Genomic DNA, 114,503 nt, shown 5'->3' with positions numbered 1-114,503 from the left:
ACTGGCTGCGTTTCTCTTCGGGGATCGTGGCCTTTTTCATTTAGGCTGCCCCACGCTGCGATGCAAGCGAGTCGCACCATGCAATTACCTCGGCTTCAATCCATGCAACCGATTTTGGGCCAAGGCTTACTTGGGCGGGGAATGTACCAGCGGCAATGCGGCGGTATATTTCGGACGTTGAAAGACTGGTGTAGTCCTTCACTTTGGGCAGCTTGATAAAGCGGCGGGGGAGTTGGGCGGGGTTAGTGTGTGCGGCCATGTGGATGCTCCAGTGCGTTGCAGGTCGTTATCAGGAATCAACGACTGCAATACTGTTAGCTAGGTTATCCACTGGATAGGCCGGGTATTAGTGAAAATAGGCCGGGTATTCATCTTGGCTCTGTGTGGATAAGTCCAGCAAAGCCCCGTGCTTATTGGCTTTGAAATAGGTCGGGTATTTATTTTGACCGGACGGCACCCGCTCCGCGCTTGCGCCAGCTAATTGTTGCGCAAAGTCTGGTGGTTTCTTCTTTGTTGAGTTGGTAGCCTCTGTCGCGTAACCAAGCGGTGGCGAGTGCGTGGACGCCGCGCCCACCTGCCTCGGATGGGTTGTGGGTGCCGTCTTGAGTCAGTTCACGCCAGCATTGGAAGTCCCGCCGCATCTCAGGTGGTGATAGCGGGTTATCTATGCGCAGACACTCGGCAAAGACCATTGCGTCCTCTAGCTGCGCTTCTAGCTCGCAAATGGTGTCTGAGTCCGTCTGCGCTGCCCGTTTAAGATCGTTATTTTCCTGCTCTAACCGTTGCTCGTTTTCACCGCGCCGGGTTAGTTCCGCGTCTTTGGCTGCGAGCATGCCGCGCAGTTCAGCCGCCTCAAGCTCCGCCTGCTTTCGGCTGGTGCGCTCTGCGTCCAATTGTTCGGCGGCACTGCGTTCCCCTTCTTTGCGCAGTTGAGCTTGGCGCATTTTCAGGTAGCCGGGTCCACTCCCGGATGGTGGCACACTGAGTGTGGTGCTGGTGCTGGTGCTGGTGCTGGTCGCGCCCCCTACAATCATGCTTAGGCTGTCGCAGTCATTGGCGACCAGCACTAGTCCAGCTACGAACGCGGCACGCTGGGTTGCCTCTTTGGTTGCTTGGTTGATCCAGTTCCGCGATATCAATACAGCGCCAGCCGGTGCGGCTCCTATGCTGGTAATGATCGTCTTGGGACATGCGCCTTGGCTGGTGCTTTCAAAGTAGTCAGCGAGTGCGGCGGCGGTAATGCCACCGGGGCCAGTGGCAGGATCGAACAGAACCGGGGCGACTATGCGCCGGTCTAGATTTTGATTGGGCGGCAGTGTGCGCAAGAAATCGGCCAGCTCAGATGCTAGAAAGCGCGGGTTGATAGTTTCTTGCTCTGCCCATTCTGCGGCTAGATTTGCCAGCCGAACGGTTCCCGGTGGTTGGTTGGTGCCGCTGCCCATGCGGTGCGCCTGTTTAAATACCCAGTGTTACTCGAATCTTATCAGCAATGTCCAGCCAAGCTCAGCACATCCGCCGAATAACCCTACACACTTGACTAAGAAAACGGTTCTCGGCCAGCCAAAACCGTTAAGCCATACGCTTGATGCTCACCACATTAGCGCCAGCACATAGGGCGTCGATTGAATCAGCCCACGCTTGCATCATCTCGCGGCGCTGCTCTAAATAGGTCGCATGGTTATAGGTGCCTCGTATTTCGTCGCTGTCACCGTGGGCAAGCTGGCGCTCAATCCAGTCTTTGTTGTACCCGCGCCCGTTTAACTCTGTGCTCAGCAAGTGCCGAAAACCGTGGCCTGTTTGGCGGCCTTCATAACCCATCAGGCGCAGCGCCTTGTTGATAGTGTTATCGCTCATTGGCCGGTCGGGTTTTTGCTGGCCGGGGAATAGCAGCGGATAGCTCCCGCTGATTTCTTCTAAGGTGCGCAGAATAGCCACGGCTTGGCGCGGCAAAGGCACCACATGTTGGCGGCGGGCTTTCATGCGCTCTTTAGGGATCGTCCAAGTGGCAGCGTCTAGGTCGAACTCAGACCATGGCGCGGTGCGCAGTTCACCGGGGCGCACGGCGGTAAGCGTTAGCAGGCGAATCGCGCAACGGGTCAGCGCGCTAATGTTGGTGGTGTCTATCTTGCCCAGTAGTTCAGGCAGCTCGGCAAAGGTAACGTGTGGGTGGTGGCGAGCGGCCTTTGCTGGTGCTGCGACTATGCCCAGATCAGTAGCGGGATTAACGTCCACCACACCACCGGCGAGCCCGTACCTGAATATCTGGTGTAACCATTGGCGAATCTTACCGGCGGCGTTCAGCGTGCCGCGTGCCTCCACTTTGCGCACCAGTTCGACTAACTCAGGGCGTGTAATGGCTTTGACTGGGCGAGCGCCGATGATTGCTATCAAGTCATTTTCTAAGTACAGCTTGGCTTTGCGTGCCGTGCTGTCTGCCCAGCGTGGCGAGTTGTATTCAAGCCACTCACGCGCCAGTACTTCAAAGGTTAAGCCCGTTACTTTCTGGGCTAGCTTGTTGGCTTTCTTTTGTTCGCCGGGGTCTATGCCATTAATTAGTTGTTGGCGTGCTTCATCGCGCTTTTGTCTGGCGTTGAGCAAGGTGACGGCAGGGTAAGCGCCAAGCGCTAACATTTTGGCCTTGTCGTTGAAGCGGTAGCGATAGCGCCACAACTTTGAGCCGGTCGTCGTCACTTCTAGGCACAGCCCGTTGCTATCGGGTAGCCGATACAACTTGTCTTTGGGCTTAGCTGCCTTGAGGGCGCTATCAGTGAGTGCCATAGCTATTCCTGTGCAAGCCCTACTAGCCGGGGCTTTGGCTTGAAAATGTGAGTAGATTTCTAGACCGAACCGTATCTACTCACAAATCTACTCACAAAGCTTCGGGCTTACAAGGGAGGTATCAGGAACTACAGACAACAAAAAACCCGCACTAGGCGGGCTTCTTGTGGGCTTTCGGGTGGTTTTGGCACCACCTGAAATTAATTAGTGGTGCCCAGAGACGGAATCGAACCGCCGACACGGGGATTTTCAATCCCCTGCTCTACCGACTGAGCTATCTGGGCAACGGGGCGTATTAGACGGATTTGGCGGATGCATGTCAAGCGTGTTTGTGAAAAATATTTAAAGAAAACGGGCTCTTACGATAAATCGGGGCAAAAGTGATCAAAAAATAATCGCTTTTGCCCTTTGCCGGGTTTTACTCGCTTGGCGGCACGTAACCTTCGGCTTGCGCGTACTCTTCGCCGGAAAGGAATTTATCCATCTCGGCCTGGAGGAATTTGCGGTCTTCGGCGTTCATCATGTTCAGACGACGCTCGTTGATCAGCAAAGTCTGGTGTTTTTGCCACTCATCCCAGGCTTGCTTGGAGACGTTGTTATACAGGTCTTCACCTTTTGGGCCCGGATACGGTGGGCGATCAAGGCCTGGCAGCTCTTGTTTGTGTTTGCGGCACATTACGGTGCGGGTCATGACAATTCTCCTGCGTTCAGTGCATCGGCTGCGCGCTTCAACAGTTTTTTGACTGGAGCGGCGAGTCCGAGGCGCGGTGGTGTGGCGAGGTTATACCAGAGCCAGTCGGCCTCGGCCACGTTGCTGGGGGCGGCGGTGACGTCGACCAGCCACGGCTCGATCGTTAACTGGAAGTGGCTGAAAGTATGAATCAACTCGGCCAGCGGTTTGCGTTCGCCGAGTTCAAGGGCGTGTTGGTTGGCAAAGGGTTCGAGTGCTTGCAGGTCGTTAAGCTCTGGCAGGCTCCAAAGCCCGCCCCAAAGCCCGCTTGCCGGTCTGCGGTAAAGCAGAATGGCGTGTTCGCGGTTGGCCAGTATCGGCATCAGAGCGCGCTTTTGCGGCAGCTCCTTGCGCGGCTTGGGGATTGGGTAACGAATCTCCAGACCCAGCAGATGCGCCTGACAGCCATTCTTTAGCGGGCACAGCAAGCAGCTTGGTTTGCTGCGTGTACACAGCGTTGCCCCAAGATCCATCATTGCCTGCGTGTAGTTGTTCACGCGGCGCTCGGGCGTAAAGCGCTCGGCGACATCCCAGAGTTGTTTGGCCACTTTGGGGTCGCCCGGATAGCCTTCCTGCGCCACATAGCGGGCCAGCACGCGTTTGACGTTGCCATCGAGGATCGGTGCGCGGATCTCCATGCTCAAGCTGGCAATCGCGCCGGCAGTCGAGCGACCAATGCCGGGCAGCTCGGTAAGCGCCTCGACGCTGCGTGGAAATTCCCCGCCGTGCTGACTGACGATGATCTGCGCGGTTTTCTGCAAATTGCGCGCACGGGTGTAATACCCGAGGCCGGTCCACAGGTGCAGCACTTCATCTTCAGGTGCGGCCGCCAGCGCCTGCACGGTCGGCAGGGCGCTCATGAACCGGTCGAAGTAGCCGAGCACGGTGCTTACTTGGGTTTGTTGCAGCATGATCTCGGAAACCCAGACCCGATAAGGCGTGATTGCCTGCTGCCAGGGCAGATCTTTGCGGCCGTGGCTGTCGTACCAATCGAGTACGGCTTGGGAGAATTGCGTGGGACTCATCGTTTGAACAGACCCTTGAGCGCGTCCTTGAGGTCTGGACTGACTTTGTCGCCAAGCTTCTCTTCGAGTTTTTCGGTCAGTTTCTCGCCTGCCAATTGCGCGGCTATCTTGCCCATGCCGGCCTTGTCCAGGCGGCAAGCCTTGGCGCCCAGCTCTAGCGGGCCGCGGCAACGCAGTGGCCATTCGATGCCGACGTAACGTTCATTTACCTGGCACGCCGGGTCTGGCATCTCGCGCTGGTCGCCCTTGAGGGTGATGCCGGCGCGGTAGTCGAGACCCATAACCCGCAGGTCGAGATCACCGTGGCCGCTAACGCTGAGGCCGGGAATGCTCACGGCCAGATCAGGGTTGCTGGCCACGCCGTTGGTGAAGGTCAGGCTGCCCTGGAGTTTCTCGAACGGCGTGCTCTTGTTCGGGAAGTCGCGGGTAATCGGCTTGCGGTTCAGTGTGGCAATACCGATGCACAGCTGTTGCTCAACGTTGGCATCAACCAGCATGCCGTCGTTGAGGGTGAATTTCGAGGTCCCGTTGAGCCCAGCCACCCACTCGCGCTGGCTGTTGCCGGTGGTCGTCAAATCGGCTTGCAGGTCGAGAAGCCCTTTCACCGGAGCGGCATGTTCAGGCGTTTTCAGAAAGGGTTCTATCTGAATGCGCTTGATCTGCTTGTGCAGAGTCAGTTGCGGAATGGCCTTGCGTACATCGACTCTGGCATTGGCGCTGAAGCTGCCGCTACCGAGGTTGCCGCTGGCATTCTCAAGGGTCAGCAGGCCGTTAATGCTTTTCGCCTTGACTGCCAAGTTGCTGATCGCTTGTTGCTTGACGGTCAGGCTGTCCATGTTCAGATCCACCTGCATATCGAGCTTGCGCAGACGCTCAATCGGCAACACCGGAGTATTGCTCCAGGCTTGCTGAGTGGGTGCGTTGGGCAGATCGCTGGTGCCGTTCTTGCCCGCTTTGGCGATGCTTTCCTTGACCTCTGCGTTACGCGCAGCGGTGCTGCTTTTGGTTTTCTCGTCCGGCGCCAGCAGGTAGCGGTCGAGATCGAGCTGGTCGCCCTTGAGCTGCGCGCGCAGCGCTTGCTTGGTAACGCTGGCAATGGCGAGGTTGCCGGTGAACTTGCTGTCGTCGAGTTGTACTTTGAGGTCGTCGAGTTGGACGCTGTCCGGGCTGCCACTGAGGCGGGTGACCAGTTCGAACTTGCGCAGGGTTTTATCGTCGTTCATCGGCGGCAGCTGGTGGCCGATACCGTTCAGGAACTCGCGCAGATTGATCTCGGCAATCGACAGCCCGCCGGTCAGTTTGGGCGCTTTCTGGTCAAGCTCGGTGACCTTGATTTCACCGAGTGCGCGCAGCTGGTTGGCCGAGAGCTTGAGGTTGCTCCACTCGGCAACTTGCTTGGTCAGGTCGACCAGAATCTGGCCTTGCATGGAGTAGGTGAGGGTTTGCCCGTTGAGCGGCTCGCCAGACGCTTCACCTGAAATTCTGGCGTTTTCCAATTGGTAGCGTTTGCTGTTTCGGTCGATACGCAGGTCACCTTGCAGCTCGGTGCGCGCACGAATCAACGGCTTGTTGGTGCCAAAGAATGCACTCAGCTTGATAGGCACAGCCTGCCCTTCGCTGATGGCGCCAGTGGTGAGCTGAATGCTTTCGGCGCTGAATTGCTGGCCCTTCTGTGCATCGCTGTATTCCACGCGGGCGCCGTTAACAATCAGGCTGTCGATATCCAGCTTCATGGGCTCGGAGCGTTTGGCGGGCGTCTCTGCGGTTTTTTCAGGTTCTGCTGGCGCTGCAGGTTGGCCATCGGCAGCGGCGGTTTTTTGCGGATGACCGATGTCTTCCCAGTTGCCGTGGCCTTTTTCGTCACGCTGAAGATTCAGGTTGAGACCGTCGATGCGGATGTCGCTCATCTGGATCTGCTTGCTCAGCAGCGGCAATACCCGCACGGAAAGGCCAAGCAGGCGCAAATCGGCGAACGGTTGGTCGGGTGTCGAGGCGCTGGCGACAGTCGCATCGGTCAGCTCAAGGCCAAGCCACGGGAACAGACTCCAGCCGATATCGCCGTTCAGCGTCAGCTCGATATTGGCTTTTTCGCGTGCCAGATCGCGGATTTCGTCTTTGTAGTCGTTGGGATCGAACAGGTGCGTCAGGATAAAACCCGCCGCCACGATGATCAGCAACAGTCCGAGGAAAAACAGGCCCAGGATTTTGCCGAGCGATTTCATGGACGATTCCTTGTATGCATTGGCTTTTATTTAGAGCGAAGAAGTATAGCGCCCATGTGATGACTATTTAGCATAAAGCGCCACGCGATCGGCAATTGCCAGGCTGGCAGTCAGCCCCGGCGATTCGATCCCGTACAGGTTTATCAGGCCTTCCAGCCCATGTATGGCTGATGTTTGGATGATGAAGTCGGCCGGCGGTTCCCCTGCACCACTCAGTTTAGGGCGGATGCCGCTGTACGCCGGGCTGAGCCGGGCGCTGTCGAGCGCGGGGAAGTAGCGGCTAATGGCCGCGGCAAAGGCGTCGCGCAGCTGTGCATCGACGTTGTAGTCAATGCGCTCGATGTATTCAGTGTCAGGGCCGAAACGTAACTGGCCGCCCATGTCCAGAGTGGCGTGCACGCCGAGCCCGGCGTTGTTGGCCTCCGGCATCGGGTAGATCAGATGATTGAATGGCGAGCGGCCGCTGTAACTGAAATAGCGGCCCTGACACAGATGCAGCTTGGGAATGGTCGCGCCTGGCAATTCGCTGGTTTGCTGCGCCAGTTGCTGAGCAAAAAGCCCGCAGGCATTGATGACCTGCTGGGCTTTGATCTGGAATGGCTCGCCGGCACTTATTCCGCTGGCGATCCAGCCATCCGGGGCGCGCTGCAGTTGGCTTACGCGGGTGTTGAGCACCAGTTGCGCGCCATGGCGTTCGGCAGCACCGAGCAGCGAATGGATAAATTCGTGGCTGTCGATAATGCCGGTGTGCGGTGAGTAGAGCGCCGCCACTGCGCTGACCGCCGGTTCGAGCTGCTGCAATTGCGCGCGACTGATTTCTTGCAGCGGCTCGACACCCGATGCAATGGCATTGCTGGCCAGTGCGTCGAGGCGGCTGATTTCATTGGCAGTTACCGCGACCAGTAATTTGCCGATTTTGCGGTGCGCAACCTGATGCTGCGCGCACCAACTGTAAAGACGCTCACGGCCTTCAAGGCAGAGTTGCGCCTTGAGCGAGCCGGGCGCGTAGTAAATGCCAGCGTGCATCACCTCGCTATTACGGCTGGAGGTGTGGCTGCCAATCAGGCTTTCGGCCTCCACAATCAACAGGCTCTGCTGCGGGTTGACCAGGCGTGCAGCGCAGGCCAGACCCACTGCGCCGCCGCCAATTACGAGGGTGTCGATGCTGTCCATCCGGTCACTCAATTGCAGTTATTCGGCAGAATTGTTCTTCTGATCGGCGCTTGCTTCAAGGTTTACCCCGATTGGGCCTATAATGCCTGCCCATTTTGCACAATGATTTCGTGGAGCAGGTGATGGCCGAACGTACGGCATGCGTCGAGCGCAACACCCTTGAGACCCAAATCAAGGTTTCAATCAACCTGGACGGCACCGGTAAGGCCCGTTTTGACATTGGCGTACCGTTTCTTGAGCACATGCTCGATCAAATCGCACGCCACGGTCTGATTGACCTGGATATCGAGTGTAAGGGCGATCTGCATATCGATGATCACCACACCGTCGAAGACGTCGGTATTACCCTCGGTCAGGCCTTCAGCAAGGCTGTCGGCGACAAGAAGGGCATGGTCCGTTATGGCCACTCTTACGTCCCGCTGGATGAGGCGCTGTCGCGCGTAGTTATCGACTTCTCCGGGCGTCCCGGCCTGCAAATGCACGTGCCGTTTACCCGCGCTGTAGTCGGCGGTTTTGACGTGGACTTGTTCCAGGAGTTCTTCCAGGGCTTCGTCAACCATGCGCTGGTAAGCCTGCACATCGATAACCTGCGTGGCACCAACACCCACCACCAGATCGAAACCGTGTACAAGGCATTTGGCCGCGCATTGCGCATGGCCACTGAGCTGGACCCGCGTATGGCGGGCCAGATGCCTTCGACCAAGGGCGTGCTCTGATGCAAACAGTCGCGGTAATCGATTACGGCATGGGCAACCTGCATTCGGTGTCCAAAGCGCTGGAGCACGTTGGTGCTGGCCGGGTGCTGGTCACCAGTGACGAGAAAGTGATTCGCGAAGCCGACCGCGTGGTTTTCCCGGGTGTTGGCGCTATCCGCGACTGCATGGCTGAAATTCGCCGGCTGGGCTTCGACACGCTGGTCCGTGAAGTGAGCCAGGACCGTCCGTTTCTGGGCATCTGCGTGGGTATGCAGGCGCTTATGGAGAGCAGCGAAGAGAACGCCGGCGTTGACTGCATTGGCATGTTTCCAGGGCAAGTTCGCTTCTTCGGCAAGGATCAGGTCGAAGACGGCGAAGCGCTGAAAGTGCCGCACATGGGCTGGAACGAGGTCGCGCAAACGATCAAACACCCGCTGTGGCACAACATTCCGGACATGGCGCGCTTCTACTTCGTGCACAGCTATTACATCGAAGCCGGCAACCCCAAGCAGGTCGTCGGTCGTGGTCATTACGGCAAGGATTTTGCCGCCGCGCTGGCTGAAGGTTCGCGCTTTGCCGTGCAATTCCATCCGGAGAAGAGCCATACCCATGGCCTGCAATTGCTGCAGAACTTCGCCGCCTGGGATGGCCGCTGGTAATGGCCCGGAGCAAGATCACTGCGCAACTCAAACTTGAGCCGGCTCAGGAACAAGCCGCTGTAGAGGCGCTCAAGCGTTTTCTCGAACAGCGTTTCGAGCTTGAGCTGGGCTCGTTTGAAGTGCATGAAGTGCTCGAGATGTTCAGCCGGGAAATTGCCCCGCTTTATTACGACAAGGCGATCGCCGATGTGCAGGCCGTTCTCAGTGACCGGTTTGTCAGCATCGAAAGCGACTTGTGGGCGCTCGAGAAGAGCTGACCTTTAAATTTTATAAGACTTGAACAGGTTCAACCGATGCTGATTATTCCCGCTATCGATCTGAAAGACGGCGCCTGCGTGCGCCTGCGTCAAGGCCGTATGGAAGATTCCACAGTGTTCTCCGATGATCCGGTGAGCATGGCTGCCAAGTGGGTGGAGGGCGGTTGCCGCCGTCTGCATCTGGTTGACCTGAACGGCGCATTTGAAGGCCAGCCGGTCAACGGTGAAGTGGTTACGGCAATTGCCAAGCGCTATCCGCATTTGCCGATCCAGATCGGCGGCGGCATTCGCTCGCTGGAAACCATCGAGCATTACGTCAAAGCGGGCGTCAGCTACGTGATCATCGGCACCAAGGCGGTTAAACAGCCTGAGTTTGTTGCCGAAGCGTGTAAGGCATTTCCGGGCAAAGTAATTGTGGGTCTGGATGCCAAAGATGGTTTTGTCGCCACCGATGGTTGGGCAGAAGTCAGCAGCGTGCAGGTCATCGACCTGGCCAAGCGCTTTGAGGCGGATGGCGTCTCAGCAATCGTATACACCGACATCGCCAAAGACGGCATGATGCAGGGCTGCAACGTACCGTTCACAGCGGCGCTGGCAGCGGCGACCAGCATTCCGGTAATCGCTTCTGGCGGAATCCATAATCTGGGCGACATCAAAACCCTGCTCGACGCCAAGGCGCCGGGAATCATCGGCGCAATCACCGGCCGTGCAATCTACGAAGGCACGCTGGATGTGGCCGAAGCTCAGGCTTTCTGCGACAGCTACAAAGGCTGATTGAACGTGCGCAAGGCGGGCTGACCCAAGCGTTGCCCGCACTACACAGGACGGCGATATGACCCTGGCTAAACGTATTATTCCTTGCCTCGACGTCGACAACGGTCGCGTGGTCAAGGGTGTCAAATTCGAGAATATTCGCGACGCCGGTGATCCGGTAGAAATCGCCCGTCGTTATGACGAGCAGGGCGCTGACGAAATTACCTTTCTCGACATCACCGCCAGCGTTGATGGCCGTGACACCACGCTGCATACCGTTGAGCGTATGGCCAGCCAGGTGTTTATCCCGCTGACAGTTGGCGGCGGCGTGCGCACCGTGCAAGACATCCGCAACCTGCTCAATGCCGGTGCAGACAAGGTGTCGATCAACACCGCTGCGGTATTCAATCCGGAGTTTGTCGGCGAAGCGGCGCAGCGCTTCGGCTCGCAGTGCATCGTCGTGGCCATCGACGCCAAGTGCGTTTCGGCGTCAGGCGAAGTACCGCGCTGGGAAATCTTCACCCACGGCGGGCGCAAACCAACTGGTTTGGACGCAGTGCTCTGGGCAAAGAAAATGGAAGACCTTGGCGCCGGTGAAATCCTCCTGACCAGCATGGATCAGGATGGCATGAAGAACGGTTTCGACCTCGGCGTTACCCGCGCAATCAGCGAAACTGTGGGTATTCCGGTGATTGCCTCGGGCGGCGTTGGCAACCTCGATCATCTCGCTGATGGCATCTTGCAAGGCAAGGCTTCGGCCGTGCTGGCAGCAAGCATTTTCCACTTCGGCGAATACACCGTACCGGAAGCCAAGGCCTACCTTGCCAGCCGCGGCATTGTCGTGCGCTGATCCGCTACATGTAACGCGAAAAGGCGCTCATTTGAGCGCCTTTTTTGTGCGTATTAAGCACAAAAATTGCCCATTTATTGCAGTCATGCGCCGAGATAGAGCGGTCGCGCAAAAGTTCCCGACAGGGTGTGATCTGCGTCTCACTTGATCAAGTTTTGCCTTTGCGCGCAGTCAAACACAGCTAAGCTGGCCCCTCGTTTTATTGACTAAACCTAGGTTGCGAGCTGTCTTATGTGGAAGCGTTTCTGCTGGATGAGCGCCTGTGCGCTCGTGATGATTTCAACAATGGCGCGTGCTGAAATCGACCCTGAATACCGCATGGTATTGCTCACCGAAAATTTCCCGCCATACAACATGGCCATCAACGGTAAAAACTTCGCCCAAGAAGACAATATCGATGGCATCGCCGTGGACATCGTCCGCGAAGTGTTCAAGCGTGCAGGCATCAAATACAACCTGACACTGCGCTTCCCGTGGGACCGGATCTACAACCTGGCCATGACCAAGCCCGACTATGGCGTGTTTGTCACGGCGCGCCTGCCCGAGCGTGAAGACCAGTTTAAATGGGTCGGGCCGATCGGGCCGGATGACTGGGTATTGCTCGGCAGGAGCGACAACACCATCACCCTGAAAAACCTCGACGAGGCAAAAAATTACAAGGTGGGCGCCTACAAAGGTGACGCTATTGCTCAGCATCTGACCGAAAAGGGTCTGCAGCCGATTACCGTGCTGCGTGATCAGGCCAACGCGCAAAAGCTAATGTCTGGCGAGATCGACTTGTGGGCGACGGGCGATCCGGCTGGCCGCTATCTGGCCAAGCAAGCCGGTATCACTGGCTTGAAGACCGTTTTGCGCTTCGACACTGCGCAGCTGTATCTGGCGCTCAACAATGAAGTGCCGGATGAAGTGGTGCAGAAGTTGCAGTCCGAACTGGATGCGCTGCGCAAAGAGGGATTTGTTGACGATATTCTCAACAACTACCTGTAAGCCTGCATTTACCTAAGCTCGGTTTTGTGCTCGGCTCGATGCCGGGCGCAGCCGTTAACAATAATCACAACAGAGCGAATCATCGAATGCTGAAAACCCTGAAAATCGGTTTGCTGTTCGGCTTGGCCATGGCGGCGTGCGCTGCACGCGCAGAACTGCCGGAAGACTACAAGGTGGTGTTGCTGACGGAAAACTTTCCGCCATTCAACATGGCTGTCGATGACAAGAACTTCGCTCGTGATGATGGCATTGACGGCATCAGCGCCGACATCGTGCGGGAAATGTTCAAGCGTGCCGGTATCAAATATTCGCTGACTCTGCGCTTCCCGTGGGATCGCCTGTACCGGCTGACACTGGAAAAGCCCAACTACGCACTGTTCTCAACGACCTTCACCCCAGAGCGCGAGCCGCTGTTCAAATGGGTCGGCCCGCTGGCTAAAACCGGCTGGGTACTGCTCTCGGCGCCGGGCAACACCATCAGCGTTGCAACCCTGAAAGATGCCGCGCAATACACCATCGGCGCCTATAAAAACGATGCCGTGAGCCAGCATCTTGAGTCGCAGGGCATGTCGCCCATCAACGCGCTGCGCGATCAGCAGAACATCGCCAAGCTGATGGATGGCAAGATCGACCTGTGGGCAACCACCGATCCAGTCGGCCGTTACCTGGCCAAGCAGGAAGGCGTTACCGGCCTCAACACCGTGCTGCGCTTCAACGAAGCCGAACTGTACCTCGCCCTCAACAAAGACACCCCGGACGAAGTAGTCGAACGCCTGCAAAAAGCCCTCGATGAACTGCGCAAAGAAGGCTTCGTCGACGACATGACCAACAGCTACCTGTAGCCGTACCCCGACGTTTTTTGGGCGCGCCGAACCGCGCCCATATCCAACATCCGTATAGGTTTCCCGCCGTACCCAAGACCGGAGGATGGATAGCGGCGCAAAGCAACGCAATCCGTCATTACGTAATCCGTCACGGCGCACACCGGATCCATGGCCCAACCGTGCCCATATCCGAGATCGGCATGACGGAAGCCCCTACGGGGATTCCATCCTCCACATATGCCCGCCCGCCGTACCCAAGACCGGAGGATGGATGGCGGAGCGAAGCAACGCGTTCCGTCATGTCGTAATCCATCACGACGCACACCGGACCAATTGCACAACCGCGCACATATCCGAAATCGCCATGACGGAAGCCCCTGCGGGGATTCCATCCTCCACATATGCCCGCCCGCCATACACAAGACCGGAGGATGGATAGCGGCGCAAAGCAACGCAATCCGTCATTGCGCGATCCGTATTGACACACAACCTCAATTATTCCGGACCACCCCAGTCGATGGGATATATCCCGTTGCGCACATCCCGGTGAAAGGTGGAATACGGCCAGTCTTTCACCCGGCAGACCCAACCATGAGTGAGCGGATTTCCGTGTACGTAATCCACGTGCTCACGGAAGTCCTTCTCGTCACGAATCAAACGTTCCCAGAATCTACGTTGCCAAATGCCGCGTTCACCGCGAAGAATGCGCACGTTCGAGCGTGATTCCCCGCGCGGTAATGATTGGCTAAAAGTGGACTTGATCAGGCGCCAGCGAAGCGAATAATTGCTATCGCCAGCCGGTAGCGTTAATACGCAATGGATATGCTCCGGAAGAACGACCCACGCATCGATTTGGAACGGGTGCAGGGTCTTAACCCGCCGCACCGCGTCGCGTAGCAAGCCGATATGTTGGATTAACAGGTCGTTGTCTTCGCGATGCAACAGGTTCACGGTGAAGAACCAAGTCGCCCCAGGCACATAAATACGTCGATAGTTCGGCATCCTTGCCCCTCCCTTGCATCGGCCAAAGCATAGTCGGGATAAAAGAGCCCGTTAGCACAGCCACCGAAATGCCAATGAACCGGAAAATGGATAGGCCGGCGGATGCATACGATTGAAGGATGAACACGTCGGAGGATGGATAGCGGAGCGCAGCAACGCAATCCGTCGTTGCGTAATCCGTCAATGGCGCGCATCGGATCAATGGCTCAACCGCATACATATCCAGGATTGTCATGACGGAAGCCCCTACGGGGATTCCATCCTCCACATATGCCGCCGCACAAATCCGGAGGATGGATAGCGGCGCGAAGCAACGCAATCCGTCATCGGCACTTAGTTGCTGCGGGTTACGTTCAGGCCTTTGAGCAGGTTCAGGGCTTGGCTCAGTTGGTAGTCGTCGTCCTGCAGCTTGCGCTTGCTGGCGGCCTGGCTGCCGGTTGGCTTGTCTTTGCCGCCGTTGCCGTTACCGAGGTGGCCTTGCAGATCGGCTTCTTTGTAGATGGAGTCTGCTTGTAGCTTGGTGACTTTGGCGCGGGTGACTTCGATGTCTGGCACGATGCCCTGCGCCTGAATCGAGCGGCCATTAGGCGTGTAGTACAACGCCGTGGTGAGTTTCAGGGCGCGGTCGTTGGTCAGCGGCAATACGGTTTGGACCGAGCCTTTACCGAAGCTGTCGGTGCCCATCAGCACGCCGCGTTTGTGGTCTTGCAGGGCGCCGGCGACGATCTCGGAAGCCGAGGCGCTGCCGCCGTTGATAAGTACCACCAATGGCACGCCTTCGCTGGCGTCGGCCGGATCTGCGGAGAAGCGCAGTTCCGAATTGGGGATGCGGCCCTTGGTGTAGACGATGAGGCCTTTCTTGAGGAAGTGGTCAGTCACTTCAACCGCTGCCTGCAGAACGCCGCCTGGGTTGTTGCGCAAGTCGAGAACGATACCGCTGAGCTTCTTGGCGTTTTCCTTGCGCAGTTTGGCCAGTGCCTTGCCGACTTCTTCGCCGGTTTTAACCTGGAACTGGGTGATGCGCAGGTAGCCGTAGCCGTCGTCCAGCAATTCGCTCTTAACGCTTTTGACCTTGATCGCTGCGCGAGTCAGGGTCACGTCGAATGGTTTGCCGCCGTCGCGTACCAGGGTCAGCTTGATCTTGCTGCCTGCTTTGCCGCGCATCTTGTCGACGGCTTCCATCATAGACAGGCCTTTGGTCGGCTGGTCGTCGATCTTGATGATCAGGTCGCCCGGCTGGATGCCTGCCGCCGAGGCCGGGGTGTCGTCGATGGGCGATATCACTTTGACGAAGCCGTCTTCCATGCCGACTTCAATCCCCAGGCCGCCAAACTCACCGCTGGTGCTTTCCTGCAGTTCAGCGAAGTCATCTGGCTCAAGGTAGGCCGAGTGCGGGTCGAGGTTGCTGAGCATGCCTTTGATGGCGTTTTCCAGCAGGGTCTTGTCGCTCACCGGTTCGACGTAGGCGGTTTTGATCCGGTCCATCACCTCGGCAAAAGTGCGCAGCTCATCGAGCGGCAGCGGCGCCTTGCTGCTGGCTACAGTCTCAGTGGGCTCTGCAGCGTGCAACAACGAGGCTCCGCCCAGCAGTGTTGCTGCCAGGGCGAGCGATGTGGCGCGGAACAATTGCGGCATAGCGTACAAACTCCTACACGATGAGGTGGCGCATATCTTGTGGCGCAAAACGGGCGGTGTAACGCATTAGCGTAACGACCGTTTACAAAATGTTTAAGTTCAGTAAGTAAATCACGTTTTAACTCTGCACTGGCATCTGCCTTTAATTAAGTGGTTGCCGGTGCACATGAAAGTTGTTGTTCAACCCTGCGAGCGGCACCATTGCGTCGGGTTGCTGGGGCGGCCTTGCTGGCGAATGGCGAAGTACAGGGCCGGGGTGCTCTGCCCGCCGCTGGTGCCGACAGTCGCGATGGCCTCACCGGCTTTGACGATGTCGCCGGCATCTTTCAACAGGCTCTGATTGTGGCCGTAGAGCGTCAGATAGCCGTTGCCGTGGTCCAGAATCACCAACAGGCCGGCGCCGCGTAACCAGTCGGCAAACACCACGCGGCCACCGTGTACGGCGTGAACCTGGCTGCCGGCTTGCGCGCCGATGAGTACGCCGTCCCACTTGGTGCGGGTGTCTTCGCCGCGTGCGGTGCCAAAGCTTGCGACGATTCGCCCGTTAACCGGCCATGGCAATTTGCCCTTGGCCTTGGCGAACGGGCCGCCGTATACCGCGCCCGAAGTAACAATCGGGCCGCTGGCTGGGCGGCTTGGGGTAGCGCTTTGCTGCTCGCGTTGTTGTTCACGTGTTTCGGCGAGTGCCCGTTGGCGCGCCAGCTCGGCTTCGCGGGCCTGGCGGGCGAGGGTGGCTTCGATGGTTTTGATTACGTTGGTGAGTTGTTGCTGGTCTTTCTGGCGGGATTTTAGCTTGCGGTCACGATCTGAATATTGCTTGTCGAGCTTGGCCAGTGCCAGTTTTCGCTCTTCCCGCACCTTGGCCAGTTTGGCCGTACGGTCGTCCAGTGCGTTTTTCTGCTCCAGCAGTTTGTTTTGCTGGGCGATGATGTCTTGTTCAACGTTACGCAGTTGCTCGAGCGTCTCGTTGAAGGCGCTGAGCTGTTCCATGCGCGCCTCGCTGACGTAGTCGTAATACGTCATGGTGCGCGAGAATTTTTCCGGGTTTTGCTGGTTGAGCAGCAGCTTGAGGTATTCCTGCCGGCCGCTCTGGTAAGCCGCGCGGGCTTGAATGCCGATCAGTCGTTGCTGTTCATGGCGCGCTTCTTCGAGTTTTTTTTTCTCTGCATCCAGCCGTTTGGCTTCTTCTTCACCGCTTTCCAGTTCTTTTTGCAGGTCGTTGACCTGTTTCTCCAACTGGCCCATCTCGGTTTCAGTCTGCTTAAGCGACTTCTGCACGCCGGACTTTTCTTTCTGCAGGTTATCCAGCAGTTTTTTCAGTTCGGCAACATCCTTCTGCGCCGCTTTGAGCTGTTGTTCGGCGGCTGCTTTGTCATCGGCAAATACCGGAGACACCAGGCAGGTCATAAGCACGAAGATGAGAGCGCGATACATGGGGCGGGCGGCACCTGGATAAAGGGTCGGACTGTGGATAACTCAGCGCGGGTGTGGGCAACTCAAACCTGGCCAAACCAGCCGGGAGCATACGCCAATGGCCTGCTCCAGCTGTAATCGGGGTGGCTTGATAATGCACGACCAGCCACACAACGCACGCGACCTAGTATGCCTAAAAAATCGGCGACCCGCTGCATGCTTGTCTGCCAGCCGTGCGGGCTGGCAGGTTTGCGCTGTGATGCAGGCCTTATTTCAGGCTGACGATGCTGGTGCCGGTCATTTCGGCAGGCACTTCGAGGCCCATCAACGTCAACATGGTCGGAGCCACATCGGCTAGAACGCCGCCTTCACGCAGGTCAACGTTACGTTTGCCGACATAAATGAAAGGCACCGGCTCGCAGGTATGAGCGGTATGTGCCTGGCCGGTGCAGACGTCTTCCATCTGTTCGACGTTGCCGTGGTCGGCAGTAATCAGTGCTTCGCCGCCGACTTTGTCGAGGGCTGTCACGATGCGACCCACACAGCTGTCGAGGCATTCAACGGCGGCGACGGCGGCCGAGAACACGCCAGTGTGGCCAACCATGTCGCCGTTGGCGTAGTTGACGACAATCACGTCGTAGCGCTGATTTTCAATCGCATCGACAATTTTGTCGGTGACTTCGGGTGCGCTCATCTGCGGCTGCAAGTCGTAGGTTGCGACGTTTGGCGACGGGATCAGAATGCGTTCCTCGCCTGCAAACGGCTCCTCGCGGCCACCGGAGAAGAAGAAGGTTACGTGCGCGTACTTCTCGGTCTCGGCAATGCGCAGCTGGGTCTTGCCCTGCTTGGCCAGGTATTCGCCGAGCACGTTGCTCAAGGCATCCGGTTTGAATGCGCTTGGGGTTTTGATGCTGGCGGAGTATTGGGTCAGCATCACGAAGTCAGCCAGCTTAGGCACGTAGCCACGCTCGAACTCGCTGAAGTCCGGCTCGACAAAAGTGCGGGTCAATTCGCGGGCGCGGTCGGCGCGGAAGTTCATGAACACCACCGCGTCGCCATCTTCAACGCGTACAGCGTCGCCGATGGTGGTGGCTTTGACGAATTCGTCGTTCTCTTCGCGGGCGTAGGCGGCGGCGAGGCCGGCTTGTGCGGACTCGGCGTTGAACAGACCCTGGCCGGCGGCGATCAGTTGGTAGGCTTGCGCTACGCGATCCCAGCGATTGTCGCGGTCCATCGCAAAGTAGCGGCCGATCAGGCTGGCGAAACGGCCTTTGCCAATGCGGGCGAAGGTGTTTTCAATGAACTCGATTGGCGCTTCAGCGCTTTTCGGCGGCGTATCGCGACCATCAAGGAAGGCGTGCAGGTAGATTTTTTCTGCGCCACGCTGAGCGGCCAGTTCGATCATTGCCGCAATGTGGTCCTGATGGCTGTGTACACCGCCATCCGAGAGCAGGCCGAGGATGTGCACGGCTTTACCGGCGCCAACGGCCTTGTCGACCGCGCTGGTAATCGCGGGGTTGTTGAAAAAGTCGCCGTCTTGAATGGCTTTGGTCACGCGGGTGAAATCCTGATACACCACGCGGCCGGCACCGAGGTTCATGTGGCCGACTTCCGAGTTGCCCATCTGGCCATCTGGCAGGCCAACATCCATGCCGCTGCCCGAGATCAAACCGTGTGGCTGAGTGGCCAGCAGGTGATCGTAAACCGGGGTGTTTGCGGCGTAGATAGCGTTGAATTCCGGGTTGTCACTATGGCCGAAGCCATCAAGGATAATCAGGACCAAAGGGGTTGGCGTGGCGCTCATAAAGCTGGCTCACTCTGCGTTTTGTGCGAAAGATCAGCCATTTTAAGCCCTGCGAGCGCCTACGTCACCGCCACAGACGTTTTGCGCGACATAGGGCCGCTGGGGACGGGGTGTTTGCTCCGATGCAAGTGTGTTGATTGTTTGTATAGAAGGCAGCGGTCAGCGCGCTTTCGTCGGTACGTGTGCTGATTGTGGTGCTCAAACATGCGCAGGCTGGCGGTCTGCCGAGGTGCCAGTCGATCAGGTCGTGCGGCTTAAATCGCCAGGCAAAGGCCTACAGCCGGTAACATGTAGGGCTGCCTCATCGTGACTGATAGTGGTAAAGTCACGCGCAATTTCGTGTGTTGCCAGTCTGGAAGATTGGCTTTTGTGGGCTTGAACCGGTTGTGGTTAGAGCTGCACGCACGGTTCTCAGAGGGAGAGCACGCCAGGAATGGTCTGCTCCTTCCGACTTATCGCCCTGGAATATTCTGATGCTTGCCCATCTTATCGAATTCGTTACAAACCACTTTATTCTGAGTGGCATTTTCGTCGTACTGCTGGTGTTGCTGCTGTTCACTGAAATGCGCAAAGGCGGCAAAAGCCTGAGCAGCCGCGAGTTGACTGCATTGCTCAACAGCGAGCAGGGTGTGGTTGTGGATATCCGTAATCAGAAAGACTTCTCGGCAGGTCATATTGTTGGTTCTGTACACATCCCGTACGAAAAGTTGACGTCGCGCATCGCCGAGCTTGAGAAATTCAAAGACAAGACCGTTATCGTGGTCGATGCAATGGGTCAGCATGCTGGCACCTCTGCACGTGAGCTGATGAAGGCTGGCTTCACTGCCGCCAAGCTTGCCGGCGGCATTGCTAGCTGGCGTGGTGATAACCTTCCCGTGGTGAAGTGATATGTCTGAAGTCGTAATATATTCGAGTGACTACTGCCCGTTCTGCATGCGCGCCAAGCAATTGCTGAGCAGTAAAGGCGTAGACTTCAAAGAAATACAGGTTGATGGCAAACCGGGCGTTCGCGCTGAAATGACCAAGAAAGCTGGCCGTACGTCGGTGCCGCAGATCTGGATCGGCAGCACTCACGTTGGCGGCAGCGACGAGCTATATGCGCTGGAGCGCGCGGGCAAACTCGACGCGTTGCTCAAAGGCTGACATCGGGTGTGATTACCGCCGGCAGGCCCGCGGGCTGCTGATGCAGGTAATCACCCTTCAATTAACTGGCATTAACTACAAGAAGGCTTTGGCATGACTGAGCAAGCTAACAACGGCGCCGCACAGGGCGAACAAACTCCGCAGTTTTCCCTGCAGCGTATTTATGTGCGTGACCTGTCCTTTGAAGCGCCGAAGAGCCCTGAGATTTTCCGTCAGGAATGGACTCCAAGCGTTGAGATGGACCTGAACACTCGTCAGAAGTCGCTTGATGGCGATTTCCACGAAGTGGTGCTGACCCTGTCCGTAACCGTCAAGAACGGTGAAGAAGTTGCCTTCATTGCTGAAATCCAGCAGGCCGGTATCTTCCTGATCAAGGGCCTCGATGCAGCATCGATGAGCCACACCCTCGGCGCTTTTTGCCCGAACATCCTGTTCCCGTATGCACGCGAAACCCTGGACAGCCTGGTTGTTCGTGGCTCGTTCCCAGCCCTGATGCTGGCACCGGTGAACTTCGATGCCCTGTATGCCCAAGAGCTGCAGCGTATTCAGCAAGCAGCTCCGGACGCCACTGTTCAGTAACACCGAATAGTGTTGCTCTGCAGCAACCGCTGAAACAAAACCCCGAAGGCCCAGGCCTCGGGGTTTTTTGTTTTATGGGATTTGGATACTCGCCGCGAGAGAAAGCCTATTGTTCACCCCATATGCCGCCATGACGGATTAACCTACGGTTTATCCATCCTCCGTTCGAATTATGCATCTACCGCAAATCCCCGGCCAAACCCCATCGGAGGATGGATAGCCCTGTGGGCAATCCGTCATGGCCATGTATGCCTCGCGAAAATATTCGCGCCGCCGCGCAATCTCACGACGCAAAAAACGCCCGATCTGGTGCAACCGATACTTAGTCATGACGGATTAACCTGCGGTTTATCCATCCCTCATTTAGTTAATGCATCTGCCGCAAATCCCCGGCCGAACCCCGTCGGAGGATGGATAGCCCTGCGGGCAATCCGTCATAGCGATGTATGCCTTGCGAACCATTCGCGTCGCCGCGCAAGCTCACGACGCAATCAAACGCCCGATCTTGCGCAACCGATAATCAGCCATGACGGATTAACCTGCGGTTTATCCATCCTCCGTTGGGTTAATGCGGCCGCCGCAAATCCCCGGCCGAACCCCGTCGGAGGATGGATAGCCCCGTCGGGGCAATCCGTCATAGCGATGCATGTCCCGCGAAAATATTCGCGCCGGTACCCAATCCCACGATGCAATCAAACGCCCGATCTGGTGCAACCGATAATCAGTCATGACGGATTAACCTGCGGTTTATCCATCCTCCGTTTGAATTATGCGTCCGCCGCAAATCTTCTGCCGAACCCCATCGGAGGATGGATAGCCCTGTGGGCAATCCGTCATGGCGATTTACGACCCGCAAAACATTTTCAGCCAAGCACCTTGGCCTGTGTGTCCGGCGCGCTTTAACTCGCCAGCCACTGTGGGATTCTGCGTTCGAGGTAATAGCCCGGTTTTTTCACGCTGCCGTCGATGAAGCCAACGTGGCCGCCGTGTGCGTGCAGTTCAAACTCGGTGCTGGCCGAGAGTTCATGCGCATCCGGCAGGCTTTGGCGGAATACGAAGGGATCGTCTGCGGCCTGAATCAGCAGCGTGCGGCATTCGATTGCGCCGAGGTAATAACGGCTCGATGAGCGTTTGTAATAATCCTGCGCATCGCTAAAACCATGCAGCGGCGCGGTGATGCGGCCGTCAAAGTCCCAGAAGGTGCGCATATTCTCAAGCGAGCCCAGACTATCGAGCTTGGCCAGGTGTTCGGTTTGGCCGTGATGGGCAAACAGGCGCTGTTTATTCTTTACATAGGCGACCATCTCGCGCATGAAGTGCGCTTGATACACCTTGGAAAAACCTATGCCGATACGGTCCGCGCACTGGTCCAGCCGGTAGGGCACCGATACCGCCACCGCGCCTTGCAGGTGGCTTTGCGCGCCACTTTCGCCCAGGTATTTGAGCAACACATTGCCGCCCAGCGAATAACCCACCGCATACAATGGCGCCATTGGCCGCTGGGCGCGCAGGTGATTGATGGTTTCGCGCAAATCTTCACTGGCACCCGAATGGTATGCTCGGGGCAAAAGGTTGGGCTCGCCCGAACAGCCGCGCCAATTCAAGGCCACACTGGCCCAGCCCTGTTGCGCCAGACTCTGCTGCAAGCCGAGCACATAAAGTGAGCTGGAGGAGCCGGTAAGACCGTGCAGCACCAGAACCAGCGGCGCCTCGACATCGTGTTGGCCGTACCAGTCGAGGTCGAGAAAGTCGCTGTCAGCCAGCCACAGACGTTCCCGGCGACGCTCAAGCTTCGGCGGGGTGCGACACATCGAATTCCACAGCGTTTGGCTATGTGCGCCAGGTAACCACCAGGCTGGTTTAAATGCTGTGTTCATGCTGTTTCCGATCTGTAGTTCGTCGGGCGCCGATTCCCCGAGCCGACGCAAGCAGGCGCTTCAGGCGCAATACCCGTCACGCCAGCACTGCAAAAGCCTGCCTTGGTTTAAGCCGTGCGCTGCCACAGGGCGTAGTAAACCTGCCCGGATTTCTTCTCCCGGTGCAGGCGCCAGTTGCCTGGCAAGCCCAGTGTGGATGGCGCGGTTTCGCTTTCACTATAAATCCACGCATCACTGCTCAGCCAGCCGTGTGTTTCCAGCAGATTGCACGCTGGGGCCAGCAGATTCTGGTGGAACGGCGGATCGAGAAACACCAGATCGAACTGGGTCGCAGGCTGGGTTTGCAGATAGGTCAGCGCATCAGCCTGAGCCAATTGGCCGTGCTCGCAGCGCAGTGTTTGCAAATGCCCGCGCAGGGAGGCGATCGAGTCCGGGTTCATGTCCAGTGCCAGCGCGCGGGAGGCGCCACGTGACAGCGCCTCGAGAAACAATGCGCCGCTGCCGGTGAACACATCGAGCACTTTGGCGCCTTCAACGTAAGGCGCCAGCCAGTTGAACAGGGTTTCCCTTACGCGATCGGGCGTTGGCCGCAAACCCTGTGCGTCCGGAAAGCTGAAGCGGCGCGAACGCCACTCTCCCGCGATGATTCGCAGTTGGCCGAGGCCCGAGTGGCTGGGATTGATACCTGCAGATTTACGCATCAGTGCTCCGGTACGCCAGCGGGTTGCTCGACAGGTTTGTCGGTCGGTGGCGGTAGTTCTTTTTGCTCAACTGTAGGGCCGGCGGTAACGATTACCAGCGCTTCAGGGTCGAGGTGTTTGGCCATGGCTGTTTTCACCTGCTCAACCGTTAATGCCTGCACTTGCTGCATAAAGGTTTCGAGGTAATCCAATGGCAGATTATAGAAGCCGATAGAACCCAGTTGGCCGACAATTGCTTCATTGCTGGCGGTCGAAAGCGGGAAGCTGCCTGCCAGCTCACGTTTGGCTTTGTTCAGCTCATCTTCGGTCGGGCCGTTCTTCAGGTAATCAGCGAGCAGGTCTTTGACCAGTTGCAGAGTGCCGGCGCTGAGTTCGGCGCGGGTTTGCAGGTTGATCATGAACGGGCCGCGCGCCTGCATGGCGCTAAAGCCTGAGTAGACGCCGTAAGTCAGGCCGCGCTTTTCGCGGACTTCTTCCATCAGGCGTGTGCCGAAACCGCCGCCACCGAATATCTGGTTGCCCAGATACAGCGCTGCATAGTCCGGGTCACGCCGGTCGATGCCCATTTGCGCGATCATCAGGTGCGTCTGTTTGGATGGGAACTCGATGTGCTCGGTCTTGGCTTTCGGCTCTTGTGGCTGGGCAATAACCGCGAGCGCCGGGCCTTTCGGCAAGTCGGCAGAAACCTGGGCGGCCAGCGCTTCGGCTTCAGTACGTGACAAATCACCCACCAGCGCGATCACCGTGTTGCCAGCGGCGTAGGCCTTGGCGTGGAACGCTTGCAGTTGTTCGCGGGTGATCGCCGGAATCGATTTCTCGTTGCCGTCACTCGGGTGGGCGTAAGGATGGTCGCCGTAGAGATTGGCGAACAATGCCTGGCTTGCCAATGTGCCCGGGTTCTTCTTTTTATACTCGAAGCCTGCCAGCACCTGATTCTTGATCCGGTCGAGCGAGTCTTGCGGGAATGTGGGCTTGCCGAGCACTTCACCAAACAGTTTCAGCGCCGGTTCGCGCTTGTCGGCAGCACTCAGGCTGCGCAAGCTGGCGACGGCCATATCGCGGTAGGAACCGTTGCCGAAGTCAGCGCCGAGGTCTTCAAAGCCGGCCGCGATTGCACTGACATCCTTGCCCGGCACGCCTTCGTTGAGCATGGCGTTGGTCAGCATGGCCAGGCCCGGCTTATCGCCGTCCTGGCTGCTGCCGGCGGCGAATGTCAGGCGCAGATCGAACATCGGCAATTCATGGGCTTCAACGAACAGCACCTTGGCGCCTTCCTTGGTTTTCCATGACTGGATGTTCAGGTCGCGACGCACGGGCGCTTTGCCGTCGAGGCCAGCGAGTGATTCGAGTTTGCTGCCATCAACTTTGGCGGTGTCTGCCAGCGCGTTGTGGCTGATAACCAGCGAGGTGCTCAGCGCCAGGCCGAGCAGGCCGCGAGTGAGGCAGTGGCCAAGACTATTGCGCTTATTCATTGCCCTTCTCCTCAGGTAATACATAGGCGACGCTGAGGCGGTCGCGGGTAAAGAAGGTTTTCGCGGCTGCCTGAATGTCAGCCGGCGTTACGGCTTCAAGCGCCTTGAGTTCCTGGTCCATCAACTTCCACGACAGGCCCACGGTTTCAAGTTGGCCGATGGCCATGGCCTGACCGGTAATCGAGTCGCGCTCATAAACCAGTCCGGCAATGACCTGGGCGCGTACGCGGGCCATTTCTTCGGCGCTTGGCGGGTTCTTCTTAAGGTCTTCCAGTTCGGCCCACAAGCCAGCTTCGGCCTGCTCGATGGTCTTGCCGGTTTGCTCGTTCGGCGTGGCGGAAAGCACAAACAGGCTGTCGCCCCGGCTGAACGGCTCGTACCAGGCCGATGCGCCGGAGACCAGTTCCTGACCGCGCTCAAGGCGTGAAGGCAGACGCGCGCTGTAGCCGCCGTCGAGCAGCGCCGAGATCAGACGTAAGGCGTGCACCTGACGCGGGTCTTTTGCCGTCGCAAGGCCGGGCACGTTGAAGCCCATTAGCAAGTTCGGCAACTGAGTATTAACGTGCAGGGTGATTTTGCGTTCACCCGGCGTGGCCAGCTCCAGCGGCGCTTTGGACGAAGGCACGGCGCGACGCGGGACGGGACCGAAGTATTTCTCGCTGAGCTTTTTAACCTGATCTGGCGTCACATCACCGACGACAACCAGCGTCGCGTTGTTCGGCGCATACCAGGCCTGGTACCAGTCACGCAGTTCTTCAACCTGCATGCGTTGCAAGTCGGCCATCCAACCAATGGTCGGCGTGTGATAGCCGCTGGCAGGGTAAGCCATAGCCTTGAAACGCTCGAATGCCTTGCTGGTGGGTTTGTCATCGGTGCGCAGGCGGCGTTCTTCCTTGATCACTTCGATCTCGCGCTTGAACTCGTCAGCCGGGACTTTCAGGGTCGCCATGCGGTCTGCTTCAAGCTCGAAGGCGACGGGCAGGCGATCGCTGGCGAGCACCTGGTAGTAAGCGGTGTAGTCATCGCTGGTGAAGGCGTTTTCTTCGGCGCCGAGTTCGCGCAGCACGTGTGACGCTTCGCCCGGGCCGAGTTTTTCGCTGCCTTTGAACATCATGTGTTCAAGGGCGTGCGACAAGCCGGTGCGACCCGGTGTCTCGTAGCTGGAACCCACCTTGTACCAAAGTTGGGAAACCACCACGGGGGCGCGGTGATCTTCGCGGACAATGACCTTGAGGCCGTTGTCGAGGGTGAATTCGTGAGTCGGTTGCGGGGCGGCGGCCAGCGCACTCAACGGCACAACAAGCGCGCTGAGGAACAGACCTGCAGCCTGATGGCAAAATGATTTCATAAGAGCTGTATTCACATTCAGAGAGCGTTCAGGTCTGGCGTGTAAACAATGCCAGTCCGCGGAGTTTCGCCTCGTGAGGCGCTGGCCAGAAGGGCTGCGCTGCAGACCCTGTGGATTGTCGCGTTTCGTCGTGAATTGGGAGCTAACAAACAGGTCTCCTCGGTTTTTGCCTTGAGCCCAGCAGGGTCAGGCGTAATCATCTATCTGGCACGTGGGTCACAACCCAGGCCGGCAATCGGCTTACAGACCTATTGGTTACAGCGAACTGTCGGTTGGGCACGCTTGGGCTTAGCCTCGACGGTCGCGGAGGTGCTAGGATACTCATCCGTTTGACTGACGACCATGCCTGTAAACGTGACTAAACACCATGTTGTGCCGAGAACGTGCGAGTTCAACGTATAAATGGTGCTTTAGTGTGGTTTGCCAGCCTGTCGCATCTTTGAGATAGCCGTCCTCCATGTTTGGTTCCAACGACGACAAGAAGACCCCCGCACAGCCTGCGGACAAAAACACCGATCAGCCCACTGAGAAAAAGGGCCTGTTCGGCTGGTTGCGCAAAAAGCCGCAAGAGCCTGCTGCGCCTGCATCGCCGCCCGCTGAGCCCGCCGCCCCGGCGCCAGTTGAGCCTGCCGTTACAGAGTCGGCTCAACCCGTGCAGCCGCTGCCACCTGTTGAGGCCCCCGTTGCGCCTGCGCCGGTAGTCCAGCCGCAGCCTGTCGAGCCCGAGCAGCCAGCCGCTGCCGCGCCAGAACCGGTTGCGCCAGTAGCGCCCGAGCCAGAGCCTGCACCCGTGGTTGCTGCGCCTGAGCCTGTTGCTGCTCCAGTGGTTGCAGCTGCGGTTGAGGCCGCGCCTGCGGTCGAGCAGAACAAGCCGGACGATAATCAGGGCGGCTGGTTTAGCCGCCTGAAGAAAGGCTTGTCGAAGACCGGTTCGAGTCTTGGCGAAGGCATGGCCAGCTTGTTCCTGGGCCAGAAGACTATCGACGATGACATGATCGATGACATCGAAACCAGCCTGCTGGTGGCCGATGTCGGGGTCGAGGCAACCAACGTCATCATCGATAACCTCAGCCAGAAGGTTGAGCGCAAGCAACTGACCAACAGCAATGCGCTGTATCAGTCGCTGCAGGAAGAATTGACCGCCATGCTCAAGCCGGTCGAGCAGCCGCTGGTGATCGACACCAGCAAACAGCCGTATGTGATTCTGGTGGTTGGCGTTAACGGCGCCGGCAAGACCACCACCATTGGCAAGCTGGCGAAGAAACTCCAGCAGGAAGGCAAGAAAGTCATGCTCGCGGCTGGCGATACCTTCCGCGCCGCTGCCGTCGAGCAATTGCAGGTGTGGGGCGAGCGCAATCAGATCGCGGTCATTGCCCAGCACACCGGCGCCGATTCGGCCTCGGTTATTTTCGATGCGGTGCAGGCCGCCAAATCACGCGGCATGGATGTGCTGATCGCTGATACGGCAGGTCGCTTGCACACCAAAGATAACCTGATGGAAGAACTGAAGAAGGTTCGCCGGGTCATAGGTAAGCTTGATGACACCGCGCCGCACGAAGTGCTGCTGGTATTGGATGCCGGCACCGGGCAAAACGCGATTAATCAGGCTAAACAGTTCAATCAGACAGTGGCGCTTACCGGTCTGGCGCTGACCAAACTAGATGGCACAGCCAAGGGCGGGGTTATTTTCGCCCTGGCCAAACAGTTCGGTTTGCCAATCCGTTATATCGGCGTGGGCGAGGGCATTGATGACTTGCGCACGTTTGAAGCAGAAACATTTGTACAGGCCCTGTTTGCTCAGCGTTAATTCACGCTGAGCAGTAGTAAGCGAAGCACTTGTAGAAAATAACCAAGGATACTCTCTCGATGATTCGTTTCGAGCAGGTCGGTAAGCGTTATCCGAATGGTCACGTTGGGCTCCACGAACTGAGTTTTCGTGTGCGCCGTGGTGAGTTCCTCTTCGTGACCGGCCACTCGGGTGCCGGCAAAAGTACCCTGTTGCGCTTGTTGTTGGCGATGGAACGGCCGACTAGCGGCAAGTTGCTGCTCGCTGGGCAGGATCTGGCGCAGATCACCAACGCGCAGATTCCGTATCTGCGTCGGCAGATCGGCGTGGTGTTCCAGAATCACCAGCTGCTGTTCGATCGCAGCGTCTTCGACAATGTCGCCCTGCCGTTGCAGATTCTCGGTTTGTCCAAAACCGAAATCGGCAGCCGCGTAGGTTCGGCGTTGGAGCGGGTGGCGCTGTCCGACAAAGCCGAATTGTTCCCCGGCGACTTGTCTACCGGTCAACAGCAGCGCGTGGGTATTGCCCGCGCCATTGTTCACCGCCCGGCCTTGCTGCTGGCGGATGAGCCAACCGGTAACCTTGACCCGCGTCTGGCCGCCGAGATCATGGGCGTGTTTGAAGACATCAATAAGCTTGGCACCAGTGTGCTGATCGCCAGTCACGACCTGGCGCTGATCGCGCGGATGCGCCACCGCATGCTTACCCTGCAACGTGGCCGCCTGATTGGTGACGGGGAGGCCGTGTAATGAGCGCAACCCGTATTCCACCACCGCAGCCCGCTCAGCGTGTTGGCGCTGCGCCGAAGAAAGTAGATCCAAAAATCCCTGATGAAGGGCCGGATTTCCGCACTCAGTTCCATGCCTGGGTCGAGAGCCATCGGGCGAGCATTGTCGACAGCCTGCGCCGTCTTGGCCGGCAGCCGATTGGCAGCTTTTTCACTTGTTTGGTAATGGCTGTGGCGCTGAGCCTGCCGATGGGCTTGTCGTTGCTGCTCAATAACGTCGAGCGTTTGGGCGGTTCATGGCAGCGCGCGGCGCAGATCTCGCTGTTCATGCAGTTGGACGTTAAAGATGCGGCAGGGCAGGCGCTGAGTAAGCAGATCGAAGGCATGCCCAATGTCGCAAGCGCCGAGTGGATCAGTCGCGAGCAGGCGCTGGCCGAGTTCCAGCAGCAGTCCGGGCTGGGCCAGGCGCTAAAGGAATTGCCGGATAACCCATTGCCAGGTGTGGTGCTGGTGACGCCGCAAGAGGTCGACAAACCCACGCTGGAAGCATTGCGCCAGCGTTTGTCGGAATTGCCCAAGGTCGAGCAGGCGCAGGTTGACCTGCTCTGGGTTGAGCGGTTGTCGGCGATTCTCAAGCTCGGCGAGCGATTTGTATTCGGCCTGACCTTATTGTTGGTTATGGCGTTGCTGCTGGTAATCGGCAACACCATTCGTCTGCACATCGAGAACCGGCGCACCGAAATCGAGGTCATAAAGCTGGTTGGCGGCACGGACAGTTACGTGCGTCGGCCCTTCCTTTATATGGGCGCGCTCTATGGTTTTGGTGCCGGGCTGTTGGCATGGCTGGTGCTGGCTTACGGCCTGAACTGGCTGAACGGGGCCGTGGTTAATCTCGCCGGCCTGTATGGCAGCAACTTTGCCCTTGATGGCGTACCGGTTGGTGATGGCTTCTCGCTGGTAATTGGTGCGGTTCTGCTGGGTTATATCGGCGCATGGCTGGCGGTGGCGCGACACTTGAGAGAACTGGCTCCACGCTGAGCAGGTCGCGCCGTAATACTTTAGTAACTAATTGATTTGATTGATGTTGACTATTGGTCGGGGAACTTGTAGAAGCGTTCCATGTCTGATTTGGCAGTGTTAGACTGCACACGATTCGTCAGTCGGAGGAATTAAATGTCCACTTCATTGCAACCTGTACATGCTTTGGTTCCAGGCGCAAACCTGGAGGCATACGTGCATGCGGTCAACGGCATTCCACTGCTGTCGCCGGAGCAGGAACGCGAGCTGGCCGAAAGCCTTTTTTACAAGCAGGACCTCGAAGCTGCACGGCAGATGGTGCTCGCGCATCTGCGTTTCGTCGTGCACATCGCCCGTAGCTATTCTGGCTATGGCCTGGCTCAGGCAGACCTGATCCAGGAAGGTAATGTTGGCCTGATGAAGGCCGTGAAGCGTTTCAACCCGGAAATGGGTGTGCGTCTGGTGTCGTTTGCAGTGCATTGGATTCGTGCCGAAATCCACGAGTTCATCCTGCGTAACTGGCGCATCGTCAAAGTGGCGACCACCAAAGCTCAGCGTAAGCTGTTCTTCAACCTGCGCAGCCAGAAGAAGCGTCTTGCCTGGCTGAACAACGATGAAGTGCACGCTGTTGCCGAGAGTCTCGGGGTTGAGCCGCGCGAAGTGCGCGAGATGGAAAGCCGCCTGACCGGCCACGACATGGCCTTTGATCCGGCCAACGACGCGGACGACGAAAGCGCATTCCAGTCGCCAGCCCAGTATCTGGAAGACAACCGTTATGACCCGGCGCAACAGCTGGAAAATGCGGATTGGTCCGACAGCTCAAGCGCTAATCTGCACGAAGCGCTGCAAGGCCTCGACGAGCGCAGCCGTGACATCCTCTATCAGCGCTGGTTGGCTGAAGAGAAGGCCACCCTGCATGACCTGGCCGCTAAGTACAACGTGTCTGCCGAGCGTATTCGTCAGCTCGAAAAGAACGCGATGAACAAGCTCAAAGGCTCAATCGCAGCCTGAGTCAGCAAATCGCTAAAGCCGCACTCAGGTGCGGCTTTTTTCTGCCTAGAGAAAATCATGAATTTTCGTTCGCTCAGCTCCAAGCACATTGTCTTCCTGATTATTGTGGCCGTTCTGTTCTTTGCCTGGGGCGCTTGGCTGACCAAGCCCGCTGCACCTGCATCTGCGCTCAAGTGGTTGTCGGGTTGGCAGCAACAGGTGCTCGACCCACTGGCGCAAGATCAACTGCATTTGTCCGAGTTGGCGCATCAGGTCAGCGGCGATTTGTGGCTACAGCCACGCAAGGACGGCGCACGGTTGCTGTTTCGTGGCAGCTTCGAGGAGTCTGGCCAGCCGTGGGCCGTTGAAGGCGATGTGCAGATGGACGCCGCGGAAATGAGCAGCTTGATGGCGGCAGCGGGGTTGACTCCGCAGGATGATGAGCAGCCGCTGAGCGCGCAGATGCTGGCGCCGCTGGGCAAGCATCGGATAAGCGCCATCACCGTGCTGGCGCCCAAGGATATTGCGCCTGAGCGGCTGGTGAGCAGCATCGGCCAGCCGCGTTTGCGTTTGGAACTCCCGGCAGGTGTCGCCTGGGTGTATCCGCAGCAAGGCCTGACCGCACATATTCTCGATGATGCCGTGCAGCTGATCCGCATCGTCCCGAGCAAGTTGTTGCAGCAAGGTTAAGCCCGATCAGTTGAATCCGAGTTTTTTAATCCACTGGCTGGGCGCTGACTCAAGCTGGACCAGATAGTTGCTGCCGCCGAGCTGGCGCATCTGGCGGCGTATCCAGTTGGCCCGGCGGCTGACATAGGCGCTCGGACGGCTGGCGCTGCGGGTGAGCGGGCTCGGCAGAATGGCCGCCAGCAAACTCGCCTGCTGCGCAGACACATACGGCGCACCGACCCCGAAGTAATGCTGCGCGGCGGCTTCGGCGCCAAACACGCCGGTGTCCCATTCCGCGCTGTTGAGATACACCTCTAGAATTCGCTGCTTGGGCCAGAGCAGTTCGAGCAAGCCGGTAAACCACACCTCGACGCCCTTACGCAGCCAACTGCGACCCGACCACAGGAACAGGTTCTTGGCCACTTGCTGGGTGAGGGTGCTTGCCCCTCGAACCGTGCCGCCTTCCTGATTGTGCGCAATAGCCGCCCTGATCGCCGGAATATCAAAACCCCAGTGCTCGGCAAATTTCTGATCTTCGCCGGCAATCACTGCGATTTTGAGATCGTCGGATATTTGCGCCCACGGGCGCCACGTGCGCTGCAGATCGATCGGCTTGCCATCAATCCAGGACTCAATCTTGCGCTCGACCATCAACGCCGTGCCTGGCGGCGGTACCCAGCGGAAAATCAGCACGAGCAGGAATGAGCCGGCCATGAACCAGAAGATGACTTTTAACAGGAGGCGGCGGATGGTTCGGAACATGCGAGCTTGGCCGTGGAGAGTTTGCGCGCCATTATAGCGGCGACTTTGAACTTGTCTGGAGTGATCGCGTATGCGCATTTGGTTATTGTTGTCGGCTATTTCCGGTTTTACCGGTGTTGCACTGGGTGCATTTGCCGCGCACGGCCTCAAGAGCAAGCTTACCGCCGACTATCTGGCGGTGTTCCAGACCGGCACTCACTATCAGATGATCCATGCGCTGGCGCTGTTTGGCGTGGCCCTGTTGGCGCTGCACATGCCCAGCCGTCTGGTGACAATGGCCGGGGTGTTTTTCACCCTTGGCATTATCCTGTTCTCCGGCAGCTTGTATGCCCTGACCCTCAGCGGCATTGGCAAGCTGGGCATTATTACGCCATTCGGCGGCCTGGCATTTCTGGCGGGTTGGCTGTGTTTGGGCTTGGCTGCCTGGAAATTAACTTGACCGATGCGTCAGCTTTAATGACAAATGGCGCGTTGCAGTCTTGGTCATCCGGTTGGATCGGGCTAGAATGCCGACCCCCTCTCAAAATGTGACTGAGCCGTCATGCATATTCAGTTGAACGGTGAGCCTTTCGAGTTCCCAGATGGCCAGACGGTTGCTGATCTGATCAGCCACCTTGAGCTGACCGGCCAACGTGTGGCCGTTGAGCTTAATCTGGATATTGTCCCGCGCAGCCAGCACGCCAGCACGCGCTTGAGCGAAGGCGACCGCATAGAAGTGGTTCATGCCATCGGCGGCGGTTGAGACGCTGCATCCCCTATTTGACCATGCGCTGAACGTGCCCGCCGTTTGCCGCAGTGCCTATTTCGCATGAGGAGCTTTCGATGAATTCTGCTATTAAAGACAAGCCGTTCACTTTGGCCGGCCGTACTTTTCAGTCGCGTTTGCTGGTAGGCACGGGCAAATACAAAGACCACAGCGAAACCCGCGCGGCGATTGAAGCGTCAGGCGCCGAGATCGTAACCGTGGCCGTGCGCCGGACCAACATTGGTCAGCGCAAGGGCGAGCCCAACCTGCTCGATGTAATTTCGCCGGATCGCTTCACTATCCTGCCCAACACCGCCGGTTGCTACACCGCTGAAGAAGCCGTGCGCACCTGTCGCCTTGCGCGTGAACTGCTCGACGGCCATAACCTGGTCAAGCTTGAAGTCCTGGCCGACGACAAGACCCTGTTCCCGAATGTCATCGAAACCATCAAGGCCGCCGAGATTCTGGTCAAGGATGGCTTTGATGTGATGGTGTACACCAGCGATGACCCGATCATTGCGCGTCAGCTGGCGGCTATGGGCTGTATTGCGGTGATGCCGCTCGCCGGTCTGATTGGTACAGGTCTGGGCATCTGCAACCCGTATAATCTGCGCATCATTCTGGAAGAGGCCACCGTTCCGGTTCTGGTTGATGCCGGTGTAGGTACCGCATCCGACGCAACCATCGCCATGGAATTGGGCTGCGAGGCCGTGCTGATGAACAGCGCCATCGCTCACGCCCAGAACCCGGTCATGATGGCTGAAGCCATGAAGTACGCCATTGAAGCGGGCCGTCTGGCTTACCTCGCCGGGCGTATGCCGAAAAAACTGTATGCCAGCGCCTCGTCGCCGCTGGATGGCCTGATCGGCTAATACTTATCCCTGACGCTTCTGCGCCGGCATCCTGTTGCTGGCGCAGGGCGACTTAGAACCAACGATTGAAGAGCACGTAATGACCGACTCGCACGATCCTCAGGCGCCAGCCGAGGCAACTCCCAAAATGCGCACTATCAAAAGTTTCGTGATGCGCGCCGGGCGCATGACCGAAGGCCAGCAGCGCGGTTTGGATCAAGGCTGGAGCAAGTTCGGCCTTGAACTGGAGCAGGGAGCCCCTGATTTCGATGCAGTGTTTGGTCGGAGCGCTCCGCGTACCTTTGAGATCGGCTTTGGCATGGGGCATTCCCTGCTGGAGATGGCGGCCGCCGCGCCGGATCAGGACTTCATCGGGGTTGAGGTGCATAGCCCGGGTGTTGGCGGGTTGCTCAATGGCTTGCTGACGCAGAACCTGACCAACGTGCGTGTGTATCGCTGCGATGCGCTGGAAGTGCTGCGTAATTGCATCGCCGATAACAGCCTTGACCGGCTGATGCTGTTCTTCCCGGACCCATGGCACAAGGCGCGTCACCACAAGCGCCGGATCGTTCAGGCAGCGTTTGCCGAGTTGGTTCGCCAGAAGCTCAAAGTGGGCGGCGTACTGCACATGGCCACCGACTGGGAGCCCTATGCCGAGTACATGCTGGAAGTGATGAATGCAGCGCCTGGCTATCACAACCTGGCGGCTGACGGCCACTATGTACCGCGCCCGGAAGAGCGCCCGACGACCAAGTTCGAGCGTCGCGGTGAGCGCCTTGGTCATGGCGTGTGGGACCTGAAATTCCAACGCAGCGCATAAGCCCCGCACTCTGGCCGGTCTTGGCGTTTTAGCGCGATTGTCGATTTGCCCCAGCCTCTTCAGATCAATTGCACTGCTGTCTTGCGGCAGCGGTGCAGTTGCTTATCTGCATAAATCCCCGGTGATTTGCCTTGGTTTATAAAGCCTGGTGATGGTGCTTTATGCACTGGTGCAAAAAACTCGACAGATTGAAAGCAAATGCTTGTTTGAATGGGTAAACTCCGCGCGGGATTAATCCCTCAGCTGTTGCGTGTGCGCCCGGGTGCTTTCTGTGGCTGCGCCGCGCGTGTCGAAACCGGCGCGGTTGAGGGGCAGGAGCAATCTTTGCGGGAAATGCCCGATGCCAGGACGGCGACTCACCACGACTGACCAATAAAGCCCGGCTCGTACCGGATATAAAAATACAGCGGCGCGGTCTTCTGCGCTGGGGGAGATTATTGTGTTACGTACACTTTCAGCACTGCTGTTAGCAGGCCTGGCGGTTCATGCGCAGGCTAAGGTTGATAGCGCGCAGGCCGATCGTCTGGGCCGTGATTTAACACCGCTGGGCGGCGAAATGGCAGGCAATGCTGCCGGCACTATCCCGCGCTGGGAAGGTGGCTTGGCGACACCGCCCGCCAACTATCAGCCGGGCATGCATCACCCGGACCCGTACGCGGGTGAGCAGCCGCTGTATAACGTCTCGGCGCAGAATCTTGCGCAGTACAAGGCGCAGTTGCCAATCGGCCTGCAGGTCATGCTGGAAAAGAATCCCGACTATTTCCTGCGCGTATTCCCGACCCATCGCAGCGCTGCCGCGCCGCAACGCATTTATGATGCAACTCAGCAAAATGCGCTCGGCGCCCGCCTGATCTCCGGCGGTAATGGCGTCGAGGGTGCGGCCTCAGGCATTCCGTTCCCGATTCCGCAGAATGGCCAGGAGGCTATCTGGAATCACATCATGCGTTATCGCGGTGATCAGATTCGCTTCGTCACCAACCAGGCCGCGGTGCTGGAGAATGGCAGCTATAACTTGCTCAAGCTCGAGCGCGATATCTACTTCGTCTATGGCCGCGATGGCATGACCACAGGCGACCTGAACAACACCCTGTTCTATTACAAGTACAAGATTCTCGCGCCTTCACGCGTCGCCGGTTCTGCGCTGGTGGTGCAGGAAACAATCGATCAGGTTCTGGCCATTCGCAAGGCCTGGCGTTTCAGTCGCGGCGACCGCCGTGTGCGTCGCCTGCCAATGCTGGCATACGATTCGCTGCAGCCAGACACCAATGGTCTGGCCACGGCCGACGTGGTTGACTCCTACAATGGCGCGCCGGATCGCTACGAATGGACGCTCAAGGGCAAGCAGGAAATGCTTGTGCCTTACAACAGCTATGCCGTTCACCAGCAAGCCATTCCCTACGAGAACATCGTTAAGAGCAAGCACCTCAACCCCGAGCTGCTGCGCTATGAGTTGCACCGCGTTTGGGTGGTCGAGGCAGACCTGCGTAAAGGTTTCCGCCATCCGTTCGGCAAGCGTCGCTTCTATCTCGACGAGGACAGCTGGCAGATTCTGGCCGTTGACCTGTATGACATGGACGGCAAGCTGATTGGCCTGCAAGAAAGCCATCCGATCAGCTATTACGAGGTGCCGATGTTTGGCAGCACGCTAGAGACCATTTACGACTTCAAGGGCAACCGCTACTTTGTCGATGGCCTGGACAACAACGAGCCGATGTACGACTTCAATGCTGACTTGAAGCGGACCGACTTCACCGTACAGGCCCTGCGCAGCGGCGGCATCTAATCCGCAGTTACCGCTGCTAAATGAAAAAGCCCTGAATGCACGCATTCAGGGCTTTTTGGTTTTATCGTCTTTGATTCTTGATCGAACAGCTGAGCGGCGTATCTGATGCCGCAATTCCCAAACGGAACACGCTGGTTTGTTGCTTAGCTGCGGTCTGCGATTACACCGATCAAGAAGAACACCAACAGCAGTACCGGCGCCAACGTGTAGTTGTTGAACTGGCCAAGCCCCGCCGACAGATAAGGCGTGAGGTAAACGATGGCCATGCCGTATACCAGCGCACAGACCAAAACGAAGATCAGGGTGCGGAAGATGAAGTTGAGGCCGCCGATGGTGCGCTGCACCCACGCATTGAGGCTGGGGCCGAACAGCACGAACAGGGTCGCCATGATTGCCAGCGAAATGTCGTACAAGTGGCCACGGCTCCAGCGCGAAAGTGTGGCGATCAGATCAAGTAGCAAATCCATGGAAGATCCTTAGAGCCAAGTGGCTCGTGAGCGGCCCATTAAGGCAAAAATTGTTGCAGCAAATCGTTGAGAAACAACTGGCCTTCGCGGGTGGCGACCAATCGATTCGGCTCTGCTTTTAGTAGACCGCGTTTTTCCGCTTCTTGCCGTGCACTGGCGAGCAAACTCAGGGGTAAGCCGGTGCGGCGAGTGAACATTTCGCTGGCAGCGCCTTCGGTCAGGCGCAACACGTTCATCAGAAACTCGAACGGTAACTCGTCTGGCTCAAGCACGCGGTGGCCGGCAGTGAACTGCTTGCCCGGGTTTAGATAGTCTTTTGGCAGGCGGGTTTTCCAACTGCGCGAAATAATCCCGTCCGGGCTGCTGGTCTTGGCGTGGGCACCAGCGCCAATCCCGATAAAGTCGCCAAAGGTCCAGTAATTGAGGTTGTGGCGGGCCGCTTTGCCGGGCTGGGCATAGGCCGAAACCTCATACTGCGCGTAGCCATGTTCGGCGAGCAGGGTTTGCCCGGCTTCCTGAATGTCCCACAGGGTGTCGTCTTCCGGCAGAGTGGGCGGCTGGTTCCAGAATACGGTGTTCGGCTCCAGCGTCAGTTGGTACCAGGACAAATGCGTAGGCTTTTGCGCGATGGCTGTACGCAAGTCGCTCAGGGCGTCATCGATCGACTGATCCGGCAGGCCGTGCATGAGGTCGAGGTTGAAGTTGTCGAAGCCAGCAGCGCGCGCCATATCGGCGGCGCGAATGGCCTCATTACCGTCATGGATACGGCCCAGTGCCGCCAGTTTGGCTGACTGAAAGCTTTGCACGCCAATCGACAGGCGATTGATCCCGAGTTGCCGGTAAGCCGAAAACTTGGCCTGCTCGAACGTGCCGGGGTTGGCTTCAAGGGTGATTTCGATGTCCGGCGCAAAGGGGATGCGCCGCTCGACACCTTCAAGCAAGCGGCCCAGGGCTTTGGCCGAAAACAGGCTGGGCGTGCCGCCGCCGAAAAATATCGAGCTGAGCGGGCGGCCATGCACATGCGCCAAATCCGCATCGAGGTCGGCGAGCAGGGCGTCGACGTATTCCTCTTCCGGCAGCGTTGGCGCCGCCGCGTGCGAGTTGAAGTCGCAGTACGGGCACTTCTTTACACACCACGGAATGTGGATGTACATCGCCAGAGGCGGCAGCTCGAAGCCGGCAGTCGTGTGGCGCACCCGATCAGTGATGATCGTGTTGCTTGCGCTCATAGCCCCAGCCGCTGTTTGAACAAGGCCATAGCGCGGGCGCGGTGGCTCAACTGGTTCTTGTCGGCAGGGCTGAGTTCTGCGCTTGAGCAGTTACGCTCGGCCACCCAGAACAACGGGTCGTAGCCAAAACCGTTGGCGCCTTGCGGCTGGTGCAGAATACTTCCGTGCCACAGGCCTTCGCAGATAATTGGCAGCGGATCATCGGCATGGCGTACCAGCGCCAGGCAGCAGACGAACTGGGCGCCGCGCTCAGCGTCGGGCACCTCACGCATCACCTCAAGCAATTTGGCGTTGTTCGCCGCATCACCCTGGCCGTCGGCATAGCGCGCCGAATAAATACCGGGCGCGCCGCCGAGAAAGTCCACCGCCAGCCCCGAGTCGTCGGCCAGTGCCGGCAAGCCCGAGACGCGGGAGGCGTTGCGCGCCTTGAGAATGGCGTTTTCGATGAACGACAAGCCGGTTTCTTCAGGCTCGACGCTGCTGAATTCACCGACCGAACGCACCTGCACGGATTCGCCGAGCATGGCCTGGAGTTCTTTGAGCTTGCCGGCGTTGTGGCTGGCAAGCACGAGTTGAGTGAGTTTGATCATTCGCCTGGATACAGTTCCTGGTTGAATTCGAAGCTGTTGGTAGCGCCACCGCTGACACTGACGTTGATGGTGAAGCGCAGCATTTCCTGGCTTTCCAGCGGGAACTGGGCGAGGTAATAGATCGCCTCACCTTCGTTAACGGCCTTGAAGCTCAGCGGATAATCTTTACCCAGCAGATTCTTCATGGTGCCGCTGACGTTGGCCGTGGTGGCTTTGCCGGCCTTGAGCACGGCGATGTTCATCACGCCAAGTTTCTTGCTGCGGGTCAGGCCATTGGCCGCCGCAATGTCGGGCTGCAAATAACCCGAGGTGAAGGCGCTGTAGTGAACATCGAGATCACCGAAGGTTTTCTTTTGTTCGGCAAACGCGGGCAGGCTCAGGCACAGAGCAATGAGTAGAACAGCGAGGCGGCGCATGGGGCTCTCCTTGAAACGGTGTGGATCAGCGGTTTTGTCCGGCATTCATGGCGGTATGGCCACTGACCCGATAGATACCAATCTCACCAAACAGATTAGGCCACATCCGGCTGGCCCAGCCATTGATGTGGTCGCGATCAACCGCCAGACGGTCGAGTACGGTGGCTTGCTGGCCACGGCACAGGCGCTCGAAATCTTCGAAGGTGCAGAAGTGAATGTTCGGGGTGTTGTACCAGGTGTACGGCAGGAAATCGGACACCGGCATGCGGCCTTTGCTGGCCAGATACCAGCGGCAGCGCCAATGACCGAAGTTGGGGAAGGTGATGATGCAGGTCTTACCGACGCGCAGCATCTCGCTGAGAATCCGGTCCGGGTAATGCACCGCTTGCAGCGCCTGAGTCATGACCACCACATCGAAGCTGTGATCGGCAAAGTTGCCCAGCCCCTTGTCGAGGTCTTGCTCGATGACGTTGACGCCCTTGCTTACGCACTCGGCAATGTTGTCCGCGTCGATTTCCAGACCGTAGCCGAATACTTGCTTGTTGGCCGTGAGCCACGCCAGCAGTTCGCCGTTGCCGCAGCCAAGGTCGAGCACGCGACTGCCCGCAGGAATCCAGTCCTGGATGATGTCCAGATCAGCTCTCATTTCGACCTCATACGGCAATTCGATTCATGTAGCTGCTAAATGCCTGCAAATAACGTGGAATTGGCATCAGGAAGGCATCGTGGCCTTGCGGCGCGTCAACTTCCAGATAGCACACGTTTTTGCGTGAGGCGGTTAGCGCATCAACAATTTCGCGCGAGCGCGCTGGCGAGAAGCGCCAGTCGGTGGTGAACGAGAACACCGCGAAATCGGCTTTGGCCACTGCCAGCGTCTTGGCCAGATCGCCGTCGTGAGCCGCGGCAGGATCGAAGTAGTCGAGCGCCTTGGTCATCAGCAGATAGGTGTTCGCGTCGAAACGCCCGGAGAACTCTTCGCCCTGATAGCGCAGGTAACTCTCGACCTGAAACTCGACGCTGTGGAAGTCGTAGTTGAGCTTCTCGCTCTTCAGACCGCGACCAAATTTCTCGCCCATGGCGTCGTCAGACAAATAGGTGATGTGGCCGACCATGCGTGCCAGCATCAGGCCACGCTTGGGAATCACGCCGTGTTCTAGAAAGTGTCCGCCGTGAAAATCCGGGTCGGTCAAAATGGCCTGACGTGCGACTTCGTTGAATGCGATGTTCTGCGCCGAAAGCTTGGGCGCCGAAGCAATGGCCAAACAGTGACGCACGCGCTCGGGGTAGGTGATTGTCCACTGGATGGCCTGCATGCCGCCCAAGCTGCCGCCAACCACGGCTGCCCACTGCTCGATACCCAGCTCATCCGCCAGCCGCGCCTGGCTGTGGACCCAGCATTCCACGGTGAAGACCGGGAAGTCGGCGCCATAAGGCTTGCCCGTTGCCGGGTTGATGCTGCTGGGGCCGGTCGAACCATTGCAGCCGCCGAGATTGTTCAGGCTGACTACGAAGAACTTATTGGTGTCGATGGCTTTGCCGGGGCCGATACAGCTGTCCCACCAACCGGGTTTACGGTCGTCGGGGCTGTGATAACCCGCGGCGTGATGGTGGCCAGACAAGGCGTGACAGATGAGCACCGCATTGCTGCGCTGAGCATTCAGCTCACCGTAGGTTTCATAAGTAATCTGGTACTCGGCCAGGTCACGCCCACAGGCGAGAGCCAAAGGTTCGGCAAAATGCATCACCTGGGGAGTCACCAAGCCAACAGAGTCTTGGGGGAAGGCAGTCGACATCGAGCCCGCTCGCGAAAAGTGAAGTGAAAAAGCAAGGGACGCAGTCTAAAGAGCGCCGCCCCGTGCGGCAAGCACGGGGCGGCAGGTGTTGCGCGGAGAAACTGTTACGACTTAATCGCGGGCGCCTTCGGTACGCAGCGAAGCCAGCAGATTTACCACTTTCTTTTGCCGCTGCACCGGCGCCGGACGGCGGAAAACCTTGAGCATGCCATTGGCCTGGCTGAGCTGAACCAGCAGCTCGCCGTGATAACGGCTGAGTTGCTCGCTGCGCTGACGATTCAATTGGGTTTCCTGCGCCAGCGACTTGAGTTTGAGCATGTGCGTTTCGAGCAATTGCTTGTGCTCAAGGGTGTGCTGCATCAGCGGCATCAAGGCATCGTTGGCCCATTGTTCGGCGTCCTGGCGCAAACGCTGGTGCAGCCCGATGACTTCTTGGGCCAGGGTGGCAAAGAAGCGGCGCGCCAGCACACCTTGCTCGGTGAGCAGGGTTTTCAGCTGCAGGCGGAATTGGTCGGCCTGTTCGCGCAGTTGCTTGAGATCACGCAGATGGCGGTTGATATTGAACTGCGGCGCATCCACACAATGCAGCGGATTCTCTTCGTTATGCCGACGGTAGATAGCTGCAACCATGGTGTTGGCCATTTCCGCTTCATCGGCCAGGTGCTGCAAGTCTTCATCAATGCTGGCGAAGAAGTTGGTAATCGCCTGGTTGATACCAATGGTGGTCCAACTGCCGGTGAGGTTCTTGCGCACCACTTCGAGGTGGCCTTCTAACCGCTCCGGGCGAATAGCCTCACGCAGCAGGTCGCCCTGACGCTTGAGCAGGCGCTGGTTGGTTTTCAGGCCAAGCAGGCGCTTGTGATGCAGGTTGTGCTCTTCTTTGGTCTTGGCTGTCAGCTCGAACAGTGTCTGGCCGTTGTCCTGATGACTGTTGCTGAGCAGCTCTTTCTGCGCGGTGACCTGTTGCAGCCGCTGGTTGAGCATGTTCTGGCTGCCTTTGAGCAGATCCAGCACCTGCATCACCACGTGGTCTTCAATCAGCCGCTCTTTTTGTAGCACGATGCGCTCGCAGAGCAGGTCTTCTAGTCCGCTGATCTGGCTGCGGGCGAGTAACTCGGGATCGTGGCGCACTTTGGCCAGTAGCGCCTGTTTCGCTGAAATTGGCAGTACATCGGCGGTTTTCAGGCCCAGTTGGCTGGCGGTTGTTTGCTGGATGCGATGAATGCTTTCCTGCACAAATGCCTCGCCAGCGAGATCGTCCCAGAGCACGTCAATCTTGTTCAGAACGGCGAGCAGGCTGGTGTGGTCCGGGTCATCCAGTTGCAGAATATGCTGCTTCCAGATTTCCATGTCACTGGCGGTAACGCCGGTGTCGGCAGACAGCAGGAAGATGATTGCCTGAGCGTTGGGCAACATCGAGAGGGTCAGTTCGGGTTCGCTGCCCAGCGCATTCAAGCCCGGTGTATCAAGGATACGCAGGCCTTGGCGCAGCAGTGGGTGGTCGATATTGACCAGCGCATGGCGCCATGCCGGAACCATCACCTGGCCGGGTTTGCCGGTGCTTTCAAGCATTTCCGGGTAGAAGCCGAGCTGGATTGCCTGCTCGACCTGCATGGGCTTGGTGCGGGCAACCTGCGCGAAAGCCTCGACCATGTTGTCTGGGTCGCTTGGATCCAGTGCGATGTTCAGCCATTGCTCAGGCGCGCGTTTGAATTGGGAAATGCTGGCATCGGCGCTGCGCGTTTCTATCGGCAGCAAGCGGATATAACTGTGCTCGGAGCGCGGGTCGAAAAACAGCTCGGTGGGGCACATGGTTGTGCGCCCGACCTGCGAGGGCAGCATGCGCTGGCCATAGTCGGAGAAGAACAGGCTGTTGATCAGCTCGGTCTTGCCGCGCGAGAACTCGCCCACAAACGCCAGCGTTATGTGGTCGGTGCGCAGTAAATGCATCGCGCGTTCAAGCTTTTTATCGAGGGCTTCCGAGCCCAGCCGGTTGGAGATCAGCCAGCTGCGGTAGCGGGTAATTTCGCGCATCAACTCGCGTTTCCAGGTGACGTAGGCGTCGACCTGTTGGCTGAGACGTTCCATGCTCATTCATCGTTCCTCACATACAAACACGCGCCGGCATGCTCATGAACATGGGATAGCCGTGTTTCTGGCCCGCTATTACCACCCAGATACTACTGGGGTGGAGCCCTTTCAACCGTTGCCGGTAATGAGACTCAATGCTTGTTGATAATCGTATACTGGCATTATGCCGCAGATGCGCCCGGCGTCAATAAACTCAAGCAAGCTACCTCACTAAAGGTTTGTCACTTATCGGAACGACTAAGTTCTATACCGTTCGGCAGTTTTTGCGGGTTCACGATTCGTACGCGCTTTTGTCGGCTCTGTTGGCCACTTTCCAAGCAAACTTGGCGTTTACTCACAGCAAATGCACCTGCCAGAAAAGCTAGCAGATGGGCGTTGGCTTTGCCTTCTATTGGCGGGGCGGTGAGGCGAATTTTTAATCTGTCGCCGTGCAGCCCGGCAAACTCGTCGGAGCTTGCGTTGGGCTGCAGGTGACAATTGAGGATCAGATCGTCACCGTCCCAGCGATAGAAACTCATCAGATGGCCATGCTGAGGCCTTGCAGCATGCCGGTCATAACCGCGAGATTGCGGATCACCAGCATGTCGATCAGGTTAAGCACCAGAAACGCCAGAATCGGCGAAAGATCGAGGCCGCCAAGATTCGGCAGGATCTTGCGAAACGGCATCAGCAGAGGCTCGCAGATCTGATTGACCAGAATTACTGCCGGGTTGCTGCTGCCTTGGGCAACCCACGACAGGATCACGCTGATAATCAGGGCAAAGAAGAACACCTTTACGAACAGTGCGGTCACGCCAATGATCGACCAGACCAGCAATTGCAACGGGTTGCCAACGCCGTAACCCATCAGCATCAGGGTCAGTGCCATCAGCGCCAGTTGCACCAGAATCGCCAGTACCAGCGACGCCAGGTCGAGGCCGGCAAAACTTGGGATAATCCGGCGCAGTGGTTTCAGCAGAGGCTGGGTTGCGCGCACGATGAACTGGCTGATGGGGTTGTAGAAGTCAGCCCGAACCAGTTGCAGAATGAAACGCAGCAACACGATCAACAAGTAAAAGCTGCCGATGGTTTGCAGTACATAGACGGCAGCGGTGTTCAATCCGATCATCATGATCTCCTTATTTGCCCAGTTGCTCGGCCAGTTCAGCGGAGCGCTGGGCGGCGGCGTTTAATGCAGCATCGACCAGGGCTTCAAAGCCGCCAGCCTGGAAGGTTTTGATGGCAGCCTCTGTGGTGCCAGCCGGTGATGTTACCCGGCGGCGCAACTCAGCGGCATCCACGTCGCTGGCAATGGCCATTTGCGCGGCGCCCAGTGCGGTTTGCTGGGTCAGCTTTTCTGCCGTTTCACGCGGCAGGCCGAGTTTTTCGCCGGCAGCGGTCATGGCTTCGATCAGCAGGAAGAAATACGCCGGTCCGCTGCCTGAAACGGCGGTGACTGCGTCAATCAGGTGTTCCTCATCCAGCCACAGGGCCAGGCCAACGGCGCTGAGCAATTGCTCGGCTTGCTGGCGTTGCTCGGCGCTGACCTGCGGGTTGGCGTACAGGCCGCTAACGCCCTGGCGCAGCAAGGCCGGGGTGTTGGGCATGCAGCGCACAATGGCGCGCTCGCCCAGCCAGTTGGCAAGGCTTGCACTGCTGATACCGGCCGCGATCGAGACAATCAACTGACCGTCCTTTATATGCGGCGCGAGATCCAGACACACTTCTTTCATGGCCTGCGGTTTGATCGACAGCACAATCACGTCGACCCCGTTGATGGCCTCGGCATTGCTGGCAAACACATCGATGCCGTATTGCGCGCTGATTTTTTCGCGTTGCTCGGCGCCGCGATCACTGGCGCGGATCGACTCGGCGCCAACGCCTTGAGCACGCATCCCGCCGATCAGGCTGGCTGCCATGTTGCCGGCACCAATAAAGGCAATGCGAGGAGTGGTCATAACGGGGTCCTTAGCTATTTAGAATGAAGCACATTACTAGATGAGGCGGCTGTGAGCATTTTTCAATGCAGCAACTGCTCAGTAAGGTCGGCGAACTCTGCGTGTGCGGCCACCTTTATGAATAGTCGCGGGCGCCAAACAGCGCCGTGCCGATGCGCACCCACGTAGCGCCCTGAGCAATGGCCGCTTCGAGGTCGTGGCTCATGCCAATCGACAAGGTGTCGAGGCCCAATTGCTGTTGCAGGTTTTGGACGATAGCGAATGCTGCGCGCTGCTCGCTTTGATCATCGGTGGGCTCGGGAATGGCCATTAACCCGCGCAGCTTCAGGTTGGGCAACTGTTGCACCGCAGCGGCCAGTGCCGGCAATTGTTCTGCCGTGCAGCCGGATTTACTCGCTTCACCGCTGACATTCACTTGCAGGCAGATATTCAGCGGCGGCAATGAGGCTGGGCGCTGCTCCGAGAGGCGCTGGGCGATCTTCAGGCGGTCTACCGAATGCACCCAACTGAAGTGCTCGGCAATCGCGCGGGTCTTGTTCGACTGGATAGGGCCGATGAAATGCCAAGTTAGGGGCAGATCGGCTAGTTCCTGCTGTTTTTCGAGCGCCTCTTGCAAGTAGTTCTCGCCAACGTGCCCGACACCCGCTAAATAAGCTTCACGGATGGCAGCGGCAGGTTTGGTTTTGCTCACTGCGAGCAGGCCAATGGAGGTGGATTCGCGGCCTGCAGCTTGCGCTGCCTCACGAATGCGAGCTCCGACCTTTGCAATATTCTCTGCTATCGTGGACATTATTCTCGCTCTATCGCCCGTGCGTTCTACGTTCACGGCATTCTACCGTCATTAGGGAGTCCTATGGATATCACTGAGCTGCTCGCCTTCAGTGCCAAGCAAGGTGCGTCGGACCTGCACCTCTCTGCTGGTTTGCCGCCGATGATTCGGGTTGATGGCGATGTTCGCCGCATCAATCTGCCGGCGCTGGATCACAAGCAAGTGCATGCGCTGATCTACGACATCATGAACGACAAGCAGCGCAAGGACTTCGAAGAGTTTCTGGAAACGGACTTCTCCTTTGAAGTACCCGGCGTTGCCCGTTTCCGGGTTAACGCATTCAACCAGAATCGCGGTTCGGGCGCAGTATTCCGGACGATTCCGTCGCGGGTTCTGACCATGGAAGACCTCGGCATGGGTGAGGTGTTCCGCAAGATCACCGATGTGCCGCGCGGTCTGGTACTGGTTACGGGGCCAACCGGTTCGGGTAAATCGACCACGCTGGCGGCGATGCTCGACTACCTCAACACCACCAAGTACCAACATATTCTGACCATCGAAGACCCGATCGAATTCGTTCACGAGTCGAAGAAGTGTCTGGTCAACCAGCGTGAAGTTCACCGTGACACGCTTGGCTTCTCTGAAGCATTGCGCTCGGCGCTGCGTGAAGACCCGGATATCATTCTGGTCGGCGAATTGCGCGATCTGGAAACCATTCGCTTGGCCCTGACCGCTGCTGAAACCGGCCACCTGGTGTTCGGTACGCTGCACACCACCTCTGCTGCCAAGACCATCGACCGTGTGGTTGACGTGTTCCCGGCGGAAGAGAAGTCGATGGTTCGCTCGATGCTCTCCGAATCATTGCAGGCGGTTATTTCGCAAACCCTGCTGAAGAAAATCGGCGGTGGCCGTGTTGCCGCCCACGAAATCATGATCGGCACGCCGGCGATTCGTAACCTGATCCGTGAAGACAAGGTTGCGCAGATGTATTCCGCCATCCAGACCGGTGGCTCGCTGGGCATGCAAACTCTGGATTCATGCCTGAAAACCCTGGTCAGCAAAGGCCTAATCGGCCGAGACATGGCCAAAGAGAAGGCTAAAAACCCAGAGAACTTCTAGCTTGGCAACCGCCGCCGCAAGGCGCGCGTTGCACCGCTGGAATGTCGGCAGCCCAGCCGCCGGCCGAAACAACACGCAGCAACGAGGCGGTCGCAAGGCTGCCTCGCTGGATAAATGGTAATGAACGTGCCAGCGGCAGTCGGCTGCAGGTGCAATTTGGTGTAAGGCGAGAGACCCATGGACTTTGAAAAACTATTACGTCTGATGGTCGAAAAGGGCGGCTCCGATCTTTTCATTACAGCCGGTATTCCGCCATCGATGAAGGTCAATGGCAAAATCTTGCCGATCACCAAAACGCCGATGTCACCCGAGCAAACCCGTGAAACAGTGCACGCGGTCATGAATGACCAGCAGCGCCGTGACTTTGCCGAGAACCATGAGTGCAACTTTGCAATCAGCGCTCGCGGAATCGGGCGTTTCCGGGTGAGTGCCTTCTACCAGCGCAACCTGGCTGGCATGGTGCTGCGCCGTATCGAAACCAACATCCCTACGCTCGAAGAGTTGAAGCTGCCGGAAGTGCTGAAAAAACTGGCCCTGACCAAGCGTGGTCTGGTGTTGTTTGTGGGCGCTACCGGTACCGGTAAATCGACCTCGCTGGCGGCGATGATTGGCTATCGCAACAAGAACAGCAGCGGCCACATCATTTCCATCGAAGACCCGATCGAATTCATTCACCAGCACCAGAATTGCATCGTCACTCAGCGCGAAGTCGGCATCGACACTGAATCGTTCGAAGTGGCGCTGAAAAACACCCTGCGCCAGGCGCCGGATGTGATCTTGATTGGTGAGGTGCGCTCGCGCGAGACCATGGATCACGCCGTCGCATTCGCCGAAACCGGCCACCTGTGTCTGGCCACACTGCACGCCAACAACGCCAACCAGGCGCTGGACCGGATTATCAACTTCTTCCCGGCAGACCGGCAAAGCCAGGTCTGGATGGACCTGTCGCTTAACCTCAAGGCAATTGTCGCTCAGCAACTGATCCCGACACCCGACGGCAAAGGCCGCCGCGCGGTGATTGAAGTGCTGATCAATACGCCGCTGGCAGCCGACCTGATCCGCAAGGGCGAAGTGCATCAGCTCAAGGAGTTGATGAAGCGCTCTTCGGAGCAGGGCATGCAGACATTCGATCAGGCTCTGTACAAGCTCTACAGCGACGGTGAAATCACTTACGAAAACGCCTTGGCCTATGCCGACTCGGCGAACGACTTGCGCCTGATGATCAAGCTGGCTTCCGAAGGCGATGGCGATCATTTGTCGAGTCTCACCGAAGGCTTGTCGCTCGAAGTCAGTACCGATGATCCGGGCCGTCGCTTTCGCTGATTGGCGTTACTAGCTGGTCTTTAAACCGCTCGCCCTGTGCGCTTGGGGCGAGCATCTAGCAGGGGCCAGATTTGGGTTTGCGGCGGTTCTCGCGTAGATTGTTGTTCAGGATAATCATGCCAGCAGGAGGCATTCATGCAGCAACAAGACACGCACAGCAAGACAATCGGCTACCTGTTGTGGATCTTCGGTTTTCTCGGCGCTCACCGTTTCTACTACGGCAAGCCGGTTACCGGAACCATCTGGTTTCTGACATTTGGCCTGTTGTTTGTTGGCTGGATCATTGACCTGTTCCTGATCCCGTCGATGGACAAGGAAGCCGACTTGCGATTTACCGCAGGGGAAACCGATTACACCGTCTCGTGGATTCTGCTGACCTTCCTCGGGGTCTTCGGTGTGCACCGCATGTACATGGGCAAATGGATCACCGGGATCATCTATCTGTGCACAGGTGGCTTGTTTCTCATCGGGGTGTTGTATGACTTCTGGACGTTGAATACCCAGATCACCCTGAAAAACTCCGAGCGCAGCTGATTCCCGCGTTCCATTGAGCCAACCAAACCCCGCTGAATCAGCGGGGTTTTTTGTTTAAGTGCGCAACTACGGCTGCTGAGTCAAACGCATCAGACCGACTTCGGGTTCTGCGCTTATCCAGTGCTGGCTCACGGTCCAGCCTGCTTCGGCGGCCATTTCGCTGAAGGACTCAAGGGTGAATTTATGTGAGCACTCGGTATGCAGGCGCTCATTTTTAGAGAAGATGTAGCGTTGACCGGCTATTTCCACGCACTGATCGATAAGGCTTTGCAGGTGCATTTCCATGCGCTGGTGTTCGGGGTTCCACAGCGCAACGTGGGCAAAATTTTCCAGGCAGAAATTAGCGCACAGTTCACGGTTAATGCGGGTCAGCAGGTTTTTATTGAAAGCCGCCGTCACGCCGCCAGCGTCGTCATAGGCTGCCTCAAGTATGTGGCGGTCTTTGACCATATCCACGCCGACAATGAATTGCCCGTTTGCACCCAGCAGGCGTTTTGCCGACTTGAGAAATTCAATCGCCTGACTGCGAGTGAAGTTGCCGATGGTTGAGCCGGGGAAAAAGCCGACTTTGGCCATTGCGGCTATTTGTTCCGGCAGTTCAACCGGCTCGGTGAAATCCCCGGTTTGGGCGATTACCGGCAGTTCCGGGTAGCGCTTATTAAGCCGTTGGGACGCATGTTCAAGTGCATCCGGGCAAATGTCGATGGGAACATAAGCGCCCAGTTGCGGCGTTGCATCCAGCACCAGACAGGTCTTTTCGCTGGCGCCGCTGCCAAACTCAATCAACGCGCTGCCGCTGGCAATGGTGGCTGAAATTTGCTCAGCAATCTCGCTCAGCAATCGCGTCTCGGCGCGGGTGGGGTAGTACTCCGGTGTTTTACAAATCGCCTCGAACAGCGCGGAGCCCTTGGCGTCGTAAAAATATTTAGGTGAAAGCGCTTTGGGTTTTGCGCTGAGCCCCTGTTGTACGTCGCGCAAGAACTCGTTATCAGATTTTGTGTGTTGCTGGTGCGGTTGAATATCCCGGGCCAATCGCAGCCCAGACAACATCCAGCGCTTATCGGCATGGAAGAAGTTGCGATAGCTCAAGCGCGTATGGCCGGGGCTGCTGAACGCGCTGCCGCCCCGTAAAACCATCTGGTTGATCATGAACTTGCCGTTGTATTCGCCCACAGCGCCAGGGGCCGGATTAAAGCCGGGATAGGCGCTGTAATGGCTTTGCGTCCACTGCCAGGCGACGTCATCCACTTGTTGCAACATGCCCGCCTGGGCGGCAACTTCCCATTCTGCTTCTGTCGGGAGGCGGGCGTTGACCCAGCAGGCGAATGCGGTCGCTTCGTGGTAGCTGATATGCGTCACGGCGTCGTCCGGATTAATGGGCTGCATGCCTCTTAAAGTCATCTGGCTCCAGCCGTGCTCATCGTGATGCCAGTACAGCGGGGCTTTCCAGCCTTGGCTTTGTACGCAATCCCAGCCTTCTGAGAGCCACAAATCCACTTGCTGGTAGCCGCCGTCCGCGATAAATGCCAGCCATTCACCGTTTGTCACCAGCCGGTCACTGATCTCGAAGGGCTGTAAGTACGTGGTGTGGCGCGGGCTTTCATTGTCGAAGGCAAAGGCGTCATCGGTGTGGCCAATATCCAGCAGGCCGCCAATGTGTTGCTTGAAACGCCCGGGGCCGGCGCGGGTGGGCTGTGGCCACTGCGGGTTATAGGCGGGTTTGAGGGGCGAGGAGTTGAACAGGTGGAGTATGTCCATGAGCAGCAGTTCCTGATGCTGCTCCTCGTGTGCCAGCCCGAGTTCAACTAACTGGCGCGTGGCGTCATCGAGTGAGGTTTGCAGCAGGACGCTCATTTGCCTGTCGACATGCTTGCGGTAGGCAATCACTTCGCTGATGGCGGGGCGGGTCAGCAAGCCGCGATGGGGTCTGGGATGGCGGGGGCCGACGGCTTCGTAATAGGAGTTGAACAGGTAGCAGAAGGTGTCATCGAAAATCTTGTAGCCTTTGAGCTGCGGGCTGAGCAGAAAGGTTTCGAAGAACCAGCTGGTATGGGCGATGTGCCATTTACTCGGGCTGGCATCAGGCATGGATTGCACAACCATGTCTTCCGGCTCCAGCGGGGCGATCAGGGTTTCGGTTCGGCGCCTGACCTGCAGGTAATAGTCGAGTAGCGCATTGGGGGCTGGCTTTGGGGTCAGTACTCTTAATGTGCTGCTCATCAACTATCTGCTCCGTGCTGCGGCTAGAGGGAAGAACTGTTGAGGCGGGCCGAGCGGCGGTGTTACCGCGTTTAGGCCTATCTTTTATGTTGTTGTCTGCCTGATGCTCAATGATTAAGCGTAATTCACGACAGTTTTATGTCTGACGCAGATTTGTTCAGAGAGTTCGATGTTGCGACGGCTGGCATCAAACTTAGCGTGTAGGCGGGTTTGGCAAATAAGACGATTTGCCGGGGAGATAAAAGCAGAAACCCACTCGGGAGTGGGTTTCTGGTGTGCGCAGAGGTTGGAAGCGTAAGGCTTACGCCTGATAGCTGATGTGCCCGTCTACCAGCGTGTAGCGCACGGCGCTCGGCAGGCAGTGGCCCATGAACGGGCTGTTGGCGCCTTTGGAGAACCACGTATCACCGGCCAGTGTTGAGGCGTTCGGGTCGAACAGCAGCACATCGGCGGGTTCACCGGCGGCCAGCCTGCCTGCTGGCAGGCCAAGCGCCTGCGCCGGACCGCTGCTGAGGCGGGCGATCAGCTCTGGCAGTTCCAACACGCCGTCCTGCACCAGGCTCATGGCCAGTGGCAGCATCAGCTGCACGCTGCTGATGCCCGGTTCGGTGGCGGCAAACGGTGCGCGTTTGGCGTCGGCTTCGTGCGGCTGGTGATGGCTGGCGATGGCTTGAATGGTGCCGTCCTTGACCGCCTGACGCAGGCCGTCGCGGTCTGCACGGGTGCGCAGTGGCGGCATAACGTGATACAGGCTGGAGAAGCCGAGCAGCGAATCGTCAGTCAGAATCAGCTGGTACAACGCCACGTCGGCCGTCACTTTGAGGCCGCGCGCTTGTGCTTCGGCAATCAACTGGGCGCCACGGGCGCTGGTCAGTTGGCTGAAATGCGCGCGTACGCCGGTTTGTTCGACCAGCAACAAGTTGCGGGCGAGGGCTACGGTTTCAGCGGACTCCGGGATACCGACCAAGCCGAGGAAGCTGGCGGTCGGGCCTTCGTGGGCGAGGCCGCCTTCTGCCAGATCGTGATCCTGCGAGTGGAAAATCACCGTCAGGTCGAAGGTGGCGGCATATTCCATGGCGCGGCGCAGGGTGCGGTTGTTGCGGAAGCAATCCAGGCCGTTGCTGAATGCCACGCAACCGGCATCACGCAGGGCAACCAGCTCGGCCAGTTGCTCGCCTTCGAGGCCTTTGCTCAGCGCGCCGACCGGGAAGACCTTGGTGTGGCCCGCTTCACGTGCGCGTTCAAGAATCATCTCGGCGACTGCTGGCGTGTCCAGAATCGGCTTGGTGAAGGGTGGGCAGCACAGGCTGGTAACGCCGCCCGCAGCCGCCGCCAGGGTTTCGCTGGCAATGCTGCCTTTGCGGCTGTAGCCGGGTTCGCGCAGCGCTGCGTTCAGGTCAACCAGGCCCGGTGTTGCGATCAGGCCATCAGCTTCGATGGTTTGTTCGGCGTCGAAACCTGCGGGGGCATCACCGATGGCTGCGATCTTGCCGCCTTCGATGTAGATATCGCTGATTTGGTCCAGACCGCTGTTGGGGTCAATTACGCGGGCGCCGAGGATACGGGTACGCATCAGTTCTGCTCCTCGCTTTCTTGATCAATTAATCGCTGGGTTTTCTGGCCGCTCATGGCCATTGAGAGCACGGCCATGCGGATGGCGATGCCGTAAGTGACCTGATTGAGAATCACTGACTGCGGGCCGTCGGCCACCGCTGATTCAATTTCAACGCCACGGTTGATCGGCCCCGGGTGCATGACCAGCGCATCGGGTTTGGCCAGCTTGAGGCGCTGCTCGGTAAGGCCGAACAGGCGATAGAATTCGCCTTCGCTGGGCAGCAGGCCGCCCTGCATGCGTTCGCGTTGCAGGCGCAGCATGATCACTACGTCGACATCCTTGAGCCCGGTGGCCATGTCGCTGTAGGTCGTCACGCCGTATTGCTCGATGCCGACCGGCAGCAAGGTTTTCGGCGCAATCACGCGAATATCCGGGCAACCCAGGGTTTTCAGCGCGAGCATGTTCGAACGCGCAACACGCGAGTGCAGGATGTCGCCGACGATGGCAACCGAGAGATTCTCGAAGCTGCCCTTGTGTCGGCGAATCGTCAGCATGTCGAGCATTGCTTGCGTCGGGTGTGCGTGTCGGCCGTCGCCGCCGTTGATGATGGCGACGTTGGGGCACACGTGCTCGGCAATGAAGTGCGCCGCGCCGGAGTCGCTGTGGCGCACCACGAACATGTCGGCCGCCATCGCCTCAAGATTGCGCAGGGTGTCGAACAGCGACTCGCCCTTGCTGGTTGATGAGGTCGATACGTTGAGACTGATGACGTCGGCAGACAAGCGCTGCGCCGCCAGCTCAAAAGTGGTGCGGGTTCGTGTCGAGTTCTCGAAGAATACGTTGCACACGGTCTTGCCGCGCAGCAGCGGAACCTTCTTTACAGCGCGGTCGCCCACTTCGAGGAACGAGTCGGCGGTATCGAGAATTTCTGTCAGCAGTTCGCGGGGCAAGCCGTCGATGGACAAAAAGTGCTGCAACTGACCGTTGTCATTCAGTTGCAGGGAGCGCTTGGCGTCTAGGGGCGTCATCGCGGGGATCTCAGTTGGCGAGCGATTGCAGCTCGAGGTTAAGCGGTGTTGGGCCGGTCAATTTTACTCGTTGCTGCGCGGGCAGAGACAAGGTGGCGCCGACAATGTCAGGCCGGATTGGCAGGTCATGCGCGGTCAGGTCGAGCAGGCAAACCAAGGTAATACTAGCTGGACGACCGTAATCGAACAGTTCATTCATCGCCGCGCGAATGGTCCGGCCGCTCATCAGTACGTCGTCTATCAGCACCAGATGTTGACCTTCGACGTCGAACGGAAGTTCGGACGGTTTGACTTGCGGGTGCAGGCCGTTCTGGGTGAAGTCGTCGCGGTAGAACGACACATCGAGAATGCCCATCGGCTCAGTGCTGCCGAGGGTTTCCATGAGTGCCTGAGCAACCCAGACGCCGCCCGTGCGGATGCCGATAAAGCGCGGGGTGCTGATTTGTCGCGCATTGAGGTGGCGAATCAGCGCCGTGGCCATTTCCGGCAGCAGTTGTGCAGGTGACGGTAAATTCATATGAAGCTCCTTGATGGCCGAGCGAGCTCAGCCGCAAATATGCGCTTGCATCCAACCTTCGAGTACCAGCGCAGCAGCCAGTGCGTCGACAGGTCGTTCGCGGTAGCCGCTGTTCTGACCTTGCTGCAGGCGTTCGCCCTTGGCGGCGTAAGTAGTCAGACGTTCATCGTGCGTGTGTACCGGCAGATTGAAGCGGCCATTGAGGCGGCGGCCAAACTTTTCGGCGCGCTCGCTCATGTCACTGGGTGAGCCGTCCATGTTCAGCGGCAGGCCCACCACGATTGCATCGGGCTGCCATTCGCGGATCAGCGCTTCGACCTTTTGCCAGTCCGGCACGCCATTTTGCGCTTTTAGCACGCAGAGTTCGCGCGCCTGCCCGGTGATTGGCTGGCCAACCGCAACACCAATCTGTTTGGTGCCGTAATCAAAGCCCAGCAGCAGGCGCAGTGGTTTAGGCTCGGCCATCAGGCGTGTCCAGCTTGCGAGGTGAGCAGGCTCAGGTTGACCCCGAGGTGCGCCGCCGCTGCATCAAGGCGCTGATCGTAAGGCATGTCGAACAGGATGCCGGCATCAGCCGGGCACGTCAGCCAGGCGTTGTCGGCCAGTTCGGCCTCAAGCTGGCCTGCTTCCCAGCCGGCATAGCCCAGGGTGATCAGGTATTTGTCGGGGCCGGTGCCGGCAGCAATCGCAAACAGCACGTCTTGCGAGGTGGTCAGACCCAGCTCGCCGAGGTCTAGAGTGGCCTGAAAATTCAGGCCTACAGGGTGCAGAACGAAGCCGCGATCAGTCTGTACCGGGCCGCCAGTGAAAATTGGCAGGCTTTGGCAGAGTGCCGGCGGCTCTTTTTCCGGGTTCAATTGCTCAAGCACGTCGGCCAGATTCAGGCCGCTGGGACGGTTAATCACCAGGCCCATTGCGCCTTGGTCGTTATGATCGACCAGATACGTGACGGTCTGCGCGAAATTGGGATCGCCCATGTGCGGCATGGCGATCAGGAAGTGGTGCTTGAGATTGCTTGGGCTGGCGTCTTTCATGGGCGTTAGCTTAATACTTGAGCGTGAAGGCTGGAAGCACAACAAACCTCAGAGACGCTACTGCGCGAGGGATTGCGGCGTTGCGCCGCGGCTTAAGCGGCTCAGTTCGCGGTTTAACGCTGAGCGCACGTTCGGTCGAGCGGTGCGAGTTCTCGCCTGCTCGACCGTTGCGCATCAGGGTTCTTGTGACGGTTAGCGGTTCGCGGCTAGTTGCTCTGCAGCCGGTCGCCTTTCTCGAAGCGCCAGGTGCGGATAATTTCCAGCCGGTCAATATCGATCAGGTCGCCGCTGAACGGTGCAAAGGGCGCGGCCAGACGGACGATGCGCATGGCGGCCTTGTCGAGCGTTGGTTGGCCGGATGACTCCAGTACCAGCACCTCGTAGAGCGAGCCGTCACGGTTGATCGAGACCAGCAAGCGCAGGCTGCCGTAAATGCGTTTGCGCCGCGCATCGTCTGGGTAGTTCAGGTTGCCAATGCGCTCGACCTTCTTGCGCCACTGATCCTTGTACCAGGCGCCTTTGTCGCGCATGGTCGAGGCGGCGTTGAGGCGCAGAATCTTCGGGCGCTTGGCGTAGGCCTGAACTTCGTTGGCCAGGTCCGCTTCGAGGCTGGCAATTTCCGAAGACAATTGTTCGCGGTCAAAGCTTGGAGCCGGTTCGTGGCTGGGCGCCGGTTTGGGCTTTTCACGTTTGACAGGGGTTTTCTGCGGCTGCGGCTTCACCGTGGCGACCGCTGCTTTTGGCGCCTCTTTCGGTGCCGGTGGCGGTTTGGCCACGGTTTTCGGCTGCACCTTATTAACCTTGGTGTCCTGGAAAGGCGCCTTTTCGGTGGTTTTCGGCGCGGCCTTGTGTTCCAGCGTGCCGCTGCCTTGCTGATTGTCCTGGGCGAGGAAGTCCGCCTCTTTGGGCTTGGTTTCGCTCTTGAAGGTTGAAAGGGTGATTTCGAGCGTTTTGCTCAGGGTTTCAGGCTCGACCACCGTGAAACCGACCCCGAGGATCACCGCGATATGCAGCACCGCTGCCAGAAAAAGGGTAAAGCCCAGCCGGTCTGCCGGGCTTGCGCCGGCAGGTGGGAGGCTGGGAGTCGGGTCGGTTGCTTTCATTGGCATGTGGCTTGGCTCAGAGTGCCGCGCAGTCTGCCGACTTCGCACCTCGGCCTGCAAGCCTCATGTGCAAAGGTGTTAGCTGGGTCAAGCTTGTGATGACTACTGTGTGGCATTCAGCTTCTTTGCAATCACGTCCATCAGTTGGTCGGCAATGCCTGTGTTATAGGCGGCATCAATTTCACGAATGCAGGTCGGGCTGGTCACGTTGATCTCTGTCAGGTAATCGCCGATCACGTCCAGGCCCACAAACAACAAGCCTTTCTCGCGCAGTGTCGGGCCAATGGCCAGAGCAATTTCGCGGTCGCGTTCGCTCAGCGGTCTGGCCTCGCCACGACCACCGGCCGCCAGGTTGCCACGGGTCTCGCCCTGTGCGGGAATGCGCGCCAGGCAATAAGGTACGGGCTCGCCGTCGATCATCAGAATGCGTTTGTCGCCATCGAGAATCTGCGGGATGTAACCCTGCGCCATGATTTGCTGGGTGCCGTGGGCTGTGAGCGTCTCAAGAATGACTGAAAGGTTCGGATCACCCTCGCGGTGACGAAAAATCATCGATCCGCCCATGCCATCGAGGGGTTTGAGAATGATGTCACGCTGTTCTTTGGCAAACTCGCGCAGAATGTCGGCACGGCGGCTGACAATTGTTGGCGGTGTGAACTGGGGAAACTGCGTTGCAAAGATTTTTTCATTGCAGTCGCGTAGGCTCTGAGGACGGTTGACCACGAGGACGCCATCGGCTTCGGCTTGTTCCAGAAGATAGGTGGTGTACAGGAACTCGTTGTCGAAGGGTGGATCCTTGCGCATCAGGATGACATTGAGGTCAGCCAGAGGCAGGTCCTGCTCCTCGCCCAGTTCGAACCAATGTTCAGGGTCGTTGAATACCTGGAGTGAGCGAAGTCGGGCACGCGCCTGGCCTTTGGCCTGATAAAGGTCCTTTTGCTCCATGTAGAACAGGGACCAGCCACGCGACTCAGCGGCGAGCAGCATGGCCAGTGAGCTGTCCTTCTTGAAGGAGATCTGGGCTATAGGGTCCATGACGATGCCAAGACGAACGGTCATTTAACGGTACTCCGTGTGAGCGGTATGCGCGGGCAGAAAAAGTTGAACAAGTCGCGCCAGAGTGGCGCTGACGAGGCTGACGGTCAAGGAAAAACAGGTTGCACTGTGACGTGTGGATTGCATGAGGAAGAGTGTGCTACAAAGGCCTGACGATCGGGTTGCAGCCCGTCGGTGGCAAGCCTCAGGCACGCTGATGTAACGCAAAAATAATGACTCACCGAGGCGCTAGTAAGCAATCATGGAACAGAATTCCGAGGGTTTAAGGGTGATGGTAATTGACGACTCGAAGACGATTCGTCGAACCGCTGAGACCCTGCTGAAGAAAGTAGGTTGTGAAGTAATCACGGCTGTTGACGGGTTTGATGCCCTGGCCAAGATCGCAGATACACATCCGAGCATTATTTTTGTCGACATCATGATGCCGCGACTGGATGGTTATCAGACCTGCGCCTTGATCAAGAACAACAGTGCTTTCAAGTCCACTCCGGTGATCATGCTGTCGTCCAAAGACGGCCTTTTCGACAAGGCCAAAGGGCGCATCGTCGGCTCTGATCAATACCTGACCAAACCCTTCAGCAAAGAAGAGTTGCTTGGGGCGATCAAAGCACACGTACCGGCATTTGTTCCGGTGGATCAAGCTTCCTGACGTCCAGCCGCAAGGCTGTAGATGTCACTTTATGTATTAGGAATACCATGGCTCGAATTCTGATTGTTGATGACTCGCCGACCGAGATGTACAAACTGACTGCCATGCTCGAAAAGCATGGTCATCAGGTACTCAAGGCAGAAAATGGCGCGGATGGCGTAGCACTCGCTCGTCAGGAAAAACCCGATGCGGTGTTGATGGATATCGTCATGCCGGGCCTGAATGGCTTCCAGGCGACCCGTCAATTGACCAAGGATGCGGAAACCAGTCACATCCCTGTGATAATTGTGACTACAAAAGACCAGGAAACCGATAAGGTCTGGGGTAAGCGTCAAGGGGCCAAGGATTATCTGACCAAGCCCATTGAAGAAGACACCCTGATTAAAACGCTTGCTGCGGTATTGGCCGGTTAATTCCGTGCTGGGCTGACTATAAACAAAATAAGGCCGCGGTTTGCATGTCGGACACACCCTTCCAGCTTCTCTACCAACTTGATCAGCGTTGTCGGGCGCTGGCGGCGGGCCTGCCTTTGCAGCAAGCCCTCGTCCAGACCTGGAGTGGCATTGGCTTTCGTATGGGGGAGCGCTACTTCGTGGCGCCCATGGGCGAGGTCAGTGAAGTGCTGCACGAACCAAGACACACCCTGCTGCCTGGCGTGAAAAGCTGGGTTAAAGGTGTGGCAAACGTGCGTGGGCGCTTGTTGCCGGTTATGGATCTTTGCGCCTACTTCGGCAATGAACTGACCGCGCACCGCAAGCAGCGGCGAGTGCTGGTGGTTGAACATCAGCAAGTGTTCGCCGGCCTCACGGTCGACGAAGTGTTCGGTATGCAGCATTTTCCGGTGGATGCGTTTCGTGAAGAAATGCCGCCGCTGGAAGCGACAATTCAGCCGTTTATCCACGGCGTCTTTCAGCGCGAGCAGCCCTGGCTGGTGTTCAGCCCATATGCGCTGGCGCAAAGTCAGGGTTTTCTTGACGTAGCCTATTAAAAAGATTTTCGGTTGGGTCGGCTTTGCCGGCCTTTTGGCGTTACATGGGAACCGTAGTGCGGTAGGTCCAGGCGGGGGCCAGATAATGAAAAAACAAAACACAGGCAATTTATTGGCGGGTACACGCAGCAGTACATTGATTGCAGGGCTGTTTATCGTCCTGATCGTCTCAATCGTGCTGTTGTTTGCCAACTTCGCATACCTCAACACTCAGGCCAACTACGACACTGAGTACATCAGTGACTCGGGTGAGCTACGGGTTCTTTCGCAACGTATCGCCAAGAACGCCACCGAGGCGGCGGCGGGTACACCGGCTGCGTTCGGTTTGCTGCGCGATGCACGCAACGACTTCTCCAAGCGCTGGAGCAACCTGACTGACGGCAACCCCGAGACCGGCCTGCCTCCAGCACCGGAAGCGGTCGCCGGGCAAATGGCGGCTGTGCAGCAGGATTGGGACACGCTGAAGAAAAACACCGACGCCATTCTGGCCAGCGAACAGACAGTACTGTCGCTGCACCAGGTAGCGGCGACGTTGGCCCAAACCATTCCGCAGTTGCAGGTTGAGTACGAAGAAGTCGTCGACATTCTTCTGCAAAGCGGCGCACCGGCGGCTCAGGTTTCGGTCGCTCAGCGTCAGTCGCTGTTGGCAGAACGTATTCTCGGTTCGGTTAACAAGGTACTGGCCGGTGATGCCGACTCGGTACAAGCCGCCGACATGTTCGGTCGCGACGCCAGCCTGTTCGGTCGCGTATTGAAAGCCATGACCGACGGCAACCAAGCCATGGAAATCACCCGGGTTAGCGACCGCGAAGCACTGGATCGCCTTGGTGAGATTTCTGAGCTGTTCGAATTCGTTTCCGGTTCGGTGGATGAGATTCTCGAAACCTCGCCAGAACTGTTCCAGGTTCGTGAGTCGGCCAACACCATCTTCAGCGGTTCGCAAACCCTGCTCGATAAGGCATCCGACCTGTCGCAAGGCTTCAACAACCTGCAGAGCGCCCGTTCGTTCAATACTCTGATCGGTTATGTGCTGGGTGCTCTGGCACTGGGCTCGATCATCCTGATCGGTATCGTCATGGTTCGCTCGACCAACCAGCGACTGGCTGAAACCGCCGAGAAAAACGAACGTAACCAGGCGGCGATTTTGCGTCTTCTCGACGAAATTGCTGACCTCGCAGACGGTGACTTGACGGTAGCGGCAACGGTAACCGAAGACTTTACCGGTGCGATTGCCGACTCCATCAACTACTCGATCGACCAGCTGCGTGATCTGGTAGCGACCATCAACCTGACCGCCGTTCAGGTAGCCGGTGCTGCTCAGGAAACCCAGTCGACAGCCATGCATCTGGCTGAAGCATCCGAACACCAGGCGCAGGAAATTGCCGGTGCATCGGCGGCGATCAACGAGATGGCGGTGTCGATTGACCAGGTATCGGCTAACGCCTCCGAATCTTCTGCGGTAGCGGAACGTTCGGTAGCCATCGCCAACAAGGGTAACGAGGTGGTGCACAACACCATCACCGGCATGGATAACATCCGTGAGCAGATCCAGGACACCTCGAAGCGTATTAAGCGCCTCGGTGAATCGTCCCAGGAGATTGGTGACATCGTTAGCCTGATTAACGACATTGCCGACCAGACCAACATTCTCGCCCTTAACGCTGCAATTCAGGCCTCCATGGCCGGTGATGCAGGCCGAGGCTTCGCCGTAGTAGCGGACGAAGTACAGCGACTGGCGGAACGTTCATCGGCTGCAACCAAGCAGATCGAGGCACTGGTTAAGACCATTCAGACCGACACCAACGAGGCTGTTATCTCGATGGAGCAAACCACGTCTGAAGTGGTACGTGGAGCACACCTGGCGCAAGACGCTGGTGTGGCACTGGAAGAGATTGAGAAAGTATCCAAGACCCTCGCGGCCTTGATTCAGAACATCTCCAACGCTGCCCGCCAGCAGGCTTCTTCGGCGGGTCATATCTCCAACACCATGAACGTGATTCAAGAGATCACCTCGCAGACCTCGTCCGGTACCACGGCTACTGCTAAGAGCATTGGTAATCTGGCGAAGATGGCCAGTGAGATGCGTAACTCGGTTTCTGGCTTCACCCTGCCAGAAGGTGAAGAGGTATAAGCCTCGACCGAACCGGGTATCGGTGCAGCCCTATGAGCGAGAGCCACGTCATGCAGTCACGTGTCTGGTCCTTACAACCCTTGGCGGTTATGACCGCCAAGGAGTTTCAAGACTGGCAGGCTTTGCTGGAAGAGCGGGTTGGCATTGTTCTTAACGAGCAGCGCCGATCCTTCCTGCAGACCAATCTCGCGACGCGCATGCGTGAAGTGGGTGTGGCTGATTATGCGACCTATTATCAGCAGGTTACGGATGGACCGCGCGGCGCAGTCGAGTGGTCGCATTTGCTCGATCGGCTGACTGTTCAGGAAACCCGTTTCTTTCGTCACCCGGCGTCTTTTGCGACGCTCGAAAGCTATTTGCAGCAGCGTCAATCGGCAGGTCTGAACAAACCACTGAACTTGTGGAGTGTCGGTTGCTCGAGTGGTGAAGAAGCCTATTCGATGGCGATGGTGGCCAGCCAAGTGTTGAGTGGCACGGAGCAGGCCGGACAGTTTGCTGTGACGGCTACTGATATCAGCATGAGTGCGCTGGCCAAGGCGCGTGAGGCGGTTTATTCGGCGCGCAGGCTTGAGCAGGTAAGCACTGAGTTGCGCGAGCAGTTTTTCACGACCGAGGCAGAGGGTCGTTACAAAGTTATCCCGGCACTGGCGGCAAGGGTGTGCAGCGCCCGGCTCAATGTGCTGGACCAGGCGAAAGCGCCAATGTCTGGAATGGACGTCATTTTTTGCCAGAACTTATTGATCTATTTTCGTCGCTGGCGCCGTCGCGAGATTCTTAATCGACTCGTGGAGTGCCTGGCACCCGGTGGTTTGTTAGTGATTGGTGTAGGCGAAATGCTTGATTGGCAGCACGCAGATTTGCAGGCGCTGGCCGATGAGCGAGTTTTGGCATTTACCCGTAGAGCCTAATTTATGAGTGATCGGCACGACTATGTTGCCCTGGAATGGGTAAAAGGCGAAATCGCAGAAACCCTCAAGCAGGCCCGTCAGGCCCTTGAAGGTTATGTCGAGAATCCGCAGGACCCCACGCGGATGCGCTTCTGCCTGACCTATATCCATCAGGTGCAGGGCACCTTGCAGATGGTCGAATTCTACGGTGCAGCGTTGCTCGCCGAAGAAATGGAGCAGCTCGCCCAGGCATTGATGGACGGTCGTGCGAGCAATCAGGGCGAAGCCCTTGAAGTGCTGATGCAGGCTATTTTGCAGTTGCCGGTTTACCTCGACCGCATCCAGACGGCTCGCCGCGATCTGCCAGCCGTGGTGTTGCCATTACTCAACGATTTGCGCTCGGCACGCGGCGAAAAGCTGCTGTCGGAAACCAGCCTGTTTGCCCCCGACCTGTCGACTCACGCGCAGCCGCTTTCTGCGCAGGCGCTGGCGGCAATTGACGCCGGCGAATTCACTCAATTGCTGCGCAAGTTGCGGCAGATGTTGCAGTTGGCACTGGTTGGGGTTTTCCGCGATCAGGACATGCCAACCAATCTGGGTTACATGGCGCGGGTTTTTGCCCGCCTCGAAGTACTCTGCAAGGATTCCCCGCTGGGTGATCTCTGGCCCATCGCCTCGGCAGTGGTCGAAGGTCTGGCCAGCGGCGACATCAGCAATGGCTCGTCGGCGCGCATGTTGTTGCGTGAAGTCGACAAAGAACTCAAGCGTCTCTTCGAAGAGGGGCCGGCCGGGATGAATCAGGCGGCGCCTGATGAACTGACCAAGAATTTGCTGTTCTATGTGGCCAAGATCCAGCCCAACGCGGCACTTGGCGCCGCCCCGCGGGCGGATACACCGAAGATCAATGCGGTTAAATCGCGCTATGGTCTTAGCGACGCATTCCCGGATACCGCCACGGTGGATCAGGAACGAGCGATTCTGGCAGGCCCAGATCGTGACGCCATGCGTTCGGTGGTGGGCGCGTTGTGTGAAGAGCTGGTGCGGGTCAAAGACAGCCTCGATCTGTTCGTGCGCAGCGACCGTGCACAGGTCGGCGAGCTTGTCAGCCTCAAGCCTGCGCTCAAGCAGGTAGCCGACACCTTGGCCGTGCTTGGCTTTGGCCAGCCGCGCAAAGTCATCATTGATCAGATTGAAGTGATCGAAGCGCTTGCGCAGGGCAGCCGCGCGCCCAGCGATCCGGTGTTGATGGATGTGGCGGGTGCGCTGCTGTACGTCGAGGCTACGCTCTCGGGCATGGTCGGGCCCAGCAACGAAACACTCAACGAGACCAGCCAGCTACCGGTTAACGATATCGGCCAGATTCATCAGGTCGTCATCAAGGAAGCACGCAACGCGCTGGAACAAGCCAAAGACGCGATCATCGAATTTATCGCCTCGCAGTGGAACCATGAATATCTGGCGCGCGTGCCCGAGCTGTTGAATCAGGCGCGTGGTGCGCTTTCGATGATCCCGCTGGACCGTGCTGCGCAGTTGTTGAGCGCCTGCAATCAATACATCGAAGAGCAACTGCTGGCGCGCAAGAGCGTGCCCAACTGGCAGGATCTCGACACCCTGGCCGACGCCATCACCAGCGTCGAATACTACCTTGAGCGCCTCAATGATGATCACTCGACCCAGGGTGAGCTGATTCTGGATGTCGCCGAGGAAAGCCTGCAATCGCTGGGCTACTCGCTCGGCACGCCATTGCTGGCGGCGCAGGCGCATGCGGCGGAGATCAAACCGGATGCCGCGTGGCTCAACCCGCTTGATGAAATTGAGGTGCTCAACGAGGCGGATGATCAGCCGCTGGAGAGTGATGAGAGCGAGTTGCTGCTCGATGAACCTGTCGCGCCAACGGAAGAGCTTATCGAGCTGAGCGGGTTTGAAACACTTGAAGAGCTGGACCTGAGCGACATCGAGCCGCCTGCTTCGGAAGAGGAAGGTTTCTCCCTGCCGGTGCTGGAACTCGATGAACAGCCGCTGCCGCTCGATGAGTCTCAGCCGCTGAGCATTGATCAATTCGATAACCCGCTGCAGTGGGATGAAGCCGAGTTGGCGTCTATGCAACTGCCGGATGTGCAGCTGCCACGCGCACCGCAACCAGCAGACGAAGCGCCGGATAGCGAGAAAACCGTCACCATGGCGGATGTCCTGGCTACTCCGACGCAGGCCATTAATCCGCCGGCGTCCGATATTCCGCTGAGCCTGTTGGCGCCGCCCGCCGATGAAGAGCCTGTTGATGAAGAGTTGCTGGAAGTCTTCATCGAAGAAGCTGGCGAGGTGCTGGAAACCATCGCCGAGTACCTGCCCAAATGGCAAGCCGACAGCAATGACAGCGAGGCACTGGCTGAATTGCGCCGGGCTTTCCATACGCTCAAAGGCAGCGGCCGCATGGTTCGCGCGTTGGTCATTGGCGAGCTGGCGTGGTCGATTGAAAACATGCTCAATCGCGTGCTCGACCGCAGCATTGAACCGAACAAAGATGTACAGCAGGCCGTGGTCAGCGTTGTTGAGGTGATGCCCGAACTGGTCGGCGAGTTTGCCGACAGGCGCCAACGTCAGCGCGACGATGTGGATGCGCTGGCCGCCAACGCACACGCACTGGCGAAAGGCTTGCCTGCGCTGATTCAAGATATAGAACTGACTCCGCCGGCGGAAACCGTTGCCGATCAGCCTGCAGTCGTTGACGCTGAGGAAGAGCCGCAAGACGCGCCTGAGTTTGATCTGCAGGAAATTGAGCTGGATGCCTCCAGCGCGCCAATGCCTGAGCAAGCTGAGCCGGACGAGCAGGCCGCGTCCCGCGCGGAAGCTCTCGATCCGCAACTGCTCGAAATATTCCGCAACGAGGCGCAAGCGCATCTCGACACCCTGGAGCAGTTCCTCGCCGATTGCGCGCGTGAAGTGCCGCAGCCGGTGACAGATGATTTGCAGCGCGCCATGCACACGCTCAAGGGCAGCTCCTACATGGCAGGCATTCTGCCAGTTGCGGAGATTGCCGCGCCGCTTGAGAAAATGCTCAAAGAGTTCAAGGTCAATCTGATCGAACTGGACATGGCCGATGCCGAGTTGCTGACCCGCGCGGGCGAACTGTTCCGGCTCGGTCTGGCGCAACTCGACAGCGATCCGCTGGCCGAATTGCCGGGTGCCGCTGAGTTCATCGAACGTGCTCAGCAACTGCATCAGGAACGCCTGAATGCGGCGCAGCTCAACCAGCCGACTTCGGCGGAAGGTGAGGCGCGCGATCCGCAGTTGATCAATATCTTCCTCGCGGAAGGTATGGACATCCTCATGGATGCCGAGAAGCTGTTGCAGCGCTGGCGCGAACACCCGGCCGAGCGTCAGGAGCTGACAGCTCTGCTGGATGAATTGACCACGCTGGGCCGTGGCGCCGAAATGGCAGAACTGCCGCAGATTGATGAGCTCTGTGAAGCCCTACTGGATCTGTACGGCGCGGTGGAAGAGAGCAGCCTTGCTGTGAGCGAGCGCTTCTTCTGCGAGGCCGAACAGGCCCATGAAGCGCTGATGAATATGATGGATCAAGTCGCGGCTGGCTTGCAGGTCAGCAGTGAACCGCAACGTGTTGCAGCGCTGCGTGAATTGCTCAATGAAGGCCTGAGCCCGGATGCCATCGGCCTGGTTTCGCCAGCGGGCGAGCAGGGCGCACAGGTGATAGAGCTGGACACCGCGACCCGCGACCTCGCCGACTTGCAAGAGCAAGAGCAAGAGCAAGAGCAAGAGCAAGAGCCAGCTAGCGTGGCGCAAGCGCCGGTTGAAGCGGTTGCAGACGCCAGCATGCTCGATGACGAGATGGTCGAGATCTTCCTCGAAGAGGCGCAAGACCTGCTGGAAAGTGCCGGCCAGTCACTGCAAACGTGCCTCACCGAAGGCCCGGACAAAGATGTGCTTGGCTCATTGCAGCGCGATTTGCACACCCTTAAAGGCGGCGCGCGGATGGCGCAGATCGCCCCTATCGGCGATCTCGCCCACGAGCTTGAGTTCATCTACGAAGGCATGCTCGACGGCCGCTTCAGCTACTCGAAAGCCCTGGATGAACTGCTCACGCAGTGCCATGACCGCTTGCAGCAGTTGGTTGATCAACTGCAAACCCGCGCGCCAATGTCTCAGCCAGACGCGCTGATCGAGGCCTTGCAGAATTACCGTTCAGGCACTACGCCAGAAGCGCCCGAATCGCCTGTGCAAGATGATCAAGACCCATTAACTCCTGATGTGCAGGTTTCGGACGTGGAAGTGATGGGCGCCACTGCGTCGGGCGTCGATATACCAGACGTCACCGCGCCGATCGCCGAAACACCGGATGAACCAGTCCCGGCGCCTGAACCGCAATACTCAGCATCAGCTAACACCGTGACGCTCGACCCAGATCAGGACAGCGAACTGGTCGAAATCTTCCTCGAGGAAGGCTTCGACATCATGGACAGCGCCGGTGCCTCGCTGCAGGACTGGATGAGCCAGCCAGATAACAGCCTGGCGCTGGAGTCGCTGCAACGTGATCTGCACACCCTTAAAGGGGGCGCGCGAATGGCAGAGATCAGCCCGGTTGGCGATCTCGCCCACGAACTTGAATTCCTTTATGAAGGTCTCGCCGGTGGTCAGCTACGCGGCAGTGAAGGGCTGGTAGGTCTGCTGCAGAGCTGCCATGACTCACTCTCGGACATGCTCGAAGCCGTGCGTGAACAGCGCCCGGTGCCGGATGGCTTGCAGCTGATTGCCGCTATCAAGCATTACCGCAGCAATCCGGATGAGCTGGTCAGCGTGCCGTCTGCGATAAAGCTCACACCGCAGGCACCGCAGGCACCGCAGCCAGTTCCGGCGGGCGAGAGCGACGATATTCTCGATATCTTCCTCGAAGAGGCGGACGACCTGCTCGAAAACATGAGCGAGGCGATTGCCCGTTGGGACGGTGGCCGCGATATCAGCGCCTCGATCGACGATGTCATGCGTATTCTGCACACCCTCAAAGGGGGCGCGCGGCTTGCCGGTCAGGCCGCATTAGGCAACCTGGCCCATGATCTCGAACAGCATTTGAGTGATGCACAGCAGCAAGGCGAACCGTGGCCCGAGAGTCTGTTGATTGATGCTCAGTCCGGCTTCGATGGCTTGCAGGCCGAGGTCGAGCAGTTGCGCAGTCAGCTCGATCAAGCGGATCAGGTCAACAATCCGCCAAGCGAGCCTGTTGCGCCTTCGAGTCCGGCGCAGGACGCAGTAGATCTGCCAATAGTGGCTGTGAGCAAGCTCAAGACCGAGCCGGCACCTGCATCCGTCTTGCCATTTGTGCGTCGCAGCCAGCAGGCCGCGCTTGAAGAAACTTCGCGGCGAGCGCCACAGGAGTTCGTCAAAGTTCCGGCCGATCTGTTGGAGCAGTTGGTCAACCTGGCCGGTGAAACCTCGATTTTCCGTGGCCGGGTAGAGCAGCAAGTCAGCGATTTCAGTTTCACCCTGAGCGAGATGGACGCAACCATCGACCGGGTGCGCGATCAATTGCGGCGTCTGGATACCGAAACCCAGGCGCAAATCATCAGCCGTTATCAGGTAGATGCAGAGCGTTCCGGTTACGAAGATTTCGACCCGCTGGAAATGGACCGCTATTCGCAGTTGCAGCAGCTTTCACGGGCACTGTTCGAGTCGGCATCCGACTTGCTCGACCTCAAGGAAACGCTGGCGCAACGTACCCGTGACGCCGAAACGCTGCTGTTGCAGCAGGCGCGGGTTAACACCGAATTGCAGGAAGGCCTGATGCGTACGCGCATGGTGCCGTTCGACCGTCTGGTGCCACGTTTGCGGCGCATTGTGCGGCAGGTGTCTGGCGAGCTGGGCAAACAGGTCGAGTTCATTGTGGGTAACGCCGACGGTGAAATGGACCGTACCGTGCTTGAGCGCATCGTTGCGCCGTTGGAGCACATGCTGCGCAACGCCGTTGACCACGGTGTCGAGACGGTTGAGAAACGTCGGGCGGCTGGCAAGAGCAAGCAGGGCACAATTCGTTTGAATCTGGCCCGCGAGGGTGGCGATATTGTCATTAGCTTGTCTGATGACGGCGCCGGTATCCAGTTGCCAGCGGTCAAGCGCAAGGCTGTCGAGCGCGGCCTGATGGACGAGGATGCTGACCTCAGCGATTACGAAATACTGCAGTTCATCCTCGAGCCGGGTTTCACCACAGCCGAGCGCGTCACGCAGATTTCCGGTCGTGGCGTGGGCATGGATGTGGTGCATTCCGAGGTGAAACAACTGGGCGGCTCGATGAGCATCGAGTCCACCCTCGGTGTGGGCTCCACCTTCCTGATTCGCCTGCCATTCACCGTGTCGGTTAACCGCGCGCTGATGGTGCTGTCCGGCGAAGACCTGTACGCCGTGCCGCTGAACACCATTGAGGGCATCGTGCGGGTTTCACCTTACGAGCTGGAAGCCTACTACGCCCCGGATGCGCCGCGTTTCGAGTACGCCGGGCAGGCGTATCAGTTGCGCTACATCGGTGACCTGCTGAATAACGGTCAGCAACCGAAGCTGGTCGGTCAGAGCCTGCCGCTGCCAGTGATTCTGGTGCGCTCCAACGAGCACGCGGTCGCGATTCAGGTCGACTCGCTGGCGGGTTCACGGGAAATCGTGGTGAAGAGCCTCGGGGCTCAATTCGCCGGAGTTCACGGAATTTCCGGTGCCACCATTCTCGGTGATGGCCGCGTGGTGGTGATTCTCGATCTGCTGGCGACTATCCGTGCGTTGCACGCGCATCAGCTGAGCAACTCGCCGCGTCGCGTCAGCCAGGTGTTGAGCGCCGAAGAGATAGAGAGCGAGCGGCCGACATTGGTCATGGTGGTCGACGATTCAATTACCGTGCGCAAAGTTACCAGCCGTCTGCTAGAACGCAATGGCATGAACGTGTTTACCGCCAAAGACGGCGTCGATGCGATTTCGCTGCTGCAAGAGCGCAAGCCGGATATCCTGCTGCTGGATATCGAAATGCCGCGCATGGATGGCTTTGAGGTCGCCACGCTGGTGCGTCACGATCCGCGCCTGCAGGATTTGCCGATTATCATGATTACCTCGCGTACGGGTGACAAACACCGTGAGCGAGCGCTTGGCCTTGGGGTGAACGAATACCTCGGCAAGCCCTATCAGGAGTCTGTGTTGCTGGAGCATATCCAGCGCCTGGCAGGTGACCGGTCGCAGACCGGCCGGGGTGCCATTGATAACGTTACGGATATGCTGACATGACCGGACAACCTTCCGCACGGATAGCGGTAATCGCCGACACCTCGCTGCAACGCCATGTGCTGCAACAAGCACTCACCGGCTTCGGCTATCAGGTCGTGCTCAACAGTGATCCGGCCAAGCTGGACGATGCGGCGCTGGCCGCGTGCGAGGCGGATTTGTGGCTGGTTGATCTGGCGCAAACCGAAGACTCACCGCTGGTTGACGATTTGCTGGAACGCACCGAAGCGCCGGTGTTGTTCGGTGAAGGTCATGCGCCGGAGCGTCACAGCGATAACTACCCGCGCTGGGAGCGTCTGCTGTTCGGCAAGTTGCAAAAACTGGTCGGCAACCCTTCGCAAGGTGTTGGCGATGATTTGCAGGCCTTGCTTGAAGACAGCCCGCGTCCGGCCCGGCTGGAGTTACCCAAAGCCTTGGCGAGCACGCCGCTGCAAGTCGGTGAGCCTGCGCAGCAAGTCTGGCTGCTGGCCGCATCGCTGGGTGGCCCGGAAGCGGTTAAAGCCTTTCTTGATGCATTGCCCGGCGGTTTGCCTGTGGCATTTCTTTACGCACAACACATTGATCCCAGTTTTGAGTCGGTGCTGCCGCAAGCGGTTGGCCGGCACAGCCAGTGGCGGGTCACCAATGCCCGGCACGGCGATTCACTGCGCTGCGGCGAAGTGGTTGTGGTGCCAATCAAGCATGAGCTGAGTTTCGCGGCCGACGGCAGCATGGATATCACGTCACGCAGTTGGCCTGAACCGTACAGCCCGTCGATCGACCAGATGATGCTCAATCTGGCCGGACAATATGCGGCGTTGAGCGGCGCCATCGTATTCAGTGGCATGGGCAGCGATGGCAGTGCCGCGGCCGCGTACATGCAGCGTCAGGGCGGTTTGATCTGGACGCAGCGCGGCGACAGTTGTGTGTGCCCGAGCATGCCGGACAGCCTGCGCGAAGCCGGTTACAGCAAACTCAGCGCCTCGCCGCGTGAGTTGGCCAGCGCGCTGGTGGACCATCTGGCCGAGCAATGCAGTTAATCTGGGCCTGAGCCTAATAGGAAGTATTCATGAGTGAAGTCGCCCCACAAAACGCGGTTGAAAGCCTGACCGGCCTGGTGTTGCCCTTGGCTGACCGGCAGTTGCTGGTGCCCAACGTCGCGTTGGCGGAACTGATTCCCTATCGCGCCCCGCAAACCACGGAAAACCAGCCGGACTGGTTGCTTGGGCGGTTGGCCTGGCGAGATCTGCAATTGCCGATGCTGTCGTTCGAGGCCGCGTCCAACGGGCAGGCGGAACTGGGCTCGGGTGCGCGGGTGGCGGTGCTCAACGCGTTGGGCGGGCGCGATAATGTCAAATTCATTGCGCTGGTGCTGCAAGGGATTCCGCGCTCGATGAAGATCGGTGCCGATGTGCCGCGTGCCGATGTCGAGTTGGCACCGCTGGAGCTGGATGCTGTGCAAGTCGGTACTGAGGTGCTGCGCATTCCCGATCTGGTAATGCTTGAGCAGAAACTGGCAGACGCCGGGCTTATTTGAGTCGCGTCTGCAGATCTATTCGCGTTGAGTGGCGACTCTCAGAAGTCGCCCCACAATTGTTGCGCCACACTCAGCGCAACAACCGCAGCGGTTTCAGTGCGCAACACCCGCGGGCCCAAACGGGCTGCGTGGTAGCCGCTAGCCTTGGCTTGCTCGACCTCTGCATCCGACAAGCCACCTTCCGGTCCAATCAGAAATGCCAGGCGGCTGGGCGCTGTATGTTCTGTGAGCGCCTGGGCAACTGGATGCAGCACCAGTTTCAAGTCGGCGTCGGTGCTTTGCAGCCACTCATCCAGCGTCACCGGGGCATTGAGTGTTGGTACCACTGAGCGCCCGCATTGCTCGCAAGCACTAATCGCCACCTGACGCCAATGGGCCATGCGCTTGTCGGCGCGATCATCTTTCAGGCGCACCTCGCAGCGTTCGCTGACAATCGGCGTGATCTGGCTAACGCCAAGTTCAGTGGCTTTCTGGATCGCCCAGTCCATCCGCTCGCCGCGCGACAGGCCTTGGCCCAGATGAATATTCAGCGTCGACTCAGGCATGCCCGGCAAGCATTCACGCAGTTCCACCGCCACAGTCTTTTTGCCCACCTCAGTGAGTTCACCCAGATATTCGTTGCCGCTGCCATCAAACAACTGCACCGCATCGCCGACATTGTGACGCAACACCCGCGAAATATAGTGCGCCTGAGCCTCAGGCAATTGATGGTGGCCGACAGACAACGGGGCATCGATAAAGAAACGGGATAGGCGCATGGACTTGGCTGCAAACTGGACGCAAGGGCCGCCAGTTTAACGTGTTTGCATTTGCCACCGAAACGTAAACCGCAAACCCATGCCGGAAATCAAAAACGGAAATCAAAGGCGGAGGATGGATAGCCCCGCAGGAGGCAATCCGTCACGGCGATGCAAGCATCGCCGCCTCTTCAAACCAAAGCCAAAGCCACATCACAAACAAACGAACAAATCCCCGCAACCCATCGTCAACCATGACGGATCAACCTGCGGTTCATCCATCCTCCAAAGGCCAAGCCGGAAATCAAAGGCGGAGGATGGATAGCCCCGAAGGAGGCAATCCGTCATGGCGATGCAAGCATCGCCGCTTCATCAAACCAAAGCCAAATCCACATCACAGGCACACACACAAATGCCCGAAACCCATCGTCAGCCCTGACGGATCAACCTGCGGTTCATCCATCCTCCAAAGACCAAGACGAGAATCCAAGGACGGAGGATGGATAGCCCCGAAGGAGGCAATCCGTCATGGCGATGCACGCATCGCCGCCTCTTCAATCCAAGGCCAAGTCCACATCACAGGCAAACACAGAAATTCCCGAAACCCATTGTCAGCCCTGACGGATCAACCTGCGGTTCATCCATCCTCCAAAGACCAGGCCGGGAATCGAAGGCCGGAGGATGGATAGCCCCGAAGGAGGCAATCCGTCATGGCGATCTATGTGATCAACTCAACCCGGATCGCGAAACCCCGGGTAATCGGTATTGCCGGTCGGCACGCTGACTGAGGTGCGTGTGGCAATGTCGATGCCTTCGCTGGCGACTTCGGCGAGAAAGTCGATCTGCTCCGGGGTAATCACATACGGCGGCAGGAAATACACCACGCTGCCCAGCGGACGCAGCAAGGCGCCGCGTTCCAGTGCGTGTTGGTAGACCTTCATGCCGCGACGCTCCTGCCACGGATAGGCCGCTTTGCTGGCTTTGTCCTGCACCATTTCGATGGCCACAGCCATGCCGGTCTGGCGCACTTCGGCAACATTGGGGTGGTCAGCAAGGTGCGCGGTGGCATCGCCCATGCGCTTGGCCAGCGCCTTGTTGCGCTCAATAACGTTGTCTTCCTCGAAAATATCCAGTGTTGCCAGAGACGCAGCGCAGGCCAGCGGGTTGCCGGTGTAACTGTGCGAATGGAGGAAGGCACGCAGCGTCGAGTAGTCGTCGTAGAACGCCTGATAAACCGTATCGGTGGTCAGGCACGCTGCCAATGGCAGATAACCGCCCGTCAGTGCCTTGGACAAGCACAGGAAGTCTGGACGGATACCGGCTTGCTCGCAGGCGAACATGGTGCCGGTGCGGCCAAAGCCGACTGCAATTTCATCGTGGATCAGGTGTACGCCATAACGGTCGCAGGCCTCGCGTAGCAGCTTGAGGTATACCGGGTGATACATGCGCATACCGCCCGCGCCCTGAATCAGCGGCTCGACAATAACCGCTGCCACCTCATGATGATGTTCGCTGAGAGTTTGCTCCATGCACTGGAACATGTTGCGCGAGTGTTCTTCCCAGCTCATGCCTTCGGGGCGCAGATAGCAGTCCGGGCTGGGCACTTTGATGGTGTCGAGCAGCAATGCTTTATAGGTGTCGGTAAACAGGGCAACGTCACCGACCGACATCGCCGCAACGGTTTCGCCGTGGTAGCTGTTGCTCAGGGTGACGAAGCGTTTCTTCTGCGGCTGGCCGACGTTCTGCCAGTAATGAAAGCTCATCTTCAGTGCAATCTCGATGCACGAAGAGCCATTGTCGGCGTAGAACACCCGATCCAGTCCGGCCGGCGTCATGGCCACCAGTCGCTCGGACAATTCGATCACCGGCTGATGGCTGCAGCCCGCGAGAATCACATGCTCCAGCTGGTCGACCTGATCCTTGATACGCTGATTGATGCGCGGATTGGCGTGACCAAACACGTTCACCCACCAGGAGCTGACTGCATCCAGATAGCGTTTGCCGTCGAAGTCTTCCAGCCAGACCCCTTCGCCGCGCTTGATCGGAATCACCGGCAGGCGTTCGTGATCTTTCATTTGCGTGCAGGGGTGCCAGAGCACAGCGAGGTCGCGCTGCATCCAGTGGTCATTTAAGCTCATTGTTGTGTTCTCCAAATCATCTGCCCCAAGCCTATCAGATGCGTGCGGGCGAGAGGGCATCACGCGCGGCCCTTTAAACACCGGCAAAAAGTGAATTTCTCAGACTTTGTGCTGAACTGAAAATGAAGCTGTGCATCCAATCTGCTCAAGCTGACTGATTGGTTTCACGGATCGTATTTCTCGATATTTCAAAGCAGTATTTTCTGCTTTTAATCGATTGGTTTGTTGCTAATCTTGCGCACAATTATCATTTACATAAATGCGGAGCCTATCAATGCAATGGCGTAACTCTCCAACGCGCTACGGTTTTGTCAGTGTCTCGTTGCACTGGCTGGTGGCGCTGGTGGTGTTCGGCTTGTTTGCGCTGGGTTACTGGATGGTTGGGCTGGACTACTACAGCAGCTGGTACACCAAGGCACCAGATATCCATAAAAGTGTTGGCCTGATTCTCTTCGCAGTCATGGTGCTGCGCGTTATCTGGCGCTGGGTCAGCCCACCGCCTGGCCATTTGGCCAGCCATGGTCCACTGACCCAGAAAGCCACGCGCTTCGGTCATGCCTTTCTGTACCTCGGCTTGTTTGTGTTGATGATCAGCGGATATCTGATCTCCACCGCAGAAGGCCGTGGAATTCCGGTGTTCGGCTGGTTCGAAGTACCGGCAACCCTGACCAGCATCCCCAATCAGGAGGATGTTGCAGGGCTGGTGCATGAGTATTTGGCCTGGGCGCTGGTGATATTCGCTGGCATTCACGGTTTGGCAGCATTGAAGCATCACTTTATTGATCGTGACACGACGCTCACTCGCATGCTGGGGCGTTGATTGGTAACACCATTGGCGCGCTTTGAGCTTTGCGCGCTTATTGAATACAAACACAAGGAGCACACTCATGCTGAAGAAAACACTCGCTGCACTGGCTATTGGCACTGCGTTGTTGGGTGCCGGTCAGGCGATGGCAGCGGATTACGCGCTCGATATCAAAGGTCAGCACGCATTCGTCAACTTCAAGATCGGCCACCTTGGCTACAGCTACATCTATGGCTCGTTCAAAGAGTTCGATGGCAGCTTCAGCTATGACAGCAAGAATCCGGAAGCCAGCAAGATCAACGTCACCCTGAAAACCGAAAGCGTTGATACCAACAATGCCGAGCGTGACAAGCACATCCGCAGCGGTGACTTCCTCAACGTCAGCAAGAACCCGACCGCTACTTTCGAGTCGACTTCCGTCAAGTCAACTGGCGAAGGCATGGCCGATGTGACCGGTAACCTGACTCTCAATGGCGTAACCAAGCCAGTGGTAGTTGCTGCCAAGTTTGTGGGCGAAGGCGATGATCCGTGGGGCGGCTACCGTGCCGGTTTCGAAGGCACTACCACGATCAAGATGAAAGACTTCAACATCGAAAAAGACCTCGGACCTGCTTCGCAAGAAGTTGAGCTGATGATCTCTTTCGAGGGCGTGCGCAAGTAAACTGCGCCGCAGAGCTTGAGCTAAACGCCCGGTGCATTGCATCGGGCGTTTTTGCATCTGCGGAGGATGGTTAATCCGCAGGGTAAACCGTCATTTCAGTAGTCGGGTTGTCGCGGGCGTGGCGTTTGACTGCGAGGTGCCCATTACCGTGTAGCTGTTTGGTTGAACGTAAATCGCCATGACGGATTGCGGCGGTGCGCCGCTATCCATCCTCCGGTTGCGGTGCGCAAACTATGCGCAAACAAAAACGCCGACTCGAAAGTCGGCGTTTTGCTGTTGCAGAAAAGCTAGCCGTTGTCGCGGTTACGCGTCAGCAGTGCAGGCTTTTCGCCACGTGGACGGCTGCTAGGCAGTTGGTCCAGTTGCTCTGGCGTTGGCAGGCGATCGCTGCGCGAGCCCTTGTGGATAATCACCGGGACTTTCTCTTGCGGGCGACGGGACTGACCCGGCTCCTGCAACGGACGATCTGCTGCGCGATCCAGCGAGCGCGTGGTGTCACGGTCACGTGGCGGACGCGAACGGCCTGAACCACCGCCGTTACGACCTGACGACTGACCACCAGACGAACGCTTGCCTTGTGCGCCATTCGCGCCCGAAGGCTTGCGCGGGCCTTTGCTACGTGGCGCCTGGCCAGGTGTTGCGGCCGCAGCAGCTGCCGGTGCGCCTGGACGACGACCGCGGTTGTGCTGTGGCTTGTTCTGGTGCGGACTTACGTAGTCTGCACGGTTGCCGAAGTTATCAATCTCGTCATCAAGAAACTCGTCCGGCGCGCGGTCTGGAGGTAATGCGGGAATGGCGGCAACGGTGTTCGAGGAGCGGGCGTTGCGCGGCTGTTTGGCGCGGCCGCCAGCAGGCGCTGATTTAGCCCGGCCAGAGTCTTTGCCTTTATCGCGACGACCCGAACCGTGGCGCTCGCCGCCAGTTTTGGCTTCAGCACTGCCGGAGTTGTTGCGTGGGCCGCGCGGTTGGCGTGGCTCACGAACTTCCGGACGTTCGGCTTCAACTTTGCTCACGTCAAAACCGAGCAGATCACCATCGGGGATCTTCTGCTTGGTCATGCGCTCGATGCCTTTGAGCAGCTTCTCTTCGTCCGGAGCAACCAGCGAGATCGCCTCACCGCTGCGACCGGCGCGGCCAGTACGGCCGATACGGTGCACGTAATCTTCTTCAACGTTTGGCAGTTCGAAGTTGACCACGTGCGGCAGTTGGTCGATATCCAGACCGCGCGCGGCGATATCGGTCGCAACCAGTACGCGTACTTTATTTGCCTTGAAATCAGCCAGTGCCTTGGTGCGCGCATTCTGGCTCTTGTTGCCGTGAATCGCGACAGCTGGCAGCGCGTGCTTGTCGAGGTATTCGGCCAGACGGTTGGCGCCGTGCTTGGTACGGGTGAAAACCAGCACCTGTTCCCACGCGCCAGCGGTGATCAGGTGAGCGAGCAGGGCGCGCTTGTGGCTGGCCTGCAGGCGGAAAACGCGCTGTTCGATACGCTCGACCGTGGTGTTCGGCGGCGTTACTTCAATGCGTTCCGGGTTGTGCAAAAGCTTGCCGGCAAGGTCGGTGATGTCTTTCGAGAACGTTGCCGAGAACAGCAGGTTCTGACGCTTGGCAGGCAGGCGCGCCAGGACTTTCTTGACGTCGTGGATGAAGCCCATGTCGAGCATGCGGTCGGCTTCGTCGAGCACCAGTGTTTCTACGTGGGACAGATCAATGCTGCCTTGACCGGCAAGGTCGAGCAGGCGACCCGGGCAGGCGACGAGTACGTCAACGCCTTTGGCCAGTGCCTGTACTTGCGGGTTCATGCCAACGCCGCCAAAGATGCAGGCGCTGACGAATTTCAAATCGCGGGCATACAGCTTGAAGCTGTCGTGCACCTGGGCGGCCAGTTCGCGGGTTGGTGTCAGCACCAGAACGCGCGGTTGCTTAGGGCCGTGGCGGTGTTCGCGGTCTGGGTGACCATTAGGGAACAAACGCTCAAGGATTGGCAGTGCGAAACCACCGGTCTTACCCGTACCTGTCTGTGCCGCAACCATCAGGTCACGACCTTGCAACGCGGCGGGGATAGCCCGCTGTTGCACCGGAGTTGGTTGGGTGTAGCCTGCGGACTCGACCGCACGGACTAAAGCCTCGGAGAGACCGAGGGAAGCAAAGGACATGTGAAATCCTGTCTAGTGAGGGCGCGTTGCCCTATGAGGTATATTGCCTGGCTTGAATCGCAACGTAATGAGCGTGCAATCCCGTCCGGTACTGCTGGTCTCTGAGGGGCCTAGCATCCGGGCGCAAGCCTGGCGGGAAGTCCCGAGTATAACAGAGCAGTGGGCAATTTTATCAATAGCCTGCTTAACGGTTCGCCAACACTGTTATGCAGGGCCGTTATAAAGCATTGTCTTCGAGCAACTGCTAAAGACTGCGGCCTAACCCGAGAGCAGGCCGCAGCGTCGCAAAGACTGAATCAGCGTGGCAGCTTCAGGTTGTTCCAAATCGCCAGGCTTGGCGCGGATTGGTTCAACGTATAGAAGTGCAGGCCCGGCGCGCCGCCTTGCAGCAGGCGTTCGCACATTTCAGTGATGACTTGCTCGCCATACGCCTGAATGCTCTCGATGTCGTCACCATAGGCTTCCAGCTGCTTGCGTACCCAGCGTGGAATCTCGGCGCCACAGGCGTCGGAGAAGCGTGCCAGCTTGCTGTAGTTGGTGATCGGCATGATGCCCGGCACGATTGGCAGGTCGATACCCATCTTGCGCACGCGGTCGACAAAGTAGAAGTAGCTGTCGGCGTTGAAGAAATACTGGGTAATCGCACTGTCGGCACCGGCTTTGGCCTTGCGCACGAAGTTGGCGATATCGTCTTCGAAATTGCGTGCCTGCGGATGCATCTCCGGGTAGGCGGCGATTTCGATGTGAAACTGATCGCCAGTCTCTTCACGAATGAAGCTCACCAGCTCGTTGGCATAGCGCAGCTCGCCGCTGGCCATGCCCATGCCGGATGGCAGGTCGCCACGCAGGGCAACGATGCGCTTGATGCCTGCGTCTTTGTACAGAGCCAACAGCTCGCGCAACTCAGCCTTGCTGTCGCCAACGCACGAAAGGTGCGGAGCGGTTTCTACTTTGATCTCGCCGTCGAGTTGCAGCACGGTGTTCAGTGTGCGGTCGCGGGTCGAGCCGCCTGCGCCATAGGTGCAGGAGAAGAAATCTGGGTTATAGGTGGCCAGCTCGCGGGCAGTTGCCAGCAGCTTTTCGTGGCCGGCTTCGGTCTTGGTCGGGAAGAACTCGAAGCTGTAACGGCGTTCTTTACTCATCAGAAGATTCCATCTTGAACGCGCGCTGGCAGCGCTCTCACACTGCCAGCGCGCGGACTGATTAGTAGCGGTAAGCGTCTGGCTTGAATGGGCCTTCAACGGTAACGCCGATGTAGTCGGCCTGGGTCTTGGTCAGCTTGGTCACAACGCCACCGAAGCCTTTAACCATTTCCAGAGCCACTTCTTCGTCGAGTTTCTTCGGCAGTACTTCAACCGTCAGGCGCTCGGCTTTCTGAGCGGCTGGAAGGTCGGCGTACTTCTGGCCGAACAGGAAGATCTGCGCCAGAACCTGGTTGGCGAACGAGCCATCCATGATGCGGCTCGGGTGGCCAGTGGCGTTACCCAGGTTCACCAGACGGCCTTCGGCCAGCAGGATCAGGTAGTCATCGTTCTGCGCGTCGAAGCTGCCAGCACCGGTACGGTGGATCTTGTGTACCTGCGGCTTAACTTCTTCCCATGCCCAGTTCTTGCGCATGAAAGCGGTGTCGATTTCGTTGTCGAAGTGGCCGATGTTGCACACCACTGCGCGCTTCTTCAGCGCCTTGAGCATGCCCGCGTCACACACGTTGGCGTTGCCGGTGGTGGTCACGATCAGGTCGATCTTGCCCAGCAGCGCTTTGTCGATGCAGGCGTCGGTGCCGTCGTTGAGGCCGTCGATGTACGGCGAAACCAGCTCGAAGCCGTCCATGCAGGCTTGCATGGCGCAGATTGGGTCGATCTCGGAAACCTTGACGATCATGCCTTCCTGGCGCAGCGACTGAGCCGAACCTTTGCCCACGTCACCGTAGCCGATGACCAGCGCTTGCTTGCCGGACAACAGGTGATCGGTGCCGCGCTTGATGGCGTCGTTGAGGCTGTGACGGCAACCGTACTTGTTGTCGTTCTTGCTCTTGGTGACCGAGTCGTTGACGTTGATTGCCGGGATTTTCAGCTCGCCCTTGGCCAGCATGTCCAGCAGACGGTGAACGCCGGTGGTGGTTTCTTCGGTCACGCCGTGGATTTTGTCCAGCATGGCCGGGTATTTCTTGTGCAGGATCTCGGTCAGGTCGCCGCCGTCGTCGAGGATCATGTTGGCGTCCCAAGGCTGGCCATCCTTGAGGATGGTTTGCTCGATGCACCACTCGTACTCTTCTTCGGTTTCGCCTTTCCAGGCAAATACCGGAATACCGGCCGCCGCGATGGCAGCAGCAGCCTGATCCTGAGTCGAGAAAATGTTGCACGAAGACCAGCGCACTTCAGCGCCCAGTACCACCAGTGTTTCGATTAACACGGCAGTCTGGATGGTCATGTGGATGCAGCCGATGATCTTCGCGCCTTTAAGCGGCTGCTCGCCGGCATACTTGCGGCGCAGGCCCATCAAAGCCGGCATTTCGGATTCGGCGATGATGGTTTCACGGCGGCCCCAGGCGGCCAGCGAAATATCGGCGACTTTAAAGTCGGTAAAACCTTCAGGCGTCATAACAGCGCTCATAAAATGAGTTCTCCATTCGTTGTCTGCGAATGGGCGCCGTTGATGCGTATGGTTAACGCCCCATCCGAGCCTGACAAACCGCTGAGAAACAGGGTCTGCTGCAGCGCCCCTCGGACAGGTGGCGGGCGTGAGCAAAGCGGAGTTGCTCACGAAAAACCGGCCAATTATAGCGACCTGAGCGCTTTTGCCCAAGGCTTTCCGTCGCTCTGTTTGAAAGCAGATGATAGCCTTGGCTCACTGCCTCGTAATGGACACAGCATGGCCAACCACAAGATCGAAATTCGCCGGCGCAATACCGAGAAAATCCTCCTCGCTGCCGAGAAGATTTTTTCCGAGAAAGGCTATGGCGGCGCCTCGATGGGCGACATCGCCGAGGAAGTCGGGCTGCCACGTTCCAATCTGCATTACTACTTCAGCACCAAAGACGACCTGTATCGTGCCGTCCTCCTCGATTTGCTCGAGGTGTGGAAGCAGGATGCGCTGTGCTTCGAGATGTTCGACGACCCGCGTGTGGTGCTCAGCAGTTACATTCGGGCGAAAATGACCCACTCGCGCACCCGTCCGCACGGCTCCAAGGTTTGGGCCAACGAGATTATCCACGGCGCCCCGATGCTCGGTGACGAACTGGATAAAAGCCTCTACGACTGGGCGAAAATGAAAGAGGCGAAAATCCGACAGTGGGTCGAAGACAAACGGATTCTGGCGGTCGAGCCTTCGAGCTTGCTGTACATGATCTGGGCCTCAACCCAGCATTACGCCGACTTCAGCCATCAGGTGAAAGTGCTCAATGACCATCAGGCGCTGAGCGAGATGCAATTCGAGAAAGCCGTGCAGACCATCACCACCGTGATACTCCGTGGCATCGGGCTTGAGCCCTGAAGTTCGCTTTAGGGCTGCTGCTCATATCTGTTAGACCACCATGACGGATTAACCTGCGGTTTATCCATCCTCCGTCGGGAGCGTTCCCGCGCCTTACGGCACCTGGAGGATGGATAGCCCCTGCGGGGCAATCCGTCGGGCGATGTTGGCCACACCGCAAAATTTCCCGCGAAGGATTTTCACCGTCACCGCCGCGCGAGAAATCGAACGCAAAGACGATCGCAATTCACATCGCGCAGACCGCCATGACGGATTAACCTGCGGTTTATCCATCCTCCGTCGGGGAGCGTACCGGCATCAACGCGTACTTTCGCCATACGATACCCGGAGGATGGATAGCCCCGATGGGGCAATCCGTCAGGCGATCTTGGCCACGCTGAATAATTTCCCGCGAGGGTTTTCACCGTCACCACCGCGCGGAAAATCAAACCCAAAACGATCGCAATTCACATCGCGCAGATCGCCATGACGGATTAACCTGCGGTTTATCCATCCTCCGTCGGGACGTGTTCCCGCGCCATACGACACCTGGAGGATGGATAGCCCCGATGGGGCAATCCGTCGGGCGATGTTGGCCGCACCGCAAAATTCCCCGCGAGGGGTTTTCACCGCCACCACCGCGCGAAAAATCGAACACAAAGACGATCGCAATTCACATCGCGTAGATCGCCATGACGGATTAACCTGCGGTTTATCCATCCTCCGTCGGGGAGCATTTCCGCGCCATACGACACCCGGAGGATGGATAGCCCCGATGGGGCAATCCGTCGGGCGATGTTGGCCACACCGCAAAATTCCCCGCGAGGGATTTTTACCGCCACCACCGCGCGAAAAATCGAACGCAAAGACGATCGCAATTCACATCGCTTAAACCGCAATGACGGATTAACCTGCGGTTTATCCATCCTCCGTCGGGACGCGTTCCCGCGCCTTACGACACCCGGAGGATGGATAGTCCCTGCGGGGCAATCCGTCAGGCGATCTTGGCCACGCCGCATAATTTCCCGCGAGGAATTTACGCCACGGTAACTAACTCGCCACCCGGTACGGGTTTCTTGGGTCTTCATTCCAGTTGAGATACGGCTTCCCGGTGTCTTGCACGACCATTTCGATGCAGTCATCGACCGGGCAGGTGATTTGGCAGAGGTTGCAGCCGACGCATTCGTCGTCGATCACTTCGTATTTGTGGGTGCCGTCCTCTTGTTTGAGGCTTGCAATGGCTTGGTGTGAAGTGTCTTCGCAGGCGATGTGGCAGCGGCCGCAACCGATGCAAGCGTCCTGGTCGATCTTGGCGATGACCTGATAGTTAATGTCCAGGTACTTCCAGTCGGTGGTGTTGCCGACTGCCCGGCCAGAGAAGTCATTAAGGCTGGTGTAACCCTTCGAGTCCATCCAGCGCGACAGGCCGTCTTTCATGTCTTCAACAATGCGGAAGCCGTGCAGCATCGCGGCGGTGCAAACCTGTACGGCGCCGCAACCGAGGGCGACGAACTCAGCGGCGTCACGCCAGGTGCCGATGCCGCCGATACCGCAAATCGGCAAGCCTCTGGTTTCCGGGTCGCGGGCGATTTCGGCAACCATGTTCAGGGCGATGGGCTTAACCGCTGCGCCGCAATAACCGCCGTGGGTGCTTTGGCTGCCGACAATCGGATGTGCAACCATCATGTCGAGGTCGATGCTGGTGATCGAGTTGATGGTGTTGATCAACGACACCGCATCGGCGCCGCCGCGATGAGCCGCGCGGGCCGATAAACGTACGTCGGTAATGTTCGGGGTGAGTTTGACGATTACCGGCAGCGAGCTGTAGGTCTTGCACCAGCGCGTGACCATCTCGACGTACTCGGGAACCTGGCCAACTGCCGCGCCCATGCCGCGTTCGGGCATGCCGTGCGGGCAACCGAAATTGAGTTCAATGCCGTCCGCGCCGGTGGCTTCGACCAGCGGCAAAATGTACTTCCACGACTCCTCAACGCACGGCACCATCAGCGAGACGATCAATGCGCGATCCGGCCAGTCCTTTTTAACCTGAGTGATTTCGCGCAGGTTGATTTCCAGCGAGCGGTCGGTGATCAGTTCGATATTGTTGATGCCCATCACTTCGCGGTTAGGGCCGTACAGCGCCGAGTAGCGCGATGACACGTTGACTGCCGCCGGGTCTTCGCCGAGGGTTTTCCAGACCACGCCGCCCCAGCCAGCCTCATAGGCGCGCACCACGTTGTAGGCTTTGTCGGTCGGTGGCGCAGACGCCAGCCAGAACGGGTTGGGGGATTTGATGCCAGCGAATTCAATAGAGAGATCGGCCATTATGCAGCCTCCACTTTCAGCGAGAGGGTTGAGTGAATGGCCTCGGCAGCCAGTTTGCCATGCTGTACGGCTTGCACCGTCAGGTCTTGATCGAGTGAGGTGCAATCGCCACCGGCGTATACGCCGGCAATGCTGGTACGCAGGTTTTCATCAACCCAGATTCGCTCGCCCGCACGCTTGAGCTCTGCGGCCAGCGGGTCGCTCAGCGAGTTGTTGTCGAAGGCCTGCCCGATGGCTTTGAAAATGGCGTCAGCCGCCAGCTCGAACGTCTCGCCGGTCGTGCTCAGGCGGCCGTTTTCCATGCGGGTTTTGGCGAAGCGCATACCACGCACCTTGCCGGCATCATCCAGCAGCACGGTTTCCGGTTGCGCCCATGTCAGCAGCCGCACCTGATTATCCTTGGCGATGTGCTGTTCGTGGTCGGTTGCGCCCATGTCGCTGAGGCCACGGCGATAAACCAGATTGACGTCCCGCGCGCCAAGCTTGGCCATTTGCACGGCCATGTCGATCGCCGTGTTGCCTGCGCCCAGCACGATGCAGCGGTTGGCGACCGGCAATTGGCTGAGGTCATCGGTTTGGCGCAGCTCGCGGATATAGTCGGTCGCGGCCATCAAACCGGCGGCGTTCTCATCTGCCAGCCCCAGTTGTTTGCTGGCTGCCAAACCGAGCCCGAGGAATACACTGTCAAACTGCTGGTGCAGTTCTGTCAGGGTCAGGTTGTCACCGAGTTTTTGCCCGTGCCGAATCTCGATGCCGCCGATTTGCAGGAGGAAGTCGACTTCCTTCTGCGCGAAGTCATCGACCAGTTTGTATTTGGCAATGCCGTATTCGTTGAGCCCGCCGGACTTCTCGCGGGCCTCGAAAATCACCACTTCATGGCCATGCATCGCCAGCCGGTGCGCGCACGACAACCCGGCAGGGCCTGCACCAACTACGGCAATGCGCTTGCCGGTTGCGGCTGAGCGTTTGAATGGGTGTTCGCTGAACTGGGCGTTATCAATCGCGTAGCGTTGCAGCAAACCGATCAGCACCGGCGCGCACTCTTTTTCGTTGTTGCGCACACAGGCTTGCTGGCAGAGGATTTCGGTCGGACACACCCGTGCGCAACTGCCTCCCAGAATGTTTGCCGAGAGAATGGTTTGCGCAGCGCCGGTGACGTTGTCATGGCTGATGCTGCCGATGAACGACGGAATGTCGATGTCGCTCGGGCAGGCATTGATGCACGGTGCGTCGTAGCAATACAGGCAACGAGCACTTTCCAGCGCGGCCTGGCGAGCATTGAGCGGCGGTGCCAGATCGCTGAAATTTTTCGCCAGTTCAGTGGCGTCTGCATCCGGGCGAGGGAGGTGGCTGAGTGTGTCTATCACGGGTTAATGCCTCACGGTTTTGTGATTGTTATCAAGGCGGCTGGCCGGCAAATGAGGGGCTAAGACCTCGCCTTGGTGGCCAGCTGCCTTGTGGGCAGTCAATTCGTTGATAAGTGGCGCCAAACCTCTTGGGGTTTGTCCGCCTTTGCTCTTTGCGGTTAGTCAGTGCGCCTCTGCAAATGGGCGCCTTTCTGGCGGCGCCATTTCTGTGCGTGCTTAGCGTTTTACCGAGGTCGGGCGCTGGTGTTCGGCGCGCTTGCTGAGTAAGTCGAAAACGGCCGGGTATGCAGGGCGCTCGATATAGCGTCCGGCGCCGCGTTCGGCACGCAGATCACCGTCGGCCCAGACCAGGCGGCCTTGGCTGATGGTGTGGCTGGGTACGCCGCGCACGGTTTTGCCTTCGAATATGTTGAAGTCGACTTGCTGGTGATGGGTTTTCGCCGAGATCGTGCGCGTGCCTTGCGGGTCCCAGAGCACCAGATCGGCGTCGGCGCCGACACGGATGGCGCCTTTGCGCGGAAACAGGTTGAAAATTTTCGCGGTGTTGGTGGACGTCAGGGCGACGAAGTCATGCATCGATAATTTGCCGCTGTTGACCCCTTCATCCCAGAGCACTGCCATGCGGTCTTCAATGCCGGCGGTGCCGTTGGGGATCTTGCTGAAATCGTCTTTGCCCGCTGCTTTTTGTTCGGCGCAGAAGCAGCAGTGGTCGGTGGCTGTGGTGTGCAGATTCCCTGACTGCAAGCCTTGCCACAGCGCTTCTTGGTGGCCACGCGGACGGAACGGTGGGCTCATCACGTAGCCCGCTGCTTTTTGCCAGTCCGGATCGCGGTAAACGCTGTCATCGAGCAACAAGTGTCCGGCCAGTACTTCACCGTAAACCGGCTGGCCCTTGGCGCGTGCGTAAGTGATTTCATCCAGCGCTTCGCGGGTTGAAACGTGCACCAGGTACAGCGGAGTGCCGAGTGTTTCGGCAATGCGAATGGCGCGGCTGGCGGCTTCGCCTTCCACTTGCGAAGGGCGCGACAGCGGGTGGGCTTCCGGCCCGGTTAAGCCCTGAGCCAGCAATTTCTGTTGCAGGTGGTAAACCAGCTCGCCGTTCTCGGCGTGCACAGTGGGCACGGCGCCGAGTGACAGGCAGCGCTCGAAACTGGCGACGAGGGTGTCGTCGGCCGCCATGATCGCGTTTTTATACGCCATGAAATGCTTGAAGCTGTTGACCCCGTGCTTGCTCACCAGCTCTTCCATTTCGGCGCTGACTTGTTCGCTCCACCAGGTGACCGCGACATGAAAGCCATAATCCGAGGCAGACTTTTCAGCCCAGCCGCGCCATTGATGAAAGGCCTCAAGCAGCGATTGCTGCGGGTTGGGGATAACAAAATCGATGATTGATGTGGTGCCGCCGGCAAGGCCTGCTGCGGTGCCGCTGAAGAAGTCTTCACTGGCAACGGTGCCCATGAACGGCAGTTGCATGTGAGTGTGCGGGTCGATGCCGCCTGGCATCAGATACTGGCCGCTGCCATCGAGAACCTCGCAACCTGCCGGCGCGTCGAGGTTTTCACCAATCGCCTGAATCAGACCGTCCGCGCATAGGACATCGGCGCTGTAGCTTTCTTCATGGGTTAGCACCGTGGCGCCGCGGATCAATAAAGCCATAGCAAATTCCTCTCAGGCTGGCCGATGCGTGTCGGCTCTTGGATTTATCTGGAAGCATCTGGCAGTGGCTCGATTTAATCCTGTCACTGCTGTCAGGAATAGAACTTAGTAGCAGTTTGGGAAATGATCAAGATTATTTTTTAATCAATTACTTTGTTGATAAGTATATGAAAAATAACGATATTTTATGTAAATCACCAAAATGGATCGTCTGTTCACCATTTTGACGCACTTGACAGGTTGTCAAAATGAGCGAGATTTCCTATGCAAAATCAGCGATTTAAACCGGCGGGATTGAGCGCTGTGCAGGTTTGAAAAAAATATGCCTGCACCACTTTGAATCCTGACTGTGCAGACAACCTGTAGAAACACGCTTCAATTGATCGGGTTGGTGCTGATTTGGAAGCCAAGATTTTTATAAAAGGATTATTAATCAGCGCGTTAGAGGAATAACTGGTGATTTGAGGGGCGCACAACATGGTTTTAGGCACGCTTATTGAGTGTCGCAGCAGTCATGTTCGTCGGCCTCGCAACGCCATTGGCACCGCAGCAGATCGAAGAACTCCGGCCATCGTGTAGCCCGATGAGCTAATAACAATCAAAAAAATCTGGAGAAGCCCATGCAACAAAGCAGATCGGAAGTCACAGAGCGTGATGGCTTGTATGAGTTAGAGGCGGGCAGTGACGTCCTCGACAGCCCTCGATTCAACCACGACATCGCACCGACCAAGGTGCATGAGCGAACCTGGAACAAATGGCACATCACCGCGCTTTGGGTCGGTATGTCGATCTGCGTACCGACCTACACCTTGGGTGGTGTGCTGACGGCCTACTTCGGGCTGTCGGTCGGGGAGGCGCTGCTGGCCATTTTGCTCGCCAACATCGTGGTGCTGATCCCGCTCACACTCAACGCATTCCCCGGTACCAAGTACGGCATTCCCTTTCCGGTATTACTTCGCTCCTCGTTCGGCATCATTGGCTCCAACGTGCCCTGTTTGATTCGGGCTGTGGTGGCGTGCGGCTGGTTCGGCATTCAGACCATGTTCGGCGGGCTGGCCATTCACCTGTTTCTGGGCTCGATTTTCGAGGGTTGGAAAGCCCTTGGCGGCACCGGTGAAGTGATTGGTTTCATGATTTTCTGGGTGCTCAACCTGTGGGTTGTACTGCGCGGCGCCGAGTCGATCAAATGGCTGGAAACGCTTTCTGCACCGTTGCTGGTGCTGGTGGGTGCCGGCTTGCTGGTATGGGCGCTGCCCAACGTGTCGATGAGCGAATTGCTCGCACAACCGCCCAAACGTCCCGAAGGGGCAAGTGTGGTCGGTTACTTCATGGCCGGTTTGACCGCGATGGTCGGGTTCTGGGCGACATTGTCGTTGAACATCCCGGACTTCAGTCGCTACGCGAAAAGCCAGAAAGACCAGATTGTCGGCCAGATAATCGGCCTGCCGCTGACCATGTTCCTGTTTGCGGCGCTGGGTGTGGTGATGACCGCTGCATCGGCTTCGCTGGTTGGCGAAACCGTGTCGGATCCGGTCAGCCTGATCGGCCATATCCAGAGCCCGGGTTGGGTGGCAGTGGCGATGGCGTTGATTATCGTGGCGACGCTTTCTACCAACACCGCCGCCAACATCGTATCGCCCACCAATGACTTCCAGAACATTGCGCCCAAGCTGATCAACCGCACCAAGGCGGTGTTGATCACAGGCTTTGTCGGTCTGGGTTTGATGGGCCATGAGCTGCTTAAAAAGCTCGGCTGGATTGTCTCTGATGTCAGCCTAGAAAGCGTTTATTCAAACTGGCTGCTGGGTTACTCAAGCTTGCTCGGGCCGATCGCCGGGATCATGGTGGCGGATTACTTCCTGATCAAGAAACAGCGTCTGGATCTGGCGGGCCTGTACCGCGACGACGTTTATCCGGCCTGGAACTGGATGGGTTTTGCCGCCTTCGTATTGCCTGTTCTGCTGACCCTGATGTCGCTGGGCAGCCCTGCATTCAGCTGGTTCTACGATTATGGCTGGTTCACCGGCTCGGCACTCGGCGGGCTGATCTATTTCGGCTTGTGCAGCGCTAATAGCTCGCGCACTGCCGTTGTCGCCAAACCGTCACTCTAAAACTCAGAATCGACAGAGAGGTATTTATGACCGCTGCCCAGGCTGTTTTGCAATCCACTGATCAGCACATCAATAGTGAGCGTTTATGGCAATCGCTGATGGAGTTGGCCCAGCTCGGCGCGACGCCCAAGGGCGGCGTATGTCGCCTGGCCCTGACCGATCTCGACCGCCAGGCCCGCGATTTATTCGTCAAGTGGTGTGAGGCTGCCGGGTGCAGCGTAACGGTGGACGGCGTCGGCAATATCTTTGCCCGCCGCCCCGGACGTAATCCCAATTTGCCACCGGTGATGACCGGCAGTCACATCGACACGCAGCCCACGGGCGGCAAGTTCGATGGTTGCTTTGGCGTCATGGCCGGCGTCGAGGTGCTGCGTACCTTGAACGATCTGGGCATTGAAACCGAAGCGCCGCTGGAAGTGGTGGTGTGGACCAACGAGGAAGGCTCGCGTTTCGCGCCGTGCATGATGGGCTCCGGGGTATTTGCCAGCAAATTCACTCTGGAAGAAACTCTGGCCAAGCGTGATGCCGATGGCGTGACGGTGGGTGAGGCGCTAAATGCTATCGGTTATGCCGGTAGCCGCGCCGTAACCGGCCACGCCGTGGGCGCCTACTTTGAAGCGCACATCGAGCAGGGGCCGATTCTTGAGGATGAAGAGAAAACCATCGGTGTGGTGCTGGGTGCGTTGGGGCAAAAGTGGTTCGACCTGACCTTGCGCGGCGTTGAAGCGCACGCTGGCCCAACGCCGATGCATTTGCGCAAAGACGCGCTGGTTGGCGCGGCGGCCGTGGTCGCGGCAGTAAACCGCATTGCGCTTGAGCATCAGCCGCACGCCTGCGGCACCGTCGGTTGCCTGCAGGCGTATCCGGGGTCGCGTAACGTGATTCCGGGCGAGGTGCGCATGACACTGGATTTCCGTCATCTTGAGCCGGAACGTCTGGATTCGATGATCGCGCAGGTGCGCAAAGTGATCGAAACCACCAGCGCCGAGCATGGTTTAAGCGTCGAACTGACGCCGACGGCAGACTTCCCGCCGCTGTATTTTGATGAGGTCTGTGTGGATGCCGTGCGCACTGCTGCGCAAGGGCTGGGGATGTCGCACATGGACATCGTCAGCGGTGCCGGCCACGACGCGATTTTTCTGGCGGAGCTGGGCCCGGCCGGGATGATTTTCGTGCCATGCGAGGGCGGTATCAGCCATAACGAAATCGAAAACGCCGCGCCAAGCGACTTGGCAGCAGGTTGTGCGGTGCTGTTGCGCGCCATGTTGCGCGCCTCGGCGGCCATTGCCAGCGGCAAACTGGCGGCATGATTGGCGCTTTTGCCTTGTGATTGAAGGAGAACGGTCATGGACGACCGTTCGTCGCTAGCGCACTCTAGCTAATCCTTCTATTCGAGCGCGGAGTGTCCATGACAATTGCCTTCTGGTGTGTACTGATAGCCCTGTTTTTACCTTACCTGGCGACTGTCTCGGCCAAGGCTGCCAGCGGCGGCTTCAGCCCGCGTCACAACCATGATCCCCGGGCGCATCTGGGCAGCGTCGAAGGGCTCGCGCGGCGTGCCAATAACGCCCAGCTGAATGGCTTCGAAGTGACCCCTGCATTTGCTGCAGCGGTGATTATTGCTCACTTGGCGGGTGGCGCCGAGCAAGGCTTGATTGACCAACTGGCCATCGCGTTTGTTATCAGTCGTCTGGTGTATCTGGTCTGCTACCTGGCCGACTGGGCGCCTCTGCGTTCGTTGGTTTGGTTCGTCAATATGGGCCTGATTATCAGCCTGTTTGTGGTGTCTGCCTGAGTTTCAACACACCAAACTGAGCGCTAGCTGTCTTCGCTGTGGGGCGTGCGTGCAGGCTCAATAGTTTGTTGCGACAAATTACCGCGCTTGGCCGCAGGCGCGGGAGTGACGATACTGTCGCCCTCTTTTGAGCCTTGTTGCAGTTATGAAGGTGTTATGAAACTCAGAAACGCTCTGCTAATTCTGCTTGCCGCCAGCACACTCACCGCCTGCGGTGGCGTCGATCCCAACTCACCACTGGGCCAGCGCCAAGCCATTTTCAAGCAAATGCTGAAAACCAGTGAAGACCTTGGTGGCATGATTCGTGGCCGCATTGTGTTCGACGAGGCGCGCTTTGTTGAAGGCGCCGCCAAGCTCGATCAGATTTCACGCACGCCCTGGCAGCACTTTCCGCAGATCAAGGAAGAAGATCACACCAACGCCAAGGACGATGTGTGGAAGCGTCAGGCACGGTTTAAAGAACTGGCCGACGATCTGGAAAACAGCACGGCTGCGTTAGTCGTCGCAACCACCGCCAAGCCGTTGAAAAGCTCTGATCTGGCGGCGCCGGTCAAGCGCGTCGAAGACAGCTGCAAGGCGTGTCACCAAGAGTTCCGCAATCACTGATCCGGCGTGAAGCCAGCCACTTCGAGTGTTTGAAGTTGCTGGCCGAGGCGCTTTACCTGCGGGTGAGCGAAGAATTCCTGCAGGGCGGCCGCCCGTTTCGGGCCAATGCCGCGAAGGTCGCGCCAGTCTTGCTCGCTTCGCCGGGCCAAGGCTTGCCAGGAGTTTGCGGGTAGAGTGTTCAACGGCGGCATGCCCAGCGCAACCAACCAGTTGGCCAGCGGCAATTGGCGTACCCGTTGGATGTGATGCAGCAACAAGTCGCTGCGGTGCTGCCCCAGTCCCGGCGTTGCCAGCAACTGCTCGCGGCTTAAGGCGAGCCAGTCCAACAGTTGATAAACCTGTTGGCTGTCGAGCAGCTTCTGCCACGTCGCTGGGCCAACTCCTTGCATGTTCAGACCGTCACTGCTGGCTAACCACTTGAGCCGTGCGCTGAATTGTTGCCGGCAGCCAGGCGAGTCTTGCCAGCAAGTCAGTGAGTGGTACTCGCTGGAACTTGGCGCGATAACGCTGGGGCTTTGCTCTGCACGCATGACGACCCGCTCAAGCGTGGGGATGGCATGCCCGCTGAGGCGAATCGCCACGCTATCGCCCGGTTGAATGTTTAGTTGCTGCCAGCGCTGCAGTGAGCCGAGGCTGGCCCGGCTGATATTGCGCGCATCCAGCTTAATGGTTTGCAGTTGCAGAATCGGGGTGATGCGCCCGCTGCGACCAATCGAGAAGCGCACCGCCTGTACCCGTGCCAATGCGCTGGAGACCGGATATTTCCAGGCTGCTGCCCAGTGCGGTGGTTTCGCTTGCCAGCGTGCGGCGGGCGAACGCGTATTCTGGCGTAGCACCACGCCGTCAGTGGCAAAGGGCAGGGGCTGCGTCCACCAGTGCTGGCGCCACCGTTGTGCATCTTCGAGGGTTTTTATCGGCCGGCTGTATTGCTGACTGGCGGGGAAACCAAGCGCGGCCAGTTGCTCGTTGCGCGTATCAATATCACTCGGGCCTTGTGGCCAGTCCCAGACAAACAAGCCAATTTCTGCGCTTTGCTGGTGGGTCAGCTGTTTGCGGTTCATCAGCCCGGCCACTGCGCTGCGCGCGCCACCGCCGCCATCGCGTGACTGCACGTGGCGCTCCAGTTTCAGGTACAGCTCGCCTTGTATCAGCAGGTCGCGTTGCGCCGCTAATTGAGCGGGTATGGCGCTGATGTGGCGGGCGTTATGTGTCCAGTCCTGACCGCTGATGCCGTCGCCCCGGCTGATCATTTGCACCAGTCTGGCGTTGCGATAAATCAGCGTGACAGCAACGCCATCGACTTTGGGCTGAATCCACACCTCGTCGCGGCTTTTGAGCCATGCATTCACGGCGTCTTCGTCCGCGAGTTTGCGCAAGCCTGTTTGCGCAATCGGGTGCTGCAGTGGCCCGGCATTCACAATCAGTGGATTAGTCGCGGCGGGCGTGAGTGCGGGGAAGCAGTCGCGCAATTGGTCGAGCTGCGCCCGTGCCTGATCGTAGATCTGGTCGCTGACCAAAGGCGACTTATCCACATAGTAAGCGCTGTCCCAGCGAGCGATGCGGCTGTGCAGTTGGTTGATTTCAGCGCTGGCGCGTTGCTTATCCCATGCAGGGCAGGGCGCGGCCTCGGCGACCACGCTCAATAGCAGCAGGAGCATAAACAGATAGATCGGCATCGCAGGCATCCATGCGGGCGGGCTGCCTTGAGGCTAGTTCAGCAGATTTGGCGCGGTGTTAACTAAAGAGTGGCGGGGCTTCGATAATTGCGCAGCGTTGCCAGTAGTAGGCGAGTGGCTGAAAACGTACGCGTCAGTTTCGGGATGTGGCTGCGCGCATTCTGCAAAGTTTACCGGCGAAAAAAAGCCCCGCACGTGGCGGGGCTCAATTTTGCTATGGCTTACAGGCCGGCAGCGGCGCGCAGATCAGCGGCCTTGTCGGTGCGTTCCCAGGTGAACGCGGTGAAGGTTTCACCGTCGTAAGTCATTTCGTACGGGTTGCGACCGAAGTGGCCGTATGCCGCCGTTGGCTGGTACATCGGGTGCAGCAGGTCGAGCATTTTGGTGATCGCGTATGGACGCAGATCGAAGTGCTCGCGCACCAGTTGGATGATCTTGTCATCGCTGATCTTGCCAGTGCCGAAGGTGTTCAGCGAGATCGAGGTTGGCTGAGCCACGCCGATTGCGTAGGAAACCTGAATCTCGCAGCGCTCGGCGAGGCCAGAAGCGACGATGTTCTTGGCAACATAACGGCCAGCGTATGCAGCTGAACGGTCTACCTTCGACGGGTCCTTACCGGAGAACGCGCCACCACCGTGACGGGCCATGCCGCCGTAGGTGTCAACGATGATCTTACGGCCGGTCAGGCCGCAGTCGCCCACTGGACCGCCGATTACAAAGTTACCGGTTGGGTTGATGTGGAACTGGGTGTCTTTGTGCAGCAGTTCGGCAGGCAGCACGTGCTTGACGATCAACTCCATAACGCCTTCGCGCAGGTCGTTGTAGCTGACTTCCGGGTTGTGCTGGGTCGACAGAACAACCGCGTCGATACCGGCAACCTTGCCGTTTTCATAGCGGCAGGTGACCTGAGATTTTGCGTCCGGGCGCAGCCAAGGCAGCAGGCCGGATTTGCGTGCTTCAGCCTGACGCTCGACCAGACGGTGCGAGAAGCAGATTGGAGCAGGCATCAGTACGTCGGTTTCGTTGCTGGCATAACCGAACATCAGGCCCTGGTCGCCTGCACCCTGATCTTCCGGCTTGCTGCGGTCAACGCCCTGGTTAATGTCGACCGACTGCTTGCCGATGATGTTCAGAACGCCGCACGTGGCGCCGTCGAAACCGACTGTCGAGCTGTCGTAGCCGATGTCGATGATGACTTTACGGACCAGGTCTTCGAGATCAACCCAGGCGCTGGTGCTGACTTCACCGGCGATGATGGCAACGCCAGTCTTGACCATGGTTTCACACGCAACGCGGGCGTGTTTGTCTTTGCTGATGATCGCGTCGAGCACGGCATCGGAGATCTGGTCAGCAATTTTATCCGGGTGGCCTTCGGACACGGATTCGGATGTAAACAGGGAATAATCGCTCATCTATCGGTCTTCCTAATTAATACCGGTGGGTGAGATCGGTTGGGCGCGCACCTGCACACCTGAACCGCTGTGTTGTTCCGGTTTGGCAAAGTGCCGCACCTGAATCTGAAAACCATTGCGAAGGCCTACATAAAGGCTTTCACCCGGGTTAAGTCCTGCGGCGATAGCCCATTGGGCCAGGTCGTCCTGTTCAAAACCCAACCAGAGATCACCACAGGCCTGCCTGGCCCAACTCTGGTTGTGGCTACACAACTCGGTTATCAACAAGCTGCCGCCGGGCGTGACCCGTGTGGCGAGCTGCTTGAGCGCTTCGGCCGGCGCGGCGAAATGGTGCAAGACCATGTTCATCACCACGCAGTCGGCGGCGCTGTAATCATCATTCAACGCATCGGCCAGTTGCAGTTTGACGTTGCCGAGGGCGTGTTTTTCACATTGCAAACGTGCCAGATCAAGCATCGCCTGGCTGTTATCCAGCGCCGTTACGCTGTGAAACCGCTTAGCCAGCTCGGGCAGGAAACCGCCATCGCCGGGGCCGATTTCCAGCGCATTGGCTGTGGCATCAAAGCCCAGTGCATCAAGCAACGCCAGAACGCTGTCGCGGTACTGCGCAAGCCCGGCAATCAGATCCTGCTGCGCTTGAAAGCTGCCAGCGTTGCGCGCAAAGAAATCCTGGCTGGCTGCCGCGCGCTGGCTGTGAACATGCGCAATGCGCGCCAATACGGCGTCGGGCAGTTGCAACTCATCGACTTCATCCAGCAGCGCGCTGTGCAACTTGCCGCCCAGACCAGTGGTGGCCGCCGACAAGGCGCGACGGTAGAAAATCGCATTGCCTTCGCGGCGTGTCGCGACCAGTCCTGCTTGCGCCAACACCTTGAGGTGATGGCTCATGCCGGATTGGCCGATGTCGAAAATCTGCGCCAGTTCCAGCACGCCAAAGGAGTCATTGCTCAGCGCACGTAAAACATTCAACCGTAGCGGGTCTCCGCCAGCTTTGCACAGGGCAGCCAGTTCATCGGCAGGCTCAAAGCGGAGCTGTGGGACGCGCAAGTTCATAGGGTGGGCAGTCTAATAGGTCATTTTTCATACAGCAAGACCAATATCAAAAAATCTTGATATTGGTCTTTGGCGTCCCATTGCCGCCGTCTGCATTGATGCGTGAGGGTGCTGTTTGCGTGGGTTGCAGCGCAGCGACCGTTGGTCAGTCGTGGTTGTGTCAGATGCACATAAAGACGTTGCAGGGTTGTGACGCGGTTGTCTTTGCCGCAGAGTGCCGGTTTGGACCAATTAGCTAGGATGGCTATGAAAAAGAAAATCGGAATTCCTTTGGTTGTTGTCGCCGCTGCCGGTCTGGGGGCGTACTACTGGTTTTATCAGCAGTCTGAAGAGACGATAAAATCGTCCCCTGTTGAGCTTACCGGGCCCGCATTCAAGCCGGTCGATGTTGGGTTTACTCCGCACTGGGATAACGAAACCTCGCAGTTTTTCAGCGGCGCGGCAGTAATTGACATAGATGGCGACGGCAAGAGCGAGTTGTTCATCTCCAGCGGTAAAGGCCACCAGGATGGCCTGTTGCGTTATGTGGATGGGCATCTGGTCGATGTCGCGGCTGAGGCCGGGCTGACAGGCGACTTGGCCGGCAAACAGGCCAGTTATGGCGCGCTGTCGTTTGACCTCGACGATGACGCCGACACCGACCTGCTGGTAACTCGCCAGGATGGCCTCTACGCGCTGATCAACACAGACGGCAAGTTCGCCACGCGCAAGCTCGACATCACGCTGCCGGCGGATTCGATCCCGCTCAGCACAACCATTGCAGATATAGACAAAGACGGCCAGTTTGATCTGTACGTCAGCCTGTTTGTCGCGCCAGACAAATTCTCATCCAGCGTGTTCAATGATCCCGAACATGCCAAGCACAACCTGATGCTGCACAACGTTGGCAACATGGCCTTCGAGGATGTGACTGAAAAAACCGGTACTCAAGGCACGCAAAACACCTTCCACAGCAGTTTTGTCGATCTCAATAACGATGGTTTGCAGGATCTGGTGCTGGCCAACAACACCGGTCGCGTCGAGATTTTCAAGAACAACGGCGACCTGACCTTCGAGTCGATTGCCATTGATTCCGGCCTCGGTTACTGGATGGGCATTGGCATTGGCGACATTGATGCTGATGGCGATCAGGATCTGTTCCTGTCGAATATCGGCACCAGTATCAGCAACAAGTTGGCACGCGGTGATCTGCGTGATGATCAGGAGTTGAACCTAGATTGGTTGCTGCTGGAAAACGAGGGCGACTTCAAGTTCCACGATGTGCTTAAAGACAAGGCGCTGGATGGCTACGGGTTCGCCTGGGGCGGTGTATTCGGTGATCTCGATCTGGATGGCAAGCTCGACCTGATGGTCGCGCAAAGCTATATAAAATGGCCGCCGCATCAGCTCAACAAATTGCCGGGCAAGGCCTTTGTTCAGGTTGGCGAAGGCAACACTGCCGGGTTCTATCAGAACGATGAGCTGGAAGTCGGCGATCCCTACTACGGGCAGTCGCCGGTTATCTATGACATCGACAGCGATGGCCGTCCGGACCTGTTCTGGCTGAACATGGGCCAAAAGCCGAAGGCCTACCTGAACACCGGCAAAGCCAGCTACATCAAGCTGACGTTTGCCGACAATCTGGCGCTGGCTGGGGCCAATGTCACGGTTATCTCCAAGGCCGGACGCAGCTACACCCAGCAGCTTAATACTCAGGCAGGCTTGTTGACCGATCAGAGTAATTCGCTGTTCTTTGGCTTGGGTGATGACAAGTCGCCGGTCAGTGTCGAAGTGGTTCTGGCCAATGGTGAGCGGCGCACGGTGGAAAACATCGCCGCCGACAGCACCACAATCATTCGCTGAATGGCCTGAAACGTTGGTATGAGCTGCGCCGCAACGGTGCGCAGCTTGTACCGGCTGCTATGCCTTGGTCAGAGGCAGGCGTGAGCACCATTGCGCTGCCAACAATGGCGGCCTGCTGTTGTCGGTGGCTTGCAGGGCGCTGTCGCAGATCAATTTGTCGATGGGCTCAAACCACGCCTTGATCGCTTCGCAGCGGACGAAGTCGTCCGCGTCTTCAAGGCCCAGGTAATACGGCATCGCCAGCATCCCGTAGGCGCTGATATCCACCTGACTGATGCAGTCGCCGGCCAGATAGGGCTTCTCGCTCAGCCAGTGCTTCATCTGCTTGAGCATTTTCTGCCGTTGTTCCGGTGCGCTGCCCTGGCTGATTTGCGGCAGCACCAAAGAGCGGATGAACGGTTGCTTGCGCAGCAGCAGCGGCCAGCCCGGCGTCAACATGAGCGGCACGCCGCACGCTTTGCGCATCACCGCCGCCAAACGCCAGGCATTGCGGCAGGCCTTGAATGCCGAAGAATCAGCCTCCATGAACGCCGCCCGAAACAGGGTTGGCACCATGTTTTCGGTGAGCCATTGATCGCGGGTATCTATCAGCGGCTGCTGCGCGGTTACTTCGGCAGGCCAGCGCCGTTCGATTTCATTGATGATGCTGCTGGAGTCGGCGTAATGGTTGCCGTCAATCGTCAGCACCGGGATCTGCTGGCCGACCGGCAGCGTGCTGGTGAGTTTCAGCGGGTTAACATAATGCACGCGAAATGCCAGGCGCTTGTACAGCAGATAGGCATGTACTTTTGCGGCAAATGGGCTGGTGGGGTAGCTGTAAAGCGTAATTTCTGAAGCCAAGAGAAATTCCTTTTCTGGTGGCTGGCAGTGTCAACTGCTGGGAATACAGCGCGATCCTGGCGCTGCGGCGGTGTAGTTTCTCATCTAATGTGTCGATTGCGACTATCTGTCATTGCCCGAACGTGTGGTAGTGGGCGAAAATAGCCCCCTTTTGTGTTTAGCCCCTTAGGAGAATCAGCGATGCCCAGCCGTCGTGAGCGTGCCAATGCCATCCGTGCCTTGAGTATGGATGCCGTGCAGAAAGCCAACAGCGGCCACCCTGGCGCACCAATGGGTATGGCGGATATCGCCGAAGTGTTGTGGCGTGACTACCTCAAGCACAACCCAAGCAACCCGAGCTTTGCTGACCGCGACCGCTTCGTGCTGTCGAACGGCCACGGCTCCATGCTGATCTACTCGTTGCTGCACCTGACCGGTTATGACTTGGGTATCGAAGACCTCAAGCAGTTCCGTCAGATGGGCAGCCGCACGCCGGGTCACCCAGAATACGGTTACACACCTGGTGTCGAGACCACCACTGGTCCTTTGGGTCAGGGTATTGCCAACGCCGTTGGTTTTGCAATTGCCGAGAAAGTGCTGGGCGCGCAGTTCAACCGCGACGGCCACAAGATTGTTGACCACTACACCTACGCCTTCATGGGCGACGGCTGCATGATGGAAGGCATCTCGCACGAAGTCTGCTCGCTGGCCGGTACTCTGGGTCTGGGCAAGCTGATCGCGTTCTACGACGACAACGGCATCTCCATTGATGGTGAAGTTGAAGGCTGGTTCAGCGATGACACCCCTAAGCGTTTTGAATCTTACGGCTGGCAGGTCATCCGTAACGTCGACGGCCACGATGCCGAAGAAATCAAGATTGCCATCGAAACTGCGCGCAAGAGCGAGCAGCCAACCCTGATCTGCTGCAAGACCATCATTGGTTTTGGTTCGCCGAACAAGCAGGGCAAGGAAGATTGCCACGGCGCCGCACTGGGTAATGACGAAATCGCGCTGACCCGCGCTGCACTGGGCTGGAACCACGGCCCGTTTGAAATCCCGGCAGATATCTACGCCGAGTGGGATGCCAAGGCTGCTGGCGCTGCTGCCGAAGCCGAATGGGATCAGCGTTTTGCTGCTTACGCGGCGGCGTTCCCTGAGTTGGCCAGCGAATTCAAACGCCGTATGGCGGGTGAACTGCCGGCTGATTTCTCAGAGAAAGCGGCGGCTTACATCACTGAAGTTGCGGTTAAAGGCGAAACCATCGCCAGCCGTAAAGCCAGCCAGAACACCTTGAATGCATTTGGCCCGTTGCTGCCTGAGTTCCTCGGCGGCTCGGCCGACCTCGCCGGTTCCAACCTGACCCTGTGGAAAGGTTGCAAGGGCGTATCGGCTGAAGATGCCAGCGGCAACTACATGTACTACGGCGTTCGCGAGTTCGGCATGAGCGCGATCATGAACGGCGTGGCCCTGCACGGCGGTTTCGTTCCGTACGGCGCGACCTTCCTGATCTTCATGGAATACGCCCGCAACGCTGTGCGCATGTCGGCGTTGATGAAGAAGCGTGTGCTGTATGTGTTTACCCACGACTCTATCGGTCTGGGCGAAGACGGCCCGACTCACCAGCCAATCGAGCAACTGACCAGCCTGCGCAGCACGCCTAATCTGGACACTTGGCGTCCGGCGGATGCGGTTGAATCGGCAGTGGCCTGGAAATACGCCATTGAGCGTAATGACGGCCCGTCCGCGCTGATCTTCTCGCGTCAGAACCTGCCGCACCAAGGCCGTGACGTTGCTCAGCTGAGCGACATCGCCCGCGGTGGTTACGTGCTGAAAGACTGCGACGGTGAGCCAGAACTGATTTTGATCGCGACCGGCTCCGAAGTCGGTCTGGCGGTTCAGGCGTTCGAAAAACTCAGCGAACAAGGCCGCAAGGTTCGCGTCGTTTCGATGCCATGCACCAGCGTGTTCGATGCGCAGGACGCCGGCTACAAGCAATCGGTGCTGCCTGTTCAGGTTGGCGCGCGGATCGCTATCGAAGCCGCTCACGCCGACTTCTGGTACAAGTACGTCGGCCTCGAAGGTCAGGTAATCGGCATGACCACCTTTGGTGAGTCGGCGCCTGCACCTGCTCTGTTCGAGCACTTCGGTTTCACCGTGGACAACATCCTCGAAACCGCTGCTGAAATGCTCGAAGCCTGATCAAGACGGCCTCAGCCTGCGCGCATCAAGGTGCACGCAGGCCAACGTCGCTCGCAATTATCGAGACTGTCATGCGTAATCGCCCCTTCAGAATTGCCCTCAATGGCTATGGCCGTATTGGCCGCTGCGTATTGCGTGCCTTGCACGAGCGGGGCGCTGGCGCGCAGCTGGAAATCGTTGCCCTGAATGACCTGGCCGATCAGGCCAGTATCGAATACCTGACCCGCTTCGATTCAACCCACGGGCGTTTTCCCGGCGAGGTTCGGGTCGAAGGCGATTGCCTGCACATCAACGGCGGTTGTGTGAAGGTGCTGCGCCAATCAACGCCCGAGGCGATTGACTGGGCGGCGCTGGATATCGACCTGTTGTTTGAGTGCTCGGGGCTTTATACCAGCCGTGCAGACGGCCAGAGATTTCTCCAGGCCGGTGCGCCGCGCGTGTTGTTCTCGCAGCCAATGGCCAGCGAGGCGGATGCCGACGCCACCATCGTTTACGGGGTTAATCAGCACGCATTAAGCGGTGCCGAAAAGCTCGTATCGAATGCGTCGTGCACCACCAACTGTGGCGTGCCGCTGCTTAAATTGCTCAATGAAGCCGTCGGGATCGAGTACGTATCGATCACCACGATTCACTCGGCAATGAACGACCAACCGGTGATTGATGCCTATCACCATGAAGATTTGCGCCGCACACGTTCGGCCTTCCAGTCGCTGATTCCGGTGTCTACCGGCTTGGCGCGGGGTATCGAACGCTTGTTGCCGGATCTGCATGGGCGGATTCAGGCCAAGGCCATTCGGGTGCCGACAGTTAACGTCTCGTGCCTGGACATCACCATTCAAACAGCGCGTGATACCAGCGCCGCTGAAATCAATCGCATCCTGCGAGACGCGGCCACCTCCGGCCCGCTGCAAGGTCTGATTGCCTACACTGAAATGCCGCAGGTCAGTTGTGATTTCAACCACGACCCGCATTCAGCGATTGTCGATGGCAGCCAAACCCGGGTTTCCGGGCCGCGCCTGGTCAATTTGCTGGCTTGGTTCGATAACGAATGGGGCTTTGCCAATCGCATGCTCGACGTTGCCGAACACTACTTATCTGCTTCCACCCAATCCATTCAACCAGCCCCCGTGAAGGACTGATTCCATGACCGTTTTAAAAATGACCGACCTCGACCTCCAAGGTAAGCGTGTGTTGATTCGCGAAGACCTTAACGTGCCGGTAAAAGACGGCGTGGTTAAGAGCGATGCACGTATCCTGGCGTCCTTGCCAACCATCAAGCTGGCGTTGGAAAAAGGCGCGGCGGTAATGGTTTGCTCGCACCTGGGTCGTCCGACCGAGGGCGAATACTCGGAAGAGAACAGCCTCAAGCCAGTTGCTGATTACCTGAGCAAAGCCTTGGGCCGCGACGTGCGTCTGGTCAAAGATTACCTGGGCGGCGTTGAGCTGGCAGCTGGCGAAATCGTGCTGCTGGAGAACGTGCGCTTCAACAACGGCGAAAAGAAAAACACCGACGAGCTGGCGCAGCAATACGCCAACTTGTGCGACGTCTTCGTCATGGACGCTTTCGGCACTGCGCACCGCGCGCAAGGTTCGACCCACGGCGTCGCCAAGTTCGCCAAGGTTGCGGCGGCTGGACCGTTGCTGGCGGCAGAGCTGGATGCACTGGGCAAGGCGCTGGGTAACCCGGCCAAGCCAATGGCCGCAATTGTTGCCGGCTCGAAAGTGTCGACCAAACTCGACGTACTCAACAGCCTCAGCCAGATCTGCGATCAGTTGATTGTGGGCGGCGGTATTGCCAACACCTTCCTCGCTGCGGCGGGTTTTCCGGTCGGCAAATCGCTGTACGAAGCGGATCTGGTCGAGACGGCCAAAGCCATCGCCGCCAAGGTCAGCGTGCCGCTGCCGGTCGACGTTGTCGTGGCCAAGGAATTCGCCGAGTCAGCGACTGCAACCGTGAAGCTGGTGGCGGACGTTGCCGAAGACGACATGATTCTGGATATCGGCCCGCAGACTGCTGCTCAGTTCGCTGAGCTGTTGAAGTCTTCGAAAACCATCCTGTGGAACGGCCCGGTTGGTGTGTTCGAGTTCGATCAGTTCGGCGAAGGCACCAAAGCCCTGGCGTTGGCGATTGCCGAAAGCCCGGCGTTCTCTATCGCGGGCGGTGGTGACACGCTGGCGGCGATCGATAAATACAACGTTGCCGAGCGTATCTCCTATATTTCCACCGGCGGCGGCGCTTTCCTCGAGTTCGTAGAGGGTAAAGTGTTGCCAGCGGTTGAAGTGCTCGAGCAGCGCGCCAACGCTTGATAACCCACCGCCTGCAGGCCAATGCCGCAGGCGGTTTAACGTTGCAACGGATGACAGGGAGCCATTTATGATGCGCATGAGTCTAGCGGTAGCTGCAATTGTTCTGTCGATCACTGGATGTGTCGGCGGTGCTCATCACGAGAAGGCTTGCAAGGTATTCAGCCCGGTCGAGATCGAGTCGCCAACCACCAATCAGGATCAACGCATCGATGTCGAGAGCAGTGAAGATATGACCAATGCCGGCGATGAGCAGACCAACTGCTGAGCATTGTCTTTAATCCACAGGGTTCGTGACGTAGACCTGCGAGCCGTCAGACAACGGATGCCCGGAGAGCCAATATGGATAAACTATGCAAAGCCGTCGTCGGTGCTGCACTGCTCAGTGTAATAGCCGGTTGCTCTAGTCAGCCTGCAACGCCGGATGCATGGACCCGTTGGGTGTGTGACAGCCAGGCCGAAGTGCTGTGGCGCTTTACCGATGACAGCAAAGAGTCGGTGGATGTGCGTGTGGCCGGTGGCGATATTGCCCATCGCCTGAAACGTGAGCCTTCGGGCTCCGGCGCGATGTTCAGCGATGGCATGCTGACCTTTCACATGAAGGGTGAAGAAGGCCTGATTTACCGCACGGCCAGCAATGATTTGATCGGGCGCGGCTGCAAAGCCCCCTGAACAGTCGCCTGCAAGGTAATGCTTGGAGGCAATAGAACTTGAACACAGCTTGTCGCTGCGACAAGCTTGCACGATTAATGAGCCCAATTGGGAGACAGGAAAATATGGCACTTATCAGCATGCGCCAAATGCTCGACCACGCCGCCGAGTTCGGTTACGGCGTTCCGGCATTCAACGTAAACAACCTTGAGCAAATGCGCGCCATCATGGAAGCCGCCGACAAGACCGACTCGCCGGTTATTGTTCAGGCCTCCGCCGGTGCCCGCAAATATGCCGGTGCGCCGTTCCTGCGTCACCTGATTCTGGCGGCCATTGAAGAATTCCCGCACATTCCGGTGTGTATGCACCAGGATCACGGCACCAGCCCTGCAGTGTGCCAGCGTTCGATCCAGCTGGGCTTCAGCTCGGTGATGATGGACGGCTCGCTGAAAGAAGACGGCAAAACTCCGGCTGACTACGACTACAACGTCCGCGTTACCCAGGAAACCGTGGCCATGGCGCACGCTTGCGGCGTTTCGGTAGAAGGCGAACTGGGTTGCCTGGGCAGCCTGGAAACCGGTCAGGCTGGCGAAGAAGACGGCATCGGCGCTGAAGGCATTCTCGATCACAGCCAGATGCTGACCGATCCGGAAGAAGCGGCTGACTTCGTCAAGCGCACTCAGGTTGATGCTCTGGCAATCGCCATTGGTACCAGCCACGGCGCGTACAAGTTCACCAAGCCACCTACTGGTGACATTCTGGCAATCGACCGCATCAAGGCGATTCACCAGCGTATCCCCAACACTCACCTGGTTATGCACGGTTCTTCTTCGGTTCCGCAGGAGTGGCTGGCGATCATCAATCAGTACGGCGGCGACATCAAAGAAACCTACGGCGTGCCGGTTGAAGAAATCGTTGAAGGCATCAAGCACGGCGTGCGTAAGGTCAACATCGACACCGACCTGCGCCTGGCATCGACCGGTGCAATGCGCCGCATGATGGCCGAGCAGCCGAGCGAGTTCGACCCACGTAAGTTCTTCGGCAAAACCGTCGAAGCCATGCGTGACATCTGCATCGCGCGCTACGAAGCGTTCGGCACTGCTGGCAATGCCTCGAAGATCAAGCCGGTCTCGCTGGAAGCCATGTACCTGCGTTATGCCAAAGGTGAGCTGGCCGCCAAGGTCAACTAATCTGGCTGAATATCAGGCAGTTTTCGCCTGATATTAAAAAACCTGTCCGGTGTGAGTCGGACAGGTTTTTTTATGCGTGCAGCTTAAGCGCCGGCGCCAAAACCACGCGCCATCAAGCTGGCCAGCAGCGGCAGGATCAACAGTATCAGCAGCTCAAGGCGGATAGTCATGATCACCAGTTTGCCTTTGCGCTCGCTGACGTCTGGCACCTCGCCTGCGTTGACGCTGTTGCGCCAGTTGATGAATACAAATGTCGGCAGGATGGACAGCAGCCCGACCAGCAGGAACAGGCCGAGCTTGATGTGGAATACGCCGTTATACAGGTAGTATTCCCAGCCCTTGCCAAACCACATCACCCGCGCTGCGCCGGTTATCAGCACCAGTGCGGCGCAGAGGCCATAGGCCAGATCGGTGATGATCAGTGTCTTGGCGCGCTGTAGATCGAGCGGACGCTTGAACAACACATGCTCGATGGACAGCAACGCGAACAGACCGAATATCGACAGAAAATGCAGGTAGGCGGCAATTGCGGCGGCCATTGGCAGTTCCTCAGGCAGGGGCGAGAGTGCTTGAGCTTGGGTTGGCGACAGAGACGCGGTTACGGCCGCTGCGCTTGGCGTGATAGAGCGCCTTGTCGGCGCGCTGCATGGCCTGGCGTATGTCTTCCGGCGGCTCTACCAGTGTGCAGCCGATACTGATGGTCAGCGCCAGTTCGGCGTTTTCGATGATCATCGGCGAGTCGCCGATTTTGCTGCGAATGCGTTCGGCAATCTGCTCCAATTCGCTGATGTCATGCACCTGCGTGATAATCACGAACTCTTCGCCGCCACTGCGTGTGACGATGTCATGCGGGCGCATGGCGTCGCTGATACGCCGGGCGCTCTGCCAGAGCACGCGGTCGCCGCTGTCATGGCCGAAGTTGTCGTTCACATGCTTGAAGTGATCAAGATCGCAATAGAGCAGGCCCAAGCGCAGATTGTGCTCTTTGGCGTGGAGTTGTTCGATGGCCAGAAAGTGATCAAGACCGGCGCGGTTCCACAGTTGCGTCAGGGGGTCGAGCAGGGCTTTGCGCTGTTCGCGGCTGAGTTCGTCGCGCAGCTCCTTCGACTGCAGGCTGATTTTGCGCAGCTGCAAATAGCCTTCGGCCAGCGTGGCCATGTCCTTGAGCAGTTGTTGCTGCTTTGCGCTCCACTCACGTGGCGCTGTGTCCAGCAGGCATAAGGTGCCGAGTGCATAGCCGTCGCTGCTGTAGAGCGGCTGGCCGGCATAAAAGCGCAGGTGCGGGGCTTCGGTTACCAGCGGATTGTCTTTGAAGCGCGGGTCTTGCTGGGCATCTTCGACAATCATCATTTGTGAGCCGAGAATCGCATGGCCGCAAAACGAAACGCTGCGCGGAGTCTCGGCAATATCGGCGCCGATGCGCGCCTTGAACCACTGGCGCTGCTGATCGATCAGGCTGATCAGCACCGATTTGACCCCGAACAGATCGCGCACAACCCGCACCAATACATCCAGATACGGTTCGGCGGGAGTATCGAGCAGCTCCTGCTCATCCAGCGCTTTCTGACGCAAGGCTTCGTTGGCCGGTGTCTCAGGGCAGAGCATGCGATTTTCCTTATTAGGAACGAGGACTAAACCATAGATCATCTCTCGTCATATGGTAAGCATAGCCACCCAGCGTCAGGCCGCGCAATATCATGAAACCGAGGAATGCCAGCCATAAACCATGATTGCCCAGACCTGTCAGCAGCCAGCCCAACAGCAGGCTCAGGGCCACGGCGAGCAACATGGCGTTGCGCATTTCGCGGGCGCGGGTTGCGCCGATGAACAAGCCATCCAACAGGTAACTCCACACCGCCAGCAACGGCAGCAGTGCCAGATACGGCAGGTATTCGAGGGCGGTTTCACGCACGCTGTCGATGCTGGTTTGCATGCCGATGAACTGTTCACCCGCCAACGCAAAGAACAGTGCGAAACCAACACTGGCGAACAGTGACCAGCCAGCAGAGACGATTAAGGTGCGGCGCAATCCCACCCGGTCGCGTGCGCCGAGGGCGTGGCCGCACAGCGCTTCCACCGCATGAGCCAGGCCATCGAGCGCGTGCGCAGTCAGTAACAAGCCATTAAGCAACAAAGCGTTGGCAGCGACAGTCGAGTCGCCCAGACGCGTGCCCTGCACGGTGATCAAGAAGAACACCAACTGCAAAGCCAGGGTGCGGATGAAAATGTCGCGGTTCACTGCCAGCAATGGCCGCCAGTTCAGCCAACGGCGCAGCGCGCTCCAGTCAATAGTTCCTGCGTAGGCACTGAGCGCCCGGCGTGCAAGCCACAGGCCGAGCAACGCACCGCTCCACTCGGCGACAACCGAGGCCCACGCCGCCCCCGCGACGCCAAAGTTCAAGCCGAGAACTAGCAGTAAATCCAACCCAACATTGAGCAGGTTGGTGGTCAGCAGAATCGCCAGTGGCCCGCGCGCGTTCTGGGTGCCGAGCAGCCAGCCAATCAGCGCATAAGTCGCCAACGCGGCGGGCAAGCCGAACAGGCGAATCTGAAAGTAATGGCGGGCCAGATCATCCAGCTCGGCTGAGGGCTGCATCAGCGCCAGCGCGGCATGGCTAAAGGGCAGGGCGATGATTATCAGCAATGCGCTCAGCGCCACGCCAAGCAGCAACCCTTGCGTGAGCACCTGCCGCAGCGCGCTGCCATCTTCGCGACCGGCTGCCTGTGCGGCAAAGCCAGTGGTGCCCATGCGCAAGAATCCCATCGCCCAGGTGAGCAGGGTGTAAAGGCTCGCGCCTACCGCCACCGCGGCCAGTTGGTAGGCGTGCGGCAAATGACCGACCACGGCGCTGTCGACCAACGCCACCAGCGGTACAGAAATATTCGACAAAATCATCGGCGCCGCCAGCGCCCAGACTCGTTTATGGGTTGGGCTATGGCGCCAGGCATCTAGTATCAGTGACATGAAAAACTCCGCTATGGCGGCCACTATACGTGCCCATCAGGGGATTGGTTAAGGGTGATTTCAACGCGCGGGCCAGATGCCACATTGATTCATGCAATTGCGTCATTGGGACGCAATCGGCAGTCGTCTATAGTGGGTGCTTTGCAACCGGCGAATAACGGAGACGGGTGATGCTGAACAAAGGACTGCTGTTGGCGATAGCGCTGGGTTTGCTCAGCGCGTGCGACTCATCCGAGCCCGCCAAAGTCACTATCACTGAGCCCGCTGGCAGTGCCCAACAGACTGCCCCCGCAGCCCCGCGTCCAGCCGTTGACCGGGAGGCGCTGGCCAAGCGTTATGCGGGCCGCGAGCTGACGGTTGCCGATGCATCGGAAGTGCAGATTGACGGAGCCAGCGCGCTCTCGATCAGCTTCTCGGTGCCACTTGAGCCGGATCAGGATTTCGCCCAAAAGCTGCATCTGGTCGACACCCAAACCGGCAAGGTAGATGGCGCGTGGGAGTTGTCCGACTCGCTCACAGAGTTGCGCCTGCGCCACCTTGAGCCGGATCGCAAGTTGGTGCTTACCGTCGATGCCGGGTTGCAGGCAATCAATGACACTGAGTTGGCCAAAGAGCACATCACCCGCCTGCAAACCACAGACATGCAGCCCAGTGTCGGCTTCGCCAGTCGTGGTTCGCTGCTGCCTACTCGCTTGGCTGAGGGCTTGCCGGTAATCACCCTGAATGTGGATCAGGTCAACGTCGAGTTCTTCCGCATCAAGCCGCAGTCGCTGCCCAGGTTTCTCAGTGAATGGGGCACCAACAGCAATCTCGAAAGCTGGCAGGCCAACTCTCTGCTGCCAATGGCGGAACTGGTATACGGCGGGCGCTTCGATCTGCAGCCCGAGCGCAACACCCGCGAAACCGTGATGCTGCCGATTGCCGGGCTCGAACCGTTCAAGCAGCCCGGCGTGTATCTGGCCGTGATGAAAGCTGCCGGCACCTATAACTATTCGGTGCCGGCAACGCTGTTCACCCTGAGCGACATTGGCCTCTCGGTGCACCGTTACAACAACCGGCTCGATGTCTTCACTCAGGCGTTGGCAGGCGGTGGTGCGCAGGCGGATGTAGCGCTTGAAGTGCTCGACGGCAAAGGCCGTGTGCTGGCCGAGGGCAAGACTGATAGTAAAGGCCATGCCGAATTGCCGCTGCCGCCCAAGGCGCAGGTGATTATTGCTCGGCAAGGCGAGCAGACCAGCTTGCTGCAACTCAACAGCTCGGCGCTGGATCTGGCCGAGTTCGATATCAGCGGGCCAGCGGCTCACGCCTTGCAGTTTTTTGTATTTGGCCCGCGTGATTTATACCGGCCAGGCGAGACGGTGCTGCTCAATGCGCTGCTTCGCGATGCCGATGGCCGTGCGGTCAACAACCAGCCCGTGAGTGTTGAAGTGCGCCGGCCCGATGCGCAGGTGAGCCGTAAGTTTGTCTGGAACGCCGATGACTCAGGTCTTTATCAATATGAGCTGCAACTGGCCGAGGAAGCGCCAACGGGGCGCTGGCAGCTGCTGCTCGATCTGGGCGATGGCGCGCCGCAACTGTATGAGTTTTCGGTCGAGGACTTTCTGCCAGAGCGCCTGGCGCTGGAACTGAAAGGTCAGGATCAGCCGCTGAAACCGGCGCAACATGCGCAGTTCGAGGTGAATGGCCGTTATCTTTACGGCGCGCCGGCCAGTGGCAATCGCATCAGCGGGCAACTCTATGTGCGGCCGCTGCGTGATGCCGTGGCGAGTTTGCCTGGTTATCAGTTCGGCTCGGTCACCGAGAAAGAGCTGAGTCAGGATCTGGAGTTGGATGAACAAACTCTGGATGAGCAGGGCAACACCACGCTGGACATCGAAAGTCGTTGGGACACGGTCAAGTCGCCGCTCAAACTGATATTGCAGGCGAGCCTGCAAGAGTCTGGCGGTCGGCCCATAACCCGGCGGCTGGTGCAGCCGGTTTGGCCAGCTGAGCGTTTGCCCGGCATTCGCGGGCTGTTTGAAGGTGATCAGGTCGATGCCGACGGGCTGGCCAATTTCGAGATTCTGCTGGCCGATCCGGCGGGGAACAAACTGGCAGCGGACGCGTTGACCGTGCGTCTGGTGCGTGAACGCCGTGATTACTACTGGACCTTCTCGGACAACGACGGCTGGAGCAATAACTACAACGAGAAATTCCTCACCCTCAGCGAAGAGCAAGTCAGCGTTGCTCAAGGCTCGACGGCCAAGGTCAGTTTCCCGGTGGAGTGGGGCCCGTATCGGGTCGAGGTGATTGACCCGCAAAGCAAGATGCTCAGCAGTGTGCGCTTCTGGGCGGGTTATCGCTGGCAGGACAATGCCGAAGGCGGCGCGGTGCGCCCGGACCAAGTCAAGCTGGCGCTGGATAAACCCGCTTATGCGAACGGCGAAACCGCAAAGGTAACTGTTACCCCGCCAGTTGCGGGCAGTGGCTATTTGCTGGTCGAGTCGAGCGAGGGCCCGCTGTGGTGGCAACCGATTACGCTGCCAGCGCAAGGCCAGACCTTCGAAGTGCCGATCAGCAAAGACTGGCTGCGCCATGATCTCTACATCAGCGCGCTGGTGATTCGTCCGGGCGAGCGCAAGAGCAATGCCACACCAAAGCGGGCGGTCGGGATTCTGCACTTACCGCTGCAACGCGAGCAGCGCAAGCTCAGCCTGAACCTGCAAGCGCCAGAAAAAATGCGCCCCAAGCAACCACTGAATATTCAGGTGCAGGCACAAAATGCTGACGGCAGTGCGGCCAAACAAGCGTACGTGCTGGTGGCGGCGGTGGATTCGGGGATTCTTAATATCACCGAGTACCCAACGCCAGACCCCTATTCGAATTTGTTCGGGCGCAAGGCATACGGCGCCGACCAACTCGACGTATTCGGCCAGCTTATCGAGGCCGGGCAGGGACGGATGGCCAAGCTGGCATTCGGCGGCGACGCGGCGCTGGCGGGCGGCGGCAAACGGCCTGAAAGCAATGTGCTGATTGTCGCGATGCAAGCCAAACCGGTGCAGCTCGATGAGCAGGGCAAGGGCACTGTCAGCCTGGACATTCCCGACTTCAATGGTGAGTTGCGGCTCATGGCGCAGGTCTGGACCGATCAGCGCTATGGCATGGCCGAAGCCAAAACAGTCGTCGCTGCGCCGCTGGTGGCTGAGCTTTCGACGCCGCGCTTTCTTGCCGGCGGGGATGAAACCACGTTGGCGCTGGACTTGAGTAATCTCACCGAGCAGGCGCAGACACTCGACGTGCAACTCGGGATCAGCGGCCAGCTTGAATGGGTCGATGCGCAATTAGCTAACTCCACACTCACACTTGAACCGGGCCAGCGCAGCACGCTGCACATTCCGGTGCGGGCACTGGGCGGCTTTGGCCAAGGCAAGATCGAACTCAAGGTCGATGGCCTGAGCCTGCCGGATGAGCAGTTGGCGGCCTTGCAGCGTGACTGGACGCTGGGTATTCGTCCGGCTTATCCCGCACGCCTTGAACACATGCGCAGCGTGCTCAAGGGCGACAAATGGCAAATGCCTGCCGGCACGCTGGCGGCATTTGAACCTGCCGGTTTGCAAGCTCGACTGGCGGTTTCGAGCCGGCCGCCGCTTAACCTTGGCGAGCAGATTCGTGCGCTCAAGGCTTATCCGTACGGCTGCCTTGAACAGACCGCCAGCGGTCTGTATCCGTCGCTTTACGCCGATGCTGCGATCATCAAACGGCTGGGTCTGGAAACCGAACCGGATGAGCAGCGCAAGCGTTCAATCGAGCTGGGTATCGAGCGCTTGCTGAGCATGCAGCGTTACAACGGCAGCTTTGGTTTGTGGGGCGCCGACAGTGATGAGGAATATTGGCTGACAGCCTATGTCACTGACTTTTTACTGCGCGCTCGCGAGCAAGGTTTTGCCGTGCCTGAAGAGGCCATGAAAAAGGCCAACGAGCGCCTGCTGCGCTATGTGCAGGAGCGCAATCTGATCGATGTCGGTTATAGCCAGAGCCTCGATCACACCCGCTTTGCCGTGCAGGCCTATGCAGGTTTTGTGTTGGCGCGCAGCCAGCAGGCGCCGCTTGGCGCGTTGCGTAATCTGTATGATCGGCGCAACGATGCCGAGTCGGGCTTGCCGCTGGTGCAGTTGGCGATTGCCCTGCAGAAAATGGGCGACCAACCGCGTGCCGACGATGCGCTGCGGGCAGGGCTGAGCCGTCAGCGCGACAGCGAGCGTTGGTTAGGTGATTACGGCAGCCAGTTGCGTGATCAGGCGTTGATCATGGCGCTGCTGGAGGTATATGACCTGGCCCCGACTGTGCGTGAGGCCCGGCTGTTTACCCTGGCGGATGAGCTGGCCGCGCAGCGCTGGTTATCGACGCAGGAGCGCAATGCGCTGTATCTGGCCGGACGCAATCTGCTGAGTAAACCCGAGCAGCCGTGGCAGGCCCAACTGCAAAGCGGCAGCCTGGCGTTTGAGCTGAGTAATGCGCAATCGGCGATCAAGCTCGACGGCAAGGATCTGGCCGAGCCGTTGACGCTCAGCAGTGCTTCGGAGCAACCTTTGTATCAGCAGCTCACGTTGTCCGGCTATCCGCGTAACGCCCCGGTTGCCGGTGGCGAGAACCTGAGCATTGGCCGCGATTATCTGGACATGCAGGGCCAGCCGCTGAACCTCGAAGAGCTTGATAGCGGCCAGTTGGTGCTGGTGCATCTGGTGGTTGCGGCCAAGGAGCGCGTGCCGGATGCGCTGGTGGTCGACCTGTTGCCGGCAGGGCTGGAGTTGGAGAATCAGAATCTGGCGCAAAGCGCTGCCAGCCTTGAGGATGCCAGCAGCGAAACCAAGGAGTGGCTGCAGTCGATGCAGAATGCCAACCTCAAGCATCAGGAGTTCCGTGGCGATCGCTATGTCGCGGCGCTGGATCTCGACGGCTATGGCAGCACCCATCTGTTGTATCTGGCGCGGGCCGTAACGCCCGGCAGCTACCGCGTGCCGCCGCCTCAGGTTGAGTCCATGTACCGGCCCAACTGGCAGGCAATCGGCGATGCATCGGAGAAAATGGTGGTACGCAGCCGCTGATATTTCCGGCGCTTGGGGATTGCGCCGTAACGGCTGCAATCCCGGCGCGGCTGGAGTTTTAGCGGCGGCTGTAGTCGTGCTGTAGTTTAATCGGGTGCGTCAGGTTATCAGGCCGCTGAGGATCCACAGGCCGAGAAACAACCAGCATACGCCACCGATAATGGCTTTGCGCATGAAGGCGCGAACCGCCGCGTAAAGCAGCAACAGGCCGATGATCAGCACCACAATGCTGAGAAACGACGGGGTAATTCCGAGGGTTTTCGACATGCCATCAATGAAGCCGCTGAAGGCATTGCCGAACAATCCAAAGAAGCTGCTGAGGCTTTCGACAATGAAACGAATCACCGTGCCGAAGGCTTGGCCGAGTGATTCAAAAAATCCTGCTACCTGTAAATGTGGGTTCATTTGACGCCTGTAATCAATCCATCCATCCGCTACATACCGGCAAGCTGTGAAGGCTGCCGGGCAGTTATGCGCGCTAGTGTGCCAGTCATTGGCCACTGTTGCAGCGCAATTGGATGGGCTGCTGCGTTCGGTTGGCGGGTGCGGCAGTGAACCTGTGGAAAACCCTGCGCGTGCGCTGGCAGCAGTTGCGCCGGCGCACGCGTTGGTTGTTGGCCGCTCCATTGATGCTTTGCGCGCTGTTGTGGGTCGCTGATCTGTTGTTTCCGTTACAGCTGCCCGAAGATGATCTGGCACGGGTGGTGCTGGCCGAAGACGGCACGCCGCTGTGGCGCTTCGCCGATGCCGATGGCGTGTGGCGCTATCCGGTCAGCAGTTCGCAGGTGTCGCCGTATTATTTGCAGGCGTTGCTGGCGTATGAAGATCGCTGGTTTTATCAGCATCCGGGCATCAATCCGCTGGCGCTGTTGCGCGCCACTTGGCAGAACCTGCGTGGCGGGCGTGTGGTTTCCGGCGGCAGCACGTTGTCGATGCAGGTGGCGCGTTTGCTCGACCCGCATGCGCGCAGTTTGCCGGGCAAGCTCAAGCAGGTCTGGCGCACGCTGCAACTGGAGTGGCACCTGAGCAAAGATCAGATCCTTACGCTGTATCTGAACCGCGCGCCATTTGGCGGCACGCTGCAAGGCGTTGCTGCTGCCAGTTGGGCGTATCTGGGCAAACCGCCGAGCCGGATGACTCATGCCGAGGCGGCGCTGTTTGCGGTGCTACCTCAGGCACCCAGCCGGTTGCGTCCCGATCGTCATCCGCAGCGTGCACAGGCTGCCCGCGACAAGGTTCTGCGGCGTCTGCAGGCGTTCGATGTGTGGCCTGCCAGCGCCATCAACGATGCGCTGCAAGAGCCGGTGTTGCTGGCGCCGCGTCAGGAGCCGCGTTTAGCGCCACTGCTGGCGCGCCGGCTTAACCATGCCGACAGCCCGCCGCTGATTCACACCACGCTGGATGCCAGTTTGCAGCGCCGCCTTGAGGACATGCTCATGGGCTGGCGGGCACGATTGCCCGAGCGCACCTCGGCGGCAATCGTGGTAGCCGAGTTACCCAACATGCAGGTGCGCGCCTACCTTGGCTCTGTGGATATCGGCGATGCCAAGCGCTTTGGTCATGTTGATATGGTGCATGCGCTGCGCTCGCCCGGCTCGACCCTGAAACCGTTCCTCTACGGCATGGCGCTGGATGGCGGGCTGATTCATTCCGAGTCGTTGTTGCAAGATGTTCCCCGGCGTTACGGCGATTACCGACCCGGCAATTTTGCCGCGAGTTTCAGCGGCCCGGTTTCGGCCAGCACTGCGCTGTCGCGATCGCTCAACTTGCCAGCGGTGCAGTTGATCGAAGCCTATGGCCCGAAACGCTTTGCCGGCGAGTTGCGCAATGCGGGAGTGCCATTGGCCTTGCCGCCGCTGGCGCAGCCTAATCTGGCGATAATTCTCGGTGGCGTGGGCAGCCGACTGGAGCAATTGGTGAGCGGCTACAGCGCGTTCGGGCGTTCCGGAATGGCTGCTGGGCTGCGTTTTAAGCCGCAGGATGCCCTGCGCGAGCGACGTTTGTTGTCTGCGGGCTCTGCGTGGATTATCCGGCGGATTCTCAGCGGTCAGGCGCGCCCGGAAATCGACCCGCGTGCGCAGTTGGTGCGGCGCTCCACGCTCGCCTGGAAAACTGGTACCAGCTACGGCTTTCGTGATGCCTGGGCGATTGGCGTGGCGCCGCGTTACGTGATTGGTGTGTGGATTGGCCGTCCCGATGGCACGCCGGTTTCGGGCCAGTTTGGTCTGGCCTCGGCAGCGCCGATGTTGCTGCAAGTGCATGACATTCTGGCCAATCGCGACAGCCAGCGAGCAATCCCATTACCGGCTGATCCGCAACCCGCGTCGGTCGGCGTCGCCGCGATCTGCTGGCCATTGGGTCAGCCACTTGGCAAAGACTCGGCCAATTGCCGGCGTCAGCGTTTCGCCTGGACTCTGGATGGCACCACGCCGCCCACCTTGCTGGCAGCGGATCAGCCCGCCGGGCTCGGTCTTAGCCAAACCATCTGGGTCAATGAGCAGGGCTTGCGGGTCGATGCCAGTTGCAGCGGCGCCAAACCCGAGATGTTGGCGCTTTGGCCGGCGCCGCTGGAACCGTGGTTACCCAGCCGTGAAAGACGCAGCGCACGGCTGCCTGTGGCGTCGCCTGAATGTCCGCCGCGCAACGGTTTGGCCAGCACTTCGCTGGATATCGTCGGCATTCGCGAGGGCGATCAGCTGCGCAGCCCGACCGGCGCTCAAGGGCCGCGCCTGCGCCTGAGTGCGATTGGCGGCAGCGGCAAGCGCTGGTGGTTTCTTAATGGCCGGCAAGTGGCGGAAACACTGCCCGACGCCAGCTTCGATCATGTGCTGGAGCGCAGCGGGGTGTATCAACTCAGCGTGCTCGACGAAAGCGGCCAGACCGCTCAGGTGAGTTTTCGCGTGAGCCGTTAATGCCACTGTACCCGTGGTTTTATTGATGACTGTATCGGTGCGCCATGCAGTGACAATGTTTTTATATGTGTTTTTGATTTGCGCGCATTCAATCGGAGCCCGGCCATGACGCCAAAAGACTTGCTACTCGCGTTATGGGTAATCGTGTTGTGGGGGCTCAACTTCGTCGTCATCCGCATCGGTCTCGATGGGCTACCACCGTTGTTGCTGGGTGGCCTGCGGTTTTGTCTGGCGGCATTCCCGGCGATATTTTTTATCCGGCGTCCGCAGGTG

100 protein-coding genes, 1 tRNA gene and 1 riboswitch (2 of these 102 cut by a window edge) are annotated in these 114,503 nt (G+C 58.4%); of the genes, 48 read left to right on the top strand and 53 right to left on the bottom strand.

The features are described 5' to 3' along the window. From BM395_RS16680 to BM395_RS16640, 9 genes are all read right to left on the bottom strand, one after another. Positions 1-40: the 5' end (the start) of a hypothetical protein gene (locus BM395_RS16680; protein ID WP_090513898.1), read on the bottom strand. The gene continues 311 nt to the left of window position 1, outside the view; 40 of the gene's 351 nt are visible here — the first part of the coding sequence; its start codon is at positions 38-40; the stop codon falls past the left edge of the window. Then, entirely contained in the window at positions 41-259 is a 219-nt protein-coding gene (locus BM395_RS16675) for a helix-turn-helix transcriptional regulator (RefSeq protein WP_090513895.1), read from the bottom strand. A gap of 178 nt (positions 260-437) precedes the next feature. Next, positions 438-1,442: a hypothetical protein gene (locus BM395_RS16670; protein ID WP_090513891.1), complete on the bottom strand. Its 1,005-nt coding sequence runs from the start codon at positions 1,440-1,442 to the stop codon at positions 438-440. A 127-nt stretch (positions 1,443-1,569) separates the two neighbouring features. Beyond that, positions 1,570-2,778, bottom strand: coding sequence for a tyrosine-type recombinase/integrase (locus tag BM395_RS16665; RefSeq protein WP_090513888.1), 1,209 nt, complete (start codon positions 2,776-2,778; stop codon positions 1,570-1,572). Between the two features lie 208 nt (positions 2,779-2,986). Beyond that, positions 2,987-3,062: transfer RNA gene (locus BM395_RS16660), tRNA-Phe, on the bottom strand. A gap of 134 nt (positions 3,063-3,196) precedes the next feature. Next, the gene (locus BM395_RS16655) at positions 3,197-3,469 is read right to left on the bottom strand and encodes an oxidative damage protection protein (protein ID WP_069902404.1); all 273 of its coding nucleotides are present in this window, start codon (positions 3,467-3,469) and stop codon (positions 3,197-3,199) included. Then, positions 3,466-4,533 carry an A/G-specific adenine glycosylase gene (gene mutY / locus BM395_RS16650; RefSeq protein WP_090513882.1) on the bottom strand — a complete coding sequence of 356 codons (1,068 nt, stop codon included), beginning with the start codon at positions 4,531-4,533 and terminating at the stop codon, positions 3,466-3,468. Before mutY ends, BM395_RS16655 begins: the two co-directional genes overlap by 4 nt. Beyond that, positions 4,530-6,755, bottom strand: a complete 2,226-nt coding sequence (locus BM395_RS16645) for an AsmA family protein (RefSeq protein WP_090513879.1) — start codon at positions 6,753-6,755, stop codon at positions 4,530-4,532. Before BM395_RS16645 ends, mutY begins: the two co-directional genes overlap by 4 nt. 63 nt (positions 6,756-6,818) lie before the next feature. Continuing rightward, positions 6,819-7,928 (bottom strand): NAD(P)/FAD-dependent oxidoreductase, encoded by a 1,110-nt coding sequence (locus tag BM395_RS16640; protein ID WP_090513876.1) that lies wholly within the window; start codon positions 7,926-7,928, stop codon positions 6,819-6,821. A 122-nt stretch (positions 7,929-8,050) separates the two neighbouring features. On the opposite strand from BM395_RS16640, the gene hisB reads away from it, so the two are divergent. The 7 genes from hisB (at position 8,051) to BM395_RS16605 (ending at position 12,971) form a co-directional block, all read left to right on the top strand. Beyond that, complete coding sequence (gene hisB, locus BM395_RS16635; RefSeq protein ID WP_069902408.1) at positions 8,051-8,644, top strand: imidazoleglycerol-phosphate dehydratase HisB; 594 nt, start codon at positions 8,051-8,053, stop codon at positions 8,642-8,644. Continuing rightward, entirely contained in the window at positions 8,644-9,282 is a 639-nt protein-coding gene (gene hisH / locus BM395_RS16630) for an imidazole glycerol phosphate synthase subunit HisH (RefSeq protein WP_069902409.1), read from the top strand. The genes hisB and hisH overlap by 1 nt, the downstream gene beginning before the upstream one ends. Further along, a complete protein-coding gene (locus tag BM395_RS16625) occupies positions 9,282-9,539 on the top strand; it encodes a DUF2164 domain-containing protein (protein WP_090513873.1) in 258 nt (85 codons plus the stop codon). The genes hisH and BM395_RS16625 overlap by 1 nt, the downstream gene beginning before the upstream one ends. Before the next feature lie 36 nt (positions 9,540-9,575). Continuing rightward, complete coding sequence (hisA, locus tag BM395_RS16620; protein WP_069902411.1) at positions 9,576-10,313, top strand: 1-(5-phosphoribosyl)-5-[(5-phosphoribosylamino)methylideneamino]imidazole-4-carboxamide isomerase; 738 nt, start codon at positions 9,576-9,578, stop codon at positions 10,311-10,313. Positions 10,314-10,371: 58 nt separating this feature from the next. Further along, positions 10,372-11,142: an imidazole glycerol phosphate synthase subunit HisF gene (gene hisF / locus BM395_RS16615; RefSeq protein WP_090513870.1), complete on the top strand. Its 771-nt coding sequence runs from the start codon at positions 10,372-10,374 to the stop codon at positions 11,140-11,142. Between the two features lie 252 nt (positions 11,143-11,394). Further along, a complete protein-coding gene (locus BM395_RS16610) occupies positions 11,395-12,129 on the top strand; it encodes a substrate-binding periplasmic protein (protein ID WP_090513928.1) in 735 nt (244 codons plus the stop codon). 86 nt (positions 12,130-12,215) lie between these two features. Beyond that, a complete protein-coding gene (locus tag BM395_RS16605; protein WP_069902414.1) occupies positions 12,216-12,971 on the top strand; it encodes a substrate-binding periplasmic protein in 756 nt (251 codons plus the stop codon). A 477-nt stretch (positions 12,972-13,448) separates the two neighbouring features. On the opposite strand, the gene BM395_RS16600 is transcribed toward BM395_RS16605, so the two are convergent. The 4 genes from BM395_RS16600 to gpmI all read right to left on the bottom strand — a co-directional run bounded on the left by BM395_RS16600 (position 13,449) and on the right by gpmI (position 18,807). Next, entirely contained in the window at positions 13,449-13,955 is a 507-nt protein-coding gene (locus tag BM395_RS16600) for an REP-associated tyrosine transposase (protein WP_090513867.1), read from the bottom strand. Positions 13,956-14,288: 333 nt separating this feature from the next. Then, entirely contained in the window at positions 14,289-15,590 is a 1,302-nt protein-coding gene (locus tag BM395_RS16595) for a S41 family peptidase (RefSeq protein ID WP_069902416.1), read from the bottom strand. 180 nt (positions 15,591-15,770) lie between these two features. Then, the gene (locus BM395_RS16590) at positions 15,771-17,024 is read right to left on the bottom strand and encodes a murein hydrolase activator EnvC family protein (protein WP_090513864.1); all 1,254 of its coding nucleotides are present in this window, start codon (positions 17,022-17,024) and stop codon (positions 15,771-15,773) included. A 247-nt stretch (positions 17,025-17,271) separates the two neighbouring features. Then, positions 17,272-18,807, bottom strand: coding sequence for a 2,3-bisphosphoglycerate-independent phosphoglycerate mutase (gpmI, locus tag BM395_RS16585; protein ID WP_090513861.1), 1,536 nt, complete (start codon positions 18,805-18,807; stop codon positions 17,272-17,274). A 473-nt stretch (positions 18,808-19,280) separates the two neighbouring features. On the opposite strand from gpmI, the gene BM395_RS16580 reads away from it, so the two are divergent. The 3 genes from BM395_RS16580 to secB all read left to right on the top strand — a co-directional run bounded on the left by BM395_RS16580 (position 19,281) and on the right by secB (position 20,529). Further along, the gene (locus BM395_RS16580) at positions 19,281-19,694 is read left to right on the top strand and encodes a rhodanese-like domain-containing protein (protein WP_069902419.1); all 414 of its coding nucleotides are present in this window, start codon (positions 19,281-19,283) and stop codon (positions 19,692-19,694) included. A gap of 1 nt (position 19,695) precedes the next feature. Further along, a complete protein-coding gene (grxC, locus tag BM395_RS16575) occupies positions 19,696-19,950 on the top strand; it encodes a glutaredoxin 3 (RefSeq protein WP_069902420.1) in 255 nt (84 codons plus the stop codon). Between the two features lie 93 nt (positions 19,951-20,043). Continuing rightward, the gene (gene secB / locus BM395_RS16570; protein WP_069902421.1) at positions 20,044-20,529 is read left to right on the top strand and encodes a protein-export chaperone SecB; all 486 of its coding nucleotides are present in this window, start codon (positions 20,044-20,046) and stop codon (positions 20,527-20,529) included. An 899-nt stretch (positions 20,530-21,428) separates the two neighbouring features. Here the strand turns inward: secB and BM395_RS16565 are convergent. From BM395_RS16565 to BM395_RS16550, 4 genes are all read right to left on the bottom strand, one after another. After that, a complete protein-coding gene (locus BM395_RS16565; protein ID WP_090513858.1) occupies positions 21,429-22,406 on the bottom strand; it encodes a hydrolase in 978 nt (325 codons plus the stop codon). 107 nt (positions 22,407-22,513) lie between these two features. Then, a complete protein-coding gene (rsmD, locus tag BM395_RS16560; RefSeq protein WP_069902423.1) occupies positions 22,514-23,107 on the bottom strand; it encodes a 16S rRNA (guanine(966)-N(2))-methyltransferase RsmD in 594 nt (197 codons plus the stop codon). Next, entirely contained in the window at positions 23,107-24,579 is a 1,473-nt protein-coding gene (locus BM395_RS16555) for a M16 family metallopeptidase (protein WP_090513854.1), read from the bottom strand. Before BM395_RS16555 ends, rsmD begins: the two co-directional genes overlap by 1 nt. Continuing rightward, positions 24,572-25,927: a M16 family metallopeptidase gene (locus BM395_RS16550; RefSeq protein ID WP_090513850.1), complete on the bottom strand. Its 1,356-nt coding sequence runs from the start codon at positions 25,925-25,927 to the stop codon at positions 24,572-24,574. Before BM395_RS16550 ends, BM395_RS16555 begins: the two co-directional genes overlap by 8 nt. Before the next feature lie 457 nt (positions 25,928-26,384). Here BM395_RS16550 and ftsY point away from each other — a divergent pair, with 457 nt between their 5' ends. The 5 genes from ftsY to BM395_RS16525 all read left to right on the top strand — a co-directional run bounded on the left by ftsY (position 26,385) and on the right by BM395_RS16525 (position 31,137). Next, on the top strand, positions 26,385-27,734 hold the full coding sequence (gene ftsY, locus BM395_RS16545) for a signal recognition particle-docking protein FtsY (protein WP_090513847.1): 1,350 nt from the start codon (positions 26,385-26,387) through the stop codon (positions 27,732-27,734). 59 nt (positions 27,735-27,793) lie between these two features. Then, positions 27,794-28,462 (top strand): cell division ATP-binding protein FtsE, encoded by a 669-nt coding sequence (ftsE, locus tag BM395_RS16540; protein ID WP_069902427.1) that lies wholly within the window; start codon positions 27,794-27,796, stop codon positions 28,460-28,462. Continuing rightward, positions 28,462-29,478 carry a permease-like cell division protein FtsX gene (ftsX, locus tag BM395_RS16535; protein WP_090513844.1) on the top strand — a complete coding sequence of 339 codons (1,017 nt, stop codon included), beginning with the start codon at positions 28,462-28,464 and terminating at the stop codon, positions 29,476-29,478. The genes ftsE and ftsX overlap by 1 nt, the downstream gene beginning before the upstream one ends. A gap of 135 nt (positions 29,479-29,613) precedes the next feature. Further along, positions 29,614-30,468 (top strand): RNA polymerase sigma factor RpoH, encoded by an 855-nt coding sequence (gene rpoH / locus BM395_RS16530; protein WP_069902429.1) that lies wholly within the window; start codon positions 29,614-29,616, stop codon positions 30,466-30,468. A 57-nt stretch (positions 30,469-30,525) separates the two neighbouring features. Further along, positions 30,526-31,137 carry a hypothetical protein gene (locus tag BM395_RS16525; RefSeq protein WP_090513841.1) on the top strand — a complete coding sequence of 204 codons (612 nt, stop codon included), beginning with the start codon at positions 30,526-30,528 and terminating at the stop codon, positions 31,135-31,137. 6 nt (positions 31,138-31,143) lie between these two features. Here BM395_RS16525 and mtgA read toward each other — a convergent pair whose 3' ends face one another. Beyond that, positions 31,144-31,878: a monofunctional biosynthetic peptidoglycan transglycosylase gene (mtgA, locus tag BM395_RS16520; protein ID WP_090513838.1), complete on the bottom strand. Its 735-nt coding sequence runs from the start codon at positions 31,876-31,878 to the stop codon at positions 31,144-31,146. A 70-nt stretch (positions 31,879-31,948) separates the two neighbouring features. Here mtgA and BM395_RS16515 point away from each other — a divergent pair, with 70 nt between their 5' ends. The 5 genes from BM395_RS16515 to BM395_RS16495 all read left to right on the top strand — a co-directional run bounded on the left by BM395_RS16515 (position 31,949) and on the right by BM395_RS16495 (position 36,077). Further along, a complete protein-coding gene (locus BM395_RS16515; protein WP_090513834.1) occupies positions 31,949-32,317 on the top strand; it encodes a DUF423 domain-containing protein in 369 nt (122 codons plus the stop codon). A gap of 102 nt (positions 32,318-32,419) precedes the next feature. Next, on the top strand, positions 32,420-32,620 hold the full coding sequence (gene thiS / locus BM395_RS16510) for a sulfur carrier protein ThiS (RefSeq protein ID WP_069902433.1): 201 nt from the start codon (positions 32,420-32,422) through the stop codon (positions 32,618-32,620). A gap of 80 nt (positions 32,621-32,700) precedes the next feature. After that, positions 32,701-33,495, top strand: a complete 795-nt coding sequence (locus BM395_RS16505; RefSeq protein WP_090513831.1) for a thiazole synthase — start codon at positions 32,701-32,703, stop codon at positions 33,493-33,495. A gap of 127 nt (positions 33,496-33,622) precedes the next feature. Then, entirely contained in the window at positions 33,623-34,294 is a 672-nt protein-coding gene (gene trmB, locus BM395_RS16500; protein WP_244528999.1) for a tRNA (guanosine(46)-N7)-methyltransferase TrmB, read from the top strand. Between the two features lie 439 nt (positions 34,295-34,733). Next, positions 34,734-36,077, top strand: coding sequence for a DUF1329 domain-containing protein (locus BM395_RS16495; protein WP_090513825.1), 1,344 nt, complete (start codon positions 34,734-34,736; stop codon positions 36,075-36,077). A 143-nt stretch (positions 36,078-36,220) separates the two neighbouring features. On the opposite strand, the gene BM395_RS16490 is transcribed toward BM395_RS16495, so the two are convergent. From BM395_RS16490 to BM395_RS16440, 11 genes are all read right to left on the bottom strand, one after another. Continuing rightward, positions 36,221-36,544, bottom strand: coding sequence for a DUF3392 domain-containing protein (locus tag BM395_RS16490; RefSeq protein WP_069902437.1), 324 nt, complete (start codon positions 36,542-36,544; stop codon positions 36,221-36,223). A 38-nt stretch (positions 36,545-36,582) separates the two neighbouring features. Beyond that, positions 36,583-37,773, bottom strand: coding sequence for a radical SAM family heme chaperone HemW (gene hemW, locus BM395_RS16485; RefSeq protein WP_090513822.1), 1,191 nt, complete (start codon positions 37,771-37,773; stop codon positions 36,583-36,585). Continuing rightward, a complete protein-coding gene (gene rdgB, locus BM395_RS16480) occupies positions 37,770-38,363 on the bottom strand; it encodes an RdgB/HAM1 family non-canonical purine NTP pyrophosphatase (protein ID WP_069902439.1) in 594 nt (197 codons plus the stop codon). The genes hemW and rdgB overlap by 4 nt, the downstream gene beginning before the upstream one ends. Beyond that, positions 38,360-38,779, bottom strand: coding sequence for a DUF4426 domain-containing protein (locus BM395_RS16475; protein WP_069902440.1), 420 nt, complete (start codon positions 38,777-38,779; stop codon positions 38,360-38,362). The genes rdgB and BM395_RS16475 overlap by 4 nt, the downstream gene beginning before the upstream one ends. A gap of 25 nt (positions 38,780-38,804) precedes the next feature. Next, positions 38,805-39,425, bottom strand: a complete 621-nt coding sequence (gene metW / locus BM395_RS16470; protein WP_069902441.1) for a methionine biosynthesis protein MetW — start codon at positions 39,423-39,425, stop codon at positions 38,805-38,807. Positions 39,426-39,432: 7 nt separating this feature from the next. Further along, entirely contained in the window at positions 39,433-40,572 is a 1,140-nt protein-coding gene (gene metX / locus BM395_RS16465) for a homoserine O-succinyltransferase MetX (RefSeq protein ID WP_069902442.1), read from the bottom strand. Between the two features lie 111 nt (positions 40,573-40,683). Further along, positions 40,684-42,666 (bottom strand): dynamin-like GTPase family protein, encoded by a 1,983-nt coding sequence (locus BM395_RS16460; RefSeq protein ID WP_090513818.1) that lies wholly within the window; start codon positions 42,664-42,666, stop codon positions 40,684-40,686. Between the two features lie 218 nt (positions 42,667-42,884). After that, on the bottom strand, positions 42,885-43,181 hold the full coding sequence (locus tag BM395_RS16455) for a DUF167 domain-containing protein (RefSeq protein ID WP_069902444.1): 297 nt from the start codon (positions 43,179-43,181) through the stop codon (positions 42,885-42,887). Continuing rightward, a complete protein-coding gene (locus tag BM395_RS16450) occupies positions 43,181-43,771 on the bottom strand; it encodes a YggT family protein (protein WP_069902445.1) in 591 nt (196 codons plus the stop codon). The genes BM395_RS16455 and BM395_RS16450 overlap by 1 nt, the downstream gene beginning before the upstream one ends. 10 nt (positions 43,772-43,781) lie before the next feature. Beyond that, a complete protein-coding gene (gene proC, locus BM395_RS16445; RefSeq protein ID WP_069902446.1) occupies positions 43,782-44,600 on the bottom strand; it encodes a pyrroline-5-carboxylate reductase in 819 nt (272 codons plus the stop codon). A gap of 115 nt (positions 44,601-44,715) precedes the next feature. Then, positions 44,716-45,390 (bottom strand): YggS family pyridoxal phosphate-dependent enzyme, encoded by a 675-nt coding sequence (locus tag BM395_RS16440; protein ID WP_090513814.1) that lies wholly within the window; start codon positions 45,388-45,390, stop codon positions 44,716-44,718. 63 nt (positions 45,391-45,453) lie between these two features. Between BM395_RS16440 and BM395_RS16435 the strand changes: the two genes are divergently transcribed. The 3 genes from BM395_RS16435 to BM395_RS16425 all read left to right on the top strand — a co-directional run bounded on the left by BM395_RS16435 (position 45,454) and on the right by BM395_RS16425 (position 48,345). Further along, positions 45,454-46,488: a type IV pilus twitching motility protein PilT gene (locus tag BM395_RS16435; RefSeq protein WP_069902448.1), complete on the top strand. Its 1,035-nt coding sequence runs from the start codon at positions 45,454-45,456 to the stop codon at positions 46,486-46,488. Positions 46,489-46,665: 177 nt separating this feature from the next. Beyond that, positions 46,666-47,811, top strand: a complete 1,146-nt coding sequence (locus BM395_RS16430; RefSeq protein ID WP_069902449.1) for a PilT/PilU family type 4a pilus ATPase — start codon at positions 46,666-46,668, stop codon at positions 47,809-47,811. A gap of 135 nt (positions 47,812-47,946) precedes the next feature. Then, complete coding sequence (locus BM395_RS16425; RefSeq protein WP_069902450.1) at positions 47,947-48,345, top strand: NINE protein; 399 nt, start codon at positions 47,947-47,949, stop codon at positions 48,343-48,345. A gap of 66 nt (positions 48,346-48,411) precedes the next feature. Here BM395_RS16425 and egtB read toward each other — a convergent pair whose 3' ends face one another. The 8 genes from egtB to gshB form a co-directional block, all read right to left on the bottom strand. Beyond that, entirely contained in the window at positions 48,412-50,565 is a 2,154-nt protein-coding gene (egtB, locus tag BM395_RS16420) for an ergothioneine biosynthesis protein EgtB (RefSeq protein ID WP_090513812.1), read from the bottom strand. A 301-nt stretch (positions 50,566-50,866) separates the two neighbouring features. Beyond that, a complete protein-coding gene (locus BM395_RS16415) occupies positions 50,867-52,138 on the bottom strand; it encodes a dihydroorotase (protein ID WP_090513809.1) in 1,272 nt (423 codons plus the stop codon). Next, on the bottom strand, positions 52,138-53,148 hold the full coding sequence (locus BM395_RS16410) for an aspartate carbamoyltransferase catalytic subunit (protein ID WP_090513806.1): 1,011 nt from the start codon (positions 53,146-53,148) through the stop codon (positions 52,138-52,140). Before BM395_RS16410 ends, BM395_RS16415 begins: the two co-directional genes overlap by 1 nt. Positions 53,149-53,158: 10 nt before the next feature. Continuing rightward, complete coding sequence (gene pyrR / locus BM395_RS16405) at positions 53,159-53,665, bottom strand: bifunctional pyr operon transcriptional regulator/uracil phosphoribosyltransferase PyrR (protein ID WP_069902454.1); 507 nt, start codon at positions 53,663-53,665, stop codon at positions 53,159-53,161. Between the two features lie 27 nt (positions 53,666-53,692). Further along, positions 53,693-54,130: a Holliday junction resolvase RuvX gene (ruvX, locus tag BM395_RS16400; protein WP_069902455.1), complete on the bottom strand. Its 438-nt coding sequence runs from the start codon at positions 54,128-54,130 to the stop codon at positions 53,693-53,695. Continuing rightward, positions 54,130-54,699, bottom strand: coding sequence for a YqgE/AlgH family protein (locus BM395_RS16395; protein ID WP_090513801.1), 570 nt, complete (start codon positions 54,697-54,699; stop codon positions 54,130-54,132). The genes ruvX and BM395_RS16395 overlap by 1 nt, the downstream gene beginning before the upstream one ends. A 206-nt stretch (positions 54,700-54,905) precedes the next feature. Continuing rightward, positions 54,906-55,802: an energy transducer TonB gene (locus BM395_RS16390; protein WP_069902658.1), complete on the bottom strand. Its 897-nt coding sequence runs from the start codon at positions 55,800-55,802 to the stop codon at positions 54,906-54,908. Positions 55,803-55,904: 102 nt separating this feature from the next. Next, positions 55,905-56,861 (bottom strand): glutathione synthase, encoded by a 957-nt coding sequence (gene gshB, locus BM395_RS16385; protein WP_069902457.1) that lies wholly within the window; start codon positions 56,859-56,861, stop codon positions 55,905-55,907. Positions 56,862-57,099: 238 nt separating this feature from the next. Here gshB and pilG point away from each other — a divergent pair, with 238 nt between their 5' ends. From pilG to BM395_RS16345, 8 genes are all read left to right on the top strand, one after another. Beyond that, positions 57,100-57,507, top strand: coding sequence for a twitching motility response regulator PilG (gene pilG, locus BM395_RS16380; RefSeq protein ID WP_069902458.1), 408 nt, complete (start codon positions 57,100-57,102; stop codon positions 57,505-57,507). Between the two features lie 47 nt (positions 57,508-57,554). Continuing rightward, on the top strand, positions 57,555-57,920 hold the full coding sequence (gene pilH, locus BM395_RS16375; protein ID WP_090513799.1) for a twitching motility response regulator PilH: 366 nt from the start codon (positions 57,555-57,557) through the stop codon (positions 57,918-57,920). Positions 57,921-57,964: 44 nt separating this feature from the next. Further along, positions 57,965-58,495: a chemotaxis protein CheW gene (locus BM395_RS16370; RefSeq protein WP_069902460.1), complete on the top strand. Its 531-nt coding sequence runs from the start codon at positions 57,965-57,967 to the stop codon at positions 58,493-58,495. Between the two features lie 85 nt (positions 58,496-58,580). Continuing rightward, on the top strand, positions 58,581-60,626 hold the full coding sequence (locus BM395_RS16365; RefSeq protein WP_069902461.1) for a methyl-accepting chemotaxis protein: 2,046 nt from the start codon (positions 58,581-58,583) through the stop codon (positions 60,624-60,626). A 50-nt stretch (positions 60,627-60,676) separates the two neighbouring features. Continuing rightward, positions 60,677-61,534: a CheR family methyltransferase gene (locus tag BM395_RS16360; protein ID WP_090513796.1), complete on the top strand. Its 858-nt coding sequence runs from the start codon at positions 60,677-60,679 to the stop codon at positions 61,532-61,534. Between the two features lie 3 nt (positions 61,535-61,537). Next, positions 61,538-68,782: a hybrid sensor histidine kinase/response regulator gene (locus BM395_RS16355; protein ID WP_090513793.1), complete on the top strand. Its 7,245-nt coding sequence runs from the start codon at positions 61,538-61,540 to the stop codon at positions 68,780-68,782. Continuing rightward, positions 68,779-69,798: a chemotaxis protein CheB gene (locus BM395_RS16350; protein ID WP_069902464.1), complete on the top strand. Its 1,020-nt coding sequence runs from the start codon at positions 68,779-68,781 to the stop codon at positions 69,796-69,798. Before BM395_RS16355 ends, BM395_RS16350 begins: the two co-directional genes overlap by 4 nt. Positions 69,799-69,827: 29 nt before the next feature. Further along, positions 69,828-70,295: a chemotaxis protein CheW gene (locus BM395_RS16345; RefSeq protein WP_069902465.1), complete on the top strand. Its 468-nt coding sequence runs from the start codon at positions 69,828-69,830 to the stop codon at positions 70,293-70,295. 38 nt (positions 70,296-70,333) lie between these two features. On the opposite strand, the gene BM395_RS16340 is transcribed toward BM395_RS16345, so the two are convergent. Continuing rightward, entirely contained in the window at positions 70,334-71,053 is a 720-nt protein-coding gene (locus BM395_RS16340; protein WP_090513791.1) for a 16S rRNA (uracil(1498)-N(3))-methyltransferase, read from the bottom strand. Positions 71,054-71,763: 710 nt separating this feature from the next. Next, positions 71,764-73,170 carry an adenosylmethionine--8-amino-7-oxononanoate transaminase gene (locus BM395_RS16335; protein WP_090513788.1) on the bottom strand — a complete coding sequence of 469 codons (1,407 nt, stop codon included), beginning with the start codon at positions 73,168-73,170 and terminating at the stop codon, positions 71,764-71,766. A gap of 274 nt (positions 73,171-73,444) precedes the next feature. Here BM395_RS16335 and BM395_RS16330 point away from each other — a divergent pair, with 274 nt between their 5' ends. After that, entirely contained in the window at positions 73,445-73,990 is a 546-nt protein-coding gene (locus BM395_RS16330; RefSeq protein ID WP_090513785.1) for a cytochrome b, read from the top strand. A 67-nt stretch (positions 73,991-74,057) separates the two neighbouring features. Then, positions 74,058-74,636: a YceI family protein gene (locus BM395_RS16325; RefSeq protein ID WP_090513782.1), complete on the top strand. Its 579-nt coding sequence runs from the start codon at positions 74,058-74,060 to the stop codon at positions 74,634-74,636. A 287-nt stretch (positions 74,637-74,923) separates the two neighbouring features. On the opposite strand, the gene rhlE2 is transcribed toward BM395_RS16325, so the two are convergent. The 3 genes from rhlE2 to ahcY all read right to left on the bottom strand — a co-directional run bounded on the left by rhlE2 (position 74,924) and on the right by ahcY (position 79,405). Next, positions 74,924-76,792: an RNA helicase RhlE2 gene (rhlE2, locus tag BM395_RS16320; RefSeq protein ID WP_069902470.1), complete on the bottom strand. Its 1,869-nt coding sequence runs from the start codon at positions 76,790-76,792 to the stop codon at positions 74,924-74,926. Positions 76,793-77,088: 296 nt separating this feature from the next. Then, complete coding sequence (gene metF, locus BM395_RS16315; protein WP_069902471.1) at positions 77,089-77,934, bottom strand: methylenetetrahydrofolate reductase [NAD(P)H]; 846 nt, start codon at positions 77,932-77,934, stop codon at positions 77,089-77,091. Between the two features lie 61 nt (positions 77,935-77,995). Beyond that, positions 77,996-79,405, bottom strand: coding sequence for an adenosylhomocysteinase (ahcY, locus tag BM395_RS16310; RefSeq protein WP_069902472.1), 1,410 nt, complete (start codon positions 79,403-79,405; stop codon positions 77,996-77,998). A 24-nt stretch (positions 79,406-79,429) separates the two neighbouring features. Continuing rightward, a riboswitch (S-adenosyl-L-homocysteine riboswitch) is annotated at positions 79,430-79,523 on the bottom strand. Between the two features lie 140 nt (positions 79,524-79,663). On the opposite strand from ahcY, the gene BM395_RS16305 reads away from it, so the two are divergent. Further along, positions 79,664-80,284, top strand: a complete 621-nt coding sequence (locus BM395_RS16305) for a TetR/AcrR family transcriptional regulator (protein WP_090513777.1) — start codon at positions 79,664-79,666, stop codon at positions 80,282-80,284. A 1,029-nt stretch (positions 80,285-81,313) separates the two neighbouring features. Here the strand turns inward: BM395_RS16305 and preA are convergent. The 3 genes from preA to hydA form a co-directional block, all read right to left on the bottom strand. Then, entirely contained in the window at positions 81,314-82,591 is a 1,278-nt protein-coding gene (gene preA, locus BM395_RS16300) for an NAD-dependent dihydropyrimidine dehydrogenase subunit PreA (RefSeq protein ID WP_170827811.1), read from the bottom strand. Beyond that, complete coding sequence (locus BM395_RS16295; RefSeq protein ID WP_090513774.1) at positions 82,588-83,955, bottom strand: NAD(P)-dependent oxidoreductase; 1,368 nt, start codon at positions 83,953-83,955, stop codon at positions 82,588-82,590. Before BM395_RS16295 ends, preA begins: the two co-directional genes overlap by 4 nt. Positions 83,956-84,171: 216 nt before the next feature. After that, complete coding sequence (gene hydA, locus BM395_RS16290; RefSeq protein ID WP_069902476.1) at positions 84,172-85,611, bottom strand: dihydropyrimidinase; 1,440 nt, start codon at positions 85,609-85,611, stop codon at positions 84,172-84,174. 620 nt (positions 85,612-86,231) lie between these two features. Between hydA and BM395_RS16285 the strand changes: the two genes are divergently transcribed. The 4 genes from BM395_RS16285 to BM395_RS16270 all read left to right on the top strand — a co-directional run bounded on the left by BM395_RS16285 (position 86,232) and on the right by BM395_RS16270 (position 90,123). After that, entirely contained in the window at positions 86,232-87,722 is a 1,491-nt protein-coding gene (locus tag BM395_RS16285; protein WP_090513771.1) for an NCS1 family nucleobase:cation symporter-1, read from the top strand. Between the two features lie 26 nt (positions 87,723-87,748). Continuing rightward, positions 87,749-89,032 (top strand): Zn-dependent hydrolase, encoded by a 1,284-nt coding sequence (locus BM395_RS16280; RefSeq protein WP_090513768.1) that lies wholly within the window; start codon positions 87,749-87,751, stop codon positions 89,030-89,032. Between the two features lie 98 nt (positions 89,033-89,130). Continuing rightward, the gene (locus BM395_RS16275; protein WP_069902479.1) at positions 89,131-89,517 is read left to right on the top strand and encodes an MAPEG family protein; all 387 of its coding nucleotides are present in this window, start codon (positions 89,131-89,133) and stop codon (positions 89,515-89,517) included. A gap of 156 nt (positions 89,518-89,673) precedes the next feature. Then, positions 89,674-90,123, top strand: coding sequence for a c-type cytochrome (locus BM395_RS16270; protein ID WP_090513764.1), 450 nt, complete (start codon positions 89,674-89,676; stop codon positions 90,121-90,123). Here BM395_RS16270 and ligB read toward each other — a convergent pair. The 3 genes from ligB to BM395_RS16255 all read right to left on the bottom strand — a co-directional run bounded on the left by ligB (position 90,117) and on the right by BM395_RS16255 (position 94,264). Beyond that, entirely contained in the window at positions 90,117-91,799 is a 1,683-nt protein-coding gene (gene ligB / locus BM395_RS16265; RefSeq protein ID WP_244528995.1) for an NAD-dependent DNA ligase LigB, read from the bottom strand. The two genes, BM395_RS16270 and ligB, sit on opposite strands and share 7 nt — an antisense overlap. 221 nt (positions 91,800-92,020) lie before the next feature. Next, the gene (metK, locus tag BM395_RS16260) at positions 92,021-93,211 is read right to left on the bottom strand and encodes a methionine adenosyltransferase (RefSeq protein WP_090513757.1); all 1,191 of its coding nucleotides are present in this window, start codon (positions 93,209-93,211) and stop codon (positions 92,021-92,023) included. Positions 93,212-93,223: 12 nt separating this feature from the next. Then, positions 93,224-94,264, bottom strand: a complete 1,041-nt coding sequence (locus BM395_RS16255; RefSeq protein ID WP_090513754.1) for an ArsR/SmtB family transcription factor — start codon at positions 94,262-94,264, stop codon at positions 93,224-93,226. Positions 94,265-94,510: 246 nt separating this feature from the next. Here BM395_RS16255 and BM395_RS16250 point away from each other — a divergent pair, with 246 nt between their 5' ends. Next, positions 94,511-96,106 carry an FG-GAP-like repeat-containing protein gene (locus tag BM395_RS16250; RefSeq protein WP_170860612.1) on the top strand — a complete coding sequence of 532 codons (1,596 nt, stop codon included), beginning with the start codon at positions 94,511-94,513 and terminating at the stop codon, positions 96,104-96,106. 57 nt (positions 96,107-96,163) lie between these two features. On the opposite strand, the gene BM395_RS16245 is transcribed toward BM395_RS16250, so the two are convergent. Continuing rightward, positions 96,164-96,946, bottom strand: coding sequence for a glutathione S-transferase family protein (locus BM395_RS16245; RefSeq protein ID WP_090513746.1), 783 nt, complete (start codon positions 96,944-96,946; stop codon positions 96,164-96,166). 180 nt (positions 96,947-97,126) lie between these two features. On the opposite strand from BM395_RS16245, the gene tkt reads away from it, so the two are divergent. The 6 genes from tkt to fba all read left to right on the top strand — a co-directional run bounded on the left by tkt (position 97,127) and on the right by fba (position 103,269). Next, a complete protein-coding gene (gene tkt, locus BM395_RS16240) occupies positions 97,127-99,124 on the top strand; it encodes a transketolase (protein WP_090513743.1) in 1,998 nt (665 codons plus the stop codon). Between the two features lie 71 nt (positions 99,125-99,195). Next, entirely contained in the window at positions 99,196-100,263 is a 1,068-nt protein-coding gene (gene epd / locus BM395_RS16235; protein ID WP_090513740.1) for an erythrose-4-phosphate dehydrogenase, read from the top strand. 4 nt (positions 100,264-100,267) lie between these two features. Continuing rightward, complete coding sequence (locus tag BM395_RS16230) at positions 100,268-101,431, top strand: phosphoglycerate kinase (RefSeq protein ID WP_090513737.1); 1,164 nt, start codon at positions 100,268-100,270, stop codon at positions 101,429-101,431. Between the two features lie 67 nt (positions 101,432-101,498). Beyond that, positions 101,499-101,696, top strand: a complete 198-nt coding sequence (locus BM395_RS16225) for a hypothetical protein (RefSeq protein ID WP_239655524.1) — start codon at positions 101,499-101,501, stop codon at positions 101,694-101,696. A 74-nt stretch (positions 101,697-101,770) separates the two neighbouring features. Then, a complete protein-coding gene (locus BM395_RS16220) occupies positions 101,771-102,100 on the top strand; it encodes an MliC family protein (RefSeq protein ID WP_090513734.1) in 330 nt (109 codons plus the stop codon). A 104-nt stretch (positions 102,101-102,204) separates the two neighbouring features. After that, on the top strand, positions 102,205-103,269 hold the full coding sequence (gene fba, locus BM395_RS16215; RefSeq protein WP_090513731.1) for a class II fructose-bisphosphate aldolase: 1,065 nt from the start codon (positions 102,205-102,207) through the stop codon (positions 103,267-103,269). 83 nt (positions 103,270-103,352) lie between these two features. On the opposite strand, the gene BM395_RS16210 is transcribed toward fba, so the two are convergent. The 3 genes from BM395_RS16210 to BM395_RS16200 are packed head-to-tail and all read right to left on the bottom strand — an operon-like array spanning position 103,353 to position 106,234. Next, entirely contained in the window at positions 103,353-103,808 is a 456-nt protein-coding gene (locus tag BM395_RS16210) for a DUF2214 family protein (RefSeq protein ID WP_090513728.1), read from the bottom strand. Positions 103,809-103,818: 10 nt separating this feature from the next. After that, positions 103,819-104,874, bottom strand: a complete 1,056-nt coding sequence (locus BM395_RS16205; RefSeq protein WP_090513725.1) for a GGDEF domain-containing protein — start codon at positions 104,872-104,874, stop codon at positions 103,819-103,821. A gap of 13 nt (positions 104,875-104,887) precedes the next feature. Next, positions 104,888-106,234, bottom strand: coding sequence for an MATE family efflux transporter (locus BM395_RS16200; protein WP_090513722.1), 1,347 nt, complete (start codon positions 106,232-106,234; stop codon positions 104,888-104,890). A gap of 170 nt (positions 106,235-106,404) precedes the next feature. On the opposite strand from BM395_RS16200, the gene BM395_RS16195 reads away from it, so the two are divergent. Further along, positions 106,405-111,318: an alpha-2-macroglobulin family protein gene (locus tag BM395_RS16195; RefSeq protein ID WP_090513719.1), complete on the top strand. Its 4,914-nt coding sequence runs from the start codon at positions 106,405-106,407 to the stop codon at positions 111,316-111,318. Between the two features lie 99 nt (positions 111,319-111,417). On the opposite strand, the gene BM395_RS16190 is transcribed toward BM395_RS16195, so the two are convergent. Then, positions 111,418-111,723: a hypothetical protein gene (locus tag BM395_RS16190; RefSeq protein ID WP_069902495.1), complete on the bottom strand. Its 306-nt coding sequence runs from the start codon at positions 111,721-111,723 to the stop codon at positions 111,418-111,420. Positions 111,724-111,893: 170 nt separating this feature from the next. Between BM395_RS16190 and pbpC the strand changes: the two genes are divergently transcribed. Next, positions 111,894-114,230 (top strand): peptidoglycan glycosyltransferase PbpC, encoded by a 2,337-nt coding sequence (pbpC, locus tag BM395_RS16185; RefSeq protein WP_280142250.1) that lies wholly within the window; start codon positions 111,894-111,896, stop codon positions 114,228-114,230. Positions 114,231-114,335: 105 nt separating this feature from the next. Then, on the top strand, positions 114,336-114,503 hold the 5' portion of the coding sequence (locus BM395_RS16180) for an EamA family transporter (protein ID WP_090513713.1). Its footprint extends 726 nt past the window's final position; only the first 168 of its 894 coding nucleotides appear in the window; the start codon lies at positions 114,336-114,338; its stop codon lies beyond the right edge, outside the window.

This window comes from Pseudomonas marincola (assembly GCF_900116605.1).
Lineage (GTDB): Bacteria > Pseudomonadota > Gammaproteobacteria > Pseudomonadales > Pseudomonadaceae > Aquipseudomonas > Aquipseudomonas marincola.
The sequence above is the reverse complement of the archived record's forward strand: the minus strand, read 5'-3'. Positions and strand labels throughout refer to the sequence as shown.

What these genes read in the sequence shown, in the direction of transcription:
- BM395_RS16555 (WP_090513854.1), bottom strand. Translation starts at nt 24,579, where the DNA reads ATGAATAAGCGCAATAGTCTTGGCCACTGCCTCACTCGCGGCCTGCTC.
- BM395_RS16515 (WP_090513834.1), top strand. Translation starts at nt 31,949, where the DNA reads ATGCGCATTTGGTTATTGTTGTCGGCTATTTCCGGTTTTACCGGTGTT.
- BM395_RS16325 (WP_090513782.1), top strand. Translation starts at nt 74,058, where the DNA reads ATGCTGAAGAAAACACTCGCTGCACTGGCTATTGGCACTGCGTTGTTG.
- BM395_RS16625 (WP_090513873.1), top strand. Translation starts at nt 9,282, where the DNA reads ATGGCCCGGAGCAAGATCACTGCGCAACTCAAACTTGAGCCGGCTCAG.
- hisF (WP_090513870.1), top strand. Translation starts at nt 10,372, where the DNA reads ATGACCCTGGCTAAACGTATTATTCCTTGCCTCGACGTCGACAACGGT.
- BM395_RS16525 (WP_090513841.1), top strand. Translation starts at nt 30,526, where the DNA reads ATGAATTTTCGTTCGCTCAGCTCCAAGCACATTGTCTTCCTGATTATT.
- BM395_RS16475 (WP_069902440.1), bottom strand. Translation starts at nt 38,779, where the DNA reads ATGCGCCGCCTCGCTGTTCTACTCATTGCTCTGTGCCTGAGCCTGCCC.
- BM395_RS16205 (WP_090513725.1), bottom strand. Translation starts at nt 104,874, where the DNA reads ATGCTCTGCCCTGAGACACCGGCCAACGAAGCCTTGCGTCAGAAAGCG.
- pilG (WP_069902458.1), top strand. Translation starts at nt 57,100, where the DNA reads ATGGAACAGAATTCCGAGGGTTTAAGGGTGATGGTAATTGACGACTCG.
- BM395_RS16390 (WP_069902658.1), bottom strand. Translation starts at nt 55,802, where the DNA reads ATGAAAGCAACCGACCCGACTCCCAGCCTCCCACCTGCCGGCGCAAGC.
- ahcY (WP_069902472.1), bottom strand. Translation starts at nt 79,405, where the DNA reads ATGAGCGCTGTTATGACGCCTGAAGGTTTTACCGACTTTAAAGTCGCC.
- BM395_RS16455 (WP_069902444.1), bottom strand. Translation starts at nt 43,181, where the DNA reads ATGAGTTTCTATCGCTGGGACGGTGACGATCTGATCCTCAATTGTCAC.
- BM395_RS16280 (WP_090513768.1), top strand. Translation starts at nt 87,749, where the DNA reads ATGACCGCTGCCCAGGCTGTTTTGCAATCCACTGATCAGCACATCAAT.
- BM395_RS16360 (WP_090513796.1), top strand. Translation starts at nt 60,677, where the DNA reads ATGCAGTCACGTGTCTGGTCCTTACAACCCTTGGCGGTTATGACCGCC.
- BM395_RS16345 (WP_069902465.1), top strand. Translation starts at nt 69,828, where the DNA reads ATGAGTGAAGTCGCCCCACAAAACGCGGTTGAAAGCCTGACCGGCCTG.
- BM395_RS16450 (WP_069902445.1), bottom strand. Translation starts at nt 43,771, where the DNA reads ATGATCGGATTGAACACCGCTGCCGTCTATGTACTGCAAACCATCGGC.
- rsmD (WP_069902423.1), bottom strand. Translation starts at nt 23,107, where the DNA reads ATGCGTAAATCTGCAGGTATCAATCCCAGCCACTCGGGCCTCGGCCAA.
- BM395_RS16210 (WP_090513728.1), bottom strand. Translation starts at nt 103,808, where the DNA reads ATGGCCGCCGCAATTGCCGCCTACCTGCATTTTCTGTCGATATTCGGT.
- BM395_RS16350 (WP_069902464.1), top strand. Translation starts at nt 68,779, where the DNA reads ATGACCGGACAACCTTCCGCACGGATAGCGGTAATCGCCGACACCTCG.
- ftsY (WP_090513847.1), top strand. Translation starts at nt 26,385, where the DNA reads ATGTTTGGTTCCAACGACGACAAGAAGACCCCCGCACAGCCTGCGGAC.
- hisA (WP_069902411.1), top strand. Translation starts at nt 9,576, where the DNA reads ATGCTGATTATTCCCGCTATCGATCTGAAAGACGGCGCCTGCGTGCGC.
- BM395_RS16270 (WP_090513764.1), top strand. Translation starts at nt 89,674, where the DNA reads ATGAAACTCAGAAACGCTCTGCTAATTCTGCTTGCCGCCAGCACACTC.
- BM395_RS16550 (WP_090513850.1), bottom strand. Translation starts at nt 25,927, where the DNA reads ATGAAATCATTTTGCCATCAGGCTGCAGGTCTGTTCCTCAGCGCGCTT.
- BM395_RS16195 (WP_090513719.1), top strand. Translation starts at nt 106,405, where the DNA reads ATGCTGAACAAAGGACTGCTGTTGGCGATAGCGCTGGGTTTGCTCAGC.
- ligB (WP_244528995.1), bottom strand. Translation starts at nt 91,799, where the DNA reads ATGCCGATCTATCTGTTTATGCTCCTGCTGCTATTGAGCGTGGTCGCC.
- BM395_RS16645 (WP_090513879.1), bottom strand. Translation starts at nt 6,755, where the DNA reads ATGAAATCGCTCGGCAAAATCCTGGGCCTGTTTTTCCTCGGACTGTTG.
- BM395_RS16425 (WP_069902450.1), top strand. Translation starts at nt 47,947, where the DNA reads ATGCAGCAACAAGACACGCACAGCAAGACAATCGGCTACCTGTTGTGG.
- metW (WP_069902441.1), bottom strand. Translation starts at nt 39,425, where the DNA reads ATGAGAGCTGATCTGGACATCATCCAGGACTGGATTCCTGCGGGCAGT.
- gpmI (WP_090513861.1), bottom strand. Translation starts at nt 18,807, where the DNA reads ATGAGCGCCACGCCAACCCCTTTGGTCCTGATTATCCTTGATGGCTTC.
- BM395_RS16430 (WP_069902449.1), top strand. Translation starts at nt 46,666, where the DNA reads ATGGACTTTGAAAAACTATTACGTCTGATGGTCGAAAAGGGCGGCTCC.
- BM395_RS16440 (WP_090513814.1), bottom strand. Translation starts at nt 45,390, where the DNA reads ATGTCCACGATAGCAGAGAATATTGCAAAGGTCGGAGCTCGCATTCGT.
- epd (WP_090513740.1), top strand. Translation starts at nt 99,196, where the DNA reads ATGCGTAATCGCCCCTTCAGAATTGCCCTCAATGGCTATGGCCGTATT.
- hemW (WP_090513822.1), bottom strand. Translation starts at nt 37,773, where the DNA reads ATGAGCGCAAGCAACACGATCATCACTGATCGGGTGCGCCACACGACT.
- mtgA (WP_090513838.1), bottom strand. Translation starts at nt 31,878, where the DNA reads ATGTTCCGAACCATCCGCCGCCTCCTGTTAAAAGTCATCTTCTGGTTC.
- BM395_RS16590 (WP_090513864.1), bottom strand. Translation starts at nt 17,024, where the DNA reads ATGTATCGCGCTCTCATCTTCGTGCTTATGACCTGCCTGGTGTCTCCG.
- BM395_RS16285 (WP_090513771.1), top strand. Translation starts at nt 86,232, where the DNA reads ATGCAACAAAGCAGATCGGAAGTCACAGAGCGTGATGGCTTGTATGAG.
- BM395_RS16600 (WP_090513867.1), bottom strand. Translation starts at nt 13,955, where the DNA reads ATGCCGAACTATCGACGTATTTATGTGCCTGGGGCGACTTGGTTCTTC.
- BM395_RS16250 (WP_170860612.1), top strand. Translation starts at nt 94,511, where the DNA reads ATGAAAAAGAAAATCGGAATTCCTTTGGTTGTTGTCGCCGCTGCCGGT.
- BM395_RS16355 (WP_090513793.1), top strand. Translation starts at nt 61,538, where the DNA reads ATGAGTGATCGGCACGACTATGTTGCCCTGGAATGGGTAAAAGGCGAA.
- BM395_RS16665 (WP_090513888.1), bottom strand. Translation starts at nt 2,778, where the DNA reads ATGGCACTCACTGATAGCGCCCTCAAGGCAGCTAAGCCCAAAGACAAG.
- ftsX (WP_090513844.1), top strand. Translation starts at nt 28,462, where the DNA reads ATGAGCGCAACCCGTATTCCACCACCGCAGCCCGCTCAGCGTGTTGGC.
- BM395_RS16605 (WP_069902414.1), top strand. Translation starts at nt 12,216, where the DNA reads ATGCTGAAAACCCTGAAAATCGGTTTGCTGTTCGGCTTGGCCATGGCG.
- gshB (WP_069902457.1), bottom strand. Translation starts at nt 56,861, where the DNA reads ATGACCGTTCGTCTTGGCATCGTCATGGACCCTATAGCCCAGATCTCC.
- BM395_RS16415 (WP_090513809.1), bottom strand. Translation starts at nt 52,138, where the DNA reads ATGCGTACCCGTATCCTCGGCGCCCGCGTAATTGACCCCAACAGCGGT.
- BM395_RS16595 (WP_069902416.1), bottom strand. Translation starts at nt 15,590, where the DNA reads ATGCCGCAATTGTTCCGCGCCACATCGCTCGCCCTGGCAGCAACACTG.
- BM395_RS16580 (WP_069902419.1), top strand. Translation starts at nt 19,281, where the DNA reads ATGCTTGCCCATCTTATCGAATTCGTTACAAACCACTTTATTCTGAGT.
- BM395_RS16190 (WP_069902495.1), bottom strand. Translation starts at nt 111,723, where the DNA reads ATGAACCCACATTTACAGGTAGCAGGATTTTTTGAATCACTCGGCCAA.
- BM395_RS16220 (WP_090513734.1), top strand. Translation starts at nt 101,771, where the DNA reads ATGGATAAACTATGCAAAGCCGTCGTCGGTGCTGCACTGCTCAGTGTA.
- BM395_RS16410 (WP_090513806.1), bottom strand. Translation starts at nt 53,148, where the DNA reads ATGACGCCCCTAGACGCCAAGCGCTCCCTGCAACTGAATGACAACGGT.
- BM395_RS16670 (WP_090513891.1), bottom strand. Translation starts at nt 1,442, where the DNA reads ATGGGCAGCGGCACCAACCAACCACCGGGAACCGTTCGGCTGGCAAAT.
- metF (WP_069902471.1), bottom strand. Translation starts at nt 77,934, where the DNA reads ATGAGTAAAGAACGCCGTTACAGCTTCGAGTTCTTCCCGACCAAGACC.
- rhlE2 (WP_069902470.1), bottom strand. Translation starts at nt 76,792, where the DNA reads ATGTCCTTTGCTTCCCTCGGTCTCTCCGAGGCTTTAGTCCGTGCGGTC.
- secB (WP_069902421.1), top strand. Translation starts at nt 20,044, where the DNA reads ATGACTGAGCAAGCTAACAACGGCGCCGCACAGGGCGAACAAACTCCG.
- BM395_RS16610 (WP_090513928.1), top strand. Translation starts at nt 11,395, where the DNA reads ATGAGCGCCTGTGCGCTCGTGATGATTTCAACAATGGCGCGTGCTGAA.
- BM395_RS16340 (WP_090513791.1), bottom strand. Translation starts at nt 71,053, where the DNA reads ATGCGCCTATCCCGTTTCTTTATCGATGCCCCGTTGTCTGTCGGCCAC.
- metX (WP_069902442.1), bottom strand. Translation starts at nt 40,572, where the DNA reads ATGTCGACTGCCTTCCCCCAAGACTCTGTTGGCTTGGTGACTCCCCAG.
- BM395_RS16655 (WP_069902404.1), bottom strand. Translation starts at nt 3,469, where the DNA reads ATGACCCGCACCGTAATGTGCCGCAAACACAAACAAGAGCTGCCAGGC.
- BM395_RS16330 (WP_090513785.1), top strand. Translation starts at nt 73,445, where the DNA reads ATGCAATGGCGTAACTCTCCAACGCGCTACGGTTTTGTCAGTGTCTCG.
- thiS (WP_069902433.1), top strand. Translation starts at nt 32,420, where the DNA reads ATGCATATTCAGTTGAACGGTGAGCCTTTCGAGTTCCCAGATGGCCAG.
- BM395_RS16640 (WP_090513876.1), bottom strand. Translation starts at nt 7,928, where the DNA reads ATGGACAGCATCGACACCCTCGTAATTGGCGGCGGCGCAGTGGGTCTG.
- pyrR (WP_069902454.1), bottom strand. Translation starts at nt 53,665, where the DNA reads ATGAATTTACCGTCACCTGCACAACTGCTGCCGGAAATGGCCACGGCG.
- BM395_RS16565 (WP_090513858.1), bottom strand. Translation starts at nt 22,406, where the DNA reads ATGAACACAGCATTTAAACCAGCCTGGTGGTTACCTGGCGCACATAGC.
- BM395_RS16230 (WP_090513737.1), top strand. Translation starts at nt 100,268, where the DNA reads ATGACCGTTTTAAAAATGACCGACCTCGACCTCCAAGGTAAGCGTGTG.
- BM395_RS16225 (WP_239655524.1), top strand. Translation starts at nt 101,499, where the DNA reads ATGATGCGCATGAGTCTAGCGGTAGCTGCAATTGTTCTGTCGATCACT.
- BM395_RS16200 (WP_090513722.1), bottom strand. Translation starts at nt 106,234, where the DNA reads ATGTCACTGATACTAGATGCCTGGCGCCATAGCCCAACCCATAAACGA.
- grxC (WP_069902420.1), top strand. Translation starts at nt 19,696, where the DNA reads ATGTCTGAAGTCGTAATATATTCGAGTGACTACTGCCCGTTCTGCATG.
- rdgB (WP_069902439.1), bottom strand. Translation starts at nt 38,363, where the DNA reads ATGATCAAACTCACTCAACTCGTGCTTGCCAGCCACAACGCCGGCAAG.
- BM395_RS16490 (WP_069902437.1), bottom strand. Translation starts at nt 36,544, where the DNA reads ATGGATTTGCTACTTGATCTGATCGCCACACTTTCGCGCTGGAGCCGT.
- BM395_RS16275 (WP_069902479.1), top strand. Translation starts at nt 89,131, where the DNA reads ATGACAATTGCCTTCTGGTGTGTACTGATAGCCCTGTTTTTACCTTAC.
- tkt (WP_090513743.1), top strand. Translation starts at nt 97,127, where the DNA reads ATGCCCAGCCGTCGTGAGCGTGCCAATGCCATCCGTGCCTTGAGTATG.
- hydA (WP_069902476.1), bottom strand. Translation starts at nt 85,611, where the DNA reads ATGGCTTTATTGATCCGCGGCGCCACGGTGCTAACCCATGAAGAAAGC.
- BM395_RS16395 (WP_090513801.1), bottom strand. Translation starts at nt 54,699, where the DNA reads ATGAAAGACGCCAGCCCAAGCAATCTCAAGCACCACTTCCTGATCGCC.
- mutY (WP_090513882.1), bottom strand. Translation starts at nt 4,533, where the DNA reads ATGAGTCCCACGCAATTCTCCCAAGCCGTACTCGATTGGTACGACAGC.
- trmB (WP_244528999.1), top strand. Translation starts at nt 33,623, where the DNA reads ATGCGCACTATCAAAAGTTTCGTGATGCGCGCCGGGCGCATGACCGAA.
- BM395_RS16370 (WP_069902460.1), top strand. Translation starts at nt 57,965, where the DNA reads ATGTCGGACACACCCTTCCAGCTTCTCTACCAACTTGATCAGCGTTGT.
- fba (WP_090513731.1), top strand. Translation starts at nt 102,205, where the DNA reads ATGGCACTTATCAGCATGCGCCAAATGCTCGACCACGCCGCCGAGTTC.
- hisH (WP_069902409.1), top strand. Translation starts at nt 8,644, where the DNA reads ATGCAAACAGTCGCGGTAATCGATTACGGCATGGGCAACCTGCATTCG.
- BM395_RS16335 (WP_090513788.1), bottom strand. Translation starts at nt 73,170, where the DNA reads ATGAGCTTAAATGACCACTGGATGCAGCGCGACCTCGCTGTGCTCTGG.
- rpoH (WP_069902429.1), top strand. Translation starts at nt 29,614, where the DNA reads ATGTCCACTTCATTGCAACCTGTACATGCTTTGGTTCCAGGCGCAAAC.
- ruvX (WP_069902455.1), bottom strand. Translation starts at nt 54,130, where the DNA reads ATGGCCGAGCCTAAACCACTGCGCCTGCTGCTGGGCTTTGATTACGGC.
- BM395_RS16505 (WP_090513831.1), top strand. Translation starts at nt 32,701, where the DNA reads ATGAATTCTGCTATTAAAGACAAGCCGTTCACTTTGGCCGGCCGTACT.
- proC (WP_069902446.1), bottom strand. Translation starts at nt 44,600, where the DNA reads ATGACCACTCCTCGCATTGCCTTTATTGGTGCCGGCAACATGGCAGCC.
- BM395_RS16675 (WP_090513895.1), bottom strand. Translation starts at nt 259, where the DNA reads ATGGCCGCACACACTAACCCCGCCCAACTCCCCCGCCGCTTTATCAAG.
- ftsE (WP_069902427.1), top strand. Translation starts at nt 27,794, where the DNA reads ATGATTCGTTTCGAGCAGGTCGGTAAGCGTTATCCGAATGGTCACGTT.
- BM395_RS16305 (WP_090513777.1), top strand. Translation starts at nt 79,664, where the DNA reads ATGGCCAACCACAAGATCGAAATTCGCCGGCGCAATACCGAGAAAATC.
- pilH (WP_090513799.1), top strand. Translation starts at nt 57,555, where the DNA reads ATGGCTCGAATTCTGATTGTTGATGACTCGCCGACCGAGATGTACAAA.
- metK (WP_090513757.1), bottom strand. Translation starts at nt 93,211, where the DNA reads ATGAGCGATTATTCCCTGTTTACATCCGAATCCGTGTCCGAAGGCCAC.
- BM395_RS16435 (WP_069902448.1), top strand. Translation starts at nt 45,454, where the DNA reads ATGGATATCACTGAGCTGCTCGCCTTCAGTGCCAAGCAAGGTGCGTCG.
- BM395_RS16255 (WP_090513754.1), bottom strand. Translation starts at nt 94,264, where the DNA reads ATGAACTTGCGCGTCCCACAGCTCCGCTTTGAGCCTGCCGATGAACTG.
- hisB (WP_069902408.1), top strand. Translation starts at nt 8,051, where the DNA reads ATGGCCGAACGTACGGCATGCGTCGAGCGCAACACCCTTGAGACCCAA.
- BM395_RS16365 (WP_069902461.1), top strand. Translation starts at nt 58,581, where the DNA reads ATGAAAAAACAAAACACAGGCAATTTATTGGCGGGTACACGCAGCAGT.
- BM395_RS16460 (WP_090513818.1), bottom strand. Translation starts at nt 42,666, where the DNA reads ATGAGCATGGAACGTCTCAGCCAACAGGTCGACGCCTACGTCACCTGG.
- egtB (WP_090513812.1), bottom strand. Translation starts at nt 50,565, where the DNA reads ATGAGCAGCACATTAAGAGTACTGACCCCAAAGCCAGCCCCCAATGCG.